The organism is Bacillus solitudinis (assembly GCF_002797395.1).
Taxonomy (GTDB): domain Bacteria; phylum Bacillota; class Bacilli; order Bacillales; family Bacillaceae_D; genus Halalkalibacter_A; species Halalkalibacter_A solitudinis.
The window spans coordinates 2,359,827-2,474,784 of sequence record NZ_KZ454943.1 but is presented as its reverse complement, the minus strand read 5'-3'; the positions used below and the strand labels follow the sequence as shown (position 1 = coordinate 2,474,784).

The following is a 114,958-nucleotide window of genomic DNA, read 5'->3' as shown; positions in this document are numbered from 1 at the left end:
ATCCACACCCATCGATACGACAGGGGCAAGGTCTTTCCATGCACCACCTAATAGGTCAGTACCCAATCTTGCACGTTCTGCCGGGTCTTCCACTCCTGCTAATGCCTTTGTCAGCATGTTCATGCGCTCGTCAGGGCTTGCGGCGTTTAATTGTTCATATGTCATTCCTAAGCCTGCAAGAGCCTCTGATTGTTTTCCTGTGCCTTGTTCCAACATATCCATGGTCTTAGTAAGCTTCTCGGATGCTTTGGTAATCGTTTCAGTCTCTACTCCTGCGACCTTGGCTACGTTCTGCCATTCTTGAATAGCGTCCGTTGACATCGATTTTTGTTATCGTAAAGGCTTTTTATCCTCTACTTCTAACAGTTCATTTCCTGTTAGTTCAGCATACTTTTTCACCCTCGTCTTTACGTTAGGGTGGCGCGGTCTCGTGGAAGGATTATTTCACCTTCTATGCGTTGCCCCTGACTAATTTCTAGCCTTCGGTTCGAGTTAGCATTCCAGCCTTCTCGCTTAATACCGCACTTATAATCTAATGAGTTTCCTCAAAAGACGGCATGTCACATACCAGTAATAGAGTTAAGGTCTAAAATTCGGTCAGAATAATCACCTGCTTTTGTTGCAAGTCCTAACACAGCTCCACCTGCAGCAATAGCGGCAGTTCCGATAGCAGCCGCACCAATAGCAATTCCTTTGGATGCCTTTTTAAACTTAGATTCCGTCTTTTTACCTTTATCATCTATGTTGTCTAGCCCTTTTTGAGCATCCTTATCATCGATAAATACGGAGCCCATCAAACGAAATATCTCCATCTCTCTCACTCCCTTCTTGAGAGCAAAGAAAAAAGCACCCTATTTAGAGTGCTTCAAGCTCAATCTTATTTTTTCGGCATAGGCAATGACCTCTTCATCCGTCTGCTTTACCGCCTTTTTGTGCTCTTTTTTGTTTTTATAGAAGTCCTCAAACGAAACAAAGGTCTTTTCATCCATGTGCGGATATTTAGACAGCCACACGTCCCAAGCTTTCTTCTCATTCTCTTGCTCATTAGCTTCCATCACCAGGTCGAATCCATAACTAATATCAAGAGACATAATAAAAGACGCATCGCCATACCGTTTTAACAGTAGGTCAAGCGTCTTTATTTCATCAACTTGATAGCTCGTTGCAAAAAAGAGTTTACCTGTGGATGCTCCTTAAATTCTTCAATCAACGCAAATGTTTCCTCTGCATCGAAAGTAGCCAACCTTCCAACGTCAATTCCTTTTAAATCAGCAAGAAATGCCGTTACTTCTTGTTCTGCATCACCAATCCCCTCGACAACTTTAAGCATAATCTCAATGCCTAACTCCTCTTGCGACATGCTTTTTTTGTACTCAGGCTTAATTTGCATCTTTTTCAAAATGCGAGACATGGTAAACACGTCCTTGAACACTAAACTACGCATTATACAGCCTCCTTCGGCCAGTAAATCTTAAATGGTGCTGTACCTAGTTCGATGTTGTTGGCATCGTAGTGACCCATAAACTGTATAGGTACAATCGCTTCGCCATCATCTTCCATCGTCATATCAATACCTTCCATCGAAAGTGCGTTATCAATCATGATGATAACTGGCTTATTGGAGCCGCTAAGCTTCCCGATATACGTGATATTATCAAGGTAATCGGTCAATTCAATTTTCCCTTTTGATGTGATAATGTCGTAATCTAAATTAGTAGCCGCATCGATTTCAGCACCTGCAATCGCAAGCTTAAGATTCTCTGCAGTCAGTTCCTTTAGGTTCACTGTCAAAATAGGTTCTTCCGACACAATGACGGTGTTACCTTTACCGCGTCCTTTTAATCCATCAATCTCAATTTCTCGTTTTTCTTGAGTCAATTGAAACTGATTGCCTCCGCTTGTTGCACCTAGTAACGTGCCGACCATCGTATCAAAGTCGAAATTTTTATATACCGCCCCTGCATCTAATAAATAACGCTCAGGCGTTTTATCCGTATACCCTGTGTATTGTACTGCCATCTATGTCACTACCTTTCGTATCGTTTTATTTGGTAACGTAGTTGCCTACGCTTAATAATGTGGTCAGGGTCATTTAAGGGTAGTTTGCTTATGCGTGTAAAGATGAGGAGTTGATTGACGTCCAATACCCTTTGCCCACGCAAATGCTTGTCTATTTGGTCAGTAAGAGTCTCTATTGTGGTTTGGTCACCGTTTGAAGGCCTATCCCATATATCCACTTCAAGAATGTGATTAATAGCATCAGAACTTGGTGTGCTGTCCGTGGCAAAATTATAAACAACGTAAGGATAAGGTGGAGGTTCGTTTGTTACAGGGTCTTTTCTGACAACTTCATAATAGACGCGTGAATGTTGAGAAGCTAACATTGCGTAAGTCGCATTAAGTAGGCTTATCATAGTTTCATCATCTCGCTTGCCAGTTGCTTAATGCGACCGATGTTCCCCTCAACTGCAGGACCAAGGAAAGCTTGTGCTTTTGCTCCGCTTGTTCCCTTCTCTACATAAGGTGCATATTCGGTAGGTGTACCAATGACAACGTGGTCTTCTTCTACTCGGTGAGTGATAGAACCTCTTAAGTTCCCAGTATCCACAGGAGCACGATTAATCGCTTCGCCCTCAGCAAATACCCCTATAGCAGTCAACGTCCTCTTTTCAGCCGCTTTAATTGCTTGCATAACCGCCTTTGAATTAGATTTATACTTCACCCGAAACCACCCCCACATACTCAAGCAAACACTCTAGTTGTCGCCCTAGATTCATAGGGTCGTCCACATGCTTTACTCGATATTGTTTCCCTACTGCATATACTTCGTCACCTATTTTGATGTCCAGTATGTCAAACAGTATTAAAATGTGTGTGGATTGCTCATCGATTCGCCCAGCTACGACCGCATCATTGCCACTCAGCATATCGATAGCTCCCTCCCCTTCAATGTGATTAACCCATCCACCACCGCCACCACCAAAAGAATTATCGCTCTCTGATAAGCGTTTCGTGTAGAATGCTTGCATCACCACACCAACTTTCGCTTAAGCCCTCTTGTAATGCTCTTAGGGTACTCGGTAGAGTAACCGACTGAATGACGTGATAACCCTTCGTTTGTCAGCCCTGCTTTGTTTTCTAGGTGAAACTGAATCATTTTAATAGCGTTCAACTCATATTCTTCTGGAATACCTTCCGCGAACGAGTCGTTGCAATAGCTTCTGATATCATTTTCAACCATAGGAATTAACGCTATGATACGGTCATCCTTGTACTTAGAGCCGATTACCGCCTTTACATTTACTACAGTTGTGATAGGCATTTATTCACCTACTTTTCTTCGTTTTCTTTTTGCTCCGATTTAATCTCTTGCTCTTCAGAATCCACTTGTTCAGGCGCTTCTTCCTTACCGATTAACAGAACAATCAGTTCTTTCTTTGTCTGATTCAATTCATATTCAATACCTAATTGCTGTAAGCGTTTCTTCAATTCATCGTTGCCTATTTTTTCGAGTTTGGAACGAGCAAAAGTTTCATACTTGATTACTTCCGCTTCCTTTTCCTTTTGCTCCGCTAACCGTTTCTTTTCCTGTTCCAATAAATAAAATGTCGTTGCTCCCATTTTTGCACCTCCATAAGAAAAAAGAGCCAGGATAAACCCAGCTCTTTCGCTTAACCGTTTGTGATTAGTTTTACAATTCTCGTCTTCTTCTTTTCATAGACTCTGTCATAGTTAGCAGCAGCTTGCATTTCTGCGAGTGTAGGCATTTCTCCTAAGACTGAACCTTCTGCCCATTTGAAGCCTCGTGGATGCATAATAAACTTTTGACGATTGATTAAGATATCTTCAGCCTTTAGTGAGTTACGATCCGTTTCAGTCGGTGTTTTAGGCGAACCCGGCACATATCCAACAGCACCACCTGCAAATAAATAAGATGTATATTTTTTACCGCTAGTCGTACCATCAATTACAGGTAACCCATCATCGACAATGATTGTTTTTCCTTGATACGTTCCAAAACCAATATCAATGTCCGTTTCTGGGAAATATTCCACCATTTGAGCTTTTTGTAGATTCGAGTGTACACGCGAATGCATAGCAATAGCGGTAAATTTCCCTTTCGCATCACCTAACAATTGAGCACCTTCAATAAACACGTCACCACTAGCGTTTTCCCCTGTTCCAGATTCATCCGCCACGTTTAAAATTAAATCGCCGCTATCATTAGCTAGGTTATCAGCAAATACACCATCTAACATATTTAACAACATTTTTTGTTGAGCTCTTGTCCAGTATTCAGCAACACGACTACCAATAGCCGCCATTGGGTCAGAGCCTGCAAGTTCTGCGGCAATATCTTCCGAACTCCACGCTTGACCAAATTCAAATACTCGAGCAATGTCTTTGCCAGAATTGATTTTTTGAGTTTGCAATGTGAAATCCGATTGAATCGCTTGTGGGTCACCATCTAAATCATTCCAGAAAGGCATATTTACCGTATCTCCACCGTTTGGCACAGTCAGGTTAGGTACTCCTGCTACTATTCCAGAACGCACCAAAGCGCTCTTTTCCTCAATTGTATTAACAACATATTGATTAAACACCTCTGGGATAATTACATCCGCTACTCTAGTCACTGCCATTTAAATCTCTCCTTATAATCCGTATAGTGCAGGATTGCCCCCTGCTTGGCTTATTAATTGCTTAGCTTTTTCGGGTTCATCACGAATGAGCTTCCCTTGTTCTGTAAGATTAAAAGTCTCTTTCTTGAAAGGGTTATCCTTAATAGGCGGAGGATTCCCACCTTCATAGTTAGGTTGACGACCTTTCAGTCCAGGAGGTTGTTCATCTCCAAATAAATAAGCGTCACTCTCTTTGAGTGCGCTCAATTGGTCTTCTAAACCTAAAAGTTTCTCTCCATCCAACTTGATTGACTCCCTATCCAATAAAGCCTTTACCGCTTTAGGATTCCTAGCTGTAGCAGCAGACAACGCCTTATCAAGAGCAAACTCAAACGATTGCTTATCTAACTTTTCTTGATAGTCTGTGGCTGTTTGTTTGTTGGCGTCTTGCAGGTCTTGAATCTGTTTTAATAGGTCATCGTTATCCTTCGCCTTACCCTTTAACCCATCAAGCTGTGTGTCGCGGTCTTTAAGTTGTTGCTTTAAATCTTTGTTGTCATTGTTTACAGTGTCAAACTTTTCTTTAGGGAACCATTCACCGTTATTGACTACAGCTAATTTGTTATCTCCTGCCTTTTCAATAACCTGGTTGTACAATTCCTCGCCTAACAACGCTTTTAAATCCATCTATATCGACTCCTAATTAGTTTTTTTGACGCGTTACCCACCGCGCTAAGGAATGCGTTTCTTTAGGGTCTAACCTTTAAAAAGACCAATAAAAAAGCCACCCTAAAAGGATGACTTCGCTCTATCTATGTTTAAGGCTTATATCGCCTGTCATTTAAAAACTCTTTTATGTTGTATTCGCGTCCTAATACACGTTGTAACTCAAATCGTATGAAATCTTGTGTATGTTTGTTGCTATTTGGATGATTGTAAACCCTTGCCACTAACTCAAGACACTGCCTCGGCAACCCTACGTCCTTTAAATCAATCTCCACACGTCCACCTCCGCTCAAATGGTTATTTTCCCCATTATACAGGAAGGAGGCTTGTCATGTTAAGCGCCGATTCGATTTTCTTTCCACTGTTCATAGGTTTGTTGCTCGACTACCCCATCCTCGGAACGCCTTACACTTGGCTCATAACCTTCAATCTCAGCACGTGTTGAACAGCGACAATTAATATCTTGCGCTGGGTCACCGAATCCACCAGGGTACTCAGCAGACTCACCATCAACTTCAAACATTTCTCCTAATCCAACGGATTGCCCATCTAGTTCTTGGTGAGTGTCACGAGTATCGCCATCTAATGTAGCCACCCACACTTTCTTCATAACAACACCTGCAGACTCAGCTTTTAGAAGGCTATCTAACCTTCCACCTTGTTGCACCCTATGAGACTCCGTTTGAACAATACGCATGACGTTCGAAGCCCCCACATCCATACGCTGTTTAATGTTCCTAGCAGTTTCTTGATAAGACTTCCCTTGGATAAGGCCTTGTGCTAATTGTTCTTGTAGCTGACGAGTAAGCCGCGCTTGGTTGTCACGATTACGCTTAAGGAAGCCTACTCGGTCTAGCGGATTCTCTACCGCTCTCTCAATTACCTTTTGATTAAGCAATCCAAAGCCTAGTTTAGCAGCCGCTTCACCTTCCACAATATAAGCCGTGCGATAATAACTCTCTGCGTACATGGAGCCAAGACCATTTTGCAACGTTCGAGCATTTTTCCCGGTGAGTTTGCCGATTTCCTTTGCAATCTCTTTTTCTAACTTAGCTAAACGATTAAATTTTACCGCATCCGTGTAGTTGCCGTTTGTCGTCTCGTAAAGCTTCGCTAGTTTGCTTCTCACCTCTTTTAGTGAGGCTTGGTAGTTTTGTATTAACCGTTTCTCTAAACCCTTCTCTTGGCGATTGAGAGCCTTATCTTGTTTTTCAAATTTCTTCTGTAGACTCATCGTCATCACCTTCTACATCAAGGTCGATTCTGTCTATCTCTTGTTGCTTCTTCTTAAGCTCATCTTGTACATTTGTTACCCACGGATGGTTAGCAAGTGCCGTTTCTTCTGAAGGTGAGCCACCTGACATTACAGCGTTATTGATTTGCTCTGTCTCATTGAATATCATGGCATTGTTAAAGGTGAAAGTCGCTGTCTCAGGGTTATACTGTTTACTCTCGGATATCGACAAGTGTTCTGTAAAAAACCATACAAACTGTTTGAGAGCCTTGGTAAACTTACGTTCCAATTGACTAGACTTCATATCAAGCAACGAATAGAGGAATTGAAGGGCAACCCCTGTAGGATTCGCACCAAATGCATCCTGTTTTGGATTAACACCCATACCAAACGCAATGATGTCCTCTTCTGTCAGCCCTAAGATTTCCTTTACGGTGACGATTGGTAATTCAGCAGTATTTGTATCCACACCACCATCTTCACCAACCTTAATTGCCTTGTAATAGCGTAGGTTTTCCATGAACTCAGCTAAGTTGGCACCTTCATACCCTTTCAGTACATAAATAAGCGACTGAATTTCTTCAAGGTTGTTTTGAGCATCCGACCTGGTGCGGTCATAGGCATCAATCAACTTCTTGTAGAAAATCAAGTCGCTTTTCTCTTCCTCGTTATTGCGGAACGGAATGAAAGGCACTCTCTCCCATCCATAACCCATTTTCTTATAGGTGAAATGACTCTCAGGGTTAGTATCCTCAAACGTATCAAGCACAAACTCTCCTGTGTCACCTTGGATATAGTAGGTAACTTGCTTAGTGTCCCACCACTCAGCTCGAATGACTTGTTTGTTGCTGTCTAAATCCCTGTTCACATAGTAATAACGCACAACCGCCTGTAACTTCTGCTTGCGCTTCCCTTCGTAAATGGGAATGACTTGTTCAGCCGGGATGATGATGTAGTCAAACAACCCATTCTCATCGATAAACGGATGAAGGTATTCCACGCCCTTATTACTGGCATTCTTCACAAGCTCGCTCAGGTCATCGTCAAAGTCCTCGTTAAAGTATTCGTTGAGTCTCTTAGCAAACTCCTTGTCATCTGATGTAATGGTCACTGGGTTACCTGCTACATACGATACCTTTTGGTCAACGAGAAGTTTATGCCATCCACTTGGTATACGGTGATTCGGCTTCGTTTCGTCCTTTATTCGTTGGCCATCTTTCCAGTAGTATTGTTCACGGCTTAGAATGTCATTTTGATTAAAGTAATACCTGACACCTTCCTGCATTTCAGTGGTATCATGCTGTTCAATCAACTTTTTAATGATATATTCATTCGTGACTGTGGATTGATTGGTGATTTGTTCATTGATTAACTCTGTTTCAGTACGTCCAAAAAACATGCGGCACCTCCTTAGCGTAATATTTCAATGTTTGATTTCTTCATATCGTCCTCGAAAGCATAGCGAGTCGCATCAATCGTGTGATTATCCTTATCCTCTAGCTTTGCCCTTGGGTTTCCGTCCTTGTCCGTCTCATAGTCAATGGACTCGAATTCCCTCGCTATGTTTGGTGTGCGTTTCGCATCAATAACTATTTCCTCTAAATCATCTAGCCAACGTTCACCATACTCGACAGAGTCAGGACCCTTTTTAGCGCCTTTTACACGCATTCCATACGTCTTCTGTTCAGCTATAGACTTAGGCTCAGCGCTATCAGCTATGGTCATTTTATCGCCATAGCCTTTTTTCTTAACCCATTCGACCGATTCTTTGTTGCTGATTTTCACACCATAATACTCATCCATTGCGTATATTTTTTTTCGTGTCTTGTCGTAATGCCAACGGACGAAAGTATAAGGGTCAACAGCATAACCGAAATCCTCACCTTGCCTGATGTTATCGAATGTACTGTATTCTTCATCCGTTATGGTTCGGAAAGTTAAGTTGTCGAAAGGAACAACACCAGAGCCGATTGCCTCACCAAGATATTCCCACTTGTATTTTTCTGGACGCTTTTCTTTAACTTCCTCAGCTTCTTGAATAAACGCTTTAGATATATGCGGATTATCCAAGTAAGTGGAATGATGAATGTATGTGTTGTTTGAAATAAATTGCGTTTCATACTTCTTGTTCACCCATGACTGCTTTCTTTTCGGTGGATTGTATGAGTAATAAAAGGCATAAAAAAGACCCTCGGGCAATTCTGCACGTAGCACAGAGTTTTCGATAGTCGATACATCTTCTTCTGTTTTAAATTCGGCTAATTCTTCTATCCACATGAAAGCCACAGGAAACTTACTCATCTTTATGGACTTAATCTTTGTCGGGTCATCTGCACCGCGAAAGATAATCTTATTCCCTCTCGGTAAGTACGTGAGCCTTAGAGGACTTTGGTTAGGGTGCCAATACTCCGACACTCCTAAAATCTCAATCGCCTCTTTCAATTGCTCATACACAGATTCTTGAAGCGTGTTTCCTACTTTACGGATACAAAGTCCAGTTACTGGATACTTCATCATATCCATAATTAGCTTCATGGCAATGTGTGTAGATTTAGCAGAACCACGTCCGCCTTTTAACACATGCCTTAAATATCTATGTGAATTTGACACCTTCCAAAATGATTGAAAATGTGGAGTGATTTTCTCGGACAGTTTAACTTTCATCCTCATCACCTATGTCATCTATGATGGTGACACCTACACTACCTTCAATTTGCTGTTTATCTGTCCACATGGCGTAACGTTTGCCTAAGTCAACAGCAGCACTCCGTCTAGTTTGGACACTCGGCTTAAGGTTTACTACCCTCTGTGTACCATCCCCATCTAAAATAGGAACAGGCTCATCAATATCACCGCGCATTACAGAGGTCAAAAACTCCATTATCTCTTGTTGGTCTGCCACTCTTTCACCTTGTAATTTCTCAAGTCGCTCATCTATATATGACCTAATCGCAAGTTTTCGCAAGTTTTCAGTAGCTATGTTGTCATGGTTCTTCCCACTGTAACCTGCTCTCCTAGCAGCTTCTGCTCCGTTACCTGTCTCGATGTAATAATCAGCAAACCGCTTCTGTTTCTCTGTGAGTTTCATTACATCCACCTCATCCCCTAACTATTCGGTATGTCCAAAAGGTTTATTTTCTTGCTACCGCTATCAGTCCGTGCGTTATGCTCTCTATTGCCTGTTCCTCAAATACTTCGTAATGTTCTCTATCATGTGCATCCTCATGTATAGGCGCAAAGTGCAGGTGCAGTAATTCATGGACAAGACTATTCTCCATGTCTTGCATAGCCATAAGACCATCAGGGTAGTCGATAGGGTCCAATATTCGAACGGATGCCATCTTCTTAGATAGCGTCCAACTGATTTCGGCAGCTCTATTTGGATCCATTTCCTTTTCTCTCACTATTCTTATTGTGATAATCCAATCACGCAGTCTTAGCTTTTCTTGCCAATAGGCTAGTCGTTCCTCTAATTCTTCTTGGCTAAGAATCACCTCTTGCATGTCATCACCCTTTCTTAATACACTAAAAAAGACCAACCCCTTAGGATTAGCCTTGTTTAATGTATTATTTATCCCAATTTGACAATTCAAACCTCTTACATTCTACAGGAGATTTTGGACTATCCATCTTTACAATCAAATTAGTAAACCTACCTTGCGCCTTCAGTAAAGTAAGAATAACAATTGCTTTACCTCTACTGACACCTCTTTTGCCTAACTCCGGCTCGATGTCATAGTAACCCGAGAATGCTTCTGTTTTGTCCGGGTCTATAAAAATTTCATTCAACACACCTTCCACTACATCGACTTCCCAATTTTCAACTTTAGACAATCCCGAAATTTGACTATCTACAACCGTTTCAATGCCGTTAACTAAGCCATAAATAACATCATCACCAACTCCGGGCGGACAATCGTTTAGCCTTTTCTGAATTCGATAAGTTTCACCTAATAATTTTCCGAATAAATATTTATCCATATAAATTCCCCCTTCTCCCCGTACATTCGACAAGAAAAGTGGAAAATCCTTTAATATTAACATTTATTTTACAGCCTCTTAACAATTATCAGAATGTTTTGTGTTATCATAAGTATCGGCGGAACAGGAAAATCGATAGACCTTGAGACAGTCTATCAAAAGGAGGTTTGCCTTTATCCCTTTATGAGTCAGGCTTTAACTAGTCTGGCTTCTTCTCCGTAAAAAGAATAACGCCCATCACACTTAGGAACTCTCGTTCAAGTGACAGGCGTTATTATCAGATTAAAAACAAGTTAAACTAAGGTTTGTTCGCGATAGTTTTGTTACTACTACCATAATAACACTTATATATCAATGAGTCTGTAACATTCTTGTAGCGCGTTTTGACTGAGAACTCACTCGTCTAATGTGCTCAGGAGAATATCCTAATTCAGTCGCTATTGTTTGGTGAGTCTTGCCTTCCACATAACGTTTATAAGCGATTTTGTATTCTAATCCGCCCAACCGCTTTAACTTACTTTCTATTTCTTGTTTGCCTCGTCTTAACTCATCTAAAGCCTCGTGCATCTGTTTTATTCTCTCGCTAAGTAAGTCGCATCGTCTGGCGGCGTTATCTAATGGAACCTGGTGAAATAACTTTCCGCCAAACCACCAATTCTCACGTTCTTTCATTGTCATTTTGATTTGAGTTTCAAGGATATCGATTTCTTTAATCATATCGTTGTAGTTGCGAAAGATAATTTTCACCGTGTTCATTCTTACTCCCCCTTTAACTTCATCGCTTCATACTGCACTTGTTGTGGTATCTCGTTAGGTTCATCGCAATGTTGGCAAAACGCATGACTTGCCATTGAAAAATATTCTCTCACAATATACGTTGGTATTTTACTAGGCTTGCAGCAGTAGTTACAGAACATGAGATAATCCACAACATCACTCCTAAATATCAGATTGGTACTTCGATATGCTTTGAAGGATATTCCCTTGAGACTGAATCACATCTAAAGAGGCTAGTCCGCTTCGGTGCAACTCAAGTGCCATATCCCTCGCATGCTTCAATTCCGCTACCTCACCTCTTGCCATATCTGGAATGAGAGTAGCTTGCACACCCTCACTCCTTAATCTGATAATGGTCTTACCTAACTCACGTCTATATTCTAATTCTGTATTGGCTTTATTCTCAGCGAGTCGGAATATCTCTTTGCTGGCTTTATTCATACGCTTTGTTATCTCGTACATTTCGCCTGTTATTTGAGTAAGTTCGATGGTTCTTTTCGGTTGAGTCATTTACTCACCCCTCCAACTCAATGACATTCACTTCCACCCTTGGATTCTCGCTGTACCACTTACTAACGACCAATGTCACCACTTGGCTATCATCGCGCCATATCACACCGTTTAACGCATCCTTGATTGCCTTGATGTAGTTATCTACGTCTGGCTTGGTGACAGGTCTTACTTTCATGTCTTTGATTAGCTCACGTTTGTACTTAGGCATGCTTTTAGGAATGGAGCGGTATATTTCAACCATGAGTTGTATTTGTCCTTCTATGGGCTTCTCAGGCTTATGCTGACTAGCTACAAGCTTCACATATTGCTTGAAGTTTCTTGATTTCTCAGGGTCATAAACTTTCCCTTTGCCGAAACGCGGTCTTCCTTGAGCCACTGGTTCGCCATCTATAGTGAATCTAATATTACTTGCTATCTTGGCCACGAGTCATAACCTCCTCGTATAACTGTTCAATTTCTGCATGAGTTTTATCGTCTAGTGCATCTTCACTCCAACGCGTTCTGGATACGATGACGAATATCATGAAAGAGCGATTCATAAGTTCACCTCGTTCTCGTAATGTTCATTAATCTTTGTCTTCGCAATCGCAAAGTGCCATACCGTCATCTGTCCATTCTCCACATTGTTCACATTGTTTTTCTATTTGAAATCCCTTGAATTGATAAACTGCTTTTACTGTGTATTCTTTATCACAACGGTCACAAGTTATTTCTTCCTCTTCGTCTTCCCAATTTGATTGGTGGTCTTCTACAACGTGTTCACAATACGGGCATACTTGCTCATCTAATAATTCGTCCATTCTTACACACCTTCTTTATGTTGTAGTTTTACTCTATTAAACAGTTTTCCTTTCCTCTCTCATACTCATCAAAACGGAAGGTCATCATCATTGATATCTATCGGCTGACCATCATTTGCAAAGGGGTCGCTATTAAAACCGCTCTGATTCTGCTTTTGTTGCCCTTGTGAGCCACTTTGCTGTTGGTTGCCACTATTCTTAGGCTCTAGGAACTGAACGGTCTCTGCGACCACCTCAGTAATGAATACACGCTTACCCTCGTTGTTGTCATAGCTCCTTGTTTGAATCCGACCGTCTATTCCTGCTAAGCTACCTTTTTTTAGATAGTTTGCTACATTCTCTGCTGGCTTCTGCCACACTACGCAGTTGATAAAATCTGCATCAGGTCCGTTCTCTTGCTTTCGTATTCTATTTACTGCCAGTGTGAAATTCCCAACTGCCACACCATTTGGCGTATAACGTAATTCTGGGTCTTTCGTTAATCTCCCAACGAGCACTACGCGATTTAACATCTATTTTTCCCCCAACCTTTTTGAAATTTCCTTGAGCGCCTCTTGCGTACTATTTACACTCATATCAAAGCCATCTGTAAGCACCTTTACAAAGTGCCCTCCATTGCCGTTGTCCCATATCCTTGCTACGATGCTATTTCCTTTGTAGACATCTGCATATCCAATGCCATCTTGTATTGTTAAGCCCATCCGCTTCCTCCTATGAGAGCATCCGTTCTCTATTGTGAATGCTCTCTTTTTCTAGTAATGTAATATTGGGATAAATCTACCCTGTTGATTAAATTGTGGATAGTGGGGATAAGTGTGTCTTTTTCTTCTCGAACTGTTCATTATGATCTGACGATTGAAGGTAGCTCTTATTGAAATTCTGTAAATACAAAAAATGTACATTTCTCTCATTAAGTTCGTCCACACCTACTGTCTATCTAAAACATATAGTGTATTAATCCTTAATATTGGAGGTGAACTTCATGCATGATTATGGCAAAAAAGATAACAATTTTGCGTTAATTGTTGTTCTATTCATTTTATTAATTATTGTTGGAGCAGCATTTGTAGGCGGAATGTACTAATGAGAAAGCCTCCAGCTCGCTTGCTCCTCATTTAGCAACTCCATAGAGCACCTTCGGGTGCTTTTTTTATCATTTCTCCTATGTTAATACATTGCCATGTCATCTCCTTCGCAGTTTTCCTCTACTCCTTCACCTCGTACCCCTGCTCCCTTGGTATCAGCAGCATGCGTTCTTGGTGATACCCTCGACTCTCGCCCTTGATGTGCTGTTTGTTTTCACCTTCTGGATACACGATAATTCTTGTAAGCCTGTCCTGGTCTGCTGTAACAAATTGTTTAGTCGTTACCCACCTTGCCACACGCATTCACCTCTTCCACTTCCATAAAACGCTCAAAGGCTTCGTCTGTGGTGTTTGATATGAGATTCGCTTTATAGAGGTCAAATTTATCTGCAGCAAAGAATGGACCATACTTCAATTCATGTTTCTCTCTCCACATCTCAGCGTACCAACCCGAGTAAGCTTCTCTTAGCTCTTTAGTTGGGAACTTTTCATGGCAGAAATCATGATGTAATTTACAAAGCGGCACCAGGTTGCGATAACCCTTCCTGCCCGACTGTGAACGAAACACGATATGATGCATTTCTACATGAGGACTGCCGCAGTCTGCGCATTGATGCTTATACAACTCCATCGCCTTGTCATAGTTCTTTTTGTCGATACGGCTTCTGTCCTTTGGCTTGGGTATGGCTCTACCTCGGTACGTCTCAAGCTTAGGCTTTTTTCGATTCGGTCGTTTTGAACGTATCTTGGGTACTGCTCTCACTTCACTGAACATCGAATCACCGCCTTAGTGAATTTATAGAGCTTTCTTCTGAGTCTTTAACCACTCGTTTCTAAACAACTCACGCTCTGCTTTAATAGCTTGGATGTCTTCTGTAAACGGCATTTCTTGCTGAGCTAGTTGCAATCGTTTGACCTCGGCTAGTAGGCGTTGGTTCTCTTCCTTTACCTGCTCAATTTTGTGAACAGAGACAGCAGCAACACCTTTAATTTTTTTGAGCTCTTTCTCTAACTCCCGAATCTGCTCCATGTACTCTTGGACATTGTGCGCCTTTGCCTTCTCATCCTTGTACAACTTCTCGAAACGGTCACGTTCTGCTACCACCTCGTTATATTTAGGTCGTCCTACTGGCTTTTTCTCCATCTCAACATCATCCTCTCGCTTTTTCTTGTTGTGCAGCTTCGTGATACCGTGCATATGCCACAACTTAAGCTTTTCGTTTAGTTCCTTTTCTTCCAGTCCGTACTTTCTCCGAATCTTTGTATCTGTTAATCCTTGGTGCCTGAGAGCAACTAAGGTCTCTAAAGTTAGTTCTGAGTCATCTATCTCCATTTTGATAGGCTCTTTGCCAGCTACCAATTCTTCGTATGTCTTTTCCCCGGTTGTAAGTAGCTCCATTTCCTCAGCTGTTAATCTATGTGTTGTGACAGAGCGGTCAAACTCGATATGCTTTCTTCCGAAATTCACTGCTGTGGTTTTACCTGGATTGTCGTACCTTGCTCGATTTGCGTAATCTCCCATTATGACACCGCCCTTGTAAATGCTTCATATGCTCTTTTCACTTTTCCACTACGTGCTAAGTCGAGAGCTAACACGGTTACTTCGTCAGGGTCACGGTCGTAACGTTTCCCAATGTCCCATACGTTGTGCCCTAAATTCAGTAGCTCCGCAATTTCTTCTCTTTGCCACTGTTTCCATCCATGCTCAAATGTTCCGTCACCCAATGCGATGTAGTCGAAGTCTGTTTCACAATCGCCTCGTCTTTTACGCGCCATGTTGCTTTCTCCGTTCGATATTCTCCTTCCACTCCGCTAACTTCGCTTCCATCTTGGCTTTTCGTTCCGCTCGTCCACGCTCACAATTAGCGCATTCACACAAGTTTGGAGTGAAGTGGGCAGCCCAGGTATAGGGCTTGTCCACTCCTTCGTTTTGACATCTCATTCGAAAACCTCCTAATCAATCAATCTATGATTCAGTTTCCATCTATCGCCTTTAATCATCACCGTATAATCCTTCGACATTTCATAAATTCTCGTTCCTAACGCTTCGTCTATATCACAAAGCTTATCGATGTCATGTTCCGATGAAATCATGAGAGGTTTGTTGTTTAGATAACGGTAATTAACAACTCCCATCACTTGCTTTACTTCCCAATCGCTACACTTACCTTTGAATAAATCGTCAATAAACAGTACGTCAACTCGTTGCATCTCTTCTAGTTTTCTGTTTAAAGCGTTGAAATCGTCTCGTAGGTCGTTGAATCCCTCGATGAAGGGGAAATATAGTACTCTTTGTAAACGCTTCGTAATAAGGTTGTTAGCGAGTGCTGATAGTAAGTGTGTCTTTCCTGCACCTGGTTGTCCCAAGAACGAAATGCTATTTCTACGTTCTTTCTTAATGTTTGGGTAATCCACATAATACTTCGTTGCTATTTCTTTCATTTCAGCTACAATCGGTTCCTTACCCTCTGTAAGAAAACTAGCGAAACTCTTTTTCTTAAACTCATCTGTTATTTCACTGATACTCATAAGTCGTTTAGCTTTTTTCTTGATGGTGCATTCGCACTCGACTGATATTTCAATCATCATCGGTTCACCAGTTGGCCAGTTCATCGGTGTCTTATCCTCATCTTCTTTAAGCGCACGTTCCTTTTTGAAGTAGAATCCTTTACCATCACAGCGGCAATTCTGATTCATCGACTTCTCTTGATTGGAGGACTGTTCTTCTGCTTCTTTCATTTGCGATATCTGAGAGGCTTTTTCTTGGAGCTTCTGTAGCACTTCCGCCATTGTCTGCATGTGCAACCTCCTTCTGGTTAAGGTAGCCTTCAAACTTGGTACCGAATAATGTTTCTGGACGAAGGTAGTTATTCATATCGTTGTTATTCAGCCATTCTTTGCACTTAACATCGATTACCTTCTTAAAGTCATTTAGAGTAAAACCATCATTCCACCGTGCTTTGATAAGGTCTTTCGTCTTTCTGGTTGAGTATTTATAATTCTTGTGAGCTTGTTGATTCAAATAATTTACAATTTCGATAAAGGGTATATCTTTTTCTTTATCTATTTCTAGTTCTTCTTTATATAGTTCTAGTTCTATGTCGGTTACGTCACCGTTTCCTGTAACGTTACTCCCTAGTTCCTTCTTTTTCTCACGATGCTTAGCGACTCTTTCTCTTGTCTGTTCACGGATTTTATCAAGCCCAGTAATACTTTGGTGCTTGTCCCAGTTAACAATAGAAATGTATTTTTCCTCCGAAACCTCTATCATTCCGAATTGGTGAAAGGTAGAAATTGCCAGTCTTACCACAGGTAAAGAACGGTTAAATATGGTAGAAAGCATTTCCTCTGTGTAAGGAATTGTCTCACTAAGGTAAATATATCCAGAAGCGTTTGTCTTTCCTGCTTGTGCTAAAAGCTTCACCCATATGATTAAAATGGTGTCAGCTTCGGGCATTTGTTCAATTAAGCGTATCTTTTCATCGTCAAACATATGAGTAGAGAGCTTAATCCACTTTACGTCCGCCATGCTTTACACCTCGTTTGTTGAAAATTTCTGTAATTTCCTGTACTCAAATGCACCATAATGGTATATAATGAGTACAGGAATGATTTGAATCGGTTATTTTTTTGAGACCTCTGTTGACGCAGGGGTCTTTTCTTTTTGTAATAGCTCCAACAGCTTAACTTGCCCTTTACCAGTGATAAGGGTAGTAGACGACTGAACATCACCCTCAGTACGCTTAACGATAGTAGGAACAGATATAAACCAACCTTGCTCAATGTACTTCTGCTTTGGGTTATTCTTCTCTCTACCTGACAAAATCAAGTAACCTTCTCCTCGTAACCAATCAAACATTTTGTTTCTGCCTATTTTTACTCCATTCTCCTTATGAACAACCTTGCAGAACTCACCGATGCTTATGGCAGCTTCGCTATTTGAAACAGCTTTTCCAAAGTTTGTGTAAGGACTGTCTTGCTCGATTCTCACCTTCAAATCCATTACTTTCCTATCCGCATATTGAAGCGCTCGTTTCATGACCATTTCTGGACTGTTCCACATCTTTTCAAGTTTCAAGAAATATTGTCTAGCTTCTTTACCTTTGTCAGTACGTTGAAGCATAGCAATTTCTTTCGCCATATCTAATTTCAAGTGATGATCAACAATATTTTGCAGTCCTCCAAGGGTCGGACTTTTTTGGGTCACCCTTACGAAGTCTATATTTTCTTCAAATCCGTATTCTGTCATTCTTCCAAACCACTTACGATATTCAGTAGAGACTTCTAAAAACTCATGTAACTCACGACCGCTTACAATAATTTCACCATCATCATTGTGATTAGTTGTGATTAAGTGATTCATTCACTCACTCTCCTTTTTCTCTAATTCTATTTCTCTAAGCGCTGGCCATAACTGATTTTTGCTATGGTCCACTAACTGAAATAATTCTCTAGTCGTATAACCAAAATCATCAACGAAAGCCGCTAATGTTGCTATTAGTAATTGATGATGAGGGTCATTTTGATTTAACTTTGTTTTGTCCATCCTCTCACCTCACTTGTATATGAATCTGACCTTTCTCCCAGTTGCTAAATGATGCAACAACTGTTCCGCTCTGCTTTTCATAGTCTCTTAGAAACTTCGCAAGAGCGGCATCAAGTTGCTGAGTTTCCGACTGCTTGTCCACTGTCCCTCCCTCCTTACCTTTTACGAGCAATGCTTTTCTCTAGGAAAACCATCGTCTGTGCCATCGTTCCCTTCATAGATATAAAGGAAATCTTTAAGAGTGCATCCGAAATACTCACAGAGTTTGGTTACAACTACAGGGTCAATCTTTCTCTGCCTGTAATTGTTGAATTGGATTAACACCGCATAGTCAATGCCAGTATCTTCACTAAGCTGTTTAATTGACTTGACTCGTCTCTTTGCCATGAGCACTCGAAGGTTATGTCTGATTTTCATGCTGTCACCTCACTTTCCTACCTTCATATATAATTTTACTACAATTGTAGTAAATAGACAACCGAACATTTATAGGTCTTTCGGCTTATTTTGACTACAATAGTTATAAAACTCTGTATTATAGTTATAATATTTTATATAATGATGTTAAATTTAAAAAGTAGTCGGAGGGAAATATCATGATTATGAAAAATCGTTTAAAAATAATAATGGCAGAGAAGGGAGTCAACAGCATTTCACAATTACACCGTATGATACAAGAACAAGGTCACACGATGAGTCGTCGTACATTAGATAAATTTGTTAGAAATGAAAACAACCAAGTTCATTACGAAACACTTATTACTTTGTGCCAGGTGTTAAACTGTGAGCTTCACGAATTACTAGTTTTGCAAGAGGAAACGAATGATTAATCTCATCGTCCAACTGCATAGTGTCTGGGGGTGCTCTACTCAATAGGGTTGCCTCCTTTTTGGTATGTATTACCAAATGTATGTTCTCATTTTAGGTAAAAAAGAAAGGAGAGGGGAGTCTCCTATACTTTTACTATTCATCAATGACCTCAAAGCTCGTTACTTTAACCACTTTTGAGTTACGAAAGAACTTACTTGACCTTTTTGCGCTTATAAAGTTTGTGTGTGCTTTGATAGATGGCTTAGTGCTACTACCTCCACCCATCGGAAAGCTAATAACATTATTGTTTTCATCCACGTTAGCAACTACATATAAATCGTTTGTATCACTGTAACTTTTGTACATTCTTCACACTCCTTTTTATTGCGTGCCTGTATGATCGAACAGTTCATCAAATTTGCCAATTGCCGTAAGCCCAATAACCAACCTCTTTGTTGCAGTCTTTACAAACCTTTTTATATTCTGTTGTTACATGCGTTCCTAATTCTTCAACTATAAAGCCTGTATCTTCAAGGTTTTTACTATCGCAATGCTGACATTTTAAAGGTTCTAAATCAGTCTTATCTAAGTAACCATGTTTAACTTGTTGTTCAATATAATCTTTAAATGTCTCCATTTTACTCTCTCCTTTTGTTGCATAGTTTCACTCTATACCGACACCTTCGCTTTAATAGCCTAATCCCACATGGACTTTTGCTGACCAAATTTAAACTTCAAAAATTCTTCTAAATCTTGACTGAAAACAGAAGCTTCATTTGCCTGCCCTAGAAACCTCTCATGCTCCAACATTCCGAAAAACTCACCTACAGTAATATCTTTTTTCTTCAATTTCTTTCTAACCTCAACCCACTCTGTAGCTGGGGTTCCGAACCATTCATATGCGGTATCCCATAACTCAGGGTCAACGCTATGAACTAGCTCGAACATGCCTTGAATGACCTTTACTGTGTTCCCTTGCGCTCCCTTTTCCCATATGCGCTGTTTGAATACGGCTTGCATGAGGGTTAGGAAGTTGAATTGATAGACAAAGGTATTAAGTTTAGCCGCAATTGGCATGGCTGAACGAGCAACTTGTGGCGTTTCTCCACGTTCTAACAAAGCATTATATTGCGTCATGCTTACTAGTACAGCTGAGTCTATTCTATTAATGTCTTTCACCTTATCACTTGGCAGCGTGTAATCATCACTCGTTAATGCTCGATTTCCACCTGCTACACGCATATTTCTCGTAGTATAGGTAATAATATGGTCGTACACTTCTTTTGAGACGTCCTCAAATTCAAACTCGACAAACTCCCCACGAAATACTTCAGGCACATGCCCTTGTTTGATAATAGAAAGAGGTCTACGCACATTATCTAAGTCTGACTTCCCTAAGTAGCGAGCGGCATTTCTAGCAGCATTCTTTCGCTCGGGGTCACTGTAGCGAGTCATGCGGATAAGGAACGTGTCACCCTGGTATTCTCTAACCTCTGAATCTCCAATTATAGTTATGCTCATTCCTTGCCCTCCAATGCTTGTTTAGCTTCCCAGTACCCTCTACCAGTGCCGGGTGTAGCGATTTGACGTAACACTTCTTCGTACCTTTCGGCTTTCTTAGCTCTTTCGATGAGCCAATCTATAGCTTTGGGTGACATTTCAATCTCAGGTGTATCTTTAACTTCTTCCCAAGATTCCTCAATTTGTTCTAATATTACCCTGTCATGCATCTGTTCCTGACTCATGCCATCCCCTCCTTCTTCAACCTCAGCTGTAAGTAGTTCTCGCTTATGCGTAGCCGCTCGTTCTCCTTACGCAAGTTCTGAATCTCCAATTCTTGTTCTTTCATCCTATCTAGTAACCCAACCGCATAGACTTGTCCGTCACGTAACTCCTGTAGGATATGGATAGCTAACTCCTCATTACTCCAACTGGAAGGATTGAAAGGCTCCTTGTATTTTTCAGAGCCTTTTACAATTTGTTCAATGGCGATATTATCGGTAATAGCTTTAACCTTTTTATAAAACGGATGTTCCAGGTGTTTCTGTTTGTTCAAATCCACTGGCTTCCCTCCTAAGGAATGTAGTATTTTCGAGAGGACTTCATAGCTCATGCGTACCTCCTCAGGCAAGAGGGGAGTCCCTCTTGCTGTGTATTCTCGAACTATGCTATGCATTGACATTTAGGTTAAAATTTTAAAATGATTAAGCGAATAATTATAAAGAGATGTCCACATAATACAAAAAAATGGAAAGGAACAAATGAAATGTCTCCTACGTTTATTAGAATAGGTCAGATTGTTATATCTTGGGCGTCAGTTCTCTTTCTTCCTAAAAAAACTTTTATAAGATATTCAGCACCCGCGATATTTGCATCCTCACTTGTGTTGATTGTAAGTTTTTTAGCTATTCCCCTAAAATTGTGGAGAGTTAATGGTGGAATAAAAACAAAAATATTTAATGATTTAAGTTTTATATTCGGTCCTTTTTTTATGGGAACCATATGGATTTTTCGCCTAACTTACGGTAAATTCGGTTTATATATGTTAGGAAATCTTATAATGAATAGTTTCCTTGCATTTCCGTTGAGTTCAATTTACCAAAAATTAAAGGTATACAAATTGATAAACTTTAAACGTAAGTACCTCCTCCTTACCTACATTACTTTTGCCATTCTTATTTATGGTTATCAGGTGGTTCTTGATAAAGCAGAAAAGTGATTTTTCTGCTTTTCTTTATTTTGTTAACGACTTTGTCGCATTTTAAAGTTTATGTCGCAATATGAGTCTAACCCTCACTAAAACGTAACGAAATTCCAGTACACCGAATAGCTAAGCACCAGGAGACAAGTGACCGCTCCGATGGTAAAGCCTATACGCTCATCGTGCGTCATACCTCCACCCCCAATGCTCGTTTAGCGATACCTTTAGAGGCAAGGCTATTCTCATCAATAATGTCCTCTAAGGCTTCTTTGTAGCGCTTTGCTTCGGCTTGCAACTTCTCATATTTGGAGAGGGGTGTGTAATAGTCACCCTCGAAAACTTTACAATTTTGTGGTAAGGTGGACATGTAATCACTCCTTTGTGGTTAGGGGGGGCAGCCGACCAAAGCTATGCCCCTTTTTGTTTTGCTTGAAGCTTTTTCGTAAGAAAAGCATCCATTTGATTCTCGTTGTACCCTTGTTCCTTCTGCTTGTTGTAAAAATCGTCAAACCCTTCCTCGCTACCTGCTAGTGTTTTCCATTTAGCTAGAACAGCCGCTTTCGATACACCTTTTTGGTTATTAAATTGATACTCATTTCCGCTCGCTCCGTTTGCATCATCGTCTTTTTCTGTTGCAAGACCCAACATTGCTGATAAGCTATAACGCTTCATATAAGTAATTTGACCACCCATATCTTGCATAGAGGCATTAGCATCAAATTGGAGAGGTAAACTTTTTACATATTCACCACTCGAATGGAGTAGCATTGTCTCAACTGATACTAGTTTTTTACCTTCTAAAACTACTGTGTAGGCATTCTGTATGATGGTTAGACCATTCTCTTTAAACACTCGCTTTGCTTCGTCAAAAATGCCACCTAAGTCTGTATAATCGAATTTGTATGAACTACCGCTTTTTGTTTTGACTGTTACACTAGCATTGTGCTTAGGGTTTTCTAACGCGGCCCAGGCTTTCGCAAGGGCAGGCGCAACCTCGGTGTTTGTTTCAGAAAATATCATCTTCCATCAACCTCACTTTCTCCTCTTCTGATATAGGGCGCATGCCGTTGTAATAGTCCTCGTCAGGAACAAACCATTTGTCGCCTAAGATGATGACGTTATTCATATCAGACCTCCACCTTGTATGTCGTGCCACCTGGTTTAATCGTTACACCTTCCACTCATTGACCATCTGCTGAGACAATTACTTTTTGACCGTCTATTTCAACAATGTTGAGCGTTTTTTTCAAATCGCCCCACTTTACTTCTTCCTTGATAAACTCAGTTAATTCAGCGCCCTTCACATAAGCCAACAACTTATCCTTATCTGATTGTTCAGGTGCAGGCTTACTAGTTGTACTTTTTGATTTGCCATATGGAGTTTTGAGCGTTTTAGCTTTAGGATCCTTTTCTAATTGCTGCATGTGATAGAGTTTGATTAATCCTTCAAAAAACGAAATTGAATTATCGATAGGTTTTTCTTCTTCTTGCAACCACGTCATAATGCGGTCAATCTCAGCATCAGCTAAAGCTTTTCTTTCTTGCTTTTGTTCATTTAAAGCGGCAATTTTACGAAACGCCCAGTTTAATTGGTCTAAGTCGACAATCTTAAAGCGCTCCTTCGTTTCCTCTGTTAACTCCATACCTTGTAATTCTTCTAATTCGATTCGTTGTAATGCGTTCATTAGATAGCCTCCTCGGTCAATTTAATAAAATTAGGTTCATTCATTGCGACTAACTTTTCTTGATAACACTCCTCCGAACAGTAAAAGCTATCACGGTATGGGATGGCTTCATCCCCCTTGTGTAATGCTGTTTTGCAATAACCACATTTGCATAAGCGTTTTTTAAACTGAACAGGTGAATCTAATTTCCACGAGTCGTAGCTTTGTGTTGGCATGGGATTACGCCTCCCTTTTTAATCTTGACTGCTCAATCAACCAGTTGAAAAAAGCTTCTTTTTCCACTCTCTTAGCTCGCCCAATACGAATTAAAGGGAAATCCTTTCGTTCCATGATTTCATAAGCGATACGAAGAGAAACACCAACAATTTCAGCGACATGCGGCGCTTGCATGAGAATAGGATAATCCTCTTGATTTTTCATACGTACAACCTCCTTTGAAGGAATATTGAATATAGTGTCGAAATAAACAATTAACATTCCGAAACAATAAATTTCTATTTCAGCAACTTTTTGACTAAAAAAAGGTCATTTATATCGCAAGATAAAATATCAGCAATAATTGGAAGGTGATTAGCTTTAAGGCTGTACTCACCATTCTCATACTTTAGATAAGTCGAAGCATTCTTAAACCCTAATTTTTCAGCCATCCTTTGCATACTTATCTCGCGATTGCATCTTTTGCTTCTGATAAATTCTAAGTTAATTTCACTCATCTCTACTCACCTCCTGATTTCTATTTCAGCAACTTGTAACCCTAGTATAAATTTCTATTTTAGAAATGTCAACACCCTTTTATTTCTTTTTTAGCAATTACTTTATTTCCATTTTAGAAACGTGTTAATATATTAATGTAGATAATAGAGAAGGTGATTTTATGAATGTCGGTAAAAGAATCGAATCAATTATGGAAAAAAAGGATATCAAACAAAATCAATTAGCTGAAAAAGTTGGTATAAACAAGAGTGTCCTCAACCGCATCATTAATGGCAGTAGACCATGCAAGGACTTTGAGCTAGCTAAGATAGCAGATGTTTTAGATGTTAGTACTGATTATTTGCTAGGTCGGTTAAATTACGCGGCGAAAGACGGTTATTCTAATAGAGAAAAAACTAAAGATGAGTTAGAGAATTTCGAAGAAAGATTTAAGAAGTTCTTAGAATGGGAAAAAGAAGTTGATAATCGAAAGAATGATTAAGTCCAATACATGGGCTTTTTCTTTTCTTTACAAATCAAACATATGTTCGTATAATGGTGACAAATAGTTTTGGTGGTGGTCGCGTGAAGTTTGCCAGTATAAGAGAAGAGAAGCTTGCAATTCGCTATAAAGAGTTAAAAATACAAAATCCTCATGACTTATCTATCAGTAATTTATCCTCTTTGTTCGATGTCAAAGTTATTTATCATCCTTATGAAAGCGATTGTTTTTACAACGACAAGTGCGCCTTAATGTACTTGGATGAAAGACAACCAAATGAAAATATTCGTTCTGATTTTTTTCATGAATTATCACACTTTATCCAACATTGCGGAGACCAAAGAATGATGCATCAAGATTTCGAGAAACTACAAGAACGTCAAGCATATTGGACTTCTCAGTACCTATCCATGCCCCGGTACATATTTGAGCCAATTATGAATGATTTTCGTTCCGTTTCTTCTTTGGTGGACATCTTTCAATTGCCTGAGAACCTGATTAAAGAACGTATTCGAATCATCCGTCAGCAAAACGAGACACAAGCTCACTATGTAAGGATGAAACAAAGAGAAGAAGACAGAATCAATCGTTCTTTGCAAAAAGGAAAGGTTTACAAATCAACACTAGCAATCTTAGACCAATTAAAGAGACAAGTAGGAGAGGAGAAAATCAACCATGACATTAAAGATTTATTACGATGAGATTGATGGAGAATTATATCCAAAGTGGATGATGTTGCCGCGATATGATGCTGAACACGAGGCTAGAACCTATAGTATTGAGGGTCCTTTTGAGCGTTTTTCTGTTGAGGATTTCCATGATGACCTTAAATTATTGAGTGTCACCCAAGGTGCATTAAAGCAATGCCCCTTCCATGACCATCAATTTGATATTGATTTAGAACAATTAAAACGAGATTTACAAAGGCAAGAACACGATCCTGAAGCTGTGTACGAAACCGAATACTATATGGTTTTGGTCGATGATTTACAGGAGTTACTTGCATACGACGTTATGGGACGATTTTCTTAATGATTGATATTTCAAGAAAAAGGAATGATAATGATGATGTTGGTTTACACAAAGCTCTCATCTGATTATTGTTCCTTTTATCATTTGAGGAGTTGATACTATGCAAGGTTACTTCCGTAAACGTGGTGATAAGTGGTCTTTTACGATAGACATTGGTAGGGACCCAGCTACTGGAAACCGTAAACAAAAAAGCAAGTCAGGCTTTAAAACGAAAAAAGAAGCTCAAGCAGCAGCAGCCGAGCTTCTTAACCAATTAAATAAAGGTATTAGTTTCGACAATGAAAATGTAATCATCGAAGACTTTATGAAGCACTGGCTTGATTCTGTCGCGAAACATCGAGTCAAACCGAGAACTTTCTTAAATTATACCAGAGCCATGGAGCGTCGTATATTACCTACGTTCGGAAAATTAAAATTAAAAGACTTACGACTTCACCACGGTCAAAAGGCGATTAACGATATGTTGGAAGAAGGCCGTAGCCCAAGGTATATTGAATACACCTTCATCTTATTTAAAGCAGCTATCAATTATGCCATTGATTCTGATTTACTTTACAAGAATCCATTTCGCCAGTTAGAAATACCTAAACCAAGAAGGCAAAAAATGACAACGTGGACCTCTGAGGAAATGAAGCGGTTTATCACATTCGCCAAACAGGACAACCCCTTCTATTTCATACCTCTTCTTATTGCGATGCATACAGGTATGCGAAGAGGTGAGTTTCTTGGTTTATCGTGGAAAGACGTCGATATGGATAGAAAGAAAATCAGCGTGAATCAAGCCATCGTATATGATGAACCTACAAACAAATTCACATTTACCGATTTAAAGACTAAATCATCCTATCGCCAGATTACAATATCGGATGATTTGATAAATGAGTTAAAGCGTCACCAACTCAGACAAAAAGAAATGAAATTAATGCACGGTGCTGCCTACGAAGATTGGGGATTAGTTTGCCCTCGCGAAAACGGTAAACCAATTTTCGGACGTCAACTTGCTTGGTATATGGATAAAGTCACAAAAATTGCTGGTTTACAGAAGATAAGAATACACGACATCAGACATTCACACGCGACGCTACTTTTACGCAAAGGCGAGAATCCAAAAATTGTCTCGGAACGTCTGGGTCACTCTACCGTAAAAATGACATTAGATGTCTATTCTCATGTCACTGAAGACATGCAAGAAAACGCCGCTAAAAAGGTTAGCGACGCCTTATCTTTTTGAAGCGTGAGCAAAATGTGAGCATTCACCCTTTCACAACCGTCAAAACCCTATGTTTATAAGGTTAAAAGGGTGACACTCTCCACATGTGTTGTCCACGGAAACATATCCACCGGCTGCACTTCCGTTGTCCGGTATCCCCCGTCCTCAAGCACACGTAAATCACGTGCGAGTGTAGCTGGATTACAGGACACATACACAACTCGTTCTGGCTTCATCGCTATAATCGTTTCAAGTAGCTTGTCGTCACAGCCTTTCCGCGGAGGATCCACGACAATGACATCTGCGCGAATCCCTTGTGCGTACCACCATGGCATGACATTTTCAGCTTCTCCAACAGCAAAGTCCACATTGTCAAAACCATTTAGTTTGGCGTTGCGTTTCGCATCAGTAATTGCTTCAGGGACAATTTCTACACCATAAACGTGTTTAGCTCCTTGGGCCAAGAAGAGAGAGATTGTACCAATTCCACAGTAGGCATCAATGACAGTTTCTCCTCCGCTTAACTGCGCATATTCTAAGGCCTTGTCATATAGTACCTTCGTCTGGTCTGGGTTCACCTGATAGAATGAACGTGCTGAAATCGCAAATCTAATATCACCAATCGTATCGTAGATGTATTCATCTCCCCACAGCACGTGGGTCTTCTCACCGAAAATGACGTTCGTTCGTTTCGGATTAATGTTTTGAACAATCGATTTTACATTCGGTATTTCTTGCTGAATATCCTCAATTATGTTTTTCTTATTTGCTAGCTCTGGGCCTCTTGTAATGAGTACAACCATAATGTCGCCGGTTTGCTTACCGTACCGAGCCACGACATGTCTCAATGTCCCTCGATGCTTTTCTTCATCATAGCCTCGAACACCGTATTTCTTTGCAATTTCTTTAACAGTTGTGACAACGTAGTCATTCTTCTCGTGCTGGATTAAACATTGATCCATATCAATGATGCGGTGGCTTCGTTCTTGATAGAAGCCTGCTACTAAGCCACCTTCGATTTCACCGACGGGGACCTGAGCCTTATTCCGATAACGCCACGGATCGTCCATGCCAAGTGTAGGGTGAACCAAAACATCAGGTAACTGGCCAATTCGTTCAAGCACATCCTTGACCTGCTTTTGCTTAAAGCGTAGTTGTGCCTCATAGCTAAGATGTTGAAGTTGGCACCCCCCACATTGATTATAAATGGGACAAGGCGCATCCACGCGATCAGGGCTTTCTTCAAGAGTTTCCAGAACTCGTCCAAACCCAAATCCCTTCTTTACTTTAACAATTTTCACTTTCACTTTCTCCCCTGGGAGTGCTTTTGGGATGAATAAGGCATAGCCATTTATCTTTGCCACTCCGGCCCCGTCATGTGTCAAATCCTCTATCATCACATCAACGATATCATTTTTCTTTACTGGTACTTCATAGTTGGTCATGTCATTCGCCCTTTTCCTCTTATCATGTTGTCATTGTAACATAAGGCAGTCGTGCATTCCTATTCGTGATAACAAGAACGTGGAGTAAGCTGGTGTCTCTTTGTTCTTATAAACAAAAAACACTTCCTCCTTATTGGGAGAAGTGCTATTCACGGCTTCTATTTCGCTTCTTATCCTTTGGACAGAGTATTTGGAAATGCTGGTATCGATTGACGAATTCAGCAGGGAGCAATCCTCCAAATTCACCGTCTAGGTTTAATTGCATATCACCTTCGACTTGTACCTTTATTCGATTCGCTTGAACATATATTACTTTCGGATGGTTGATATGCTCTCCTCTTAATGCGAGACTTCCAAGGTGGACAAACTCAGGAAATGATAGTTTCTTGACAATAATGAAGTCAAACATACCATCCTGTAAGGACGCATTTGGTGCTAAGCGTTCGAAGCCACCTACTGAATTCGTATTTGAGACGAGAAACAACATTATCTCCCCTTCAAAAAGCTTCCCATCATATTCAATCCTTACAAACGTAGGGGAAACTTGTGGCAGCTTCTCTAGACCTTTAATATAATAAGCCAATTGCCCCACCATCGTCTTTAGCTTACTTGGGACTTCATATGTAAGCTCTGTTAACGTCCCACCTGCTGCAATATTAATAAAATATCTATCATCCACTTGTCCAATATCAATCGGCTCGACCTGGTCACTACATAAGATGTCACATGCCTTTTCAATATCCCGTGGAATCCCAAGCGCACGGGCAAAGTCGTTCGTTGTTCCTGCAGGTATTAGTCCTAGCATCGGTCTCTTAGAAAGAGGTGCCAGTCCGTTAACCACCTCAAACATTGTTCCATCGCCACCTGCTGCAATCACGAGGTCATAGCCATGCTCTCCCGCCTTCTTCGCAGCTCTTTTTGCACACCCTTCACCTGTTGTTGCATGGGTCGACGTTTCATATCCAGACTTTTCTAATCGCTCCAAAACATAGGCTAAATTCTTACGTATTTGTTCCCTTCCTGACGTTGGATTGTAAATCAGACGTGCTCGTTTCATACGATCCCCTACTTTATTTCATACTATTTCATTGTATTGTATCTCATTTTAACCTTGAAAAACAAACTTAGACATTCCCTATTTATGAACGTTTAGAGAAAAATCTCGAAGTTTATAAAAAGAGACTAACTTAAAAGGTCCCTGAAAAAAGGCGAATACCAACCTTTTTCAGAGGCCTCACCAAAGTCAGCCTCTAACTATATGTTATCGTTTTTTAATTTCATCTAGTAGGATTTCGTTTACCATTTGTGGGTTTGCTTTCCCTCTAGAAGCTTTCATGATTTGTCCAACTAGGAAACCAATCGCACGGTCTTTACCATTTTTAAAGTCTTCGATAGATTGCGCATTGTTATCAAGTACTTCTGAAACCATTTTACGAAGTTCACCTTCGTCCGAAATTTGGACGAGACCTTTTGCTTTAACAATCTCTTCAGGGTCTCCACCTTTTTCAATTAGGTCCTTGAATACTTGCTTCGCAATTTTTGAAGAAATCGTTCCTTTTTGAATCAATTGAATCATCTTTGCTAAGCCTTCAGGTGTTAATGCCACATCCTCAAGCTCTTTTTGCTCAGCGTTTAAGTATGCAGACACTTCGCCCATCAACCAGTTTGATGAAAGCTTCGCGTCTCCACCATTATTTACAGTTGCTTCAAAGAAATCAGACATTTCTTTCGTAAGCGTTAGAACCATCGCATCATATGCTGGCAAACCAAGTTCTTCAACGTAGCGTTTTTTACGTGCATCCGGCAGCTCAGGAATTTCAGCAAAGATGCGTGATTTCCACTCATCATCTATGTGCAGTGCAACAAGGTCTGGTTCTGGGAAATATCGATAGTCATCAGATCCTTCCTTTACACGCATTAATAATGTCTTGTTTGCTGCTTCATCATAACGGCGTGTTTCTTGCTCGATAATACCACCAGATAGAAGCACTTGCTCTTGACGTTTTTCCTCGTATTCAAGACCTTTTCGAACAAAGTTAAACGAGTTCAAGTTCTTTAGCTCTGTCTTTGTACCAAATTCCTCTTGGCCCACTGGACGGAGTGAAATATTAGCATCACAACGCAAAGACCCTTCCTCCATCTTACAATCTGAAACACCCGTATATTGAATAATTGCCTTAATTTTTTCTAGGTACGCATATGCTTCTTCAGGCGTACGAATATCTGGTTCCGAAACAATTTCAATTAACGGTGTTCCTTGACGATTGTAATCAACGAGTGAATATCCGTTGCCCGAGTGTGTCAGCTTACCTGCATCTTCCTCTAAATGAAGACGTGTAATTCCGATACGCTTTTTCTCCCCACCCACTTCGATTTCAATCCAACCATGTTCTCCGATTGGCTTATCAAATTGCGAGATTTGGTACGCTTTTGGGTTATCAGGATAGAAGTAATTCTTGCGGTCGAATTTCGTATCTGTTGCTACTTCGCAATTTAAGGCCATCGCAGCCTTCATTGCAAACTCAACAGCTGATTTATTTAACACTGGTAATACGCCTGGGTAACCTAAATCAATAACACTCGTGTTTGCATTCGGCTCAGAACCAAAGTGGTTCGGGCTCGCCGAGAATATTTTTGAATCTGTTTTTAATTCAACGTGGACCTCTAGTCCTATGACTGTTTCAAAATTCATCTTTTGTTTCACCCCTTACAATGTTGGTTTTTGTTTAGAATAATCTGTTGCTTGTTCATATGCATGTGCTACACGGTATACCGTATTCTCATCAAAGTGCTTCCCAATGATCTGAAGACCAAGTGGTAACCCATTTATGAAGCCACAAGGAACAGAAATCCCTGGTACACCTGCAAGGTTTACTGGAATCGTTAAAATATCATTTGCATACATCGTTAATGGATCCTCAATTTGCTCACCAATTTTAAATGCTGGTGTCGGCGTTGTTGGGCCAATAATAACATCATAGTTTTCAAATACTTTTTCAAAGTCTTGCTTAATTAAGGTACGAGCTTGCTGAGCCTTTTTATAATAAGCATCATAGTAGCCTGAGCTTAACGCAAACGTTCCAAGCATAATACGACGCTTCACTTCATTACCGAAACCCTCTGCACGTGTTTGCTTATACATATCAAGCAAGTTATCAGCATTATCAGTACGATATCCATAACGAACACCATCAAAACGTGCAAGGTTAGCTGATGCTTCAGATGAAGCTAATAAATAGTATGTAGCTAGAGCATATTTAGAGTGAGGCAATGACACTTCATCCCAAGTCGCCCCTTGGCTTTCTAGCACTTTAAGAGCATCTAAAACAGATTGTTTCACTTCTTCTTGAACACCTTCTGCAAGATATTCTTTAGGTACTGCGATTTTTAACCCTTTTACATTACCTGTAAGAGCTGAAAGAAAATCTGGAACATCGACATTTGCAGATGTAGAATCCATTGGATCGATACCTGAAATTGTCTGAAGTAAATAGGCATTATCCTCAACATTACGCGTAATTGGGCCGATTTGGTCTAAAGACGATGCAAAAGCAACTAAACCAAAACGAGATACCCGACCGTATGTAGGTTTCAATCCAACGACACCACAATAAGCCGCCGGTTGACGAATTGAACCACCTGTGTCAGATCCTAATGAAAATGGAACTTCTCCTGCAGCTACAGACGCTGCTGAACCACCACTTGATCCTCCTGGTACATGATCAAGATTCCAAGGGTTTCTGGTATTTTGAAATGCTGAGTTTTCCGTAGAAGAACCCATCGCAAATTCATCCATGTTCAACTTACCAATCGTAATGGCTTGAGCCGATTGAAGTTTTTGCACAACCGTTGCATCATAAATCGGGTCAAAGTTTTCAAGAATACGACTTGAACAAGTAGTACGTAGGTTCTTCGTAACGATATTATCTTTCACACCGATTGGCATACCAAATAACAAACCCCGCTCTGAATCTTTTCCAAGAGCCTCATCTAACTGGTTTGCATACGCGCGTGCTTTTTCTTCATCTAATGTTAAAAAGGCTTTAACCTTGTTGTCGACTTCAGCAATACGTTTGTACGATTCCCCGACAAGTTCAGAAACCTTCACTTCTTTATTCTGGAGCATTGTGTGGAGCTCCGACATTTTATGGTCAAATAATGACATGAAGCTTGTCCTCCCTATTAATCCATAATAGATGGCACACGAATTTGGCCATCTTCATGATCTGGTGCATTTTTTAGTACATCTTCTAGCGGTAATCCTTCTGAAGCTTTATCTTCACGCAATACATTTTTCATATCTAAGACATGTGTCGTTGGTTCTACACCTTCTGTATCGAGTTCATTTAACTGCTCAGCGAAGGAGATAATCGCATCTAGCTGCTTTGTAAACGTTTCTACTTCTTCCTCAGTCACCGCGAGTCTTGCTAAGTTCGCAACGTGTTTTACTTCATCTTTCGAGATTCGTGACATCTCAAGCTCACCCCCACTAATATTCGTACTTAGACAATATTTTTAATGATACCAAATTACACCCTTATAGGCAACAAAGCCCACTGAGTTCTAAAGATTTATAACGGCAATTAACCCTTAAGTTTCCATAAGATTTATTACTTAAGCTCAGCTTTTGCCCTTTCAAATTCCAATTGAATTTCTTTTCCTGGTTCTTGACCTGTAAGACTAACGATGATTGCAACTAAACCAGCTAGTAAAAAGCCTGGAATAATTTCATACAGCCCTAGAAGCGGCATTTGATTTACAACATCTTTAGAGATATCAAATACATAAACTAAAATTGCATCTAATTCCGCCCAAACAATAACGGTTAGCCCACCTACAATCATTCCTGCCAAAGCACCGTTTCGCGTCATTCTTTTCCAGTACAACGACAAAAGCAGTACTGGTCCAAAGGCAGCTCCAAACCCAGCCCATGCGTATCCTACTAAATCTAATACCGAGTTTTCAGGATTATAGGCAAGTATTATCGCGATTATGGCGATTAAGACAATACCAATTCTCCCAACCCAAACTAGCTCTTTATCTGTAGCATTCTTTCGCAAGAAGCCTTTGTATACATCCTCAGCCAAAGCACTTGATGAAACGAGAAGCTGAGAATCAATCGTACTCATTATCGCTGATAATATAGCAGCTAATAGAAAACCAGCAATCCATGGATCAAATAAGATTTGTGTAAATAAAATAAATACTGTTTCATGAGCGCCTTCTGGTAGAGGGGACATTCCTAATCCATTAGCTGAGAAATAGGCAATCCCCGAAAACCCAGTAAAAATTGCTCCAAATAAAGAAAAGACCATCCACGTCATACCGGTAGCACGTGCTTTTGGGATTTCTTTTATCGATTTTACAGCCATAAAACGAGTAATAATGTGAGGCTGACCAAAATAACCTAAGCCCCATGCTAAAAGGGAAATTACCCCTATGACTGTGACGCCTTGGAACGCATCCAAATACGATGGATCAATCATACCCACTGTATTAATCGTCTCACCCAAGCCCCCCATTTTCGTTATCGCAACAATTGGCACGACAAGCAAGGCGAAGAACATGAGGATTCCCTGAAAGAAATCGGTCCAACTAACTGCTAGAAATCCCCCTAAAAACGTATAGGAGATAATAACAATTGCACCAATCCACAATGCTTGGATATATGTCATACCAAAAGAAGCTTCAAACAGTAACGCTCCTGCAACTAATCCCGAAGAGGTGTAAAACGCAAAGAAAATTAGGATAACTAAAGCCGAAATAATCCGCAATAACTTTGAGTCATCATGGAACCGATTTTCAAAAAATTCAGGTAAGGTTATTGAATCTTTTGCAATTTCGGTATAGGTACGTAATCTCACAGCCAAAAATTGCCAGTTTAAATATGCACCTATTGCTAGCCCAATAGCAATCCAAATTTCTCCCATCCCCCTTAAGTACAAAGCACCTGGCAAACCAAGTAATAGCCAACTGCTCATATCAGAGGCTCCCGCGCTTAACGCAGCGACACTTCCAGTTAGCTTACGGCCACCCAAAACATAATCTGACAAATTATTTGTTAATCGATATGCGATTAATCCAATTGCTAGCATTCCTAGTAAATAAACAAGAAATGTAATAATCGTTGCTAGTTCCAATGCTACTCACCCTTTCTTCGTAATGACAATAATGATAAAAGTATTAATAGAGGCATTGGAATAATTAATAATGCCCATGTTGCTACTGTTAGCGTCATCGTAATCTCCCCTCTATTGAAAAATTCATATTAATGAAATGTAAGCACTTTTCCATATAAGAACCCCCTCGTTGTTTTGCATAGGTGATTGGTAAAAATCCCTACTATAATTGAATTGCTTAATCCACGAAGGCTCTTATATAGCATGACAATCAAGTGATTTTTATATTCTCACTTCTAGTTTACACTAAAATAGCATATCGAAATTTAAGGTTACGTTACTCCTACTCTAAATAGAAAAAGCACCTCAAGGTTGTTTCACCTTAGAGGTGCCGATATAAAGCGGTACAAGAAGAAGTTGTTACTCAAAAATATGAATGAATGGTTCCTCATTCGAATCGCGAACAATCATACTTTCATGTTGCCCAGAAACAGAGGTGACATAAACCGTCACTTTAAGATTTTCGTGAAAACGTTGCATAATTCGATCCGCTGTAAATTGAGTAAGTGCAACGATTTCTGCTTTACCTTGGAAGCGTATAGGAATCTCAACATGTAATTCCTTAAGCTGATTGTTTTCATAATGCCCCTTACCAACAACACCTAAGTATGAATCAAAGAAACCTTGAACATCATCTTTAAAACGCTGAAATTGGTCAGCATCATTTCGAACATCTTGGTTTGCTTCGCTTGAAGGGAAAAGATAATATTGCTCTTTGATTTCTTGCCAGCGGTCTAAATTGTTTTCTGGTTCAGCAATCGCTTTTAGAAAGAAATTACCCGGAATCACTGATTCGCGTGGTTGTTCGCGGAACATTGCTACAACGATTGGGATTTCATTAAAGGCTCCTTCTTCTCTGCTTTCAGACCGTAAACGACTAACAATTTCATTGGCAATTCGTTGACCTTCACGTCTCATCGCTTCATCAGAGATTTCCGTCTCGTAAAAATAAAAGAGCCCTTGTTCATCTTCTACTTTAAAGTTATATACACTATTCATCGATAAACCGATAACAATACCACCTAGCTCTAAATTACCATTTTCATTCTGAACTAAGTAATTATGTTCCATAATATGTGATACGTATCTTGGGTTACTTTCTTCACGTTCACGCATTGATTCCCCTTTACCAAGTTCAGGGTTTAGTCCAGACGGGTTTGAATCGGCATCATATCTCATCAGCCAATTATTCAATTCTTCTCTTTTAATAAACTGACCTTCTCTAAAAAAGTATCGCTCTGGATTAAAATATTCTTGGGCAACAAAGGTTAATCCCATCTCCAGTTGGTTTAAATCTAGTCGATTGTATACAACTGCATTTCCAAAGCCTCTAGATTCGCCGTGTAAATAGCTCCCATCATATAAAACACTTTGATAATAATTTTCTGATGTAGCTACTGGTGGTACAATTTCTACCTCTTGTTCTTCTTGATTCTCCTCTGATTCTATTTCTTCTTGGTCAGGTTGTAAAATCGGGAAACAACCCGTTAAGAAAAGAAGAAAAACGAGAGAAGCTATCCCCCATCCTTTTGACATGAGACGCTTCCTCCTCTCTATTTTTGACCTATAATTTCTAATAATTGTATTTCATCCAACACTGTAATATTTAATTCCTCTGCTTTTTTCAACTTAGAACCTGCATCCTCCCCGGCAACGACGAGATCTGTTTTTTTACTAACACTTCCAGTTACTTTGCCGCCTAATGCTTCAATCGCATCTTTTGCTTCATCACGTGATAATTGATGTAGCTTCCCAGTTAGGACAACCGTCTTATCTTTAAAAGGATTGTCTGTTACCTGTGCAACATTGACCGGACCCGTATAGGAGAGATTGACCCCTAATTGACGGAGCTCCTCAATTAAAGCGGAGACTTCCGGCTTTTTAAAGTAGCGCACGAGCGAGGAAGCCATTTTCTCGCCAATCTCATTAACGGCTTCAAGTTCTTCTTTTGTTGCTTGAGAGAGTTTTTCAATCGTCTTAAACTCGATGGCAAGTGTTTTAGCGGCTTTTGCTCCAACAAATCGTATCCCAAGTCCAAAGAGTAAACGTTCCAACGAATTCGACTTAGTTGCTTCTATTGCTTCAAGCAAATTATCGACTGACTTCTCACCCATTCGTTCAAGTTCTAAAAGTTCTTTACGTTGAAGTTTATATATATCTGCAACATCGCGAATTAATTCATGATCGAATAATTGGCTTATCACTTTTTCCCCTAATCCATCAATATTCATTGCATTTCTCGAAACGAAATGAATCAACCCTTCACGAATTTGTGCTGGGCACTGTGGGTTAATACACCTAAGAGCCACCTCACCCTCTAAACGGACCAATTCACTTTCACAAGCTGGACACTGAGTTGGCATTGAAAAGTCTAGTTGGGTTCCATCTCGTAACTCTGGCAACACATTAACAACTTCAGGGATAATATCACCTGCTTTTTTGATTACGACCGAATCTCCAAGTTTGACATCCTTTTCACGGATTAAGTCTTCATTATGAAGGGAGGCTCGTTTCACGATGGACCCTGCCACTTGGACGGGCTTTAATATGGCGGTTGGTGTGATAACCCCCGTTCTGCCTATACTAAGCTCAATATCAAGAAGTGTTGTGACAACTTCTTCCGCAGGAAACTTATAAGCAATAGCCCAACGAGGGCTTTTAGCGGTAAACCCTAATTCTTTTTGCTGTGATAAAGAATCGACCTTTATTACAATGCCATCAATATCGTAAGGGAGATCTGCTCTTTTTTCAAGCCACTCTTCCGTAAACGCAATTACTTCATCAATATATTGATAGTGCCTGCTTTCCTCATTTGTTTTAAATCCCACTTCTCTTAAATACGAAATTCCTTCAAAATGAGACGATAGTTCTTTTCCTTGTAGGCTCCCAATCCCATAAACAAAAATAGAAAGGCTACGCTTTGCTGCAATTTTCGGATCCAACTGTCTAAGTGATCCCGCAGCAGCGTTACGTGGATTCGCAAACTTTTCCTCCCCAGCCTTTAATTTTTCATCGTTAAGACGCTCAAATGACAGTTTCGGCATAAAAGCCTCGCCTCGAACTTCAACCTCGATCGCTTCCTTTAAGCGAAGGGGAATGGCGGGGATGGTTTTCAAGTTTGCCGTAATATTTTCACCAATCGTTCCATCCCCTCGAGTCGCTCCTCTTACAAATCTACCATTTTCATATAGTAATGAAACCGCTAATCCATCTATTTTCAACTCACATGTATAGGAAATTTCATCTCCAACTGCTTGACGTACTCTCCGATCAAAGTCACGTAAATCATCAGCAGAAAAAGCATTCCCAAGACTAAGCATTGGTGTCTGGTGTTCCACTTTCTCAAAAAATGGAAGCGGCTTGCCACCAACACGCACAGATGGAGAATCATCACTTATGAGATCAGGATATTCTTCTTCAATTGAAATTAGTTCCTTCATCACTCGGTCATATTCTGCGTCTGAGACAAGTGGTGCATCCAAGACATAATAATGATAACCGTATTCCTCGAGCCGCTCTCGCAATTCTTTTACGCGCTTTTGGGCTTCTGTTCTTTCCATCGGCTTCTTCCTTTCAAGATTGTTTACAATTCAGAGTTTACTATTACACTTTTGTTATCGGTGCAAATTTAGCAAATAATCTTTTGACTCCTGTTGGAGGTGGAAAAGCGATATCTAATTCAACAGAATCTTCTTCACCTTTAATACTAACAACCATACCAGTTCCCCATTTTTTGTGTTCCGCTTTATCACCAACCGTCCACTGAAACTGGTCACCGCCAGTCAGAGCTGTCCTTGGCTTTGAGATACTTGGTCTTAAAGGGGTCTGGGTAAGACTTCTTGATGCTTTCATCCCTGCAGGTGCTACCTTCTCCTCATTCATCGACTCTAGGCATTCTTCGGGAATCTCAGCGATAAACCTTGATGGTGGGTTTGTATTTGTCCGACCATACAGTGTTCTTAGTCTAGCATTAGTTAAGTAGAGATGCTGCTCTGCACGTGTAATCCCAACATAAGCTAAACGACGCTCCTCTTCCATTTCATCCTCTTCAAACAAAGAGCGGCTATGAGGGAATATCCCTTCTTCCATTCCAATCAGGAAAACAAGCGGAAATTCTAGTCCTTTTGCTGAATGTAGTGTCATTAGTGTGATTGCATCTTTGGGGCGCCCTTCATTCTCGTCATCGAGTTTATCAATGTCAGCAACCAACGCTAAGTCAGTCAGGAAGGCAACAAGCGACTTATCTTCATTTTGCTTTTCAAATTCGTTTGTAACTGTTAAGAATTCGTCAATGTTTTCTAGACGACTTTGCGCCTCAATCGATTGTTCATTTTTAAGCATTTCACGGTAACCTGTTCGTTCTAACAGCTCTTCAACTAGCTCCGACACTGATAGGTATTCTTGCATTTCAACCCAATGTCCAAGCTGCTCTGAAAATTCCTTTAACTTTGTGACAACACGCGCGGAAAGCCCAATTTGTTCCACCTCTTGTAAAGAGGAATATAACGACAAATCATTTCCTCCTGCATAGGCACCAATTTTATCAACCGTCGTCGCGCCTATTCCTCGTTTTGGTACATTTACGATCCGCTGCAAACTAATATCGTCATCAGGGTTAGCAATTAATCGTAAATACGCAAGGACATCTTTAATCTCTTTTCTGTCATAGAACTTTGTACCACCAACAATGTTGTAATCAATATTAGATTTAACAAAGTATTCCTCGATTACACGCGATTGAGCATTTGTCCGATATAAAATGGCAATATCCGAATACGTATACGTACTAGAACGGATATTTTCACGTATTTTCTCTACGATAAACTGCGCTTCAGATTGTTCAGTATCTGCCGCATAGTAGCCAATCTTCGTGCCAGCATCGTTCTCCGTCCAAAGATTTTTAGGTTTGCGATTTCGATTGTTATCAATCACTCGATTGGCAGCTTGTAAAATTAATTTCGTTGAACGATAATTTTGTTCGAGTAAAATAACCGTTGCGTTCGGATAATCGCCTTCAAACGAGAGAATATTAGCAATATCTGCTCCTCGCCAACGATAAATCGATTGATCAGAATCTCCAACAACACAAATATTTTTCAAACGGTCGCTAATCATTCGGACGAGCATATACTGTGCTTTGTTCGTATCCTGATACTCATCGACATGTACATATTGAAATTTTCTTTGGTAAAATTCCAACACTTCCGGTACAAGCTTAAATAGTTCAATCGTCTTCATAATTAAATCGTCAAAATCAAGAGCATTGTTCTTTTTCAATTGCTTTTGATATTCAACATATACTTCAGCTGCCGTTTGGTCGTAAAGACCTGTGGCAATGGCTGAAAAATCTTTTGATTTTTTAAGCTCATTTTTGGCACTACTAATCGTTCCAAGAATACTTCTTGGATCAAATTTCTTTGGATCGATATTTTTCTTTTTAATAATTTGCTTAATGACCGAAAGCTGGTCAGCTGAATCTAAAATTGTAAAGTTGCGGGTATAACCAATTCGGTCAATATCCCGTCTTAAAATACGTACACACATTGAGTGAAACGTTGAAATCCAGATATCCTCAGCAATCGGACCTACAAGCTTAGCAACACGCTCCTTCATTTCGCGTGCTGCTTTATTCGTAAATGTAATAGCTAACACATTCCATGGCGCAATCCCTTTTTCTCTAAGCAAATAAGCAATCCGGTGTGTTAGCACTCTTGTCTTACCACTTCCTGCCCCCGCCATTAATAAAAGCGGTCCGTCCGTATGAGTCACCGCACTTCTCTGTTCAGGATTTAAACCCTCTAACATCTTTTCAATAATTTTCCCTTGCACACCTTCACCACCAAACAAATGTTCTTATTTATAGTTTATCGTTCCTTTACTTTTATTTCAATGTTCCTTTACGGCTGAAACCGTTTTTACTGCTTCCTTTATATCATCATAGATGAGATTACCTATAACAACAGTATCAGCAAACTTAGCTATTTCTTTGGCTTTCTCGACATTGTTAATTCCTCCGCCATAGACAAGTCGAGTATTCAGAAGAACCTGGGAAACGCGTTCAACCAAGAGAGGGTCACCATAAGTACCACTATACTCCAGATAGAAGAGCGGGAAATTGTACATATGCTCAGCCATTCTTGCATAGGCAATGACATCTTCTTCCGTAAGGCTTGTATTAGCTTCTGAAACCTTCGCAGCTTTGGCATCTGGATTGAGGATACAATACCCTTCCATCACAACTTCTTCCCAATTCATAATCGCACCAAATTCTTTAATGGCTTGATGATGGTAACCAGACACCCATTTCACATTCTGGCTATTCATCACAGATGGGATAAAGAAGTAATCGAATCCAGGGGTAATCGCCTCTAAATTAGACACCTCTAGAGCACATGAAACGGAATACCTGCGTACACGAGCCAATAATTGTAGCGTGTTATCAAGTGTTACTCCGTCCGTGCCTCCGATAATCAGTCCATCTGTACCCGATTCGCAAATCCATTCAAGATGTTCATCTGATAATTCCTTATTTGGGTCTAATTTAAATACATGACGCCACTCCTGGTATTCAAGCATTTGGCTCTCTCAACTCCTACGTTTATCAGTTATTCTGAACGTCATTATATCAAAGAAAATGAAGCTTGTCGCCCGCCACCAAAAGTAGGGAAATTGTCTTCCCTTCTTTTTGTCCAAAAATTTAAGAGGTTGGCGTAAGTCTTGTTAATTAACGACTTACCGAAGGACCACTGCTTCACACAGTAAAATTGAAGTATTATGGAATTCCTATTAAAATTTTGTAACCCTAACCAAGTTGTTATCGTTTCATTAATAGCTAAATAAAGGAGACTGATACTAATGACAAGAAGCAAAACAATTAAAATTGGTGGGATAGTTTTAGGCATCATGGGGGCTTTCTTTATATTCCAACTAGCACTGAATCTACCGACAAATCAACCTAATATTGCCGAGGCAGTATCTTCCTCTTACAAAGAAGGAACGGTTGTCGTTAGTGGCACTGGGGAAGTAAAAGTGAAGCCGGATTTGGCGTATGTTCATTTTGGCGCTCAGGTAACCTCTTCCTCTGCGGAAGAAGCACAAAAAAAGGTCAGCGAACGAATAACCGCCGTGCGTAAAGTTTTGGAGAAATACGAAATCGATGAAAAACAGATTCAAACTTCCCGTTTTCATGTATTTCCTTATCAGAACTACAACGCTGATGGAACAACCGGGAAAGAACAATATCGTGCTGAACACATGCTACGGGTTGAATTTCATGATATTGACCGTGTTGGGGAATTAATTGATCACGTTTCTGCTGCAGGCGCTAATCAAATCGAACATATTCAATTTGGGTTACAGAATTCTGACCATGCAGAGCAAGAAGCTTTGAAGAAGGCTGTAGAAAAAGCCAGCACAAAAGCTGACGTGCTCGCTGAAAGTGTGGGGAAAACTCGTGGAGAAATTATCCAAATTACCGATCAAGCAGCTCAAATGAATTTCCCTACGCAGAATTATGCGAAGGAAGAATCAATGGAAGAGTATGATTCAAACCAAGGCCAAACATCAATTGAGGCGGGAGAAGTGCAAGCCACACAGCATGTAGACATTGTCTATAGTTTAAAGAACTAAACTTGCTACTGATAACATAAGGGCCAAGGTAAAAATCATGAGGCCATTGAAAAAGGTGAAAATCATACCTTTTTCAATGGCCTTCAAATTACAACTCATCAAACCCGTTATCGCTTGACACTTTTGCATATTGGCGTGATTTCTGTTCGAAGAAATCACTCTTTGCCGCATTTACATCCTCATAGGCTTTAATCCAACGCATTGTGTTCTTACGACATTCTGGAAAGACATGATCATAGCCAAGCTGAATGGATCGCTTATTCGCTATAAACTTAATGTATTGCTCCATTTCCTCTCTATTAATTCCCTCCATTTTCTCACCAATAATATAACGAAACCATTTAATTTCAAGTTCAGCTGCAGAGATTAAGGATTCTCGAACAAATTGAGTCATTTCCTTATTATCAAGCTCTGGGTTTTCCTTTAATAACTCTTTAAAAAGGTTTGTAAACAAATAAACATGTAGCTGTTCATCTCGATTAATGTAGTTAATCATTGTTGATGTAGAAACCATTTTTTGATGACGCGCTAAATTGTAGAAAAATGCAAATCCAGAGTAAAAGTTTACTCCCTCGAGGATAACATCGTAAACAATCGATTTCGCTAATGTTTCGGCTGTGGGATTGTTACCAAACTCCTCATAGCCATTCACAATAAATTCATTTCTCTCTCTCAATATCGGATCATGCTTCCAATATTCAAAAATCTCATCCTGCGTTGCCTTAGGAACAAGACTCGAAAGTACGTAGGAATAACTCTGATTGTGGACCACTTCTTGAAACGACAAGACACTCATTAGAGCGACTAGACTTGAATCCGTTAAATAATCCGTAACTCGCATAGAGTAATCAGTTTGAATGCTATCTAAAAAGGCAAGTAGACCAATAATTTTTTTAAAGGCTTCTTTTTCATCTTCACTTAATGAAGCGAACTGTTTTGCATCATGGGTCATATTAATTTCAAAAGGTGTCCAAAAATTTGCGAGCATGTTTTTATAAAGTGGATAGGCCCACGAAAATCTGACATCATCCCAGTTAAGGACATTTGAGCTTTTTCCATTGATAATTCCCGTCGAAGCATTTGGTGCTGTGACGTCATATAGTTTTCTTGTTTGAAGTATGGTCATTTCTCTGACTCCCTTTCTATTAGCTTGAACAGCTTTCGCAATCTTCCATCGAGGTTGAGGTTGAACGCACATAATACGTTGTTTTTAATCCTTCTTTCCACGCGAGCACATGCAAATCTAGCAATTCTTTTGCTTTTACATTGTTTGGGACATAGATGTTAAAAGAAATACCTTGGTCAACGTGACGTTGTCTTCTACCGTTTTGTTTAATGCTCCACTGTTGATCGATTAAATGAGCTTGCTTATAAAGCCAGGTCGTATTGGCATTAAGATCAGGTGCAACCACTGGAATACGATAATTTTTCTTTTCTTCCATATAAAATTTCGCAAATATCGGGTCAATTGAAGCAGTAGATCCTGCAATTAAAGAAGTTGTTGCATTTGGTGCAACCGCCATTAAATAACCATTACGAAGCCCATGAGTTTTAGCTTCATCTTTAATGTTTTGCCACTCTGGTGACGTGTATTGTCTTTTCGTAAAATAATCTCCTGTTTCCCAATCAGAACCTGCAAAAGCGGGATATGCTCCTTTTTCTTTTGCAAGATTTATGCTTGCCTTTACAACAGCTTGATTTATACGTTCGTAGACGGTTTCGACTTCTTGGACCGCTTCCTCAGACTCCCATCTTATCCCCTTTATGGCAAGATAGTGATGCCAGCCGTATGTTCCAAGACCTATTGCACGATACTTTTGATTGGTCTGTTGTGCTTGTTTCACCTCTAAACGATTAATATCAATAACATTATCTAGCATTCTAACCTGGATCTGCACAACGCGTTCTAGTACTTCATCCTTCATAACAGTTGCTAGCGAAAGCGAACTAAGATTACAAACAACGTAGTCTCCTGGTTCTTTCGTTATCGTAATTTTTCCATCTTCCAACTCTTCCTCAAGGATATGTGTCGCACTCATATTTTGCATAATCTCAGTGCAAAGGTTGGATCCATAAATCATCCCTTGATGGCGATTCGGATTTAAGCGATTAGCAGTATCACGGTAAAACATAAACGGACTGCCCGTTTCAAGCTGAGACATCATCACTCGTTTCATTATTTCAATAGCCGGCAACTCTGTTCTTGATAGCGCAACATTTTCAATACATAGATGATACCGTTCACGAAAGCTACCTGATCCTGGTTGCTCATCATAGCTATCCTCAAGAGAGAATCCCATTTTTTCTCTTACTTCATGAGGGTCAAATAAATACCAAGAATCCCTTGCTTCTACAGCTTCCATAAATACATCCGGAATCGAGAGCGCTGTAAATAAATCATGTGTGCGTTGACGTTCATCGCCATTATTTAGTTTCGCATCTAAGAATGCGAGAATATCCTTATGCCATACATCGAGATAGACTGCAATCGCACCTTGTCGTTGCCCTAATTGATCAACGCTAACCGCAACGTTATTTAATTGCTTCATCCAAGGAATAACCCCTGATGAGACATTTTGAAAGCCGCGAATTGAAGACCCTTTTGCACGAATTTTTCCTAAATAGACACCTAGGCCCCCACCATTTTTACTAACAGTGGCCGCATCGGTACAGCTATCAAAGATGCCACGTAAGTCATCCTCAACCGTATCAATAAAACAACTCGACAATTGACCATCCTTTTTACCCGCATTAGCTAAAGTTGGGGTCGCAACTGTCATATAGAGATGGGAGAGCGCCCAGTAGCTTTCTTTAATAAGTGCTAACCTTTGATGCTCAGGCTCATTCACCATCAACATCATTGCAATAATCATCCATCTCTCTTGAGGTAATTCAATTAACCTACCAGAAAAGTCTTTTGTTAAATAGCGATCTGCCAATGTTTTTAAACCTATATATGTAAACCTCTCATCCTGCTTGTCATCAAGTATTTGTGATAGTTTTTCTAATTCAGTTAAGGAATAGCTTTGCAGGCGACTGTCATAAATTCCTTTATCGATTTGCTCAATAACCATCCCAGCAAACGTGTCATAAACTCGTTCCGTTTTGTTACTCCGTGACTCCTTTACTTGTTCACGTAAAAATAGCAAGTAACTTCTTGCTGCAACATATGTCCAATCGGGATTATCAACATCTAAGTAGTTTAACGCTTGTAACGCTCCTTGTTCCCATGAATGATGCTCACGAAGATTGTTAACCCATTGGTCCAGTTCTAAATGTGGAAAGCTCTTTCGTAACTCCGTCTCTACACTTACAATTGAATCTTTGATTAATACTGTCATCTCACATTCTCCTTTTTTCGTCTACTATTAAAAAACGCTCTTCCTCGGTATGAGAAAGAGCGTAAAACGGCAACCTGAGAGTATTGAAGACAGCTTGAACAATTTGTTCAAATACTTTATCATGCCGTCTCACTTCTCATCCCCCGAAGATAGCTGACTGAGGAATAATGGCAGGTCTCCTGACTCGTGCTTCACCCTACTTTGAGCCTTCCCATGTAAACACCATCTCTAGCACATTTACACAGTGGTTGCCTCATTTCGTCCACACTTACAGTTGCGGGGACAGTCCTGGATTTTCACCAGATTCCCTTTTAAGTCACAAACGTGACACCAATTATTCCGCAAAATCAATATATAGTTGTTTTGAAGATTCATTAATACGATATACAGTACATACTAATGGATCATCTACTAGTTTACAAGAAATTTTTTCTAGTGAGGTTGAAATAGATTGAGGAAATTTCAATCATTTCCTTCCCAATCTCCTGTTAACTCTGTCTTTATTAAAATTTTGACCTTCGAAAAAAACTGAGTCTCTCTAATGACATAACAACTTCTAAACAGAAAAATCATCCCTTAGCCATCAAAGCCTTCTTCCTTCTCTCTCCTCTTTCCGCTTCAGAAAGTCGGGGGCAGGTATAGCATTTCGTATTTCTTGAATCACTTGTCTCATAGTATAAGCAACAAGTTGGTTTCATTCGAATCATCTTATCGGGCTCCCTTAAGCTTTCAACTTCCCGATGTGGAAATCGGAGTGGATGACTGTCACTTAAAAAGATTGATGGATTAGCCTCCTGAATTAACCAGTTATAATCCTCCTTCAGTGCAATTAATTGCGATACCTCTGTTATGTTATCTAAACCCACTTGGTGGCCATAATGGAGGCCAATGAGAAGCTGTCCCCATAATTCTCTTATTCGAATTCCGGTCACTTGAGAGAGTGACATTAAAATAGGAGCCACTGTTCCTTGATAAAAACTAGTAAGTTGCTCTCGTCTCCAATCACTTCCTCTTACTTGTTTGGCCTCATTTGGTAGCCATTCATTAAATTTGTAGGCTAAGGCATAATAATCATATTCTTTATTGTGAAATATTTGAACAGTGGTAGAAGGTTTTATCGGCAAAGACATGTTTTGAGTTGAAAGCACCATTTGAAAAGCTGCACAAATATAACCAAATGAACTAGAAAAGTACGTTGCTGCGACTTCAAGCTTTTGCGCCTTTAACTTTTCGGCATATCTATGTACAAATTCTAAAGAGTTTGGCTCACTTAACTTTTTAAAGCTTATTTCATATATTTTATTTTGGTGGTCTTCAAGTATTAACTGTCCATATTTATGTAAGGAATTGATATCAAGCATAAAAGACATCCTTTCACGAAACGAGAATGATTATCATTTTCTATTATACATAAAGAACAACATTTGATAAAGTAAAATCATCATTCATTCACTAAAGAACACCTTGTTAGTTATCTTTATGGATAGCTACTTTCCCGTAAAGAAAAATTAACACTAGAAATAACACTTTAAAGGTATAATAGCCTTATACAAAAAGCCATATTTATTAATTTTAAATATGCAATTTTAGAGAAATATGGAGAGGTTTGCTATGAGTAAGGAAAACAGAAGAATTCTAGAGTTTATGGACGATACGTTTAAAGGTTGGTTATGTCGTGAGTCAATAACACACAATGAGTTATATCAATTTCTCCATACTATAAAAGAGCTTTCCGAAAAAGAAAAACTTTATGCCATTTCTACAGCCCTATCAGATATGATCGAAACTTTTCATAGCCATGAAAGGACTCTTTGGTCCAAAAGGGAGTGGCAACAATATACTTCTTCCATTATTTCACTTGTAGATAAAGTCAAAGTTACGAATGTATTGGATCTTCTTGATTCTGACGGCACAGAACTTAGTAAAGAAGATTTTATTTTACTTGTGGACGATGATGTTACTTTTGTCACCCTTGCAAAACAATTGCTAGAAAATGAAGGCTTTCTTGTCATTGTTGCCCCTAATGGGAAGCGTGCCTTAGAGATGATTTATGACTTTAAGCCCTCCCTTATATTGATTGATATTCACTTGCCTGACATTGATGGTTTTACTATTCTTCAAAACATTGTTGTGAAGGCTAGAAAGAGTTACATTCCCATTGCACTGATTAGCGCTGCAGATAATAAGGCTAATCGTTTAATGGCTTATCAACTTGGTGCAATCGATTTTATCCCAAAACCAATTGATCAAGATCTTTTTATTGCTAATGTTTATAATCGTTTAGCTCATCGGAAAGAAGTAGAGAAATATGTCATTACCGATGAATTAACCGGGCTATATAACCGCAAATATATGAATACTCAAATCATTCATTACTTTAATTTGTTTAGAAAGGATCGAGGGATGTATTCAATTATTCTTCTCGACCTTGACCACTTTAAATTTGTTAATGATACCTATGGACATATTGTTGGAGATGAAGTGTTACGAGAATTCGCTTCATTGGCCCAGAGCATAAAAAGAGAGCAAGATATCATCTGTCGTTATGGGGGAGAAGAGTTTGTCATTCTCTTACCAAATACAACTAGAGAACAAACCAAAGCTCAGATGGCAAAGCTTCAAGAAGCGCTTAAACAGAAAGACTTTCTTGCCAATGATACTAGGTTTCAAGTCACCTTCTCAGCTGGAATATCTGTTATTTCCTCGAATAACCTTCATATAGAGAAATTATTAGATGAAGCGGATAAGGCACTTTATTTTGCTAAAAATGCTGGACGAAATCAAGTTGCTTTTTATAACCAAAGTCTACAAACTTCGAATCATGTTCTAAGACTGACGATCGTGATTGTCGAGGACTCTTATTTAATCCGTAAAGTACTTATGAAGTACCTATCGAAATGGAACTCAAATAAAAATCTCGAAATAAATTTCATTGAGTTTAACAATGGTGTCACATTTCTAGCCTCTGAGTGGTATAAGCCTACAGAAAAATATGTCATTTTATTAGATGGAATTATGCCTGAAATGGATGGGCTGGAGGTTTTGGTCAATGTGCGGGAGAATTACCCGAGGGATAACATCTTAATATCGATGCTAACAGGTCGTAAAGGAGAAGAACATATTTTAAATGCACTGCGAAACGGTGCAGATGACTATATTGTGAAGCCCTTTGATACCGAGGAAGTTTTTGAACGAATTTTACGTTTAATTAAGAGAGTGTTTGTTTAAGGGCTTCCTCTAAAATTGGCAGACACCACCGACTTATTGCTATTCATAGGGAGAAAGGCTATTGAAAAGGTAAAACCAACCTTTTTCAATAGCCTCTTTCTTAAAATTATCTTTAGTTTGAGAAGCGTTAGCACAACGAATCTCTTTTTTTCAGTCTAGACCTGAATAATATTGAAGCAATATTAAGAGGAACTTCCTTAGACTTCATTCTTCTTGATGATAACTGCTGTTCCATATGCAATGATTTCTGCTGCTGCACCCATGACTGTAGAAGTTTGGAGTCTCATTGCAATAATTGCATTAGCCCCTCCTGCTTTTGCTTCCTCTACCATACGATAAATGGCAAGCTTTCTAGCTTCAATCATCATATCGTTATAGCCTTTGATTTCTCCACCAACTAACCCTTTTAAAGCGGCAGTGATGTCACGTCCAACATGCTTTGTTTGAATCGTACTTCCTTTTACATACCCCAATACATCGATAATTTCATACCCTGCTATATTTTCAGTAGTTACAATTTTCATAATCTATTTCCTCCTTTTTTTCTTTTTTTCTTTCAATAATGAAGATTGTTATTAAAATTATCGAACTTATCACATAAACAGTAAAGAAAAGGATTGCCCACGTCTTATTAAAAAATAATAAAGTGATTCCACCTATTTGTCCCATGAAAACTACGGTCAAGAGTAAGAAATTAATCCATTCAAACATAGCGTCTTAACCAATTATCTACGGCTTCAATGAGTCGAGGGGAAATCGGTTGTTTACCCATTCCTTTATATGCCTTTTTCAACTCCAACATTGAATACATCTTCTCCTGATATCTAAGCATATGATTCATATCTTTAATAATTTCAGCTGTCGTTTCTCCTTGGACAAGTTTATGAATATCATAGACTCGCTCTGGTGTGACTTGAAGATCCTTCGAACCAGTTAGTGCTAAAACAGGACAGCTAATTTCCTTTAATGTACCTATTAAATTATAGTGGTAATGCTCTCTAAACCATTTTGCATTGTACCTAACTCCTTGAAACCGAATAACATCCTTTTCGGTTTCAATCATCTTTTTATCAAATTTCGGTCCCTGTTTTTCTATTTTATTGACTACTTTAAGCCAGCTGAGTAATTTCCCTTTGATGCCAGTTACATCTTTTAACTCTTTTACTATTTGGCTTCTTTGATACACCATTGCCTCATGAAGCGTCTCTGCTGCACCAGATAATAGAATTAAACCAGCAACCGGATTATGTTTAACCACAGCAGGTGCGATCATTGCTCCTTCACTATGGGCGACAATGAATACCTTCGATTCATCTACAAAAGACTGCTCTTTCAAAAAGTCGAGGGCGGATTTGGCTTCCTCTACCAAATCCCAAAAACCTACCTCAAGAAACTTACATTTACTTTTCCCAGTTCCACGTTTATCATAACGAAGTGTAACAAACCCCAACTGTGTTAAAGCTTCTGTTAATTTATTGTATAAGTTTAATTTCATTCTTCCCTTATTTCCATCACGGTTAAGTGGCCCCGATCCCGGTAAAAGTAAAATTGCAGGTGATCGCTCGGTAGATGTTGGTTTTAATAGCGTCCCATGTACAGAACCTTTATGCTCAAAGATGACAGCTCTTTCTTCCATTTTTCATCGCCTCCTCAAGGGTCTGGCATCTAGACTCCTCTGTTATGGATCAAACACCTGGGATAAATATTGTTGCCATTGTTCGTTCTTTTCGTTCAGGTGTCGGTTTCTTTTCAGCTGCCTTTTCAAGAAGTGCCTTTAATTCTTCAGAAAATGCAGCAAATTCTTTATCACTTAGATGAAGTGTTGATTGCCAGTAGCCGAGTCCGTCTTGCTTAAAGTTCTCGGAGTTATGTTTTATCACGTATTTTTCAAACTCCTTCAATAAGTTTGCTTGATACATCATAAAATAGCGGAGATGGTCCTCAGAAGACATTTCGGTGATATCCTTTTCCGTTATGATTACTTGTTCTCTGGAAACAGCATACACTTTTTCAATCGTTCCCCTGACTTTATTTGATTCAACAATTTTAATAGCTTGAGCGTCAGTCAAGATTCTCAGATGACGATACATCGTTGCTTGCGGAACATCTTCTAACTTTTCAACTAGTTGCTGAACGGTTAACTTTTGATAAGACATTAGTGCTTGAATAATCCGCATTCTAACCGGGTGAAGAATGACATCTGCTTTTTTATGGCCCATTTTTTTCCCCTTTCATTATTATCATTTCATGAAATGATAATAATATAAATTTTGATAAAGGTCAATACAAGCTACATAAAAGAAAGTAACTTGCATTGACTAATTTAATACTTTGTTAAATGTGACGGAATTGTTCTACATCAAACAAGCCTGTATCTGTTAATTTCAAAGCCGGAATGACAGGTAAAGCTAAAAATGAGAGTGTGAGAAATGGGTTCCAACTCTCAGTAAAACCAATCTGATTGAGGGCTATCTCTAGTTCCTTTAAAGAATGATTGACTTCCTCAAAGGGCTTCTCCGACATAAGTCCCGCAATTGGTAAAGCAAGGTCCGCTAAGACGTCCTCTCCTTTAACAACAGCGATACCACCACGTATAGAGATAATATGTTTTATTGCACAATCAATACTGCGATCATCCGTCCCGCAAACGACTATATTATGAGAATCATGAGCTACGGTTGCAACGATGGCTCCGTCTTCAATTGGTATTCCTTTTATTACTCCTATCCCGATATGCCCAAGTTTTTTATGACGTTCGACAACAACTAACTTAAGCTGATTATTTTTAATTGAAGGTTGAAAAAATCCATCCGTACAGTCTACTTTTTCAATTAAATGCTCCGTCATAATAGAGCCTGGGTTTGTTTTAATTACATGAACCTGATTTGGATTATCGATCGTTAACTGAAATGCATCGGAAAGATAAGGTTTTACATGAACACTGTCAGTTAAGAATGAAGGTGGATTAGTCTTTTGAGGATCAGGAAGTGTAAACTCGCTTTTTCTCGCTACCTTTTCACCTTTAACATATACTTCATCGATGTCAAAGGTTTCGAGCTTATTAAGGAGAATGAAGTTTGCTTCATACCCTGGGGCAATGGCTCCTTTCTCGGATAAACGAAAGCATTCTGCGGCATTTAAACTTCCCATTTGAATGGCTTGAAGAGGGGAAATACCTAAAGAAATTGCTTTACGAATACTAGCATCAATACTACCTTCTTCTACTAAATCGTCTAAATGTTTATCATCTGTTGCAAACACACAGCGCCTTGCATTAAATGGCGTAACAACTTCAACCAATGCTTCCAAGTCCTTCGCTGCAGTACCTTCGCGAATAAGAACGTACATACCCCGTCGAAGTCGTTCAAGCGCCTCCTGTGAAGAGACTGCCTCGTGATCATTTCTTATCCCCACTGTACAATAGGCGTTTAAGCCATCTTTTGTTAAACCAGCTGCATGACCATCGATGATTCGCTGATGCTTTGTCGCCGCGTTGATTTTCTTCATCATGTTGCTCTCACCACTAAGAACCGCAGGATAATCCATAACTTCCCCAAGACCATAGACTTCACCTTTGGTAAATAACTCTTCAATTTCCTCGGCAGTGACCGTCGCCCCGTTATGTTCAAAGGAAGTTGCTGGAACACAAGATGGAACCATAATTTTCACATCTAAAGCCAAGTTACGTGAGGCCTCAATCATATATTGAATGCCTACTATCCCCGCAACATTCGCTATCTCATGAGGATCTGCCATCACGGTCGTTACTCCCCGCGGAACAACAATTCTTGCAAATTCTTCAGGTGGGACCATCGCAGACTCGATATGAACATGCCCATCAATTAGTGCAGGTGAAATAAATTTCCCTTTAGCGTCAATTATCTCTTTTCCCTCATACTCACCAATTCCAACAATATATCCATCTGCTATTGCTACGTCTTCTTCTATAAGCTCTAGATTAAATACATCAATAATTTTTCCGTTTTTTATAACAATGTCAGCTGGAATTCGCTTGGCTGCTACAGCTAATCTCTTCTCCATCGCTTTACCCCTTTTCTAGTATAGTATTCGTATTTTACCAAACCTCAAGTTTTCTTTCACATAGACTGACTGATTATGTACCAAAAAACCTCCAACTGCAAGGCATGTCGGAGGTTACTGGTTTACTTTTCATTTTGAAGCTCATCTTCTTTAATTCGGTCAAGTGTCATCTTGTAACCATCATTTCCATAGTTTAAACAACGTTTCACCCTTGAAATAGTGGCAGTGCTTGCTCCAGTTTCCGTTTCAATTTTATGATACGTATAACCATTTTGGAGCATACGCGCAACTTCAAGACGTTGAGCCAATGATTGTATTTCATTAATTGTACATAAATCATCAAAGAATTCATAGCATTCTTCTAAGTCTTTCAATGAAAGAATTGCATTAAAAAGCTGATCTAAGTCTTTCCCACGAAGTTTATCGATTTGCACTTAAACCTCACACCTTTCCCTCAATACGTAACATTTTCACCTAAACCTGGAGAAGTTGGAATGATATTAATCCATGTTTTTCCTGGCTTTAAAGGCAAATGCTCACCATCTTTTACAGCGATAATCCGATCATCTTCATTAATCCATTCAACGGTAAGAGCCTCACCATTTTGAAAAAGAATCGCATTTCCACCCGATGTAAGGTTTATCGATCGTCTGCCTTTATCATCTAAAACACGATGGTCCATCTCTGCAACAAGAATATTTGAAACGGTTAATTCTTCCCCAGTCTCGTGGTCAGCAGTTATGGTTTGTCCATTAAAACGATTGTACATTCCACTAACTTCATCATACACATACCCTACTTGATAGCCATAATACGTAATCGTAATGTCCTTTGCCTCTACTCCTCCTGAAGAAACGTCTTCACTATCAAAAAACGTTAAAGGATCTACCTTACCTGTTAATTCGTAGCCTCTTTCATCTCCTAATCCTTTAATAATATTCTCAAAGGATATATAGGAATTATGTGGGGCCTTACGTTCGTTTGAACGATTAAATAAAGTACCATCATAGTATAAACCATTTAAATAGTCAGCTTTTCCACTCTCTAACAAACGCTTTGCTTCAGGACTCCATCCGTGCAAGACCATTAACGCGTCATATCCGTTAATCAAATCAATGTGATAGGCACGACCACTACGGACTGGTCCGACTTTTTCCGGCAAATCACTATGATAAAATGCTATAAATCGAGTAATGTCACCTTCTGCAAGTACTTCATAAACCAAATCTGCATTGACTAGACCCGTTTGCGGTCTTGCAGCGGGGTCGTTGTTAATTGTAACACCGACCGCTCGCCTATTTAGTTCTTCTTCTGTCCCAATACCTGTTAGCGGAAATTTATTAGCAAACACTGGAGTTTCTTCAATATCTTCTGTTTCTTGGATTTCTTCTACTGGTTCATCGGGCATTGGTGTTACTTCTGTTGTCTGCTCTTTGCTCCCACATGCCGTAAAGATGACCAACAAGAAACTCATGGCAGAAAGGGTTAAAAATTTCCTCATGAGAGTCACGACCTTTACTCTTATTATTTATCAAACTAATCCTTTTATAGTTTAACGCATAATCGAAGGAAAGAGTATCGTTTTCTTATGGACATCATAAATTCCTCTTTGTGTAACTCGAATGTATGGTAAGTGCGTCGAAGAAAAGAAAAGTAAACTATAAATAGGATCCTCATGTTTGTAACCACGTTCTCTTAATAGTTGAACAAACTTCTTCTCATCTTCCATAATTCCTTGCATTGATTTCGTTGAGAGCACCCCTAATAGTTGAAGTGGAATGGACCCTATGACGACCGCGTCTTCAACGATTGTCATTCCACCGCCTTGGTCCTTTAACGCCCGGAATGCTGCAACCATATCAGATAGATCCTTCCCAATCAATATAATATCCCCAGTATTTGAAAAGGAACTTGCAAAGCCAGAAACTGCATTTGCAAAACCTTTAATCATTGTACAAATCATCCATTTTCCATGTTTATCTATCATGACAAAAAAGCTCTCATCGTGTTGTTTACTCAGTGTTCGCTCATTGCATTCAATTGGAATTTGATAAGGCTTTAAAATAACTGCGTTAGTCATCTCAATTCCCATCGGCATTGAAAAACTCAATTCATCTTCATGTAAATCCCAGTCGATTTCCAATGGTCCAATGTCGAAATCCTCCCAAGGAAATGTTTCAAACCCATTATTCACTTTGCCATCTCGAACCATCCATTGACCTTTTGCTAATACAGAGATGGGAGTAGGGTCATTAGGACTCGATAAGAAATTCAAGTGTGCGACTCTGCCAGGAGCAATCATCCCTAACTTATGATCAATATGATAATACCTAGCAACATAATACGTAGCCATACCGTAAGCGTCCTCTGGTTTTAGACCATTTTCTAGAGCAATTTTAATAAGCTTATCCATAACACCATCTTCGTAAAAGGAAGGTGGTGAACCATCTGTTGTCATGAGGCAACGCCCAAAATAATCAATTCCGAGCTCCTGCATTTCTTGTAACAGTCTTGGTAAATCTGGTCTGATTGAAGAGTGTCTGAGTGACGCGGTATAACCAATATTTAAACGTCTTAATACTTCTTCACCAGTCATTGCCTCGTGGTCACACGTCACACCAAGCAACGCCATTTGAGATAATGTCCTCTCTGAAGCTCCTGGAAGATGACCTTCAATCGGCTTTCTTAATCGTTGCGTTTCTTGCATCCAATGAAGTATGGAGTCATCCCCCTCTAATACCTTTGGCCAAGAGGTAAGTTCTCCACCTTGAACAACCAGGTGATGCTCAAGCCATTCCTTCATCTTCGAATTTGAGAACATGTCTTCCCCAGATAATTCAGTTTGCGCATCATAACGGGCCCACCAGTACATTGTTGTCGGCAATTCATCTAAGGCCTCGATTAGTGAAAGCGCTTTCGTTTTTCCAAGGTGCAAAAAGAAAAGCATATTGTCATTTATCAGTGTTGTCGTCCCTCTTGTGGACGCATATTTCGCAAAACTGTGGGGATTATATAATTGAAACGGATGAGAGTGATGTTCAATGTATCCAGGTACAATAACAGAATTCTGACAGTCAACGACTTCTGCATCTGTTAACATCGATGGCATTTCATCACCAACATAGACAATCCGGTCTTGAGAAATCCATATATTCGCTTTCAACCATTTTCGACGAGCAAAATTTAAATACGTTGCGCCCTTGAGGACAAGACTTGGTGCATCTTCTCCACGAACAACAGCTAACTGTTGGCGAAGCTTTTTCTTGGTCCATCGGTAAATTCTTTCTGGCATCTTGTCATCACCCATTTCTTTTTCCTGTTTTTTAATCGTAACATGATTTCATTCATTAACTCATTACCGTTGTAAAATCTCTTAACATTATATTTGTAAGAAATAATTATGTCCTACGAAAGGAGACTGATTTAAATGCAACCTAATATCGGTCGCTTAAATGCCTTACTGAGAATTTCCTGTGGTTTCTGCCTGTTAGCCTGGGCCACTGCAAGAATGGTTCGTAAACCACTACAGTCTTTGCCAATGATTGCCACCATAATGGGTGGCATGAAAGTCGCAGAAGGGATAACTCGCTTCTGTCCAATGGTGTTTGTATTTCAATCGCTAACAGTGGGTTCTAATAATGAAGAGACTCAAACTGAGTCATCTCAAGAAAATAGCTCTATAAACCCATCATAATAGATGGTCAAGCTACAAACAAGTTATGATTGTGTGACAAATAATTCCCAAACGTTTTCTACAAAAAAAGACCGTACCACTTGGAGACAGTGTTATACGGTCTTTTGAAAGGAGCATTTCCCTTTGAATATTCAAGAGTATGCCACTGACACATTATTTATTTATATTTTAATTATTGGATGCATTGTTGCAACCATCTACTTTTTTATGAGAAAGCGCGTGAAATAATGGCCCTGAAAAAGGTCGATTTTCACTTTCTTGAAGACAAAAGGGTTCGTTTTACAGTGACTTCCGCGAAATAGCCTTTTGAGCAATATCAGTGCGATAGAAAAGACCCTCAGATTGTATATTTTCTATCGCTTTGTATACCGCCTCTTGCGCTTCACTTATTGTTTTTCCTCTTTCCGCCAATAAAAGGACGCGTCCTCCATTAGTTTCCCATTTATCGTTGACCTTTTTTGTTCCTGCATGAAATAATAACGATTCTGGTTCCACCTTATCTAAACCATTAATTACTACACCTTTATCATATTCAAGCGGATAACCTTTACTCGCCATAACCACACCAACAATCGCATCATTTGTCCAAGTCAATTCAGGCTTTTCTCCATTTAGTAAGCCTACTAGCACATCGACAAGGTCTGATTCTAATCGCGGAAGGACAACTTGTGTTTCCGGATCACCGAAACGAACATTAAACTCGATTACTTTAGGCCCTACATTCGTCATCATTAAACCCGCATATAAAATACCTGTAAATGAACGTCCTTCGGTAATCATCGCATTAGCTGTCGGTTGAAGTACGCGCTGCACGGCCTCCTCAAGTTGTTCTTGTTTAAATTGTGGAACCGGTGAATATGCCCCCATACCCCCAGTATTTGGACCTTCATCATGGTCATAAGCACGCTTGTGATCCTGAGCTCCAACCATCGGAATGACCGTGTCATGATGAACAAATGCCATAAGAGAAAGCTCTTCTCCTTCAAGATATTCCTCAATCACAACACTTGCACTCGCATCACCAAACGCTTTGTCATTTAGCATATAATCTAGTGCTTGTAGCGCTTCGTCTTCCGTCATTGCAACGACAACACCCTTACCAGCTGCTAACCCATCAGCTTTAATGACTATTGGTGCGCCTTGCGCTTTTACATAAGCAACGGCTTCATCAAATTTAGAAAAGGTTTCATACGCTCCTGTAGGGATGTTGTATTTTTTCATAATCATTTTCGCATAGGATTTGCTTCCTTCAAGAAGTGCAGCTTCTTTTTTCGGTCCAAAGACTTTCAAACCTTCTTCCTGAAAACGATCGACCACACCAGCAAGAAGTGGAACCTCAGGGCCTACAAATGTTAACTCGATATTGTTTTCTTTTGCAAAAGCAACGAGTCCATCATGGTCACTTTCTGCAATAGCCACAGGTGTAGCGATATCTATCATACCGTCATTTCCTGGTACAACAAACACTTGCTCAACTTGTTTACTTTGTGCAAATTTCCAAGCAATCGTATGCTCACGACCACCGCTACCAATTACAAGTACTTTCATGACCATTTCCCTCCTAAATTTAGTTTACCTAGAAGCAATGAGCAAAGCCATTACTCTTCTTTGAATTTGAATCGCTTAATAGATACAGCGGCTTCGTGAAAGTACAAAAAGGCAAAATCGGCCTTTTTGCTTTTTTTTGCAAGGCTACGCCCGCTGTTCGCCCGAATGAGAAGTGCGCTCATTCTGGCTTAAAAGATACAGCGGCTTCGCTCTTGCTTCGTGAAAGTACAAAAAGGCAAAATCGGCCTTTTTGTACTTTCACTTTAGTGTTTGAAGTGGCGTAGGCCTGTTAGGACCATGGCGATGCCATATTTATCTGCCATATCAATTGATTCTTGGTCACGTATTGAACCGCCTGGTTGAATAATTGCTGTAATTCCAGCTTGTCCTGCATTTTCAACTGTGTCTCCCATTGGAAAAAAGGCATCTGAACCCATGACTGAACCTTGAATTCGCTCGGCTGCTTGCTCGATAGCGATACCTGCAGCGCCTACACGGTTCATTTGACCAGCCCCGATACCGACTGTCATTTGACCATTTGCTAGAACAATCGCATTGGACTTTACGTGTTTAACAACTTTCCATGCTAGCTTCAATGCTGCCCATTCTTCTTCCGTTGGTTCACGTTTTGTTGGAACGGAGATTTCAGCGTTATCGAATCCAAAACGGTCTTCATCTTGAACCAGTAGTCCACCATGAACTGAGGTTAATGTCTTTTCAGACTTATCTTCCCCTGAGAAATCAACTGTTAAAAGACGAAGATTTTTCTTTGAAGTTAATATCTCTAAGGCTTCCTTTGTAAAAGAAGGTGCAATAATAATCTCTAAGAAGATTTCTTTCATTTTTAATGCTGTTGCCGCGTCAACTTCACGGTTCAATGCAACAATTCCGCCGAAAATGGATACAGGATCCGCTTCATATGCTTTGTCATATGCCGCTTCTATTGTATCCCCTGTTCCTACGCCACAAGGATTCATATGCTTTACTGCGACGGCTGTTGGCTCATTAAACTCCTTTACAATAGCGAGAGCTGCATCCGCGTCATTTATGTTATTATACGAAAGCTCCTTACCATGTAGCTGGGTTGCTGCAGCAATTGAGCTCGCATCTGCTAGCGGCTTTTTATAAAATGTTGCTTTCTGATGAGGGTTTTCTCCGTAACGAAGAACTTGTTTCTTTTCATATGTAACTGTTAATGATTCTGGGTTTTCTTCACCCACTGCGGCAGTTAAATATTCAGCAATGACCGCATCATAAGCAGCTGTATGGCGGAAAACCTTGGCAGCAAGCTTACGTTTGGTTTCAACTGATACGTTATCATCGGCATTTAACTCAGACAAAACCAAATCATAATCAGCAGGATCCACAACAACCGTTACATGCTGATGGTTTTTTGCGGCAGAACGAAGCATACTTGGACCACCAATATCAATATTTTCAATCGCCTCAGCAAATGTAGCATCCTTATTTGCGATCGTTTGCTGAAAGGGGTAAAGATTTACAACAACCACATCAATTGGTTGTATATTATGTTCCTTGATCTGTGCTTGATGCTCTTCTTTTTCTCTCATAGCTAACAAACCACCATGGATATTTGGATGTAGCGTCTTTACCCGTCCGTCTAAAATTTCAGGAAAACCCGTTACTTCAGAAATACCCGTTACCGGAACGCCAGCTTCTACCAACGCCTTATGAGTGCCTCCTGTTGAAACAATTTCAAATCCTTTATCTGCTAAAGCCTGAACGAATGGGACAATTCCAGCTTTATCTGATACACTGACCAATGCTCTTCGTTTTGTCATGTTCTTGCTCCCTTCTTATCTCAAAGTGAATGAGGAGGAAACAGTCTCCTCCTCACTCTAGTTTTATAAATTCATTTGCTTCTTGATGACTTGAAGTGTTTCGGGATAGAGACGATGCTCCAGCGCTTGAATTTTCTTTGTTAATGTTTCTAGTGTTTCTTCTTCATCTATTCTAACCGCTTCTTGAGCAATAATTGGTCCCGTATCCATACCGGCATCTACGTAATGAATCGTCACACCAGTAACCTTAACCTTGGCTTGAAAGGCCTGTCCTATCGCGTCAAGTCCAGAGAATGAAGGTAATAGAGATGGGTGAATATTAATCATTTTCCCACCATACGCTTCAAGTAAAGTTGGTCCGATTAATCTCATATATCCTGCTAAGACAACAAATTCAATATTAGCATCATAAAGCTTCTCAACAATTTCCTTCTCGAATTCCGCTTTTGAAGAAAAGTTTTTCGGTGTGAAAGCAAAAGTAGGAATATTGTATTTAGCGGCACGTTCTAAAACCCGTGCTTGCGGTTTATCGCTGACAATCAGTCCAACTTCAATATCTAACGTTCCTTGTAAAACAGCTTCTATAATTGCCTGGGCATTCGTACCACTGCCAGAAGCAAATATCGCTACTTTCATGCGTCAATGCCTCCAATTGTTATCCCTTCGCCTGCTGTCACACGACCAATTACGAATGCTTCTTCTCCATCCGCTTTTAACTGACTTAGCACAGCTTCTTTCTGCTCTTCTGGAACAACCATAACCATACCAATTCCCATATTAAACGTTGAGAACTGTTCACGCGCTGTAAGATTTCCATATTCAGCTAATAACGAGAATATTGTTGGGACTGGCCACGAGCCGTTTTCTACTTCGACCTTTGTTCCACTTGGTAGCATCCGCGGGATATTTTCATAGAAGCCACCACCAGTAATGTGGGCAAGACCATGAACATCAAACTTACGTAAACAATTTAATAAAGGTTTCACATAAATCTTTGTTGGTGTTAACAAAGCTTCACCAAGTGTACCTTCTAGTCCTTCTAAGGTATCTTCTAATGAAAGTTTGTGGTCAGCTAGAAAGATTTTGCGGACAAGTGAAAAGCCATTACTATGAATCCCGCTGGATGTTAACCCAATCACGACATCCCCAGGTTGAATGTTCTCCCCTGTAATAAGCTGTTGCTTTTCAACTGCACCTACAGAGAACCCAGCTAAGTCATATTCTTCAGGATCGTACATACCTGGCATTTCTGCAGTTTCTCCGCCGATTAATGCACAGCCTGCTTGCTCACAACCGTCAGCAATCCCTTTAACGATGGCTTCGATTCTTTCTGGAACTGCTTTTCCACATGCAATATAATCTAGAAAATAAAGAGGCTCCGCACCTTGAACGACAATGTCATTCACACACATAGCGACCGCATCAATTCCAATCGTATCATGACGGTCCATCATGAATGCAAGCATCAGCTTTGTACCTACCCCGTCCGTTCCTGAGACAAGGACCGGCTCCTTTAAGTTCAGGCTTGAGAGATCAAACATCCCGCCAAAGCCTCCTAATCCACCGATAACTCCTTGACGAGTAGTACGTTCTACATGGCTTTTCATACGTTTCACTGATTCATAGCCAGCTTCAATGTCCACTCCTGCTTGTTTATAAGCTTCTGACATGTCTAAAACCTCCTAATAATTAAACCTTTGCATGTGGATGCAATGTATCTGGGTAAATCTCCGTTGGATATTCTCCAGTAAAGCAAGCGAGACATTGACCGCAGTTGCTATCACTATCTGGACGGCCTATTCCTTTCATTAATCCTTCTGTTGAAAGGAATGAAAGAGAATCAGCTCCCATCATCTCACGCATTTCTTCGATTGAGTGATTTGAAGCAATAAGTTCGTCTGTTGTTGATGTATCAATTCCATAATAGCACGGGTTTTTAATAGGTGGTGAACTAATACGAACGTGCACCTCTAACGCGCCTGCTTCACGGAGCATATTTACAATTCGACGACTAGTTGTTCCGCGAACAATCGAATCATCAATCATCACAACACGCTTCCCTTCTACAACACCACGAACAGCTGAAAGTTTCATTTTCACACCCTGTTCACGAAGTTCCTGTGAAGGTTGGATAAACGTACGACCAACATAACGGTTCTTAATCATTCCTAGTTCGTATGGGATACCTGTCTGCTCCGCGTAGCCAATCGCAGCGGAAATACTTGAGTCGGGAACCCCTGTTACAACGTCAGCCTCAACTGGCGCTTCAATCGCTAGCTGCTTCCCAAGACTTTTTCTTGCTGTATGAACATTAATTTCATCAACATTACTATCTGGACGAGCAAAGTAAACATATTCCATACTACAAATTGAACGAGCAGTCTGGTTTACAAAACGTTGAGCTCTAAGGCCATTGTCATCTATCACAACGATTTCACCTGGCTCCACCTCACGTACATACTCAGCTCCAATAATATCAAACGCACATGTTTCAGAAGCAACCACATAGGCATCCCCTATTTTACCTATCGATAACGGTCGCAGACCATTCGGATCAAGAGCAACAATTAATTGTTCCTCATTCATAATCGCAAATGCATACGCACCTTTTAACATTGTTAATGAATTGCGTACCTGGTCCTCTAGTGTAGGAAACCCGCTACGCTTAATTAAATGTGCAAGAACTTCTGTATCAGATGTTGATTGAAAAATACTTCCTTGGCTTTCAAGCTGATGTTTCATGTTATTAGCATTTACTAAATTTCCGTTGTGGCAAATCGCTAAGCTTCCCATCTGTGAGCGGAAAAGCAGCGGCTGGACATTGGCAAAGCCGCCGCCCCCCGCTGTTGCATAACGAACATGTCCAATGGCTGCTTTCCCTTTTAATGAAGAAAGAGTATCAGGATTGAACACGTCATTTACTAAACCAAGACCTTTGTGAATCGATAGTTTTTCTCCATCTGTCACAACGATCCCAGCGCCTTCTTGGCCACGATGTTGAAGACTGTGCAACCCATAATACGTAATTTGCGCTGCATCTTTATGACCCCAAACGGCAAAGACACCGCACTCTTCATTTAAGCCTTTGATTTCAGCAAACATGGAATGGCTCCTTTCCAAGCCGATACGATTTCTTCTTGCGTTGCTTCTAGGATGACTGCTTCGTTCTTGTCTTTAATGACAAGCTTCGCCTCTTCTGTCACCTCTCCAATAACTTGTGCTTGTACAGCAGCCTCAAATGCTTCACGATTTTCAGGCTTTACTGTCACAATAAATCTAGATTGTGATTCAGCAAATAATTCAGCAGTTTGCTCTCCAGCAACTGTTACTTGTGCTCCGATTGTTCCACTTGTCATACATTCTGCAAGGGCTACACTCAAACCACCTTCAGAAATGTCATGAGCTGACGCAACAAGTCCAGCTTGAATAGCCTTTAGTAATTCAGCTTGGCGAGTCTTTTCTACTTCTAAATCAATAGAAGGTGCTTGCCCCGATATGTTTCCTTCAATCAGCTTTTGCAGCTCACTTCCACCAAATTCAGGCTTCGTTTCACCTAATAAATAAACTAAGTCTCCTGCTTGTTTAAAGCTTTGAGTAGTAATATGATCAATGTCTTCAATCAAGCCGACCATTCCAATAACTGGTGTCGGGTAGATAGCTACACCGTTTGTTTCATTATATAGAGACACATTCCCACCAATTACTGGTGTTGAAAGTACGCGACATGCTTCACTCATACCATCAGTTGAAGTTTCTAGTTGCCAGAAAATTTCTGGCTTATCTGGACTACCATAGTTTAAACAATCTGTAACGCCTAGTGGTACACCACCAGAACATACAATGTTACGTGCGGCTTCTGCGATAGCAATTTTTCCACCGACTTCAGGGTCGAGGTACAGATAGCGAGAATTACAGTCTGTCGTCATCGCAAGCGCCTTACGCGTTCCACGAATACGAACAACAGCAGCATCTGAACCAGGACTTACAACTGTATTTGTTTGAACCATATAATCATATTGGTCATAAACCCACTCTTTGCTTGCAATTGTTGGTTGTGCCAATAAATTTAATAATGTTTTCTTTACATCTTTCACTTCTGGAGTAGACGGTGTAAGCTTTTGAAACTCTTCATAATACGCAGGTACCTTTGAAGGCTTATGGTAAACAGGTGCTTCTTCTGCTAAAGCATCAACGGGAACGTCTGCAACAACTTCGCCCTTATGAACCAAGCGAAGACGCTTGTCATCTGTAACGTGGCCAACTTCAGCAGAATGTAAACCCCAACGGTCAACTATTTCCTTAATTTCATGCTCTCGACCTTTTTCAACAACAATTAACATACGTTCTTGAGACTCAGATAACATCATTTCATATGGTGTCATCCCTTTTTCGCGTTGTGGAACTAAGTCAAGGTTCATTTCAATACCAGAACCAGCTTTACTAGCCATTTCTGCTGAAGAAGACGTTAATCCTGCTGCTCCCATATCTTGAATTCCTACTAGAGCATCACAATGGATAAGCTCTAGACAGGCCTCAATTAGAAGTTTCTCCATAAAAGGATCTCCAACTTGAACAGCTGGGCGCTTCTCTTCTGAGCTTTCACTTAATTCTTCAGATGCGAACGTTGCACCATGAATGCCATCTCGGCCAGTACTAGCTCCCACATACATAACGGTATTACCAATACCCTTTGCTTGTCCTTTTTGAATATCCTTATGGTCAATAAGCCCAACACACATCGCGTTTACTAAAGGATTCCCTTCATAACAAGGGTCAAATTGAACTTCTCCTCCAACTGTAGGAACACCGACGCAATTTCCGTACCCGGCAATTCCTGCTACGACTTCCTCAAATAAATATCTGACTTTTGGAGAAGTTAATTCACCAAAACGTAAAGAATTTAAACTAGCAATGGGACGAGCTCCCATTGAAAAGATATCACGTAAAATTCCTCCAACACCAGTTGCTGCTCCTTGGTAAGGCTCGATAGCAGAAGGATGATTATGACTCTCGATTTTGAAAACAACCGCTTGCTCATCGCCAATATCAATAATTCCGGCACCTTCACCAGGTCCCTGTAACACTTTCTCTCCAGTTACAGGAAACTTTTTTAACACTACTTTAGAGTTTTTATAACTACAGTGCTCTGACCACATAACCGAAAATAATCCTAGCTCTGTGTAGTTCGGTGAACGCCCCAGAATGTTTTCAACCATTGCAAATTCATCGTCAGTTAGCCCCATATCACGGTATAATTTTTCTTCTTTTACACGTTCCGCTGTTGGCTCAAGTAGTAGTGACATGAGATTCCCTCCAATTTCTTAAAACTGATTGAAATAGTTTAATACCATCTGTACTGCCAAGAAGCTCTTCAACCGCTCTCTCCGGGTGAGGCATCATTCCGAGTACATTTCCTTTTTGATTTACAATTCCAGCAATGTGATTACGCGAACCGTTAATTGGATCTGCATAACGGAAGACCACCTGATTGTTTTTCTCTAAACGAGCAAGTGTTTCTTCATCACACTCATAGTTTCCTTCACCATGTGCAACAGGAATGGTAATTTTCTCTCCGGCTTCATAGCCACTAGAAAACATCGTAGCGGCGTTTTCTACTTGCAACGTTGCTGGGCGGCAAATAAATTTCAGCCCTTCATTACGTTTCATTGCGCCTTCTAATAAACCTGCTTCAAGTAGGATTTGGAAGCCATTACATACACCTAGGACTGGCTTACCTTGTTCTGCAGCTTCAATCACCGCTGTCATAATTGGAGCGAAACGAGCGATTGCTCCTGAACGAAGATAATCACCGTAAGAAAATCCACCTGGAAGAAGAATCGCATCAAACCCTTCTAATGATGTTTCATCATGGCGTACGTAGGCTACTTCTTCCCCAAGACCGTCACGAATCGCATGGTACATATCAGAATCGCAGTTTGATCCTGGAAAGACTATGACTGCAAACTTCATGAAGATACAACCTCCTCGACTTCAAAACGATAATCTTCAATCACTGTGTTTGCTAAAAGCTTTTCGCACATTTCTTTTACACGCTCATCAATATTTGTATTATCTGTTAACGTCAGTTCCATATATTTACCAATACGAACTTCATCAACCTCTTTGTATTCCATCGCATGCAATGACTTTTTAACGGCTACGCCCTGAGGATCTAGAACACTTTCTCTTAACGTGATATATACTTTTACTTTGAACATGATGTGCCTCCTAAACGAGTTAAAATTTCTTGGTAACCATCTTGTAAGCTTCCTAAATTACGACGGAATAAATCTTTATCAAATCGTTCGTTCGTGTCTTTATCCCATAATCGACAAGTATCAGGTGAGATTTCATCAGCTAGTAAGATGTCCCCGTCCACAGTTCTTCCAAATTCAAGCTTGAAGTCAATAAGTTTTACATTTATGCCTGCAAACATCGTGATTAATAGTTCATTTACCTTAATCGCACGAACCTTTAATTGTTCTACTTCTTCTTTCGTTGCTGCTTCTAGTAAAAAGATATGGTCTTCAGTGACGAGTGGATCACCAAGCGCATCATCCTTGAAATAAAACTCGACAATAGGTTTTAGTAAAGGTGTCCCTTCTTCTAATCCGAGTCGTTTTGCCATACTTCCAGCAACCACATTACGAACTACAACTTCAAGTGGGACGATGTCTACTTTGCGAACAAGTTGTTCTGTTTCAGATAATCTATCGATAAAATGACTTTCGAGACCATTGTCTTTAAGGCATTTAAAAATCAACGAGGAGATCTCATTATTTAAACGGGATTTCCCGGTAAGGACATCCTTTTTTTCACCATTAAATGCCGTTGCATCATCCTTGTACTCAACCCATAATACTTGCTCATCTTCAGTTTGATAGATTCTTTTCGCTTTACCTTCATAAAGCAAGTCTCTTTTTTCCATGAATTAACCCTCCGGTTACAAGATATCGACATATAATCTTACATAAAGAGCGATAGCTACCCCTTATTCTAGTCCGAGACGTGTAAATATCGTATCTACATGCTTGAGGTGATGATTGTAATCAAAACACTCGTCTATCTCTTCTTTTGAAAGCATAGACGTAACTCTTTCCTCTGCATCAATTAACTCGCGAAACTGAACTCCCTTTTCCCATGCTTCCATCGCTCTTGGCTGTACTAAGTCATAAGCTTCCTCACGAGCCATTCCTTTATCAATAAGGGAAAGTAGAACACGTTGAGAATAGATCAATCCATATGTGCGAGTCATGTTACGCTTCATGTTTTCTGGGAACACCGTTAAATTCTTTACGATATTCGCAAAACGATTTAGCATATAATTCAAGGCAATGGTTGCATCAGGAATAATCACACGTTCTGCAGATGAATGAGAGATATCTCGCTCATGCCAAAGTGGCACGTTTTCGTATGCTGTCATCATGTACCCACGAATAACACGAGCCATCCCAGTCATGTTTTCAGAACCGATTGGGTTACGCTTATGTGGCATTGCAGAAGAGCCCTTCTGACCTTTCGCAAAAAACTCCTCAACCTCACGTGTTTCACTCTTTTGCAAACTACGAATTTCAACCGAAAACTTTTCAATTGAAGTAGCAATTAGAGCAAGTGTTGCCATATACTCAGCATGTCTGTCACGTTGTAGGGTTTGAGTTGAAATAGGCGCCGCTTCTAAACCCAATTTTTCACAAACAAGTTGTTCCACACGTGGGTCAATATTTGCGTAAGTTCCAACTGCACCAGATAACTTCCCTACACGAACACCTTCGGCTGCATGCTTGAATCTTTCAATATTACGCTTCATTTCTTCATACCATAAAGCTAATTTCAAACCAAATGTAGTTGGTTCTGCGTGAACACCGTGCGTACGTCCCATCATCACCGTATATTTTTGCTCTAAGGCCTTCTCCTTTATAACAGCAAGAAAACGGTCAAGGTCATCCGCCAAAATGGCATTTGCTTGTTTTAATAAATAAGACAAAGCTGTATCAACAACGTCTGTTGATGTTAGTCCATAATGAACCCATTTTCGCTCTTCACCTAGTGTCTCCGATACGGCACGTGTAAAAGCAACAACATCATGACGAGTTTCTTGTTCAATTTCAAGAATACGCTCAATATTAAAGCTCGCATTTTCTCTGATTTTCGCTACATCTTCTTTTGGAATTTCTCCAAGTTCCGACCATGCTTCACACGCAACAATTTCAACTTCAAGCCATGCTTGGTAACGGTTTTGCTCTGTCCAAATCGCTCCCATTTCAGGTCGTGTATAACGTTCTATCATGCTACCAGCCTCCACTTTCTTCATATCTATATAAATTTCTTTAATACTGATGTAATTTAGCTAACTTTTCGAGTGCTTTCGCAGTTGTTTCACCTAGAGCAGTCATATGGCCCATTTTTCTTTTTTCGATCGCTTCCTTCTTTCCATATAGATGCAGCTTTACACCTGACATAAGAGGGATAGCTTCTATCATTGGTTCAACATGTTCTCCTAGTATATTTTCCATGACAACTGGAGAATGTAATGTGGTTTCTCCCAAGGGCCAGCCACAAATCGCACGGATATGTTGTTCAAATTGCGAAGTTTCACATGCTTCAATTGAATAATGTCCCGAATTATGCGGACGTGGTGCAAGTTCGTTAACAAGAATCGAACCGTCTTCTTTTACGAACATCTCAACGGCTAATGTTCCAACAAGGTTTAATCCATCCGCTAGTGTCAATGCAATGTTTTTAGCTGAGTTTTGCATCTGTTCTGTTATTCGAGCAGGAACAACAGATTGATGTAGAATATTATTGTGATGGATGTTCTCAGCAACTGGCAACGCCTTTGTTTCACCTAGCGTCGACCTCGTGACAATAACGGAAATTTCACATTGAAAAGGAACCCATCCTTCAAGCACTAGTTCTCCTTGTTTCAATAAGTGTGATACAGCTGCGCGGAGTTCATGTTCATTTTTCACAACAGCTTGTCCTTTTCCGTCATAGCCACCTCTGCATGTTTTAAGAACGGCTGGAAAGCCAATTGATAGCATTGATTTTTCAATGTCTTTCTCGTCAAAAATCGCTGCATACGGCGCAACTTTCACACCTAATGAAGAGATTTTATCCTTTTCTAATAACCGGTGCTGTGTAACTGCTAATAGCTCAAAACCTTGAGGAAAGTAACACTCTTCAGTCATCCATTTGGCTGTTTCTTCATCAATGTTTTCAAACTCATATGTTATTACATCTGATACTTTTGTAATTTGCTTTGCGCCTTCAATGTCACCATATGCCGTTTCAATCACGACATCAGCAACCTGGGCACAAGGAGAATCAATGGATGGTTCTAATACAGCAACACGGTAACCCATTTGTTTCGCTGAAAGAGCCATCATTCTTCCAAGCTGGCCACCACCTATGATTCCTATCGTTGACCCTGGTGCGATAAAACGACTCATAGTGTATCACTACTTTCAAGAACAACTTGTTCTGTATTCCTACGACGCTCTACTAGCCTTGCTTGCACAGCTGGTTCAAAAGAGCCAATAATTTGAGCTGCTAGTAGGCCAGCGTTTGTTGCACCTGCTTTACCAATTGCTACGGTCGCTACAGGTACACCTCCCGGCATTTGTACAATCGATAATAAGGAATCAAGTCCTTGGAGTGCTTTAGATTGAACGGGCACCCCAATAACAGGTAGCACTGTTTTTGCCGCAACCATACCTGGTAAATGTGCAGCACCTCCAGCACCTGCAATAATCACCTTAAATCCCCGTTCTATAGCTTGTTCCGCATAAGTAAACATTAAATCTGGAGTACGGTGTGCAGAAACCACCTTTTTTTCGTAAGGGATATTTAATTCTTCTAGCACCTGACAGGCATGACTCATCGTCTCCCAATCGGACGTGCTTCCCATAATTACACCAACTACTGGTTCCATCATTTTTCCCCTCTCGATGCTTTACTTAAAAAAAGCGCAAAACTAGCTGTCTTTGTCTGCTCATCGAGAGAAAGTAAGCTAATTCTACGCTTTTATGACATCTTCAAGCACACTAAGGCTTAAACCTTTGTGTTATTGTAAGACGACACTTTCCCTCATAGTCTAAATATTTACGGTTATTAGGTAGGAACTTCTAGGCCATATCCCTAGGATTATATGAGGTCGTATTTCGTTTTTCTGATTGATTCACATTAATTTTACAAGTATCGACAGTCGATGTCAACAGAAAGTCGAACGATTTAAAAAGTCTATCAATCATTGTTCGCCTTCCGCTAAAATACCTTCAAAAGTGATTTTTTGCTTAATCGGAATATATTCCATTTTTCCTCCAACCTTTTTTTCTTGAAAGACTGGTTCCTCCATTCTTCTAACAGGTTGATACCCTTCTTTTTCTATCCTTTTTAAGCAATCAGCTATTGTTTCATTGTCCTCTACTGTAAATTTACATTTCCGCTTCTTTACCAATTGACGTTTCCTCCATTTTTTAGTACCTTACCTTCTCATTTTAGAGTAACATATAATGACCTTTTCCATAAATGTCTTTATTCAATCCTCGTAACGTGGAACAAATCGCCTGCGATTGCTAAACACCTCTTTATAGTTTGTCAATGCTTCTAGTGCTAGCTCTTCCTCCCTAATTCGCACATACAAAACTACAGCATTCAGCATTGTAAACACAAGTGCCGTTAAATAGGCCTGAAACATGAGAGGAAGTGCCACAATTTCAACTACAACTATCACATAATTCGGATGTTTCATAAAGCGATATGGTCCTTTTGCAACAACTCGTGCTCCTGGTAAAATCATGATTCGTGTATTCCAAAACTTACCTAGAGATGTTAATGCCCACACCCGACCAAACTGTGCGATTACAAACAAACCAAATGGGATGAATGACCATAATGTTAACGTTAATTCAAATAACAGTATTTCAATTAGTAAAGCCACAAAAAATAACGTATGTACAGCTACAATAAATTTATAATGGTCTTTTCCTACCTCATACCCACCTTGTTTAACTATCCATTTTGCATTTTGACTGGCAATTTTCAATTCAATCAATCGTTGAACAATAACAACTGCAATTAATAGATAAATGATAGTCATTAATGAATTGCCTCCCATTTAATGATTGCTTGTTCTAGAGAAAATCCAGGTCCTAAAGCCACAACCAAACCTATATTATTCGTTTTTTGCTGTTCTAGCATAAACTGCTTAAGAACATACAAAACAGTTGGAGAGGACATGTTTCCATAATGTTGAAGGATTTGCTTCGGTATCTCCATGTCTTCCTTTGAAAAACCTAGAGCATACTCATAGGCTTGAAGTACTTTTTTTCCGCCAGGGTGTGCCACAAAGGATTCAATCTGCTCCAAATTCAATTGATGGTCATTTAAAAAATCTTCAACATGAGGTTTCAACCATTCTTGAATAAGAGACGGAATGTCTCGTGAAAAGACTACATTCAACCCATTGTCGTTTACATTCCAGCCCATAACACTTTCAGAATGTGGTAATAGGACCGATTGAGTTGCTTTTATCACCGGACGTACTGATTGTTTTGATATATGAATGAGATTGGATTGTTCCCCAGATACGAGTGCACATGCAACGCCATCAGCAAATAATGAAGTTCCAATTAAGTTACTTTTGGTTCGGTCTTCTTGTTGAAACGTCAAGCTACATAGTTCAATACATAGAACGAGAACATTTGCACCTCGATACGCTTGGCAATATTCGAAAGCTCGGCTTAAAGCGGAGGCACCCCCTGCACATCCTAAACCCCATAAAGGAATTCTCTTTGTCGTTGTTTTAAAAGGGAGAATATTCATGATTCTAGCTTCTAAACTCGGTGTTGAGAACCCCGTGCTTGAAACGAGAATAATGGCATCAATTTCTTTCACATTAACTTCCTCATTTAAAAATAAGCTGGAGCGAAGGCAATCTTTTATCGCTTCAACACCATATGTTGTTGCACGTTCAATATATAAATCATTTCGCTCTTTGAGAGTGTGGTTCTCTCTAAACCAGTTTAGGGGCACAGCAAAATGCCTTTTTTCTATTTCACCATTAACAAAAACGCTTAATAAACGTTCAATATCTTGAAAGCTCTCACTAAAAAGTTCACGTGCAAACTCCGTTGTCATTTCCTGTGTTAATTCATAAGGAGGAGAATAAGTTCCTACAGAAATAATTGAAGGCATACATTAACCACCTAACATATTTTGTAAACTTAATATTCTCCAAATCATTCGAGCTCATGCATGTTATATAGAAGAAAGACATTATTGTTTACTTTTTGCTTCGCAGAAGTCTTTGACGAAACTCAGCTTTCCAACTTTCAGAAAGTGTTGGAATATCACTCATACGCTTTAAACTTTCCACCTTTGGATTTTTATCATATTTAACAAGGTTCGTTTCGTGTACCGTGGGATAGCTTGGATTTCTTTCAATTAGTTCTAACCTGTCTTTTTGACCCACTTCCCCTTCTTTTAAGACTCGGAAGTAAAAGCCTGTAAAACCTGTTTCCTGTACCCATAAGGTTAACTTCGGTTCTGAATGTTTTAAACCTAATTTAAAGCATGGTTGTCTTGGCTGACTAACTTGAATAATTGCTTTTCCAAATGTAAACACATCACCAATATGAATTTTATCCTCTAGAAGTCCCTCTAATGTTAAATTTTCACCAAAGGCAGAACCTTCTAATTCCTTTTTAATTTTTCTTTCCCAGTAAGGATAATGCTCGAATGGATAGGCACAAATAGCTTTATCTACTCCCCCATGGTTAACAAGGTCAGATTGAGTATCTCCCTCGATTCCCAATGATGTAACCATTACGTTCGATGTCACAGATTCTTTAAAAATGCTACTTTGTATAGCTTTTCCTTTCATTTGCAATTGACGAGGTTTTCCAATATGTATGGATTTTACCGAAAACACCAATTTCATTCCCCCAGACTCTATATTATTAAAAAGTGTACCATGAAAATGAAAGCTTGCTCTACTTTCCACTTTCCTTCCATAACACGTTGTTTGTCGTTCCATTAGATCGTGTCCAAAATGTTATAAGATTGGCATCGCCTCCTCACTCATAGTTCAGCTTCAAAAAATACTATTATTAAATCTATGAAAGTAAAAAAGCACATTTCAATCTAAATTGAGTTGTGCTTTCTTATATTATACAATTAAAAAAAGCACAACCCCTTGGGTTGTGCTTTATCGCCTGGCAACGTCCTACTCTCACAGGGGGAAGCCCCCAACTACCATTGGCGCAAAAGAGCTTAACGACCGTGTTCGGCATGGGAACGGGTGTGACCTCTTCGCTATCGCCACCAAGCTTACGACCTGATTATACTTCCTTGCTAGCTTGCGACGAGTAGCGCAGCACGCAGGAGTAGACCAAGTAGCTTTGTCTTGATGTTTGTTAAATCAAGAGGTAATTGAAAGAATAATTCTCTCAAAACTAGATAATGTGTAAACAGAGTCACAATCTGAAAAGTGTGACATGTGTCAAGAAATATTGGATAAGTCCTCGACCGATTAGTATCTGTCAGCTCCACGTGTCGCCACGCTTCCACACCAGACCTATCAACCTCATCATCTTTGAGGGGTCTTACTGGATTACTCCATGGGAAATCTCATCTCGAGGGGGGCTTCATGCTTAGATGCTTTCAGCACTTATCCCTTCCACACGTAGCTACCCAGCGATGCTCCTGGCGGAACAACTGGTACACCAGCGGTGTGTCCATCCCGGTCCTCTCGTACTAAGGACAGCTCCTCTCAAATTTCCTGCGCCCGCGACGGATAGGGACCGAACTGTCTCACGACGTTCTGAACCCAGCTCGCGTACCGCTTTAATGGGCGAACAGCCCAACCCTTGGGACCTACTTCAGCCCCAGGATGCGATGAGCCGACATCGAGGTGCCAAACCTCCCCGTCGATGTGGACTCTTGGGGGAGATAAGCCTGTTATCCCCAGGGTAGCTTTTATCCGTTGAGCGATGGCCCTTCCATGCGGAACCACCGGATCACTAAGCCCGACTTTCGTCCCTGCTCGACTTGTAGGTCTCGCAGTCAAGCTCCCTTATGCCTTTGCACTCTACGAATGATTTCCAACCATTCTGAGGGAACCTTTGGGCGCCTCCGTTACTGTTTAGGAGGCGACCGCCCCAGTCAAACTGCCCACCTGACACTGTCCCTGAACCGGATCACGGTCCGAGGTTAGAATGTCAGCACAGTCAGGGTAGTATCCCACCGACGCCTCCACGTAAGCTGGCGCTCACGCTTCCAAGGCTCCTACCTATCCTGTACAAACTGTACCAACATCCAATATCAAGCTACAGTAAAGCTCCATGGGGTCTTTCCGTCCTGTCGCGGGTAACCTGCATCTTCACAGGTACTATAATTTCACCGGGTCTCTCGTTGAGACAGTATCCAAATCGTTACACCATTCGTGCGGGTCGGAACTTACCCGACAAGGAATTTCGCTACCTTAGGACCGTTATAGTTACGGCCGCCGTTTACTGGGGCTTCAATTCAGAGCTTCTCCTAAAAGGATAACCCCTCCTCTTAACCTTCCAGCACCGGGCAGGTGTCAGCCCCTATACTTCGCCTTGCGGCTTCGCAGAGACCTGTGTTTTTGCTAAACAGTCGCTTGGATCTATTCACTGCGGCTCTCTCGGGCTTGCACCCTACTAGAGCACCCCTTCTCCCGAAGTTACGGGGTCATTTTGCCGAGTTCCTTAACGAGAGTTCTCCCGCGCGTCTTAGAATTCTCTTCTCGCCTACCTGTGTCGGTTTGCGGTACGGGCACCTCTCACCTCGCTAGAGGCTTTTCTAGGCAGTGTAGGATCAGGAACTTCGGTACTTAATTTCCCTCGCCATCACAGCTCAGCCTTCGCGAGAAGCGGATTTGCCTACTTCTCAGCCTAACTGCTTGGACGCACATATCCATCAGTGCGCTTACCCTACCTTACTGCGTCCCCCCATTACTCAAACGGTGAGGAGGTGGTACAGGAATTTCAACCTGTTGTCCATCGCCTACGCCTTTCGGCCTCGGCTTAGGTCCCGACTTACCCTGAGCGGACGAGCCTTCCTCAGGAAACCTTGGGCTTTCGACGGAGGGGATTCTCACCCCTCTTTTCGCTACTCATACCGGCATTCTCACTTCTAAGCGCTCCACCAGTCCTCTCGGTCTGACTTCGCTGCACTTAGAACGCTCCCCTACCACTGACACCATACGGTGTCAATCCATAGCTTCGGTGATACGTTTAGCCCCGGTACATTTTCGGCGCAGAGTCACTCGACCAGTGAGCTATTACGCACTCTTTAAATGGTGGCTGCTTCTAAGCCAACATCCTGGTTGTCTGGGCAACTCCACATCCTTTTCCACTTAACGTATACTTTGGGACCTTAGCTGATGGTCTGGGCTGTTTCCCTCTTGACTACGGATCTTAGCACTCGCAGTCTGACTCCCGAGGATAAGTAATTGGCATTCGGAGTTTGACTGAATTCGGTAATCCTGTGGGGACCCCTAGTTCAATCAGTGCTCTACCTCCAATACTCTTACCTCGAGGCTAGCCCTAAAGCTATTTCGGGGAGAACCAGCTATTTCCGAGTTCGATTGGCATTTCACCCCTACCCACACCTCATCCCCGCACTTTTCAACGTGCGTGGGTTCGGGCCTCCATTCAGTGTTACCTGAACTTCACCCTGGACATGGGTAGATCACACGGTTTCGGGTCTACGACCACGTACTATGGCGCCCTATTCAGACTCGCTTTCGCTACGGCTCCGCCTTATCAGCTTAACCTTGCACGGGATCGTAACTCGCCGGTTCATTCTACAAAAGGCACGCTGTCACCCATTAACGGGCTCCAACTAGTTGTAGGCACACGGTTTCAGGATCTGTTTCACTCCCCTTCCGGGGTGCTTTTCACCTTTCCCTCACGGTACTGGTTCACTATCGGTCACTAGGGAGTATTTAGCCTTGGGAGATGGTCCTCCCGGATTCCGACGGGGTTTCACGTGTCCCGCCGTACTCAGGATCCGTCTCGGAGAGAAGGGCATTTCGGTTACAGGATTGTTACCTTCTATGATGGGCCTTTCCAGACCGCTTCACCTATGCTCTTCTTTTCTGACTCCGTATGAGACGTCCTACAACCCCAAGAGGCAAGCCTCTTGGTTTGGGCTGTTTCCGTTTCGCTCGCCGCTACTTAGGAAATCGCATTTGCTTTCTCTTCCTCTGGGTACTTAGATGTTTCAGTTCCCCAGGTCTGCCTCCTCGTATCCTATGTATTCAGATACGGGTATCATCCCATTACGGATGATGGGTTCCCCCATTCGGATATCCTCGGATCAAAGCTTACTTACAGCTCCCCGAGGCGTTTCGTCGTTCGTCACGTCCTTCTTCGGCTCCTAGTGCCAAGGCATTCACCGTGCGCCCTTTCTAACTTAACCAAATTAAAAAAGGTTTTTGTTTAATCGTCTCCGATTAAACATGAATTTTCTTGACTTTCATGTTTACATTTCATTATCTAGTTTTCAAAGAACTATCCTATAGAAAGAACAAAAGTTCCTTCAAAACTGAACAAAAGACCAAAGCGTATATGACCTACGTCATATATCGACTAGAGTAAAAACTCCATAGAAAGGAGGTGATCCAGCCGCACCTTCCGATACGGCTACCTTGTTACGACTTCACCCCAATCATCTGTCCCACCTTAGGCGGCTGGCTCCATAAAGGTTACCCCACCGACTTCGGGTGTTACAAACTCTCGTGGTGTGACGGGCGGTGTGTACAAGGCCCGGGAACGTATTCACCGCGGCATGCTGATCCGCGATTACTAGCAATTCCGGCTTCATGTAGGCGAGTTGCAGCCTACAATCCGAACTGAGAATGGCTTTCTGGGATTGGCTCCACCTCGCGGCTTCGCAACCCTTTGTACCATCCATTGTAGCACGTGTGTAGCCCAGGTCATAAGGGGCATGATGATTTGACGTCATCCCCACCTTCCTCCGGTTTATCACCGGCAGTCACCTTAGAGTGCCCAACTAAATGCTGGCAACTAAGGTCAAGGGTTGCGCTCGTTGCGGGACTTAACCCAACATCTCACGACACGAGCTGACGACAACCATGCACCACCTGTCACTTTGTCCCCCGAAGGGGAAAGCCCTATCTCTAGGGTGGTCAAAGGATGTCAAGACCTGGTAAGGTTCTTCGCGTTGCTTCGAATTAAACCACATGCTCCACTGCTTGTGCGGGCCCCCGTCAATTCCTTTGAGTTTCAGCCTTGCGGCCGTACTCCCCAGGCGGAGTGCTTAATGTGTTAACTTCGGCACTAAGGGCATCGAAACCCCTAACACCTAGCACTCATCGTTTACGGCGTGGACTACCAGGGTATCTAATCCTGTTTGCTCCCCACGCTTTCGCGCCTCAGCGTCAGTTACAGACCAGAGAGTCGCCTTCGCCACTGGTGTTCCTCCACATATCTACGCATTTCACCGCTACACGTGGAATTCCACTCTCCTCTTCTGTACTCAAGTCTCCCAGTTTCCAATGACCCTCCCCGGTTGAGCCGGGGGCTTTCACATCAGACTTAAAAGACCGCCTGCGCGCGCTTTACGCCCAATAATTCCGGACAACGCTTGCCACCTACGTATTACCGCGGCTGCTGGCACGTAGTTAGCCGTGGCTTTCTGGTTAGGTACCGTCAAGGTGCCGCCCTATTTGAACGACACTTGTTCTTCCCTAACAACAGAGCTTTACGATCCGAAAACCTTCATCACTCACGCGGCGTTGCTCCGTCAGACTTTCGTCCATTGCGGAAGATTCCCTACTGCTGCCTCCCGTAGGAGTCTGGGCCGTGTCTCAGTCCCAGTGTGGCCGATCACCCTCTCAGGTCGGCTACGCATCGTCGCCTTGGTAAGCCGTTACCTTACCAACTAGCTAATGCGCCGCGGGCCCATCCCTTAGTGATAGCCGGAGCCATCTTTGAGAACATGCGCATGAACGCTCGTTCTATCATCCGGTATTAGCACCGATTTCTCGATGTTATCCCGGTCTAAGGGGCAGGTTGCCCACGTGTTACTCACCCGTCCGCCGCTAACCTTTAGGAGCAAGCTCCTAAAGGTCCGCTCGACTTGCATGTATTAGGCACGCCGCCAGCGTTCGTCCTGAGCCAGGATCAAACTCTCCATAAAAGTGTTTGAGTTGTTTTACCAACAGGCTCAAAAATATCGCTAACGATATTACATAATAAATTGATGAGATTTGATTTATCGAAATAAAACAATCTCTTTTTTTCGCTTGGCTATTGTTCAGTTTTCAAAGAACTTTTTCATCGTCTCTTAGCGACTTTTCTATATTATCAAAGTCACAATCAAGAGTCAACCTTTTTTTCGAAAAATGTTTTCCGTTACCGTAGCAACGAGATTCACTTTACCAGTTTCTTTAAAGAACGTCAACAACTTTTTTCATTTAAAAAGAAAGGTTATCCTAAATGATTTTAAAAAATCTTTTAAGACAACCTCTTGTTTTACCTATTCTGTTAAAAAGACAAAGTATGCTATGAAAACGAAAAACAATACATACATTATAGGATGAACATCTTTCCTTTTTCCTTTTGCAATCATCGTAATTGGATACATGATAAACCCTAACGCAATCCCCGTTGCAATACTATAAGTAAGAGGCATAGCGACGATAGTCAAGAAAGCCGGTACTGCAACCTCGAATTTCTTCCAATCAATTAAACCTAATGAGGTCGCCATCAAGATACCAACAATAATTAAAGCCGCCGCCGTTACTTCTGCAGTTATAACTCCTAATAACGGTGAAAAAAACAATGCCAATAGAAATAAAATTGCTGTGACTACCGATGTAAAGCCAGTACGGCCTCCGGCAGCTACCCCTGATGAAGATTCAATATAAGCAGTTGTAGTCGACGTCCCCAAAATTGCTCCTATTGATGTGGCACTTGAATCCGCCAGTAAAGCTCTGCCTGCACGAGGTAGTTTATTGTCCTTCACATAACCTGCTTGATTCGCTACAGCATAAAGCGTTCCAGCTGTGTCAAAGAAATCAACAAATAGGAATGTTAGAACAACAATAAGTAATTGTACTGTAAAAACACTTCCCCAATCTAGCATAAAAGCTTGTCCAAATGTCGGTGCCAAACTAGGTATTGGACTAATAATTTGATCAGGTATCGAAATAATTCCGAAAACCATCCCCACAATTGACGTCACAATCATCCCGTAAAAAATTCCACCTTTAAAGCCACGAACCATAAAGATAACCGTAATGATAATACCAAATATAGCTAATAATGTTGCTGGTGAATGCATATTACCTAAAGTCACAGCCGTTGCTTCATAAGGAACAACAATCCCAGCACCTTTCAACCCAATAAACGCAATAAAAAGCCCAATACCGGCCGCTGCTGCATATTTCAATTCGGCAGGAATCGCATTAATAATTAATTCTCGAATATTAAACAATGTAATTAAAATAAATATAAGCCCTGAGATAAATACACCAAATAACGCAACTTGCCATTCAATTCCCATTCCGAGCACAACTGAATACGCGAAAAATGCATTTAAACCCATCCCTGGAGCTAACGCGATTGGGTAATTCGCCAATATCCCCATAAGAAGGGTACCAATTGCTGCAGCTAAAGCCGTAGCCACAAAAACTGCCCCTACATCCATTCCTGCGTCACCAAGTACCATTGGATTTACAAATAAGATATAAGCCATAGATAAAAACGTGGTCAACCCTGCAATGCTTTCTCTTCGATACGATGTTCCGTGCTCTTTAAAGCCAAAAAAACGGTTCATTTGACTACCTCCTTATATCTAATAAGTATGTCTTGCTAAGGTTTGAAAGAAAAGCTGCGCAGCAGTCTATTCTCGAATACCTCTTAATAAGACAAAAAGCTTCGAGCGAATATTCTCACGAAGCTTCGACGACACAAAGAAATTAACTCATATATCTCATTTTACCCAAATGGATAATATAAATTCCGTAGTTAAGCTTTTTAAGGTAGCTTAGTAGAGACTCACAGACCATATTCCTGTAATTATACGAAGAGAGCATTTCTTTACAGTCAAATAGTATCAACGTGTCGTTTTTTGTCAATTAAAAACCGAACGTTAATACGTTTTATACAATAATAATTCGTCTATTCCCACTCAATGGTTGCCGGTGGTTTAGAAGTGATATCATAAACTACCCGATTTACGTGCTTTACTTCATTTACAATTCTAGTTGAAATGAGTTCAAGAACATCCCACGGAATACGAGCCCAGTCTGATGTCATGCCATCAATCGATGTAACTGCACGGATTCCCACCGTGTAGTCATACGTTCGAGCATCCCCCATAACACCTACACTTCTCATATTAGGTAAGGCTGTGAAGTACTGCCAGATTTCACGGTCTAATCCTGCTTTTTTTATCTCATCTCGTAGGATCGCATCCGATTCACGAACAATCTCTAATTTCTCATCCGTAATTTCTCCAAGTACTCGAATCCCAAGTCCAGGACCCGGGAACGGTTGACGCCAAACAATTTCATCCGGAATTCCCAGCTCTGTGCCAAGCTTACGAACTTCGTCTTTAAATAGTGTATTTAAAGGCTCGATTAGCTTAAAGCTCATATCCTCAGGAAGTCCACCTACATTATGATGCGATTTAATCGTTTGTGCTGTATCTGTTCCACTTTCAATAATATCTGTATAGAGAGTTCCTTGAGCGAGGAAGTCCATGTCTTTTAACTTTCCTGCCTCTTCTTCAAATACATAGATAAATTCATTTCCAATCACTTTTCGCTTTTGTTCCGGATCTGACACACCGGCAAGCTTCCCTAAGAAACGGTCTTGAGCATCAATTTTTATAAGGTTCATGTTAAACCCTTTACCAAAAGTCTCCATGACACTCTCTGCCTCACCTTTACGAAGCAAACCATGGTCAATAAACATACACGTAAGCTGTTCGCCAATTGCTTGATGAATTAGAACTGCCACAACAGAGGAGTCAACTCCTCCACTTAAAGCACATAACACTTGCTTGTCCCCAACAAGTTCACGAATTTTATTAATTTCGACCTCTACAAAATTACCCATTGTCCAGTCACCTTTGCATCCACAAACCTCAAAAGCAAAGTTCTTAAGCATCTCATCGCCAAATTGAGAGTGTCTCACTTCTGGGTGAAATTGCACACCATATAATTGACGTGCTTCATTACTCATCGCAGCTACTGGACACGATGGATTAAACGCATCAACCACAAATTCCTCAGGCGGAGCCACGATTAAGTCCCCATGACTCATCCAAACCGTCTGTTCAATAGGTAACCCTTCGAATAACTTTGACTGATTTTCGATATTAATTGTAGCTTTACCGTACTCTCGGTGATCAGCGGCTTCCACTTTCCCACCAAAATGTTGCGTCATTAGTTGCATCCCATAACAAATACCGAAAATTGGAATTCCTAAATCAAAAATAGCAGGATCACATTTTGGTGCTCCTTCAACATAAGCACTATTAGGACCACCTGAGAAAATAATTCCTTTTGGATTCATCTCTTTAATTTCTTCAGCAGTCAATTTGTTAGAATGAAGCTCACTGTACACACCCAGGTCACGAATTCGCCGAGTAATTAATTGGTTATACTGTCCTCCAAAATCGAGAACAACAATTATTTCTTGAGTTACTTCCATGTTATCTACACCCTCTACTTATGATTTCAAAAAGCACGTTCATAAAAAAACTAGAATTCACCAAATTGTCCCAGCGACAAAGAAGGCAGAATTCTAGCTTCAACTGCCTTCATAGTCAGATTTTTTACGGCAATCTGGTAGAAACTCTTAGGCCCTATTTCTAAGGATATACGAAGGAGACTTTTATTATTTACTTTTAAACACTGCTACATTTTATCAATGAGCTAAATCATGGTCAAGAAATGATTTTACGAACAAATAATTCCCAACCATTTTTTTGTTCATCCCAACTCAATTTCGAGCTTTTCTGTCCATAAATAATCCGCTCATATTCTACGGTCATTTCATTCATTACGTTCAAGCCAAACATAGCATCTAAGCGTTTAGCATATTCCCTTAGTGTTTCACCAACATTACGTTTATACCCTGAAAATGTTAAAAACCAAAGTAGTCTTTCATAAGCTTGTATGAAGGTTTGCGAATCGCTTTTTCCTTTAAATCTTCTCAACAAGTAAAACTGAACAATTTTTTTATTACGTGCAATTCCAATTAAGGTAGTGGTTACTATTATAGCTAGTAAAATCCAACCGCCGCCAGGAATAGACCATTTCGCTCCTCCCTCAATGAAGGCATCTAACTCAGCTTCCTTCTTTTCCTGCCCAGTAGTTTCTTCGCTATCTTCTAAATCTGAAAAGGCAGGAGAGGCCTCTTCCTCATCTTCTTCTAACCGTTCCATATAAGGGTCGTCTGTTGTGCGGTCAGGCGCTATAAAGTCAAATGCACTCAAGAATCCACGCGTTGGTTCAAAAGGTACCCAACCTACATCTGGAAAGTACACTTCCACCCATGAATGAGCATTGCTATTTGTTACCTGATAAACTGCACGACCATCGTTTAAAACATCAACCTGAGTACCTTGTGTAAATCCTTTAACCCATCGTGCAGGAACGTCAACCGTTCGTAAGAGCACGACCATCGCGGTAGAAAAATTGCCACAGTACCCTCGTTGTGTTTCGAACAAAAATTGGTCTACATAATCTTGTCCTCTTCCCGGAACAGGTACATCTTCTGTTTCGTACGTAAAATCTGAGGAACTGAGAAAACGTTCAATTGCCTTAGCACGGTCATAACGATTATCCATATCACTAACTATTTTCTCAGCCAGCTCCGTAACACGCTCAGGTAAATTTCCAGGTATTTGCGTGTAATAATCAATAATTTCATCAGGGTCGTTTCCATTAACTTTCCTTAACTCTTCCAGAATATAGCTTGGATATACATAATTTAGACGGTAATTCGAAAGGGCTACCCCTGATCCGTCCAGTGAAGTTTCTGCTTTGCCTGTAAACTGATCTACACTCAAATCTACATTCATAATTTGATTTCTAGTAAGCAGATCGCCCGGATAAAAGAGATGCTCGTACTTGGAAAGGGATTCTTCTGCGAACGCAACTTCCGCCTCCAGCCTTTCAACCTCAAAAGCAGGATGGTTTATGCCATCATACCTTGACGATAGTTCCATTGTTTTTGGCGTCGTAACATCCCAGCCATTTCCTGTATAGTAATCTTTTGTTTCTCCACGCCAATAGTGTCCTCGATTTGCCGCCGCATAAAAAACAGGTGTATCGTTGTCAATAAAGCCTCCACCAAGCTTTTGGTCATTGTCCCCGTAACCAATTTGTTGCATTCCCTCGCCTGTACCTGTTCCAAGCCCGACAGCTGCCCTAACAACAGGTACAGGATCGGCCCACTGTGGCTCAGGTTTTGGTAGAAGGAAGCCAAACAACGTTGAAACAACAATAACAAGGGCGAGCATCATTGCCAATCTTACTGGCAATAACTTGGGAGCAGAACCGAGTTTCTCTTGTTCAATCACTCGATACATCGATATAAGTCCTAGCAAGAGAAAGCCTATAATAAATGTACGTATAATCGCATACGTCGCATCATAAACAGTAAACGTATCAATAACGGCTACATACATAATTGTAAAGACAAGAAAGAATAATATTCTTCGCGCTTGAACAATCCAATAGAATAATAGATAGCTCATAATAGCTAGCAGTACAAGAAAGAGAAAACTACGAAACATATCCGTTAAGGCGTACCATTCTCCTCTTATCATTAATAGAACGTTAAACCATAAATCTGAAACGAATAGAGTTATCCATACTTTTGAGAAAAAAGGACCTTGGAAAAACATAAGAAAAATCCCATATGAAGTCACGAGAAATTTAAGACTGCTGGAGACTATAACTGGAAGTTGAAGAAATGTTATTACAAAGTAAGCAATTGTTACGAACACAAACACATGAATAAATCCGGTATCCGTAATTCTCGGTAAAGGTAACAGCCACTCCATTAACAAGAGAAAGCTTAGCCCATAGAGAAAAAAGTCCTTTCCTAAATCAAGCGGTCTCTTTTTTTCAAACACTATTAACACCTCCTTCTATACAGGATCAATTGATGAAACATGGGAGATGATATACCTTTATGCAGAAATCGTATGGATGCTAACACCTAACTTCTCAAGTTGTTCGCAAAGCAGTTGTGAACGCTCTGGTTTTACTACTAGGAAAATCTGTACATTCACACCCTGCATCCGAATCACTTTAAACGTTTCTACTAATCCTTCATTTAATTCAGAACATACGTAATAAACAGTTGAACCGCGCCACTGTTGATACAAACCGTGAATCGTCGGGGCTTCTTTATCTACCTTAGTTACTTGTGCAAACATTTTTAACGCCGAGTTTATTGAATGTTGGTCAGTGTCTACTCTTAACCAATCAGCTCCCCAGAATGCCACTTGTAACGATGGTTGAACCTTAGACAGGGATGCTACAAGTGATGTCGCAAGCTCGACGGTTTTTTCAAAGTGCAAATCTAACGTGTGCCTTTGAAAAGCATCGAAGGCAACAATTACTCTCGAACCACGAAACGATTCAAATTCCTTCGTCATGAGCAGTCCCTTTCTTGCAGATTGCTTCCAGTCTATACTAGATAAGCGGTCTCCCGGAACATAGCCTCTTACTCCTGCTAAGGATCGATCGTCATCAAAAGAATGAGTTGACGCCGTACCCTCTACCACGTCAGCACTATTTGACATAGCGGCATGTTCAATTCTTTGAAAGTATGGGTAGACAAGCACAGAACCTTCACATTTAACAGTGTTTCGTTTTTCGTATAAGCCAAATAAATCTCCAAATACAAGCTCAACTTCCGAAAACACATGCTCTCCCCGCCTCACATCCTTTACCTCATAGGAGAATTTAAGTTGGCGCGAAAAGGTAAAGAAAAACAGGGCCCCCTTTTTCTCATTCTCTCCTAAATTTACAGGAAGTTTATCTAGGACACGAACATAAAAAAAAGGATGTAAGGCCTTCTTTTTTAACGTAAGTTGAATTTGCAATGTTTCACCTGCATTCAAGGTTTCCTTGTTAAACACACGTTCAACTTGAAACCCTCTAAAGGTAAAAAAGGAAACAGCCACAGTTAATCCACTAACAGCAATTACACTATAAAACAAAAACCAACTAACAAAGCCACCCTGAAACATTGCATATGAAAATACAGTAGTAACAAAGATGATAAGGAGAAGATATTTACCGAATATGTTTAACCTACTGCGAAAGTTCTTGTTCACGACGGGGCCAACCTTCTTTGCAATACAGGAATCTCTACTTTTTGATGAACTTCACCAATAATTTCTTCGCCCGTTCTATTCGTCATTTTTGCTTCAGCCGATAAAATCAACCGATGGCCTAGAGTATAATAGGAGAGATGCTTCACATCATCAGGAATGACAAAGTCCCTACCTTGTATAAAGGCGTAGGCTTGCGAGGATTTGAGCAGAGCAATCGATCCACGAGGACTGACGCCGAGTTCCACTGCACGATGCTTCCTTGTTGCCTGTACGAGAGAAACCATGTATTTCTTAATGTGGTCATCCACAAAAACTTTCGACACTTGTCTTTGCCAATCCAATACTTCTTCCGGCGTTACCACTGACTGAACTTGGTGAATTGGATGGTCTTGTTCAATTCTTCGTAAAATTTCTAATTCTTCTTCCTCTGTTGGATACCCAAGTTTAAGCTTTAAAAGAAATCGATCTAATTGCGCTTCTGGCAAAGGGAACGTCCCCGAATACTCTACCGGGTTTTGGGTAGCCATTACAAAGAATGGTTTATCTAACTGAAACGTCTCTCCATCTACCGTGACACTACCTTCTTCAAGGGATTCTAGTAAGGCTGACTGAGTTTTTGGTGAGGTGCGGTTAATTTCGTCCGCTAGAACAATATTAGCCATAATCGGACCTTTTCTGAATTCAAAACACTGCGATTGTTGATTAAATATTGACACACCCGTTACATCCGAGGGAAGCAAATCAGGTGTAAATTGTATCCTCTTAAAGTCTGCACCAAGAGTGCGTGCTATGGCTTTTACCATCATTGTTTTACCAACACCAGGAACGTCCTCAAGCAAAACATGGCCTCCTGCTAATAAAGCAACAAGACTTAATTCCACCTCTTTGCGTTTCCCAACTACAACTCGTTCAATATTGGCAATGACTTCTTCGAGTCTTTCTACAGTATGCTGCATCGTTTTGCCCCCATTCAATAACCATTCTAGTTTCATCATATCATCAATTAGTCCTATTTTACGTTACATTTGCTTTACCAATTAGTATAGTTATTGGTCATATTGGGAAGCTTCACTATAATACTTACAACTAATATCCTTAAATTAAGTTATCGCCTTCCTATTCCCAATTATGTAACGAATTGAAACCTATTTTAGGTTATCTAACTTATCATCTAAAGGTTAAGCTATTCTATTCCATAAAATCACTAAAAAAAGCACATACTACTCCACACAGGGAGGGAAAAGAGAATGCATCGATTATTTACACATAATGATTTAGACGGTGTTGGCTGCGGCATCCTCGCTCGAATTGCTTTTGGCCAAGATACCGACATTCTTTACAATTCAGTTCAAAGTCTCGACACCCAAGTAGCACGACTATTGGAAAGACATCCCATCGACGATATTATTTGGATTACAGACCTTTCAGTAAATGATGAAAATGCTTCTAGGCTTGAAGCATTTTCTACGAGGGAGGGTTCTGTAAATCTCATCGATCACCATAAAACTGCGCTTCACTTAAACGACTATTCGTGGGGTCATGTTCGTGTTGAAGAAGAGGATGGACGCCTAGCATCAGCGACCTCGTTATTTTATGACCATCTTGTTAAGAAGAAGCTAATTCAAATATCTTCATCTATAGAAGAGTTCGTTGAACTCGTTCGCCAATGGGATACTTGGGAATGGGAAACAAACCAAAATTTTGAGGCGAAGCGTTTAAATGACTTGTTTTTTTTACTTGCAATAGATGAATTTGAAGCACGCATGGTCAAACGACTCCAAGAAAACGACCATTTTAGCTTTGATGAGTTTGAACAACAAGTATTAGATATGGAAGAAACAAAAATTGAACGTTATATTCGAAGAAAGCGACGTGAGCTTGTTCAAACCTTTATAAACGAACAGTGTGTCGGCATTGTTCACGCGGAGTCTTATCACTCTGAACTCGGAAATGAGCTTGGAAAAGAAAATCCACATCTTGACTATATTGCTATCCTAAATGTTGGTGGAAAGAAAATGAGCTTCCGTACAATTCATGACCATATTGATGTTTCCGATGTCGCCAAGCGTTATGACGGCGGGGGTCACGCAAAAGCATCCGGGGCAGTTCTAACCGAGGATGCCTACAATCGGTTCATCGCTGAAGTCTTTCCTCTAACTCCACTTAGAATCGATGCTCATCGCAACCACTTTAATACGAAAAATTCTCGAAATGGCACGTTATATCATTCCGTCAATCAGGGGATTTTCTTCATCTACCAATTAGGCCAAGAACAGTGGGTACTTGAAAAAAACGAAAAGATCCTCCAGTCGTTTTCTTCATTTGAAGATGCCGAGTACCATATCAAACGTCACCATCAGGCTGCATTAACACGAGATGATAAATACGTTGAATATCTTTCAAAGGTGACAATTCGAGAAAAACAACAGCATGCAAAAAACGAGCTAAAGACTTCGCCTTAACTCTAATAAATCAACTCAACTAATTTTCACATTGTATACGTTACCAAATCAAATTAGGGTGTCTCAATGATTAGTTTCTAATCTCAGAGTCACCCTATTATCCTTTACCTACGTAATAATTTAAGATCAAACTCTGGGACAAGCCCTTCCTTAATGGCACGTCCCAGCAATGCATCTACAGCTGCAAATCCTTCTGTTCCTAAATCTCCTGTATATTGGTTTACATATAAATCAATATGCGATTGAGCCACGTCTAAAGATAATTCCTGCGCGTGTTGCATAACATATTCACGTGAGACTTTTGGATTGGCCCACGCATACTCAACTGAATGCCGGACCCACTTAGTTATCTCCTCGACATCCAGCGAACGATGAGCAATAATGGCACCAAGAGGAATGGGTAGCTTTGTATCCTCTTCCCACCAAACGCCCAAATCTTTTAACTGACTGAGTCCATAATTCTGATAAGTAAACCTGGCTTCATGAATAACTAAACCTGCATCTATTTTCCGGTCACGAACAGCAGGCATAATTTTATGAAAAGGCATAACAATGATCTCACCCACACCACCTGGCACATGCTTTGCTGCCCAAAGCCTAAACAGTAAATAGGCAGTTGATCGTTCGCTTGGGACGGCTACTCTTTTTCCAGATAAACTCGCTGGGTCTATCGTTTGATCAGCCGTTAATACTAGAGGTCCACACCCTCTTCCAAGAGCTCCTCCACAAGGGATGAGAGAAAAGTCTTTAACTACCCATGGTAAAGCAGCATAGGAAATTTTTTGAACCTCAGGACCTCTCCCTTCCGCTGCCCATTGATTTGTTAAATTAATATCTGCATACGTAACATCAAGTGCGGGAGCCCCTTTAATTAAGTTGTGTACCCACGCATGAAACACAAAAGTGTCGTTTGGACAAGGTGAAAAGGCAATATTCATCTTAGCACCTCCGCAAAAACAGAGCTAGCTGACTCTAAAGCCGCTAATGCTTCTTGTAATCGCCACGCCTCACGGTCACGTGGTCCAACCATATTAGAAATCGATCTTACTTCACAAACAGGGATTCCAGCTTGCTCAGCAGCTACGGCAACACCGTACCCTTCCATCGCTTCCGCTACAGCTCCCGGAACTCTAATTGCTAACTCCTCAGCAGTTGTTGAAGTTCCTGTTACTGTTGATAAAGTAAGGATGGGGCCTTTACTAATTTCTAGCTTTTTTTCTGTTAACCGTTGAACCAACGAATCGACCAGCCTATCCTCAACACGAACCCGGGATTTCGTTAATTTTAAATCTTCAATACTTTGAAAACCTTCAGATGTTTCTGCCCCTAAATCTGCTGCAACGATTTCCGTTGCAACCACTAGCGATCCGACGGTTGCCTTCCCTGAAAATCCACCAGCAATCCCAGCATTTATCACACAATTATAGGGACGCGTCGCAGTGGCTAGTAGGACTGCCGTATTAGCAGCGGCTGCCGCAATCCCAACACCTACAACCTCGACCTGCACACCTTTAACTTGTCCTAATCCACGCAATACTGCTTCCTTTTCAGCCAAAACGGATGTGACGATAAGCATCGTGGTCTCTGAATCATCTTTTATCATTATGGTTACCCCTTTTAAATTATGACGGTCTACTTACAGTCTAATATAATAAAGATTTTGTTTCTAGTAATGTAAACATACAAATCACGTTTCTTTTGAATAAGGTAGGGTACCACTATTTTTAGGAGGTTTGTTTATGTATCCTCTCTATCCTTATTACTCCGAAAAGAAAGTACTCAAGACCATACCAATCCCTCCACAATCCCAAAACCAACAGCCTGGATTAGAATATCTTATGAACCCACTACCGATTTCTGAGAATGAAAACTATTTAGGATCTGGAAAATTATATAATTAAAGTAGCTATTTTTACTGGGGGCGATAGCGGTATAGGTAAAGCGGCTGCCTTAGCGTTTGCCAAAGAGGGAGGCGGGCGATGTCTTTAATCATTCTTAAGTGAGCTTATGTAGCTTAAGGATTGCTGTGCTATGATTAAGAAGAAATCATCATCGCTTATACTACAGAAATCTTTAACAATTTCTATTAATTTGTAGAAGAAAGGTTGGATGGTTTCTCTTGACTAACAGCTGGAAAAATGTGATATCTATCGGTATTGGCGCAGTACTCGGAACGTTGGGACGATACTTCTTGAATCTTACCATGCTCGAAACAGGTTACCCATTTGGAACGATCCTTGAAAACCTTACCGGAAGTTTTATCTTAGGTTTTCTCACGGCATGGTTTTCATTCCTTATCCCGAGAGAATGGCTGAAAGTTGGCCTTGGTGTAGGGCTTTGCGGCAGCTTTACGACAATGTCAACGCTCGCAGCCGATGCAACGTTCCTTTTTTATACATACACTCCTTTTCAATCAGCTCTTTATGTCTTCGGCTCAATGTTCGGTGGCGTTCTACTTGCTTTAATTGGGTTTCTTGTGGGTTCAATCCTTGCCAAGAAATATAAACATCGTAGGAAGGAAGTGACGTAAAGGTGAATATTCTATCACTCGCCATAGGTGGTGCTACAGGTGCTATTCTACGTTATCTTATCGGACTAGCTTTAATGAGACGATACCCTAATCCACCCTTCCCTATTGCCATGCTGTTCGTTAATCTAGTAGGAGCTTTCGGACTCGGAGTCTTCTTTAATCTCTATTATGGTTCCATTCCCTTATCCCCGTATAAAGATCCTCTCTTTTTACTCATTGGTATTGGCTTCTTTGGTTCCTTTACAACATTCTCGACGTTCAGTGTTGAGGCGACCCAGCTTTATATGAAGAAAGAGTGGCAAAAGCTAACGGCCTATGTTGTACTAAGTATTTTTGGTTCTCTTGTTTGTTTTTTGGGAGGGTTTAGTATTTAATCCTCCTTTGGTTCCATTGAAATAACTCATAATTCCACCCCGCCCCTAATACATTAAGAATTAGAGTGGTACAAGTCCAACTTAAAAAGGGTGTATTGAATGGGGATTAAAATAGCCACAAAGATTATTAAAATACATGTAAATAAAATATGAACAGTTCTATTAGATCATATTTCATTATAGCTTTGGGTGGGGTTTTGCAAGGTCTGGCGATGGCCCTATTTCTTTTCCCTCATTCCATACCATCAGGGGGAGCAGCGGGGTTAGCTGTATTAATTAATTACTGGTTTAATATCCCTCTCAGCTTTGCTCTTTGGTTTGTTAACTTTTCCTTACTTGTTTTAGCGATTAAATGGTTAGGTAATTCTAGTGCGCTAGGAACAATGTTTGGGATTTCAATTACATCTCTCAGCATTTATTATTTTGATTTGATCAAGTACATGCCGATCACGAATGTATGGATTGACTTAGTCATCGGATCCCTAATATTAGGTTGCGGAGTTGGGATTCTTTTAAGACAAGATGTCTCAAATGGTGGGATGGGAGTTCTTGCGCTGATCTTTTCAAAACACCGTCAAATTCCACCAGGAAAACCCCTTCTCTTATTAAATGGGTCTATATTTATTTTAACCGCCTCGATTATTGATTGGCATATCGTAATTCAAGCACTCATTTCCCAGGGGATAGCTACAAGGGTTGTGGATATCATCTATAACGTGAATGTATCATTGTCTAAACCACTGTTGATGGGTTGGCGAAAAAAATAATTTATTTGTTTTTATTAATTAAAGTAGACAACATTTAAAGATTACATCTCACACATACTTATTCAATAACTCTCAAATTGAAGGGTGTGTGCAGCATGGCTAAAATCAAGGTTGTCCCTGTTTTTGTATTTCTATGTTTATTGTTTCTGGTGGGATGCTCTTCACAAAATGGAACCGACGATTTTCCGAATAACAGCATTCAACTAATTGTTGCCTTTTCCCCAGGTGCAGCGACCGATACTCAGGCTCGTATCATCTCAAAATATGCTAGTGATTATCTAGGTCAAGAGCTGGTCATTGTAAATAGACCTGGTGGTGGAGGGCAAGTAGGTTGGAATCATTTTTCAACAGTTAACCCCGACGGTTATACACTAGCAGCCTATAATTTACCACATATTATTACCCAACCCCTCGTAGGACAAACAGCTTTTGAAATCGATACATTTGAACCTCTAGTAAATTGGGGCGGCGATCCGACGGTCTTTGCGGTTCGTAGTGATAGTGACATGAACGATTTAAATGCATTTATTTCAAAGGCTGAAGAAGCCCCAGGTCAACTAACAATTGGCCATGCCGGGAAATTTGTAGGTCAGCATTTAGCAATATTGCTACTAGAGAATGCAGCTAATATCTCAGTAGAAGATGTTGCATTTCAAGGCGCCTCTGATGCCATAGCCTCCTTACTTGGAGAACATACAGATATCGTAGCAGGAAACCTTTCAGACATCTATCGCCTTGGTGATGAAGTAATTCCTTTAGCTATAGCTACAGATGAGCGACACCCCTTTTCTCCAGACGTTCCTACATTTTCGGAACTAGGCTACCCAGAAGTCATTATGAGTACCGATCGTGGAATTGCAGCTAAGAAGGGAACACCACCCGAGATTATTGATAAATTAGAAGAAGCGTTTTTACACTTATTGGAGGATGAGGAATTTTTAAAGGAAATGGAAGTGGCCGGAGCTGATATGCTAATTATGAATCGAGAAGAAGTTTTGGAAGATATAAGGAAACGAACAAATGAGTATCAAATTCTTTTAGAATCGATAGACGTAACAAACTAATAAATGTGTGTCCCAAGCACCAGATTGCAACTTTGGGACACACACTTAATAGAAAAGAGTTGGTAAAGGAACTTTAAGAAAAACAGAAAAGATGATGTATAAAATGATGGTAAACAATACTGAAACGATTCCAACGTTTAACAACTGGACACGACTTCTTTCTTTATAATAAACAAAAAGAGGAACAATGAGCATAAGAAATAACACTTGAAAATAAAATCCTATAAGGCTCATTGATAGGCTTACAATTAAAACCATTCCAATTAAGACTATAAGAGATAACGATCGTTTTATAGGCTGTTCTTTTTCACTTCTAACTGATTTCAAGACTTCCATGGAAACTAATATCATCATAAAGCTGAGGATCACTTGAGGAAAAAACCGTTGTTCAAACGGCATCCCTGATATAAACAAAAAGAATACTAAAAAGATACTGCCTATAATTATCCAACCCCCGGTTGAGCTAGTTAGGACAAATTTGGAAACCATATCTTGCCAAGAAGAATAACACTTTCTATGCTTAATGCTTCGAAGAACTGATAGCAAAACCGTTAGCATAATGAAGGAGAACAAAAGAATATTCCAGGTTCCAGTAAAAAAATGAGCTATTGCTGAACCTTTAGCCCCTCCAATTTGAAGTCCCTGTAACAGTCCTTCCTCTGCAATAGGCCCTAAAATAAACCCTAAAGCGATAGGTGCAGCTGAAAATCTAAACTTTTGTAAAATAAACATAGCGATTCCGAAAATAACCATTGTCGAAACATCGAACGTACTATTTTGTGTTGAAAATGCACCAATGATTGATAAGGATAAAATAATTGGCACCATGAAATAGATGGGGATATTGACCAATCTAATCATATACCTTATCATAAATAACCCTACAATCAGCAAAAGGATCTGTGCCGCAACCATGCTATAAATAAAGGTGTATGCTACATCTGCATGATCAACAAAGAGGTTTTTCCCAGGCCATATTCCGTGAATAAGCAATCCACCTAAGAAAATAGCTGCTGTTGGAGATCCTGGTATCCCTAAAGTTAATAGTGGGATTAACGAACCCCCGACCATTGCGTTATTGGCACTTTCCGATGCAATGACTCCTTGCTTTTCACCTTTTCCAAATGCTTTTTTGTTTTTTGAGAATCGCTTTACTTCATTGTAGGCAAGGATACTTGCAATATTTCCACCCGCTCCGGGAATCATTCCTACAAACGCCCCAACACCGCTCCCCACAATAACAGCTTTTGGCTTTTTCAACACATCAAAGAAAGATTCTATGACCGACGATTTTTTTTGATTAATTGGCTTTCTTATTTGGTTATCTGATAAATATAAATCCTCAATCATTCGTAACCCCTGAGGTAGAGCGAATAAGCCTATTAGAACAGCCACAATGTGAAAACCACCTATCAGACTATCCATACCAAACGTGAATCGAGCTGTACCGGTTACTGTATTGATTCCTACAAAAGAGAGAAAAATCCCAACGCATCCTCCCAGTAGGTTCTTGGAAACTTCTCCATCAGAAATTGCTGCGATCACTGTCACACCAAAAATCGCAATCCAAAAGCTTTCTGTTGGGCCAAATCTTAAGGAAAATTCTGAAAGCACAGGTGCAAAAAAGACCAGTAATATCATTCCAACTAACCCGCCAATGACAGATGAAATTGTTGACAACTCGAGAGCTTTTCTAGCCTCTCCTTTTCGAGTCATAGGATACCCATCAAATGTCGTAGCTACCGATGCTGGTGCCCCGGGTACATTAAATAGAATCGCTGGAATAGATCCACCAAATACACTACCGCAGTATATCCCTCCTAGTAATATTAACCCTTCCGTCGGGCCTAGAGAAAAGGTGAAGGGTATCGTTAGAGCAACACCCATCGTTGGGGTCAAACCCGGTAAGGCACCAACGAAAATCCCAAGTATCAACGCAACAACCAAAATGAGGAGATACTGGAACTCAAATAATTGAATAAAAATATCCATATCCTAATCCTCCATTTTCAAGACTAGGATATGATATTCACCTATTTTAAAATATGTGTTATTCCTTCTTCTCTGCTTCTAGTTCAACTTTTTTCCCACCTACTGTTAAGTATGAGTAAACTTCTAATTCTGGCTTTAATTTAGTTAGACCCTGTAAGTATGGCTTCACCAAATCTTTAAAGTCCTCATTTACACCCTCATCTTCAAGCTGTCCATATACATAGATTTTCTTCTTCTCGTCGTTCATTAAAAATGCCATATACCCCATTGGCTTATTTTCATCAGAAACAACATTTAATACCTGAGCATCCTCATTTATAAATTCTGGAGAAAAGTAAATTTGCATCGATTGGCCCTCCTAAAGTTTATTCTGTCGTCAGTTGCAATTTTTTAAATAACGTATTAGAAGCTTCGTCTTTTGACCCTTCTTTGTGTTTAACATGAATGAATAACAAACATAGGATCCCGAGCAAGAAAGTTAACCCCGCTGTAGTTAGGAACATTCCGGTTCTTGACCAGTTCATTAATGTTTCAAAAATGGGCGGTCCAGCAGCAACCCCCAAAAACCGAACCGATCCATACAAGGAGGTAACGAATCCTCTTCGTTCCTTTCCAACGGATCCTGTAATAAGACTATTTAGACAAGGAAGAACTAAACCTGTCCCAATGCTACTAATTACAAGAATCCCAATAAATGCAACAAGATTTGTAAAGAAAACCAACGTTGCAAACGAGATGGTCATCATAGTAAAACCTAAAACAATCATTTTCTTCATACGGTTTAAGTCTTTTCCAATTTTACTCCCTGTAATAAATGAAGTCGTCATCATGAATAGTAAAGGGATTGCTAAAATTGCTCCTTTAGGTACTCCATCGATTGTATAAGTTGTTTCTAGTACATCGGATAAGTAAAACAAAATCCCGAATAACGTGAACAGACAGGTGGCACCTGCAAGGTATGCGGTAAAAAGCCATCTCCCCTCATGTTTAAATACTGTGAACAACCCCTTAATATATTTCCCTAACGGTGGTGGCTCTTTCGTCTTCTTTTTTTCCTTCACAAAGAAGCCTGTTAACAATAATGAAATAAGTACAAACACTGGAAATCCCCAGAAGGGCCCGTACCAGACTAATAATGCCAAAAGAGAACCAACAATTGGAGAAAGAACTTTCCCAAATCCATTGGAGGCTTCGACAAGACCTAATACTTTACTTTGCTCTCCCCCCTTAAACAAGTCCCCTGTTAAGGCCATAGCTATTGGTGCTGTCCCAGCAGCCCCAATACCTTGCAATGCACGGCCTATCATTATCCACAAGAAGGGACTATTAAACCAAGCTGCCGCTGCCCCTGCTAATAATCCTCCAGCCCCGTAGATTGCCAAAGCAGGAATAATGATGGCTTTCCTCGAAAAGCGATCGGACAAATAACCTAATATAGGGATTGATATTGCTGCTGTTACTGAGAAAATGGTTATCGTTAAACTAGCCTGAAAAGCAGTAACACCTAACTCGGATTCCATCCTTGGTAAAATCGGAATTAACATTGAATTACCCAAGGTCATAATAAGTGGTATGGAACCGATAGCTAGAATAACCAATCCTTTTTTAGTTTTATTCGCCATTAGTCACCACAGCTCCTTAAATAGTTCTACGTTGTTGTTTAGAAAAGCATTTTGATATTTTGTCCCGAAACCGACAAAATATGAATCAAAAACAAAGAAAAATTCTCGGAAAATATAAAAAAACCTCCCAAAAGTTCAAGTGAACTAAAGAGAGACTTATCTAAAATAAGGCCATTGAAAAACCACTTGAAAGTATTTCGAGGAAGTAGTAATGGCTTCACCCGTTGCGCGCCTTGCTATTTAGAAAACCACTCATAGCAAGGCTTTTCAAAACTGGGCAACGGCTCCGCGTATTACTAAGAGGCCACTGAAATAGGAAAAGCACCCTTTTCAGTGGCCTCCCAAAATTGCGCCCCTTTTATTCCTCATGAATAAGCCTTCAACACTTCAGAAATCCATCACAATACAGTCTTACTCCTCAGCAATAGATTCTTCCAACCACCTGATGCTGTAATATCCTCGGCATTCTCTGCCGCGTACGCTTCACAAACAAACCCAGGAACCTCCGAACCATCCAACTCGACTTTTCCAATCCCAAGCGGAGCTGAAATGGATGCTGCAAACACACCAAATTGTGAAACTGACATTTTCCAAATCTCTAATTGAATTGCACCACCTCCGTTTTGTTTTTTTAATCAAACCAGGTTTTGCAGGGCTGAAGGTAACTTAATCATTTGATATTTAGGGGCAGTACTTGCCTCATGTGGTAGCACCACATTCCTTCATTTGCTTTTCTAACGGAAACCCTTTCATGTGTAAGCCACAGACTGCAACTAACGTTGGTACTGGAACCATTTTTTCTTTGCAACCTTTTCTTAATACAGATATGTCCCTCTCAATCGTATTAGCAGGGGCCTCCATTGTAATCTTCTCTTTTCTAGGTTTCGACACGATGACCACTCTCTCTGAAGAAACAATTAATCCAAAGAAAACGATTCCGAAAGCAATTTTTATTATGATTGCAATTGTAGGAGACTTGCACGTGACAACCTCATACTTCGTTCAATTAATTGTTCCTAACTTCACATTCGAAAATCCAGATTCTGCTTCAATTGAGTTGGTTAGTGTCGTTGGCGGAAGTTTCTTAAGCTCGTTATTTATTACTGTTTTAATTGCTGCTATCTTCACCCAAGGGCTAGCTTCTGTCACAGCCGTTTCACGACTGCTTTACGTTATGGGACGTGACTCAATTTTACCTATTAAATTTTTTGGTTACATTCATCCAAAGTATAAAACACCTGTGTTAAATATCGCCTTCTCCTCTATTATTTCTCTCTTAGCAATTTTCATTACCATTGATGCAGCTTTGAGATTTGTGAATTTCGGAGCCTTAACTGCCTTCTTCTTTGTTAATTTATGCGTCATCACCCTCTACTTTTCGAATAAACAAAAGCAAACTACTCGCTCACTGAAAAGTGTTACGGTTAATCTACTTTCTCCTCTTGTAGGGGCTGCTTTTATTGCGTGGTTGCTATTCTTACTAGATTTCCCAACCCTTATAGGTGGCTTTGTATGTTGTTAATTGGCATGACCTATCTTGGGTATTTAACAAAAGGATTCAAGCGTTCTTTACCAGATTTGGGTAGTGAGCAAATTGAGATACCAGACGAAGGGAAAAAGGCTGTATAAAACATTTTACTATTTTATAATAATTAAAAAAGAATCACTTCCTCATTATAGCGGAGTGATTCCTTTGTATTGCTAACTTGTTATTAAATCATCTTGAAGGTATTATTCAATGTATTCTAACGCCTTCTGGACATTTGCAAAAGTCGGGATATTTGCAAGACTAATTCCAGCCTTAACAGCTGTTTTAGCAATGTCAGGACCTATACCAGTTGCAATAACTTGTATCCCTATTAGATTAATCATATGTCCAATTTGATGTAAATAAAGTGCAATTTCCTTATCGATAGTTAAAATTGCTGTAAAATTCACAATAACATAATTAACTCGCATTTCCGCTATTTTGGGAACAACTTGCTCCATAATATGCTTAGCCTTGAAATGATCTATGTCCCCAATTAGAGGAAGAATAACAATACCCTCCTTTACTGGTACAATTGGTGCTGATAGATGGGCTAACTCCCTTTGTGTTTCCTCCTTATATTGCTCAGAAAGACGTTCAAATCCACAAACTGTTTCATTAAGACTCAAATCCAACATAGCGTTCATACGTTTTATAACAAAAGCATGTTCTTGCAAGGTGACCCCACACTCTAAACTAATCCTGGTGATAACATCTGTAAATATGACCCTTGTAGGAGGATAACGGACAACGATTTCTGAAATTTTCCCTTGTGGGATAACTTGGCTTATTGCATTTTTTTTACTCCATTCAATAAGAAACAGAGGGATTTTCTCCTCATTCCTGCCAATAGACTCTCCTAAAAAAACCATAAACCCTATATACATAGTGATTGCTTGATTTTTTTCCGTTTCAGGGATTTTCAATTCCATACCTTGAATAACACCTTCAACGATTTCTAGAGCCAGGGCATTCGCATGTGCAATTAAGTAGTCTGATACTTTCAGAATCGGAGTCATATTATTCTCTCCTTTGTTTTTTCTTTAACGGTACCAAAAATTACTCATTTTTACCATACTCCTTTGATAAAAGAAAGATCGATTTAATTCTATCGTATTGAAATTAATAGACCTTGTTTTCCAGTGTTCTACCGATATTACTCTAAATCAAAATATAGTATAAGATTATCGAAATGAAGCTTCTCATGGTGAAGCTTCTTAATATAATTTAATCCAATTTCTGACCATTTGATTCAATTACTTGTTTATACCAATGGTAGCTCTTTTTTTGTACCCTCTTCAACGATCCGTTCCCAACATATCCCCCCGAACCACCAACCTTATTTGTTTAAGTTACCAATAGTTGCATCTTCAATCCTTCCAATTTCGAAGTGCTTTTTATTCACTGTCATATTGCAAAATTTAATCACATACCTTATGATGTTCCATAAAACTATCATATACCTTCAATTGTTTATTGCCTTATTTCTACTTTCATCAAATAAAAATAAAGTGTTAAAGGGGAAACTTATGAAATTAATCGCGACAGACTTAGATGGTACGTTACTAAATGAAGCAAATGAAATTAGTGTGGAAAATGCTTCAGCCATTCGAAAAGCACAGCAACTTGGAATAACGGTAGTTATTGCTACTGGAAGAAGCTATGAAGCTGCCTTAAAACCATTAGCAGATGCCAGTTTAACATGCCCTATCATCTGTTTAAACGGTGCTCAAATCTATTTAGAAAACGGTGAATTGATTCGCAATATCCCCTTAGACAAAGTTGCATGTGAAAAAATAATTGAAGCTTGTGAGAAAGAATCCGTTTATGTTGAGGCTTTCACGAGTCATGGAGGCTTTTCTATTAGCAGGGAGGAGTTTATCAGAATCCTCGTTAACATTATGAAAATCCATTATCCTACTTTAAGTACTGATACAGTTAATGAAAGAATGAAGCAGCGTTTTCAGGACGAGAAAATTGAAATCATTGAAGATTTAAATTTAATCATCAATAATGAGGATATTAATATCTATAAATTTCTAGCATTTTCCCTTGAAGACCATGATTTAGAGAATACCCGCAAACAATTAGAAAAAAATGAAGATATCAACATTACTTCTTCAGGACATATGAACCTAGAATTTAATCACCCAGATGCTAACAAAGGAAGGGCTTTATCGATTTATGCAGATAAGTTAGGAATTGAAATGAAAAATGTGATGGCTCTAGGTGATAATTTCAATGATTACAGCATGTTACAACTAGCAGGGTTAAGTGTCGCCATGGAAAATGGGGATCCCGCAATTAAAGAACTATGTGATTACACGACAAAAGCAAATACAGAACATGGTGTTGCTTTTGCAATTGACAAAGTGCTAAAAGCGCTTGTTTAATTTATTTTACAATAGTAGTACCCTAGAACACTCAGAAAATAATTTCATAATATAAAAGCAGCATAAATAGATGACCCCAACCAATTCAGCTTTTTAATTAGAGAAAAAGTAAAAAACGTCAACCTTGATAAATCAAGAGTTGGCGTTTTTTTGTGGAATTATCACATTAATCCGCCCCTATGGAGACAAAAAATTCTTGAGTTTTACATTTTAAATACCTATCAGGTTATTCTAATTAGTAATTAACAGTTAAGTGAGGGATTTAATTGACAAACCAAGAAAAGATGTTGGATAAAATCACCGAGAAACAGCAAGATTTAGCAAGTAACTGGAGCACGTATTGGACCGATTTTTCTTCATTTTCCACATAGGAATTTTGGTTTAATCTTGTCATGTTCATTCTTCCACTTATTATTATCTACTTCACAATCGATAGAAAAAAAGCCTTACATATCGGTTTTTTTTGGATTTAATGTTCATGTATGGTTTGGATATTTCGACGCGTTCGGCACAAGACAAGGATACTGGACGTATCCTCACCAAATGTTCCCGTTTATTCCAAATAGCCTTGGAATGGACGCCTCACTTGTTCCTGTATTATTTATGCTGGTGTATCAGTGGTGTATAAATAAAAATAAAAATTATTATCTCTATACCCTTATCTTAAGTGCAATTCTTTCGTTTTTACTTAAACCTATTTTCGTCGCTCTTAACTTGTTTAAGTTTTATATGGGGACTAATTATTTTCACTTGTTTTTAACCTATATTGTAATCATTGTGCTTTCCAAACTTATTACAAATTTATTCTTGTTCTTTCAAAAAGAAAGTAATCTGTATTGATACTATGTTCTTTTATCTATTACAAAACTTGTAGAAGAAGAATCAATTTCAATAATTATTTTTCTAATTAAGTATCTGCTCAATTGAAATTCCACATACTATTCATTAAATAATTCAATGAGTTGGGATGTGGGTATTATTAATGAAATAATAATGAGGCTGTTATTTTTAATTCCATGGTTTTCTTTACTATTCATTGGTCAATCCAGTCTTAAAAGATTTTTACCAGTAGCTTTGTTTGTAACAGTTATAAACACCTTAGTTTATCAGGCAGCGTACCACTATAATTGGTGGCGTGAAGCCGACCTATTTGGTTGGGATAAGGTTGCTAATGTCCCTTGGGTATATAGTGCCTACTTAGTAGCAACTATCTGGATTTTTAAATGGACATACGGAAGATTTAAACTTTATTTAATTGTAAATTTAGTTTTAGATGGTGCATACATTTATCTATGGTATCCAATTCAGGAAAAACTGGGGATGGCTTCAGGAGAAATGTCACCACACACCACCTATGGAATAATGATTGCGGTTGCACTTCTAATATACCTTTTTCAAGTTTGGTTGGAGAAAAAATAATTTCTTAATACATTGTTACCATGACATAGTTCTTACCACTGAATGACAAAGAATGTAGCAGTAAATGCCACGCTGTTTACCTGTCTTGAAAGACGAAGAACTCAAATTATGAAATTTACTCAATTGTGTTAACAACAAGTTAGCATTTTCAAGCAAAAGTGTGTTGCCGTGGTTCATACTTTGCTAGTAATCATCACTAAATAAATCCGCATTATTTTGATCGTTTTATCCAGCTTGAAGATTTCTTCTACACTGACACCGTCCCGAATTTTGTCGATTATTATATTATCCTAAGAATTCTTTTACACATACGTTACTGCCTAATTAAATGCTCCGAACGATACTTACCTGGCGTGGTTCCTACATGCTTTTTAAATACTTGGTTGAAATATCGTTGATTATCATATCCAATTTGATGACAAATTTCAGAGATTTTATAATTGGTTGTTCTGAGTCGTTCCTTTGCTATATTCATTCGCATATCAATGATAAATTTAAACAATGTCATGCCAACCCTTTTTGAAAACAGGCTACTAAGATAGGCTGGACTAATATGAAATTGTTGAGCAATATCGTCCAAAGTAATGACTTCACAAAAATGGTTTTCTATATACTTTTTTACATCAACAATTAATTTCTCTTTCTGCGATATTTGGTTATCTTGTAAATACTCAGAGAGCAAACTCCCCTTATCGAGTAACCATTCCTTCATCTCTTCAATTGATCTCAATTGATGTAATTGGTTATATATCACATGTTTTTCTTCCAAAATTTGTTCAACATTGACTTCATATTCTTGCTGTACATAATCAAACACATTTATTATTAGCCTAAAACACATATATTTTGTTTTGACTGGTGGCAGCATCTTTTGCTGAGAATATTGTAATAAATCATCAATCAGTTTGTTCAGATTATTTAAATCCCAATTTTGTTTGTTGAAGTAATTATCGATCATTTTGATCATATCAGCACCTACATTATATTCCACTTTTTCCAAAGCATCGTAATACGTAAACGATCGATTTAAATAAATACCGATGTGAAAGACTTCTACTGCTTCTTTATATGATTGCTGAACATCTGTTAAATCATCATACGTATTCCCGACTCCGATTATAGGTACTTCTCCAACCTGATTTTCCACTAACTCAGAAAAATCAACTATGGCTTTATTCTCCTCTTGATTCGATTTTGAAAATACAACAACTAAATATTCATCAACGAAAAATACAAATCCATTGTCTCCATTTTTCTGAAAAGGTTTTTTTAGATGCCTAATAAAATCCCGCTCTTTATATTTAGTTAGCCCTTTAGAGGAAGTAAATCCACAAACGAGTACCGTACAATTTTCAAATTCAGTCGTTAGCTCATGAGCGCTTAATTGATGACCAAAAATAGCATCTAGCATATATTTTTCTTCTAATTGCAATTCATATTTTTGAATCTTATCCTTATTCTGTTTTTCTACTTGAATACTATCAAACTTGTTAATTGCTTTTTTTACTGAAGCGATTATTTCATCAATCTCAATTGGTTTTGTTAAATAGTCCACAACTTCTAATTTGAGCGCTCTTTTCGCATAATCAAATTCTGTATAGCCACTAATAATGATAAATACGGTATCATGCCCAAGATTCTTTACTTTATCAATTAAGTCTAAGCCGTTCAATCCAGGCATTCTTATATCAGCCATTACAATGTGGGGCTTTGTATCTTCAATTAATTTGTATGCCGTATTCCCGTCTAGAGAAGTTCCTACAATTTGTACTTGATGATCCGACCAATTTATTGCTGAAATCAGACCATCTAATACCACTTTTTCATCATCTACAATTATCATTTTATACATTTTCAGTCACCCCTTCCTTTTGCAATCCCTCGAGTTCTAATCCGACCTTTACGATTACTTTTGTCCCTCTGTTTTTTTTACTTTCTATTTTCATTCCATAGTTTTTACCATACTGTAACTTAATTCTTTCATTTATGTTTTTTAAAGCATATCCTTTCTTACTTGCAGCTACTTCTTCCGTGTCAAAACCAATTCCATTATCAATGACTTCAAAAATCATCGCATTATTTACTTTTCGACCAGTGATTATGATTTTTCCATTTCCTTCTTTTAATTCTAAACCATGATAAACTGCATTCTCGACAAGTGGCTGTAGAATCAATTTAATAATTTTTTTAGTTAAAAGTGAGGGGTCAACATCAATACTGTATTTAATTTTGTTGTCAAAACGGATATTTTGAATATCGATATAACTTTTCACTTGATCAATTTCGTTTTCTACAGTCGTAATATACTTTCCGTCATTTAATGTTAATTTAAATATTTTTGATAAACTTACTGCCATTTTTGCAATCAGTTTCGCATTACTTTTTTGCGCCATCCAAAAGATTGAATTAAGCGTATTGTACAAAAAGTGTGGATTAATGTGATTTTGAAGGGCCAAAAGTTCAGCTTCTTTTTCTTTTAATTGTGACTCATATAGCTGGACGGTCAATTCACTATTTCGGTTATACAATTGTACAAAGCGATTACCGACTTTTCCAATTTCATCGTTAGAGTCAAACGCAATATTCGACACCACTTCTCTTTTTTCCATATCCTCTATTACATTTCTCAATAATGAAAGTTGTTTCGTGATTTTTTTTGAAATTAAAAAGGCACTTATTGTTGCTAGTAGAAAGGATAGAACTAATAATAAAACGGTAAGTGCTCTAATATAATTAAATTCTTTTACGACATATTCATAAGGCATCACGCTTACAATTTTCCAGTTCGTTATGGCATTAGTAGTATAATTCAAAATATATTTTTTGTTTTCTACCTCAATAATTTGTGCTTCTTTTGGGTTCTGTAACGTTTCTATAATACTCTTATATTTATCTTGGTTTTCATTTTCGTTCGAATAAATAATTGTTTCTTGATCTAATATTAAAATCTCTTCTTCGTTATTAATATTTTCAAACATATTATCAAATACGGATTTATCGACACTAATAATCAAAACACCAATTTTCTCCACAGTCTCTAAATCTCGAATGAAATTCCCATACATTAATAGATTGGAGCTTTCAATAAAATCAGCTTCTATTCCTTTAAACCAAACCCCGTTCCCGTCTTGTTGTTCTAGCATATTATACCAATCCGTACGATTTATCTGATCATAAACAGTTCCAAAATAATTACTTTGTCCCTGACTAAGTTGCAAGTATTCATTTTGCTCATTACCAACATAAGCTGCATTGATATATGGTTTATTATTGGTCACATTAATAAGTAGATCCCTTGTAGCTGTTTGCATTTGATACGATTCAAGCGTCAACTCTGTATGATTCAAAAATCCTTGGATCTCATTTGAAGAAACAATTATATTTGCGCTACTTTCAATGTCAGCAACAAACGTATCAATGTTCCAATCAATCACACTTAAAAAGTTAGAGGTTGTATCTGATATTTTATTTTCCATTACTTTATTTAAATATAAAAAACCAAACGTTCCTACAATTAGTAAAGGAATTAACGTAGAGAGAATCGCTAACATGATTATTTTCTGCTTTATTGTCAGATTTCGTTGCTTCATTTTCAACATTCTCATCTATCATCCCTCTTATAATCTTACTGTCTGCTATTATCGATTTTGTTCAGTAATCTTCTTACTTACTACAGCAAGAGCTTCTTCTGGTGAATAAATACCATTAATCACTCCATAAATACTTTCATTAATGGCATCTCCAACTTGAGATGGGACAACGAGATCTGGCTGGTTAGGTTGACTTTCCCATCCAGTTTGATTCATTTGCTCCATAACTTTAGCAAATGCCGAATGGTTCTTCTCATCTACTTCCCCTTCAAATTGAATCATTGGAGGAACTTGATTATCCAGCATAATCTGTGCTCCTTCCTCACTATAATAGAACTTCAGAAATGACATAACAGCAGCATATTTTTCATCTTCATCTTTGACTTTTGAGCTTACGACTAACGGAGCTGAAGGAACGACTGATGAGACTTTTTGCTTTTCTATCCCGTTTTTGAAAATAGGCCCCCACCAAAAACCAACATCTTCCGCTATTTCACTTTCTTCAATTTTATTTGTTTCCCATACTCCAGCGTCCAACATTGCTGCATCACCATTTAAAAACATTTGAACTGCTTGAAAATAATTTAAAGTGGCTACATTTTTTGGAAAAGCCCCCAGTTCTCTCAATTCGTCAATATTTTTATAAAATTGAAGAAAGTCCTGATTTTGATAGCTTTCTTCGCCAGCCAGGATGGGATCGATTTTATCAAAAAAGCCATACCTTGATAGCATCGTTAAAAATGCCCAAACAGAGTAAGGATCTTGAGACCCTTTCGCAATCGTAACAATATTTTGTTCTTTAAATAATTTTACTGCTTCTTTCATGTCTTGATACGTTTCTGGCAAAGGCACATTGTATTGATCAAACATTGCTTTGTTATACCAAAAACCTGTAACCAGAGGCTGGTATGGAAGTCCAAATTGTTGACCGTTATCGTTATACGGTTCGAGCATATTTGCATGGAATTTTTCGATTAGTTGACGGTTTTCATCAATAAAAGGGGACAAATCAAGTAGCAATCCCGCTTCATTTAACTCAGTCGAAGTATGTGGTAACACCCAAAAGATATCAGGTAAATCATTTGATTGAGCCAACATTTTCATTTTCTTTACATGGGCTTTTTGTTCCGTTCCGTGAACAATAATGTTAATATCGGGGTTTTGCTCCATAAATTTCTGGATGATTTCATAGAGTGCGGGTTCTTGTCGTTTTGGATTAGCAGCATGAATAGCAAGATCAATCGTTATTTGTTCAATAACACTTTGATGATTGATAGCATTTGATCGATTTTCATCAGCGTTGTTACAACCAATTATCGTTAGTATAAGCAATAGCAAAACCAAAAAGCTCTGATATCGTTTCTTCATAATTTTGCTCTCCCACATGTTTTATTTTCAACTAGTAACACTTACGTTTAGTTGAATCAACGAGTAAACGAAAACAGGATGTCAAATTAATTAAACTAATGACTGCAATCAACTAATCCCTTATTTTAATGTCAACGCTTTCATTTCTTCTTGTGGAAATAAATCAATCTTTACGGTTAAAGCTTGATACAACTGAACCGTCTTTAGGAATAGTTATTACTTACTATTTTATACTTTTTATTATAACAAAGACCATTCTAATATTTTTTGAAAATGTCAGTTATTTTTTGAACCAATATCTAACAACAAAAAAATAACGACATATCTTCGTGATTTACCGAAAATAAGCCATTATTTCTATATCATTTAATGTTAAATTAACTCATTTTTTTATTCAATAATTCTTCTATTTCAGACAGGAAAGGCATACTCGGTATCCCGCCTTTTTTTGTAGTTGAGGCTGCAGCTACCCTATTGGCAAATGCCGCCATTTCCTTGACTTCTTCAATTTTTAATTCGGAAGGTCGTACGCCTGCTTCAAGAATTTTATATAGTACTCCACCTAGAAAAGCATCTCCAGCTCCGGTTGTATCGACCGCCGCTACTTTTATTCCTTCCTTACTACCGGTAAAGTTTTTTATTCGGTAAAAACAGCCCTGTTTTCCACGTGTTACAAATACAAGTGAAATCCCATATTCCTTACATAAATAGTCTGTACCTTTCACTAAATCTGTGTATCCTGTAATAAACTGAAATTCTTCTTCGGAGATTTTTAGTACATCTGCATATGGTAACCCTTTGATAATCATGTTCTTAGCATCTTCAGGTGAGCTCCATAAAGGCAGTCGCAAATTAGGATCATAAGACACAATGATTCCATTCTCCATAGCATATTTAGCTGAATCTAGTGTTGCAGACGCTGCTGGTTCATGCGTCATCGAAAGTGAACCGAAATGGAAAATACGAGAATTCTTGATCACACTTTTGTCTATTTCTTTGCTATCTAATGTCATATCAGCACCTGGTTTTCGGTAAAAGCTAAAAGAACGGTCACCATCTTCATCTATATGAACAAATGCCAAGGTTGTATTCACATCTTGAGAAATAACTAAGCCACTCGTATCAACCTTATGATCTACCATCACCTTTTTCAAATAATGACCAAACTGATCATTGCCTACTTTGCCGATGAAAGCAGTTTGTTTATTTAGTTTTGATAAAGCGACTAATACATTTGCTGGAGCACCACCAGGGTTTTGTTCAAACAAACTTCTTCCATTTCCCGATGTTCCATTTGGGGTAAAATCAATCAAAAGCTCACCTAATGCTGTTACATCATACATTGTTTCCTAAGCTAACTTCTAGTAGATTCATTTTCAGAAACTCTTCTTTATAGGCTTGATAGAACGTTGGAAATACAGGGGTATCACACTCCCCCATCACCTATTTCCTCACTACAGCAAACATCGCCGCCGATGATGGGAAAAAACCAAACACAACAAGGCCCAACCAAAATATACCGATCCAGAGCAAATTGACATAAGCAAGTCGCATAACCCACTCACAAATACGATAGAGTCCACCAATCATACTAGTGTATTGCATATACATTCCTCACTCTCTGTTAAGTATGTTTTTTAAACAGAGTCTAATGTCATTACAAGAAAAGAAAATGGGACCTAACCTTCAAAGGTCCCGTATCCCATTTCTACTCTACTAAAAATATTACGTCCAAACAGAATCTAGTTTCCAAGATTCAATGCAATTGATACTAACCTTTCCCCCATTAGTAAAAAGTTTAAATTGAGTACTGTCACCATTTGGGAAAATTCGATTGGTTATCACTTTCTCTCCTTCATTAACAAAGACCTCAACAGATGTTGTATCCATAAAAATACGAAGATTGACCGTACCATCTTCCGTTATGGTTAACGGTGCTTTGCTGATTCCCTTTTCTCCGCAACCAGAGTGCTCACGATCCATGACAATCTCTTTTTGTTCAAGATCAAGCAAGATTTCTGTTCTTTCTGTTCCATCTTCAGAACATCTAAGGTGAATTCCAAATACGGTCGCATCTGTTTTTTTAATATTAAAATCGATGATCGTTTCTGAAACGATTTCTTGGATTTCATTTAGATTCATCGTTTCTACAACTTCAAATGCCTCTAATTTCTTATAGTCGGATCGTAATTCAGCTAGCTCAGCTACAGGCTTTTGCTTGAGGATATCGTCCCCTTCCAATATAAGCTCTCTTGGAACGCCCATTGCCCCAGCCCAACCATGTTCTTTGGAAGGCATTTTTGTTAACCACTTCTCCATCCAACCAATCATAATTCTTCGACCTTGTTCATCTATCAATGTTTGTGGAGCGTAGAAATCAAAGCCATAATCTAATGTTTTGCACGTTTCTTGTGTGAAAACACCTTCTTCATAGTTCATATTTCCAATTACATAAAACGGCTTTTCGTTTTGAGTCCCATACATTGGAGAGACGATCAAGACATGACGATCGTCGATTGGAAATAGATCAGGACATTCCCACATATCCCCTTGTGTACCGTCACTTTCTGCCGCAACACCTTTGTAATCCCAATGTCTTAAATCAGTAGATACATATAATAAGGCTTTCCCTTTGCCATCCTTTTTTGAACCAACGACCATATACCATTTATCTTCATGCTTCCAAACTTTCGGATCTCTAAAATCCTTTGAACCATCCACAGGAAATTGGTTAATGACCGGGTTGTGCTCATACTTCTCAAAAGAAACTCCATTTTTGCTCGTTGCAATCGCTTGAACTTGTTGGGGTTCGTTTCCATCAACATGGCCTGTGTAAATCAAAACAAGTTCTTCTTTATCAACAACCGCGCTACCAGAGAAACATCCATACCCCTCTACGTCTCCAGAATCATAAGATTCTGATGGCGCTAATGCGACCGGTAAGTGCTCCCAATTCACCAAGTCAATGCTTTTAGCATGGCCCCAGTGCATGGGACCCCAGCTAGAAGCATACGGATAATATTGATAGAATAAATGGTACTCGCCCTTATACTGTACAAGACCATTCGGGTCATTAATCCACCCAATAGGCGCCATAAAGTGATACTTAAGACGATAAGGACTATTTTCCACTTTGCCTTTGTTCAGTGCAATTTCATCATTTGCTTTCTTAAGTTCTTCTACATGTTTCGTATTTGTCATCACCATGATACTCACCTCAAACTCGTTTAGTTTATTTACTATTTAACGATCCTTTAACTCGTTTCGCGTGCTCTATGTTCCCTTGTTGTGATTCTCTTGTTTTGTTGTACTTTAATTCCATTTGATGCTTCTTTTCTTCTACATACGTCTTTTCTAACTCTTTTGCATATTCATACGCTTTTTGCTGCTCTTCATTTAATACTGGCTTTTCCTTTTGCACGACTACAGGCATTTCGGCAACATGGGGAAGTCTGTCTTCTACTGGCAAAATATCAAGTTTTGGAGATGGCAATGTTTGATACCAGTATGCCGTTGATGACCAGTCATCAGATAAGTGATTCGCATGGCCATGTTCAAGTGTAACCTTAATGCTTTCAGAGAAATGAACTGGATCTGCGATATGGAATCGGTACGAAACTTGATAGCCAGGCTTTTCACTTTCATGAATAATCGAACCATTATACAAAAACGCATTCTTCTGCATTCCCCAAGCATGGCCGAAGTAATCTTCACTCCCTGTTCCATTAATACTTGGTTGCTTCTCACCATCGATGAAGATCATATCATCCCCTTCACCCCACCAGCTGCCTTGGAAATGATTAACTGATAAGTTACAACCAACATAGTGACCTTTTCCTTCTGTTTCTAAAACGACATAGTTTTCTTCACCCGATAAGTTAGCCACACTTTGAATAGCAGGGCTATTCACTTGAAGATCATTCCCCCAGCCTTCGCAAGGATTTTCACGATGCCAATTTGCATGGAAGTAAACAGTATCCTTAGGTAACTCCTCTTTATATAATTCATAATCAATGTAAAAATACAAACCAAATGGCAACGTATTTTCGTTCACAATTTCAATTTTTGCTTTTTTGTTAAACGGCATCGGGAAGAAGCAGTTTAGGGCAGCAGGTGCACCAAATTTATTCGCTTCTTCTGGTTTAACAGATACATTAAATGGAGCTGATTCAAAGTTCCCTGGCAATGAATGACCTACGCAGAAGAAATCTCCAAATGGAGCCAACACACTTGGTGTATCTTGATCATCCCACGTAATTTTAATTAAAGCCTTTCTATAGTAGAACGGATCTTGTTCTTCCCACGTAACTCCTAATGCGTTGTGAATCTCATTAACAGGTGCTACATTGCTTCCTAATGCCGGATCGACAATACTTGGTCCCATAATTTTTCTGCAGAAAGATGTCATCCAAAAATGAGTCAAACATCCAGGTCCTTCGATTTCACCTAATACTACTGATTCATTTGGTGGAATTAACCAATAATCTTGGTTTCTACCTGTTTGGTCTGAACTTGAAAGTCTTGCCGATCTAGCATCCGCGTGTGTTGTTAAATTTTGCATAAACCCGTTTGATTTTGTTTTCATAGTTTCTTCTCCTCCAAAATGTCATGTGTTTATTTGAACTTCATTTGCTTGCTATGGGACAGCCACTCATAGCAAGACGTACAATTAAAACGTTGCTAACTCTAGCCTTTTACTGCACCTGCTGTCATACCGGCAATAATATACTTTTGGAAAAAGCCATAGAAAATAAGTTGTGGAATCATGACTAGTACAGTAGCAGCAATAATCCCACCATAGTCAATATTCCACCTTCCTTTAAATTCCGAAATTCCTAGTGGAACAGTCGTTAGTGAATCACTACTAATTAGAGTGACTGCAAATGGAAACTCATTCCACACATATAAAATATTAAAGATAAAAATCGTTGCAATAACAGGTATAACAATTGGCAAGACCACTGATTTACATAAAGTAAATAGATTACACCCATCGATGATTGCTGCTTCTTCAATTTCCTTCGGGAATCCCTTTAAAAAACCCATAAACAACAAGGTGTTAAAAGAGATAGATGTTGCAATATAAGGCAAAATGAGGGAAGCATGTGTGTTCATTAAATCAAACATGATCGTAATTCGATAGATTGGGAATAAAAGAATAAAAGGCGGAATAGCTAATCCAAGTAATAGAAAATAATATAATCCTCCTTTTAATTTCCATGATTTAAATACCATTCTGCTTAATGCAAAAGAACTCATAAATGTAATAATAATGACTACCACAACCGTAATAACAGCAATAATAATGGTGTTTTTGTACATTAAGAGGAGATCTAGAGTTGCAATAGCACTTCTGTAATTTTCAAGACTTAAACTTGTTGGCACACTAAACGGACTCGTTAATATTTCACTATTTGACTTAAATGATAGAAGGATCATCCATAGAAACGGCAGCATTACAATAAAAGTAATAGAGTAAATAGGAACGTACGACCAAATCTTGCTTTTTGTTCTGCTCTTTTCTGATTTTCCTAGATTCTGATTTTCCTGCCTTTGTGTCATTGCTTGACTCATGATTACACCCCCTTCTTCTCTACTCGTTTTTTACTTAGCCCTATAAACAGAGCAGTAAATACGATTGTGATTACTAAGGTTACAACCGCAACGGCCATTCCATATCCATATTGACCAGAAATGAATGTCACATTGTACATATACGTGACTAATACTTCAGAAAGGTGATTAGGACCGCCGTTGGTCAGTTGGAGTACGGTTTCAAATATTTTGAAACAGAACGTGATAATAAGAATAACGTTGATCTTAAATGTTTCATTTAACATCGGTATAGTAATGAAAATCAATTTTTGTACACGATTGGCACCATCAATGTCACTAGCTTCATAAATTTCACGAGGTATAGTAGCTAATCCAGCGAGAAAGATTGTTGCGATAAAACCCAAAATCCTCCAGCTTTCTACTACCCCTACCGAGTACGGTGTAAGAGTTGTTCCACCTATCCACTGAAAAGCTAACTGTTCTAAGCCTATTTTTTGCAAAAATACACTTACAAATCCCATATCCGGATCAAGGATAAATACCCAAATCAACCCTACTAGAATCGGTGCGATCACAGCCGGTGCAAAGTTCAATGCTTTTAAAACATTTGCCCCTTTGACATCTCGATTAAGGAGCAATGCTAGGAAAAACGCACTCGGTATTAACACGATCAACGTGACACCTAATACAATGACTGTATTTTTTAACGAACCCCAGAAGAACGGATCTTGCAAAAGGGCCTGATAATTTTTAAGACCAATAAACTCTGGTGCTCCAATCCCCGAGAATCTAGTAAAACTATAATAAGAAGCTATTATAATAGGCAGAATTATATAAGCTGAATATACTAACAGGGTAGGTAGAAGCATGAAACATATATAACGCTTTTTACTAAGCCAATGCATATTCACCCCTCCATGTTGGAATCATTTTTTGTTCTACATCATACGTTCTTATGGTTCTACTACAGCCTAATCACTGTAGCAGAACCCCTTTACCTACTGTCCTGAAATTTTGTTCGCTACTACATCAAGAGCCTCTTCCGGTGAATAGATTCCGTTCATGACTCCATAAATACTGTCATACAAGGCATTGGCAATCGATTCTGATATAACTAGGTCTGGTTGATTAGGCTGACTCTCCCAATCCGTTCTATTCATTTGTTCAACAACTTTGGAAAATACCGGGTGTTTTTCTTCATCTATTTGACCATCGAACACAATCATTGGAGGAACTTGATTATCCAACATAATTTGAGCACCATCCTCGCTATAGTAGAATTGCAAGAATTTCATCACTGCCTCATATTTTGCTGGATCATCTTCTACATGTTTGCCGACAACTAAAGGAGCTGCTGGGACAATTGAAGAAAGATTCTGGTTCCCTACGCCATCCTCAAATGTTGGTCCCCACCAGAAACCGACATCGTTTGCCAATTCACTTTCTTCTATTTTCTTGGTTTCCCATACTCCCGCATCAAGTAAGGCAGCCTCACCAGTCATAAATGTCTCTACCGCCTGAAAATAACTTTGCGTTGTTATATTAGCCGGAAAAGCCCCAAGTTCTCTTAATTCATCAATCTTTTCATAGAAATTTAAAAAGTCGTCATTATGAAAGCTTTCTTCCCCTGCAAGAATGTCATCAATTTTGTCAAAGTACCCGTACCTAGAGAACATCGTTAGAAACGCCCAAATAGAGTAAGGATCTCTAGCACCTTTTGCTATTGATACAACATCATTTTCTTCAAACACTTTTACAGCTTCTGTTAAATCTTCATATGTTTTTGGTAAATCTACATTGTATTGATCAAATAGAGCTTCGTTATACCAAAACCCTGTAACTAAAGGTTGATAAGGCATTCCATATTGCTTACCATCGATTTGATACGTCTCAAACATATTCATATGGAACTTTTCAACCAACTCAGGGTTGTTGTCGAAAAATGGCGTTAAATCTAGAAGTTGCCCGGCCTCTTCTAGCTCTTGTGCTGAAGCTGGTAACATCCAAAAGATATCTGGAAGAGCATTAGATTGCGATTTCATTTTAATATTTCGAATATGTTCTTGTTGGTCAGTCCCTTGTAAATTAATTGTGATATCAGAATTCTGTTCCATAAACTTCTCAACTGTTTGGTAAAAAGCTGGTTCCTGATCTTCTGGATTTGCCACATGTATAGCAAAATCAATCGTGACCTCCTCACTCGCTTCACTACCTTCAACAGGATTTGTAGCGCTTTCATTACTTTGACTACAACCTAAAACACTTATAACGATTAACAGCAGCAAGCTTAAAAAGGGTAAAAGTTTTATTCTCTTCATCATTTTTCCCAGCTCCTTTTTTACTAGATTATTTGGTTTTCAATACTTTTTTAGATGCCTAAACTGGCAGCGGTTTCATTATTGTTGAACCTCTGTTGTTACACCTTTTTTATCAACTCTTCAAAAATTATGATGTCTCTCTTTTTGCCGTCCCCCTTTCCCTTCAATTATTTAAATAAAAGTAATGAGTTACTTGATTACACTTTTAATTGTAGAACCTTATCTCCAGCTTGAAAATTCCAATATATTTTAAAGCTGTCATACATTTTTAGAAAAATGAAAGCAGTTTATTAAATGCTCAGAAATTTTTCATGTAATTCACCAACGGCTAAAATATTTTATTAAAAAAAAGATATTCAACATGGAAGGATATTACAAAAAGTCGTGGGTTGAAGTGAGAACAGCGGTATGTGTAAGTATTTAATAGCAAGCAAGTAATCAAAATCTATGAAAAAAGTATTAACTTATTCTATTATCTCGCTTATTTATCCATTCTTTAATAAAATAACTAAACTAAAAAGAGTATGAGTAAGATGTTTTTGGCAGACTAAAAAACCCCCTAATCCAAGTAATAGAAACACCGTTACTTGGATTAGGAGGCCAGCAAGCGAAAGCTCGGTAAGATTTGAGCAAAATACATGAAAAAAGGGTCTCTCCTTGGTAGAATCATAGTCGCCTAAATCCCGATTCAAAGGAGAAACCCTATGCCACAAAGGAATACCAGTTAGGAACTCCAAAAACTAAACGTTCTCGACGTACAATTGCTGTACATGAAATAGTGATTGAATT

At 39.6% G+C, this 114,958-nt stretch carries 126 protein-coding genes, 3 rRNA genes, 2 pseudogenes and 4 riboswitches (1 of these 135 running past the window's edge); of the genes and pseudogenes, 20 read left to right on the top strand and 111 right to left on the bottom strand.

Translation table 11 applies throughout. The annotated features are described in order from the left end of the window. The 27 genes from CEF19_RS12020 to CEF19_RS11905 all read right to left on the bottom strand — a co-directional run. A protein-coding gene (locus tag CEF19_RS12020) for a phage tail protein (protein WP_100406268.1) crosses the window boundary here: on the bottom strand, positions 1–321 show its start. 1,293 nt of this gene lie to the left of the window's left edge; only the first 321 of its 1,614 coding nucleotides appear in the window; its start codon is at positions 319–321; its stop codon lies off the left edge, out of view. 239 nt (positions 322–560) lie between these two features. Next, complete coding sequence (locus CEF19_RS12015) at positions 561–812, bottom strand: hypothetical protein (RefSeq protein ID WP_100406267.1); 252 nt, start codon at positions 810–812, stop codon at positions 561–563. Between the two features lie 39 nt (positions 813–851). Then, positions 852–1,058 carry a hypothetical protein gene (locus CEF19_RS12010; RefSeq protein ID WP_157800950.1) on the bottom strand — a complete coding sequence of 69 codons (207 nt, stop codon included), beginning with the start codon at positions 1,056–1,058 and terminating at the stop codon, positions 852–854. 80 nt (positions 1,059–1,138) lie between these two features. Beyond that, positions 1,139–1,444: a hypothetical protein gene (locus tag CEF19_RS12005; RefSeq protein ID WP_100406265.1), complete on the bottom strand. Its 306-nt coding sequence runs from the start codon at positions 1,442–1,444 to the stop codon at positions 1,139–1,141. Then, positions 1,444–2,019 (bottom strand): hypothetical protein, encoded by a 576-nt coding sequence (locus CEF19_RS12000; RefSeq protein WP_100406264.1) that lies wholly within the window; start codon positions 2,017–2,019, stop codon positions 1,444–1,446. The genes CEF19_RS12005 and CEF19_RS12000 overlap by 1 nt, the downstream gene beginning before the upstream one ends. Positions 2,020–2,027: 8 nt before the next feature. Beyond that, a complete protein-coding gene (locus CEF19_RS11995; RefSeq protein ID WP_100406263.1) occupies positions 2,028–2,414 on the bottom strand; it encodes a hypothetical protein in 387 nt (128 codons plus the stop codon). Then, positions 2,411–2,722, bottom strand: coding sequence for an HK97-gp10 family putative phage morphogenesis protein (locus tag CEF19_RS11990; protein WP_227521975.1), 312 nt, complete (start codon positions 2,720–2,722; stop codon positions 2,411–2,413). Before CEF19_RS11990 ends, CEF19_RS11995 begins: the two co-directional genes overlap by 4 nt. Beyond that, positions 2,712–3,029, bottom strand: coding sequence for a phage head closure protein (locus CEF19_RS11985; RefSeq protein WP_100406262.1), 318 nt, complete (start codon positions 3,027–3,029; stop codon positions 2,712–2,714). Before CEF19_RS11985 ends, CEF19_RS11990 begins: the two co-directional genes overlap by 11 nt. Beyond that, complete coding sequence (locus CEF19_RS11980) at positions 3,029–3,322, bottom strand: phage head-tail connector protein (RefSeq protein ID WP_100406261.1); 294 nt, start codon at positions 3,320–3,322, stop codon at positions 3,029–3,031. Before CEF19_RS11980 ends, CEF19_RS11985 begins: the two co-directional genes overlap by 1 nt. A gap of 8 nt (positions 3,323–3,330) precedes the next feature. Next, positions 3,331–3,621 (bottom strand): hypothetical protein, encoded by a 291-nt coding sequence (locus CEF19_RS11975; RefSeq protein WP_100406260.1) that lies wholly within the window; start codon positions 3,619–3,621, stop codon positions 3,331–3,333. Positions 3,622–3,671: 50 nt separating this feature from the next. Further along, positions 3,672–4,643 (bottom strand): major capsid protein, encoded by a 972-nt coding sequence (locus CEF19_RS23765; RefSeq protein WP_100406259.1) that lies wholly within the window; start codon positions 4,641–4,643, stop codon positions 3,672–3,674. A 12-nt stretch (positions 4,644–4,655) separates the two neighbouring features. After that, complete coding sequence (locus CEF19_RS11965) at positions 4,656–5,309, bottom strand: phage scaffolding protein (RefSeq protein ID WP_100406258.1); 654 nt, start codon at positions 5,307–5,309, stop codon at positions 4,656–4,658. Between the two features lie 131 nt (positions 5,310–5,440). After that, a complete protein-coding gene (locus CEF19_RS23165; protein ID WP_157800949.1) occupies positions 5,441–5,623 on the bottom strand; it encodes a hypothetical protein in 183 nt (60 codons plus the stop codon). Between the two features lie 59 nt (positions 5,624–5,682). Beyond that, a complete protein-coding gene (locus CEF19_RS11960; protein WP_157800948.1) occupies positions 5,683–6,582 on the bottom strand; it encodes a phage minor head protein in 900 nt (299 codons plus the stop codon). After that, positions 6,560–7,981, bottom strand: coding sequence for a phage portal protein (locus CEF19_RS11955; protein ID WP_100406256.1), 1,422 nt, complete (start codon positions 7,979–7,981; stop codon positions 6,560–6,562). The genes CEF19_RS11960 and CEF19_RS11955 overlap by 23 nt, the downstream gene beginning before the upstream one ends. Positions 7,982–7,992: 11 nt before the next feature. Continuing rightward, positions 7,993–9,252, bottom strand: a complete 1,260-nt coding sequence (locus tag CEF19_RS11950) for a PBSX family phage terminase large subunit (protein WP_100406255.1) — start codon at positions 9,250–9,252, stop codon at positions 7,993–7,995. Beyond that, positions 9,236–9,670 (bottom strand): terminase small subunit, encoded by a 435-nt coding sequence (locus tag CEF19_RS11945; RefSeq protein ID WP_100406254.1) that lies wholly within the window; start codon positions 9,668–9,670, stop codon positions 9,236–9,238. Before CEF19_RS11945 ends, CEF19_RS11950 begins: the two co-directional genes overlap by 17 nt. Before the next feature lie 43 nt (positions 9,671–9,713). Next, positions 9,714–10,085 (bottom strand): hypothetical protein, encoded by a 372-nt coding sequence (locus CEF19_RS11940; RefSeq protein ID WP_157800947.1) that lies wholly within the window; start codon positions 10,083–10,085, stop codon positions 9,714–9,716. A 64-nt stretch (positions 10,086–10,149) separates the two neighbouring features. After that, positions 10,150–10,626: a hypothetical protein gene (locus CEF19_RS11935; protein WP_157800946.1), complete on the bottom strand. Its 477-nt coding sequence runs from the start codon at positions 10,624–10,626 to the stop codon at positions 10,150–10,152. A 288-nt stretch (positions 10,627–10,914) separates the two neighbouring features. Next, on the bottom strand, positions 10,915–11,319 hold the full coding sequence (locus tag CEF19_RS11930; RefSeq protein ID WP_100406251.1) for a hypothetical protein: 405 nt from the start codon (positions 11,317–11,319) through the stop codon (positions 10,915–10,917). A gap of 2 nt (positions 11,320–11,321) precedes the next feature. Further along, the gene (locus tag CEF19_RS23160) at positions 11,322–11,492 is read right to left on the bottom strand and encodes a hypothetical protein (protein ID WP_157800945.1); all 171 of its coding nucleotides are present in this window, start codon (positions 11,490–11,492) and stop codon (positions 11,322–11,324) included. A gap of 10 nt (positions 11,493–11,502) precedes the next feature. Beyond that, positions 11,503–11,850, bottom strand: coding sequence for a hypothetical protein (locus tag CEF19_RS11925; protein WP_227521974.1), 348 nt, complete (start codon positions 11,848–11,850; stop codon positions 11,503–11,505). A 4-nt stretch (positions 11,851–11,854) separates the two neighbouring features. Next, positions 11,855–12,268 carry a RusA family crossover junction endodeoxyribonuclease gene (locus tag CEF19_RS11920; RefSeq protein ID WP_100408293.1) on the bottom strand — a complete coding sequence of 138 codons (414 nt, stop codon included), beginning with the start codon at positions 12,266–12,268 and terminating at the stop codon, positions 11,855–11,857. After that, entirely contained in the window at positions 12,258–12,392 is a 135-nt protein-coding gene (locus tag CEF19_RS23970) for a hypothetical protein (RefSeq protein WP_264755133.1), read from the bottom strand. The genes CEF19_RS11920 and CEF19_RS23970 overlap by 11 nt, the downstream gene beginning before the upstream one ends. A 27-nt stretch (positions 12,393–12,419) precedes the next feature. Next, on the bottom strand, positions 12,420–12,653 hold the full coding sequence (locus tag CEF19_RS11915) for a hypothetical protein (protein ID WP_100406250.1): 234 nt from the start codon (positions 12,651–12,653) through the stop codon (positions 12,420–12,422). A 68-nt stretch (positions 12,654–12,721) separates the two neighbouring features. Further along, positions 12,722–13,165 carry a single-stranded DNA-binding protein gene (ssb, locus tag CEF19_RS11910; RefSeq protein WP_100406249.1) on the bottom strand — a complete coding sequence of 148 codons (444 nt, stop codon included), beginning with the start codon at positions 13,163–13,165 and terminating at the stop codon, positions 12,722–12,724. Next, positions 13,166–13,354, bottom strand: coding sequence for a hypothetical protein (locus tag CEF19_RS11905; RefSeq protein ID WP_100406248.1), 189 nt, complete (start codon positions 13,352–13,354; stop codon positions 13,166–13,168). 281 nt (positions 13,355–13,635) lie between these two features. On the opposite strand from CEF19_RS11905, the gene CEF19_RS11900 reads away from it, so the two are divergent. Next, positions 13,636–13,737, top strand: coding sequence for a YjcZ family sporulation protein (locus CEF19_RS11900; RefSeq protein ID WP_100406247.1), 102 nt, complete (start codon positions 13,636–13,638; stop codon positions 13,735–13,737). Positions 13,738–13,858: 121 nt separating this feature from the next. On the opposite strand, the gene CEF19_RS23155 is transcribed toward CEF19_RS11900, so the two are convergent. The 11 genes from CEF19_RS23155 to CEF19_RS11860 all read right to left on the bottom strand — a co-directional run bounded on the left by CEF19_RS23155 (position 13,859) and on the right by CEF19_RS11860 (position 18,701). Further along, positions 13,859–14,035, bottom strand: coding sequence for a hypothetical protein (locus CEF19_RS23155; RefSeq protein ID WP_157800944.1), 177 nt, complete (start codon positions 14,033–14,035; stop codon positions 13,859–13,861). After that, a complete protein-coding gene (locus tag CEF19_RS11895; protein WP_100406246.1) occupies positions 14,013–14,513 on the bottom strand; it encodes an HNH endonuclease in 501 nt (166 codons plus the stop codon). Before CEF19_RS11895 ends, CEF19_RS23155 begins: the two co-directional genes overlap by 23 nt. A 21-nt stretch (positions 14,514–14,534) precedes the next feature. Beyond that, positions 14,535–15,260, bottom strand: a complete 726-nt coding sequence (locus CEF19_RS11890) for a hypothetical protein (RefSeq protein WP_100406245.1) — start codon at positions 15,258–15,260, stop codon at positions 14,535–14,537. Next, positions 15,260–15,514 (bottom strand): hypothetical protein, encoded by a 255-nt coding sequence (locus tag CEF19_RS11885; protein ID WP_100406244.1) that lies wholly within the window; start codon positions 15,512–15,514, stop codon positions 15,260–15,262. Before CEF19_RS11885 ends, CEF19_RS11890 begins: the two co-directional genes overlap by 1 nt. Beyond that, positions 15,504–15,680 (bottom strand): hypothetical protein, encoded by a 177-nt coding sequence (locus CEF19_RS23150; protein ID WP_157800943.1) that lies wholly within the window; start codon positions 15,678–15,680, stop codon positions 15,504–15,506. Before CEF19_RS23150 ends, CEF19_RS11885 begins: the two co-directional genes overlap by 11 nt. A gap of 11 nt (positions 15,681–15,691) precedes the next feature. Next, positions 15,692–16,477, bottom strand: a complete 786-nt coding sequence (locus CEF19_RS11880) for a DnaA ATPase domain-containing protein (protein ID WP_264755155.1) — start codon at positions 16,475–16,477, stop codon at positions 15,692–15,694. Continuing rightward, complete coding sequence (locus CEF19_RS11875) at positions 16,413–17,267, bottom strand: phage replisome organizer N-terminal domain-containing protein (protein WP_157800942.1); 855 nt, start codon at positions 17,265–17,267, stop codon at positions 16,413–16,415. The genes CEF19_RS11880 and CEF19_RS11875 overlap by 65 nt, the downstream gene beginning before the upstream one ends. 93 nt (positions 17,268–17,360) lie before the next feature. Then, positions 17,361–18,101, bottom strand: coding sequence for an antA/AntB antirepressor family protein (locus CEF19_RS11870; protein WP_100406243.1), 741 nt, complete (start codon positions 18,099–18,101; stop codon positions 17,361–17,363). Next, positions 18,102–18,284 (bottom strand): hypothetical protein, encoded by a 183-nt coding sequence (locus CEF19_RS11865; RefSeq protein WP_100406242.1) that lies wholly within the window; start codon positions 18,282–18,284, stop codon positions 18,102–18,104. 4 nt (positions 18,285–18,288) lie between these two features. Then, entirely contained in the window at positions 18,289–18,426 is a 138-nt protein-coding gene (locus CEF19_RS23145; RefSeq protein ID WP_157800941.1) for a hypothetical protein, read from the bottom strand. Between the two features lie 20 nt (positions 18,427–18,446). Continuing rightward, positions 18,447–18,701: a helix-turn-helix domain-containing protein gene (locus CEF19_RS11860; RefSeq protein WP_100406241.1), complete on the bottom strand. Its 255-nt coding sequence runs from the start codon at positions 18,699–18,701 to the stop codon at positions 18,447–18,449. Positions 18,702–18,880: 179 nt separating this feature from the next. On the opposite strand from CEF19_RS11860, the gene CEF19_RS11855 reads away from it, so the two are divergent. Continuing rightward, entirely contained in the window at positions 18,881–19,114 is a 234-nt protein-coding gene (locus CEF19_RS11855) for a helix-turn-helix domain-containing protein (protein ID WP_100406240.1), read from the top strand. Positions 19,115–19,247: 133 nt separating this feature from the next. Here the strand turns inward: CEF19_RS11855 and CEF19_RS11850 are convergent, their stop codons facing one another. From CEF19_RS11850 to CEF19_RS11795, 11 genes are all read right to left on the bottom strand, one after another. Then, positions 19,248–19,460, bottom strand: coding sequence for a hypothetical protein (locus CEF19_RS11850; RefSeq protein ID WP_100406239.1), 213 nt, complete (start codon positions 19,458–19,460; stop codon positions 19,248–19,250). Between the two features lie 46 nt (positions 19,461–19,506). Next, positions 19,507–19,731: a hypothetical protein gene (locus CEF19_RS11845; RefSeq protein ID WP_100406238.1), complete on the bottom strand. Its 225-nt coding sequence runs from the start codon at positions 19,729–19,731 to the stop codon at positions 19,507–19,509. Between the two features lie 59 nt (positions 19,732–19,790). Then, entirely contained in the window at positions 19,791–20,615 is an 825-nt protein-coding gene (locus CEF19_RS11840) for an FAD-dependent thymidylate synthase (RefSeq protein ID WP_100406237.1), read from the bottom strand. Next, positions 20,612–20,839: a hypothetical protein gene (locus CEF19_RS11835; RefSeq protein ID WP_100406236.1), complete on the bottom strand. Its 228-nt coding sequence runs from the start codon at positions 20,837–20,839 to the stop codon at positions 20,612–20,614. Before CEF19_RS11835 ends, CEF19_RS11840 begins: the two co-directional genes overlap by 4 nt. Continuing rightward, the gene (locus CEF19_RS11830; RefSeq protein ID WP_157800940.1) at positions 20,836–21,156 is read right to left on the bottom strand and encodes a hypothetical protein; all 321 of its coding nucleotides are present in this window, start codon (positions 21,154–21,156) and stop codon (positions 20,836–20,838) included. The genes CEF19_RS11835 and CEF19_RS11830 overlap by 4 nt, the downstream gene beginning before the upstream one ends. A gap of 826 nt (positions 21,157–21,982) precedes the next feature. Further along, on the bottom strand, positions 21,983–22,162 hold the full coding sequence (locus CEF19_RS11820) for a hypothetical protein (protein ID WP_100406234.1): 180 nt from the start codon (positions 22,160–22,162) through the stop codon (positions 21,983–21,985). Positions 22,163–22,203: 41 nt separating this feature from the next. Beyond that, on the bottom strand, positions 22,204–22,815 hold the full coding sequence (locus tag CEF19_RS11815) for an ERF family protein (RefSeq protein ID WP_100406233.1): 612 nt from the start codon (positions 22,813–22,815) through the stop codon (positions 22,204–22,206). A gap of 161 nt (positions 22,816–22,976) precedes the next feature. After that, on the bottom strand, positions 22,977–23,480 hold the full coding sequence (locus tag CEF19_RS11810; protein ID WP_100406232.1) for a host-nuclease inhibitor Gam family protein: 504 nt from the start codon (positions 23,478–23,480) through the stop codon (positions 22,977–22,979). Further along, entirely contained in the window at positions 23,480–23,695 is a 216-nt protein-coding gene (locus CEF19_RS11805) for a hypothetical protein (RefSeq protein ID WP_100406231.1), read from the bottom strand. The genes CEF19_RS11810 and CEF19_RS11805 overlap by 1 nt, the downstream gene beginning before the upstream one ends. A 4-nt stretch (positions 23,696–23,699) precedes the next feature. Next, on the bottom strand, positions 23,700–23,900 hold the full coding sequence (locus CEF19_RS11800) for a MerR family transcriptional regulator (RefSeq protein ID WP_100406230.1): 201 nt from the start codon (positions 23,898–23,900) through the stop codon (positions 23,700–23,702). A gap of 74 nt (positions 23,901–23,974) precedes the next feature. Further along, complete coding sequence (locus tag CEF19_RS11795; protein WP_100406229.1) at positions 23,975–24,193, bottom strand: helix-turn-helix domain-containing protein; 219 nt, start codon at positions 24,191–24,193, stop codon at positions 23,975–23,977. 161 nt (positions 24,194–24,354) lie between these two features. Between CEF19_RS11795 and CEF19_RS11790 the strand changes: the two genes are divergently transcribed. The 4 genes from CEF19_RS11790 to CEF19_RS11775 all read left to right on the top strand — a co-directional run bounded on the left by CEF19_RS11790 (position 24,355) and on the right by CEF19_RS11775 (position 26,938). After that, complete coding sequence (locus CEF19_RS11790; RefSeq protein WP_100406228.1) at positions 24,355–24,675, top strand: helix-turn-helix domain-containing protein; 321 nt, start codon at positions 24,355–24,357, stop codon at positions 24,673–24,675. An 83-nt stretch (positions 24,676–24,758) separates the two neighbouring features. Next, complete coding sequence (locus CEF19_RS11785; RefSeq protein ID WP_157800939.1) at positions 24,759–25,376, top strand: ImmA/IrrE family metallo-endopeptidase; 618 nt, start codon at positions 24,759–24,761, stop codon at positions 25,374–25,376. Beyond that, positions 25,351–25,707 (top strand): hypothetical protein, encoded by a 357-nt coding sequence (locus CEF19_RS11780; RefSeq protein WP_100406226.1) that lies wholly within the window; start codon positions 25,351–25,353, stop codon positions 25,705–25,707. The genes CEF19_RS11785 and CEF19_RS11780 overlap by 26 nt, the downstream gene beginning before the upstream one ends. A gap of 100 nt (positions 25,708–25,807) precedes the next feature. Continuing rightward, positions 25,808–26,938, top strand: a complete 1,131-nt coding sequence (locus CEF19_RS11775; protein WP_100406225.1) for a site-specific integrase — start codon at positions 25,808–25,810, stop codon at positions 26,936–26,938. 53 nt (positions 26,939–26,991) lie between these two features. Here CEF19_RS11775 and rlmD read toward each other — a convergent pair whose 3' ends face one another. The 10 genes from rlmD to CEF19_RS11725 all read right to left on the bottom strand — a co-directional run bounded on the left by rlmD (position 26,992) and on the right by CEF19_RS11725 (position 41,117). After that, positions 26,992–28,362, bottom strand: coding sequence for a 23S rRNA (uracil(1939)-C(5))-methyltransferase RlmD (gene rlmD, locus CEF19_RS11770; RefSeq protein ID WP_100406224.1), 1,371 nt, complete (start codon positions 28,360–28,362; stop codon positions 26,992–26,994). Positions 28,363–28,507: 145 nt separating this feature from the next. Next, a complete protein-coding gene (locus CEF19_RS11765; protein WP_100406223.1) occupies positions 28,508–29,419 on the bottom strand; it encodes a diacylglycerol kinase in 912 nt (303 codons plus the stop codon). 204 nt (positions 29,420–29,623) lie between these two features. Continuing rightward, entirely contained in the window at positions 29,624–31,054 is a 1,431-nt protein-coding gene (gatB, locus tag CEF19_RS11760) for an Asp-tRNA(Asn)/Glu-tRNA(Gln) amidotransferase subunit GatB (RefSeq protein ID WP_100406222.1), read from the bottom strand. A gap of 15 nt (positions 31,055–31,069) precedes the next feature. Further along, positions 31,070–32,527 (bottom strand): Asp-tRNA(Asn)/Glu-tRNA(Gln) amidotransferase subunit GatA, encoded by a 1,458-nt coding sequence (gatA, locus tag CEF19_RS11755; protein ID WP_100406221.1) that lies wholly within the window; start codon positions 32,525–32,527, stop codon positions 31,070–31,072. A gap of 17 nt (positions 32,528–32,544) precedes the next feature. Continuing rightward, complete coding sequence (gatC, locus tag CEF19_RS11750) at positions 32,545–32,835, bottom strand: Asp-tRNA(Asn)/Glu-tRNA(Gln) amidotransferase subunit GatC (RefSeq protein WP_100406220.1); 291 nt, start codon at positions 32,833–32,835, stop codon at positions 32,545–32,547. A gap of 137 nt (positions 32,836–32,972) precedes the next feature. Beyond that, positions 32,973–34,502, bottom strand: a complete 1,530-nt coding sequence (gene putP, locus CEF19_RS11745) for a sodium/proline symporter PutP (RefSeq protein WP_100406219.1) — start codon at positions 34,500–34,502, stop codon at positions 32,973–32,975. Positions 34,503–34,901: 399 nt separating this feature from the next. Beyond that, positions 34,902–36,077, bottom strand: coding sequence for a CamS family sex pheromone protein (locus CEF19_RS11740; protein WP_100406218.1), 1,176 nt, complete (start codon positions 36,075–36,077; stop codon positions 34,902–34,904). A gap of 17 nt (positions 36,078–36,094) precedes the next feature. Next, complete coding sequence (gene ligA / locus CEF19_RS11735; protein ID WP_100406217.1) at positions 36,095–38,101, bottom strand: NAD-dependent DNA ligase LigA; 2,007 nt, start codon at positions 38,099–38,101, stop codon at positions 36,095–36,097. A gap of 43 nt (positions 38,102–38,144) precedes the next feature. Next, positions 38,145–40,346, bottom strand: coding sequence for a DNA helicase PcrA (gene pcrA, locus CEF19_RS11730; protein ID WP_198510365.1), 2,202 nt, complete (start codon positions 40,344–40,346; stop codon positions 38,145–38,147). Positions 40,347–40,427: 81 nt separating this feature from the next. Continuing rightward, positions 40,428–41,117, bottom strand: a complete 690-nt coding sequence (locus CEF19_RS11725) for a heptaprenylglyceryl phosphate synthase (protein WP_100406215.1) — start codon at positions 41,115–41,117, stop codon at positions 40,428–40,430. A gap of 279 nt (positions 41,118–41,396) precedes the next feature. Between CEF19_RS11725 and CEF19_RS11720 the strand changes: the two genes are divergently transcribed. Then, positions 41,397–42,170, top strand: a complete 774-nt coding sequence (locus CEF19_RS11720; RefSeq protein ID WP_100406214.1) for an SIMPL domain-containing protein — start codon at positions 41,397–41,399, stop codon at positions 42,168–42,170. Positions 42,171–42,258: 88 nt separating this feature from the next. Here CEF19_RS11720 and CEF19_RS11715 read toward each other — a convergent pair whose 3' ends face one another. From CEF19_RS11715 to CEF19_RS11705, 4 genes are all read right to left on the bottom strand, one after another. Then, positions 42,259–43,296 carry a ribonucleotide-diphosphate reductase subunit beta gene (locus CEF19_RS11715; RefSeq protein ID WP_100406213.1) on the bottom strand — a complete coding sequence of 346 codons (1,038 nt, stop codon included), beginning with the start codon at positions 43,294–43,296 and terminating at the stop codon, positions 42,259–42,261. A 19-nt stretch (positions 43,297–43,315) separates the two neighbouring features. After that, a complete protein-coding gene (locus CEF19_RS11710) occupies positions 43,316–45,511 on the bottom strand; it encodes a ribonucleoside-diphosphate reductase subunit alpha (protein ID WP_100406212.1) in 2,196 nt (731 codons plus the stop codon). Position 45,512: 1 nt separating this feature from the next. After that, positions 45,513–45,644 carry a hypothetical protein gene (locus tag CEF19_RS23965; RefSeq protein WP_264755132.1) on the bottom strand — a complete coding sequence of 44 codons (132 nt, stop codon included), beginning with the start codon at positions 45,642–45,644 and terminating at the stop codon, positions 45,513–45,515. A 19-nt stretch (positions 45,645–45,663) separates the two neighbouring features. Next, positions 45,664–45,862: riboswitch (cobalamin riboswitch) on the bottom strand. A 218-nt stretch (positions 45,863–46,080) separates the two neighbouring features. Continuing rightward, on the bottom strand, positions 46,081–46,872 hold the full coding sequence (locus tag CEF19_RS11705; RefSeq protein ID WP_100406211.1) for a (2Fe-2S)-binding protein: 792 nt from the start codon (positions 46,870–46,872) through the stop codon (positions 46,081–46,083). A 250-nt stretch (positions 46,873–47,122) separates the two neighbouring features. Here CEF19_RS11705 and CEF19_RS11700 point away from each other — a divergent pair, with 250 nt between their 5' ends. Continuing rightward, entirely contained in the window at positions 47,123–48,739 is a 1,617-nt protein-coding gene (locus tag CEF19_RS11700) for a diguanylate cyclase (protein ID WP_198510276.1), read from the top strand. Positions 48,740–48,936: 197 nt separating this feature from the next. On the opposite strand, the gene CEF19_RS11695 is transcribed toward CEF19_RS11700, so the two are convergent. The 7 genes from CEF19_RS11695 to CEF19_RS11660 form a co-directional block, all read right to left on the bottom strand. Further along, positions 48,937–49,263 (bottom strand): YbjQ family protein, encoded by a 327-nt coding sequence (locus tag CEF19_RS11695; protein WP_100406209.1) that lies wholly within the window; start codon positions 49,261–49,263, stop codon positions 48,937–48,939. A 179-nt stretch (positions 49,264–49,442) separates the two neighbouring features. Continuing rightward, complete coding sequence (locus CEF19_RS11685; RefSeq protein ID WP_100406207.1) at positions 49,443–50,375, bottom strand: alpha/beta hydrolase family protein; 933 nt, start codon at positions 50,373–50,375, stop codon at positions 49,443–49,445. Between the two features lie 49 nt (positions 50,376–50,424). Next, a complete protein-coding gene (locus CEF19_RS11680; RefSeq protein ID WP_100406206.1) occupies positions 50,425–50,958 on the bottom strand; it encodes a helix-turn-helix domain-containing protein in 534 nt (177 codons plus the stop codon). Positions 50,959–51,073: 115 nt separating this feature from the next. After that, the gene (ade, locus tag CEF19_RS11675; protein ID WP_100406205.1) at positions 51,074–52,780 is read right to left on the bottom strand and encodes an adenine deaminase; all 1,707 of its coding nucleotides are present in this window, start codon (positions 52,778–52,780) and stop codon (positions 51,074–51,076) included. 122 nt (positions 52,781–52,902) lie between these two features. Then, positions 52,903–53,214 carry a YerC/YecD family TrpR-related protein gene (locus tag CEF19_RS11670; protein WP_100406204.1) on the bottom strand — a complete coding sequence of 104 codons (312 nt, stop codon included), beginning with the start codon at positions 53,212–53,214 and terminating at the stop codon, positions 52,903–52,905. Between the two features lie 20 nt (positions 53,215–53,234). Further along, on the bottom strand, positions 53,235–54,281 hold the full coding sequence (locus tag CEF19_RS11665) for a DUF3048 domain-containing protein (RefSeq protein WP_100406203.1): 1,047 nt from the start codon (positions 54,279–54,281) through the stop codon (positions 53,235–53,237). A 51-nt stretch (positions 54,282–54,332) separates the two neighbouring features. After that, complete coding sequence (locus CEF19_RS11660; RefSeq protein ID WP_100408290.1) at positions 54,333–56,072, bottom strand: adenine deaminase C-terminal domain-containing protein; 1,740 nt, start codon at positions 56,070–56,072, stop codon at positions 54,333–54,335. Between the two features lie 135 nt (positions 56,073–56,207). On the opposite strand from CEF19_RS11660, the gene CEF19_RS11655 reads away from it, so the two are divergent. Together CEF19_RS11655 and CEF19_RS24270 are read left to right on the top strand one after the other, a co-directional pair. Continuing rightward, positions 56,208–56,474, top strand: coding sequence for a YgaP family membrane protein (locus CEF19_RS11655; RefSeq protein ID WP_100406202.1), 267 nt, complete (start codon positions 56,208–56,210; stop codon positions 56,472–56,474). A gap of 123 nt (positions 56,475–56,597) precedes the next feature. Then, positions 56,598–56,702, top strand: coding sequence for an EYxxD motif small membrane protein (locus tag CEF19_RS24270; protein WP_406565350.1), 105 nt, complete (start codon positions 56,598–56,600; stop codon positions 56,700–56,702). Positions 56,703–56,753: 51 nt separating this feature from the next. Here the strand turns inward: CEF19_RS24270 and purD are convergent, their stop codons facing one another. From purD to CEF19_RS11535, 24 genes are all read right to left on the bottom strand, one after another. Beyond that, the gene (gene purD / locus CEF19_RS11650) at positions 56,754–58,022 is read right to left on the bottom strand and encodes a phosphoribosylamine--glycine ligase (RefSeq protein WP_100406201.1); all 1,269 of its coding nucleotides are present in this window, start codon (positions 58,020–58,022) and stop codon (positions 56,754–56,756) included. 263 nt (positions 58,023–58,285) lie between these two features. Next, positions 58,286–59,824 carry a bifunctional phosphoribosylaminoimidazolecarboxamide formyltransferase/IMP cyclohydrolase gene (gene purH / locus CEF19_RS11645; RefSeq protein ID WP_100406200.1) on the bottom strand — a complete coding sequence of 513 codons (1,539 nt, stop codon included), beginning with the start codon at positions 59,822–59,824 and terminating at the stop codon, positions 58,286–58,288. 63 nt (positions 59,825–59,887) lie between these two features. Next, positions 59,888–60,460 (bottom strand): phosphoribosylglycinamide formyltransferase, encoded by a 573-nt coding sequence (gene purN / locus CEF19_RS11640; RefSeq protein ID WP_100406199.1) that lies wholly within the window; start codon positions 60,458–60,460, stop codon positions 59,888–59,890. Beyond that, positions 60,457–61,494, bottom strand: coding sequence for a phosphoribosylformylglycinamidine cyclo-ligase (gene purM, locus CEF19_RS11635; protein ID WP_100406198.1), 1,038 nt, complete (start codon positions 61,492–61,494; stop codon positions 60,457–60,459). Before purM ends, purN begins: the two co-directional genes overlap by 4 nt. Before the next feature lie 19 nt (positions 61,495–61,513). Continuing rightward, complete coding sequence (purF, locus tag CEF19_RS11630) at positions 61,514–62,926, bottom strand: amidophosphoribosyltransferase (protein WP_100406197.1); 1,413 nt, start codon at positions 62,924–62,926, stop codon at positions 61,514–61,516. After that, on the bottom strand, positions 62,902–65,127 hold the full coding sequence (purL, locus tag CEF19_RS11625) for a phosphoribosylformylglycinamidine synthase subunit PurL (RefSeq protein ID WP_100406196.1): 2,226 nt from the start codon (positions 65,125–65,127) through the stop codon (positions 62,902–62,904). The genes purF and purL overlap by 25 nt, the downstream gene beginning before the upstream one ends. Next, on the bottom strand, positions 65,111–65,794 hold the full coding sequence (purQ, locus tag CEF19_RS11620) for a phosphoribosylformylglycinamidine synthase subunit PurQ (RefSeq protein ID WP_100406195.1): 684 nt from the start codon (positions 65,792–65,794) through the stop codon (positions 65,111–65,113). Before purQ ends, purL begins: the two co-directional genes overlap by 17 nt. After that, positions 65,791–66,042, bottom strand: coding sequence for a phosphoribosylformylglycinamidine synthase subunit PurS (gene purS, locus CEF19_RS11615; protein ID WP_100406194.1), 252 nt, complete (start codon positions 66,040–66,042; stop codon positions 65,791–65,793). The genes purQ and purS overlap by 4 nt, the downstream gene beginning before the upstream one ends. Further along, a complete protein-coding gene (gene purC, locus CEF19_RS11610) occupies positions 66,030–66,752 on the bottom strand; it encodes a phosphoribosylaminoimidazolesuccinocarboxamide synthase (protein ID WP_100406193.1) in 723 nt (240 codons plus the stop codon). Before purC ends, purS begins: the two co-directional genes overlap by 13 nt. A gap of 63 nt (positions 66,753–66,815) precedes the next feature. After that, positions 66,816–68,111, bottom strand: a complete 1,296-nt coding sequence (gene purB / locus CEF19_RS11605; RefSeq protein ID WP_100406192.1) for an adenylosuccinate lyase — start codon at positions 68,109–68,111, stop codon at positions 66,816–66,818. Positions 68,112–68,151: 40 nt separating this feature from the next. After that, positions 68,152–69,273 carry a 5-(carboxyamino)imidazole ribonucleotide synthase gene (gene purK / locus CEF19_RS11600; RefSeq protein WP_100406191.1) on the bottom strand — a complete coding sequence of 374 codons (1,122 nt, stop codon included), beginning with the start codon at positions 69,271–69,273 and terminating at the stop codon, positions 68,152–68,154. Further along, the gene (gene purE, locus CEF19_RS11595) at positions 69,270–69,755 is read right to left on the bottom strand and encodes a 5-(carboxyamino)imidazole ribonucleotide mutase (RefSeq protein ID WP_100406190.1); all 486 of its coding nucleotides are present in this window, start codon (positions 69,753–69,755) and stop codon (positions 69,270–69,272) included. The genes purK and purE overlap by 4 nt, the downstream gene beginning before the upstream one ends. 138 nt (positions 69,756–69,893) lie before the next feature. Next, a riboswitch (purine riboswitch) is annotated at positions 69,894–69,995 on the bottom strand. A 75-nt stretch (positions 69,996–70,070) separates the two neighbouring features. Further along, positions 70,071–70,280 carry an NETI motif-containing protein gene (locus CEF19_RS11590; protein WP_100406189.1) on the bottom strand — a complete coding sequence of 70 codons (210 nt, stop codon included), beginning with the start codon at positions 70,278–70,280 and terminating at the stop codon, positions 70,071–70,073. Positions 70,281–70,361: 81 nt separating this feature from the next. After that, complete coding sequence (locus CEF19_RS11585) at positions 70,362–70,922, bottom strand: isoprenylcysteine carboxyl methyltransferase family protein (protein WP_100406188.1); 561 nt, start codon at positions 70,920–70,922, stop codon at positions 70,362–70,364. Then, positions 70,922–72,019: a type III polyketide synthase gene (locus tag CEF19_RS11580; RefSeq protein ID WP_100406187.1), complete on the bottom strand. Its 1,098-nt coding sequence runs from the start codon at positions 72,017–72,019 to the stop codon at positions 70,922–70,924. Before CEF19_RS11580 ends, CEF19_RS11585 begins: the two co-directional genes overlap by 1 nt. A gap of 88 nt (positions 72,020–72,107) precedes the next feature. Further along, entirely contained in the window at positions 72,108–72,860 is a 753-nt protein-coding gene (locus tag CEF19_RS11575; protein WP_100406186.1) for an MOSC domain-containing protein, read from the bottom strand. A gap of 176 nt (positions 72,861–73,036) precedes the next feature. Then, positions 73,037–73,152: ribosomal RNA gene (gene rrf / locus CEF19_RS11570) — 5S ribosomal RNA — on the bottom strand. A 183-nt stretch (positions 73,153–73,335) separates the two neighbouring features. Next, positions 73,336–76,273 (bottom strand): 23S ribosomal RNA (locus tag CEF19_RS11565). A gap of 190 nt (positions 76,274–76,463) precedes the next feature. Beyond that, a 16S ribosomal RNA gene (locus tag CEF19_RS11560) occupies positions 76,464–78,016 on the bottom strand. The 16S, 23S and 5S rRNA genes sit together here, the layout of an rRNA operon. Before the next feature lie 339 nt (positions 78,017–78,355). Next, positions 78,356–79,657, bottom strand: a complete 1,302-nt coding sequence (locus tag CEF19_RS11555) for an NCS2 family permease (protein WP_100406185.1) — start codon at positions 79,655–79,657, stop codon at positions 78,356–78,358. A 168-nt stretch (positions 79,658–79,825) separates the two neighbouring features. Next, positions 79,826–79,927: riboswitch (purine riboswitch) on the bottom strand. 74 nt (positions 79,928–80,001) lie between these two features. Then, entirely contained in the window at positions 80,002–81,540 is a 1,539-nt protein-coding gene (gene guaA / locus CEF19_RS11550; protein ID WP_100406184.1) for a glutamine-hydrolyzing GMP synthase, read from the bottom strand. Between the two features lie 92 nt (positions 81,541–81,632). Beyond that, positions 81,633–81,734: riboswitch (purine riboswitch) on the bottom strand. Between the two features lie 41 nt (positions 81,735–81,775). Beyond that, on the bottom strand, positions 81,776–83,974 hold the full coding sequence (locus tag CEF19_RS11545; protein WP_227521973.1) for a transglutaminase TgpA family protein: 2,199 nt from the start codon (positions 83,972–83,974) through the stop codon (positions 81,776–81,778). Between the two features lie 57 nt (positions 83,975–84,031). Continuing rightward, positions 84,032–85,186 (bottom strand): DUF58 domain-containing protein, encoded by a 1,155-nt coding sequence (locus CEF19_RS11540; RefSeq protein ID WP_100406182.1) that lies wholly within the window; start codon positions 85,184–85,186, stop codon positions 84,032–84,034. Further along, entirely contained in the window at positions 85,183–86,142 is a 960-nt protein-coding gene (locus CEF19_RS11535; protein WP_100406181.1) for an AAA family ATPase, read from the bottom strand. The genes CEF19_RS11540 and CEF19_RS11535 overlap by 4 nt, the downstream gene beginning before the upstream one ends. 291 nt (positions 86,143–86,433) lie before the next feature. Between CEF19_RS11535 and CEF19_RS11530 the strand changes: the two genes are divergently transcribed. Continuing rightward, the gene (locus CEF19_RS11530) at positions 86,434–87,648 is read left to right on the top strand and encodes a DHH family phosphoesterase (protein WP_100406180.1); all 1,215 of its coding nucleotides are present in this window, start codon (positions 86,434–86,436) and stop codon (positions 87,646–87,648) included. Positions 87,649–87,752: 104 nt separating this feature from the next. Here the strand turns inward: CEF19_RS11530 and CEF19_RS11525 are convergent, their stop codons facing one another. Both CEF19_RS11525 and CEF19_RS11520 read right to left on the bottom strand, forming a co-directional pair. Further along, the gene (locus CEF19_RS11525; protein ID WP_100406179.1) at positions 87,753–88,586 is read right to left on the bottom strand and encodes a 1,4-dihydroxy-6-naphtoate synthase; all 834 of its coding nucleotides are present in this window, start codon (positions 88,584–88,586) and stop codon (positions 87,753–87,755) included. After that, the gene (locus CEF19_RS11520) at positions 88,583–89,251 is read right to left on the bottom strand and encodes a futalosine hydrolase (protein ID WP_100406178.1); all 669 of its coding nucleotides are present in this window, start codon (positions 89,249–89,251) and stop codon (positions 88,583–88,585) included. Before CEF19_RS11520 ends, CEF19_RS11525 begins: the two co-directional genes overlap by 4 nt. A 136-nt stretch (positions 89,252–89,387) precedes the next feature. Here CEF19_RS11520 and CEF19_RS11515 point away from each other — a divergent pair. The 5 genes and pseudogenes from CEF19_RS11515 to CEF19_RS11495 all read left to right on the top strand — a co-directional run. After that, positions 89,388–89,619, top strand: a pseudogene (locus CEF19_RS11515) (NAD(P)-dependent oxidoreductase); the annotation flags it as partial. 148 nt (positions 89,620–89,767) lie between these two features. After that, positions 89,768–90,178 (top strand): fluoride efflux transporter FluC, encoded by a 411-nt coding sequence (locus CEF19_RS11510; protein ID WP_100406177.1) that lies wholly within the window; start codon positions 89,768–89,770, stop codon positions 90,176–90,178. Between the two features lie 2 nt (positions 90,179–90,180). Next, positions 90,181–90,552 (top strand): fluoride efflux transporter CrcB, encoded by a 372-nt coding sequence (gene crcB / locus CEF19_RS11505; RefSeq protein ID WP_100406176.1) that lies wholly within the window; start codon positions 90,181–90,183, stop codon positions 90,550–90,552. A 149-nt stretch (positions 90,553–90,701) separates the two neighbouring features. Continuing rightward, entirely contained in the window at positions 90,702–91,319 is a 618-nt protein-coding gene (locus CEF19_RS11500; protein WP_100406175.1) for a YitT family protein, read from the top strand. 95 nt (positions 91,320–91,414) lie between these two features. Then, complete coding sequence (locus tag CEF19_RS11495) at positions 91,415–92,383, top strand: tripartite tricarboxylate transporter substrate binding protein (protein WP_100406174.1); 969 nt, start codon at positions 91,415–91,417, stop codon at positions 92,381–92,383. A 45-nt stretch (positions 92,384–92,428) separates the two neighbouring features. Here CEF19_RS11495 and CEF19_RS11490 read toward each other — a convergent pair whose 3' ends face one another. The 4 genes from CEF19_RS11490 to CEF19_RS11475 form a co-directional block, all read right to left on the bottom strand. Further along, a complete protein-coding gene (locus CEF19_RS11490) occupies positions 92,429–94,375 on the bottom strand; it encodes a tripartite tricarboxylate transporter permease (RefSeq protein ID WP_100406173.1) in 1,947 nt (648 codons plus the stop codon). 58 nt (positions 94,376–94,433) lie between these two features. Beyond that, positions 94,434–94,721: a hypothetical protein gene (locus CEF19_RS11485; protein WP_100406172.1), complete on the bottom strand. Its 288-nt coding sequence runs from the start codon at positions 94,719–94,721 to the stop codon at positions 94,434–94,436. A gap of 19 nt (positions 94,722–94,740) precedes the next feature. Next, entirely contained in the window at positions 94,741–95,997 is a 1,257-nt protein-coding gene (locus tag CEF19_RS11480) for an MFS transporter (RefSeq protein ID WP_100406171.1), read from the bottom strand. 398 nt (positions 95,998–96,395) lie between these two features. Then, the gene (locus tag CEF19_RS11475; protein WP_100406170.1) at positions 96,396–96,584 is read right to left on the bottom strand and encodes an allophanate hydrolase-related protein; all 189 of its coding nucleotides are present in this window, start codon (positions 96,582–96,584) and stop codon (positions 96,396–96,398) included. A gap of 164 nt (positions 96,585–96,748) precedes the next feature. Between CEF19_RS11475 and CEF19_RS11470 the strand changes: the two genes are divergently transcribed. Further along, positions 96,749–97,519, top strand: coding sequence for an APC family permease (locus CEF19_RS11470; RefSeq protein WP_157800938.1), 771 nt, complete (start codon positions 96,749–96,751; stop codon positions 97,517–97,519). A 209-nt stretch (positions 97,520–97,728) separates the two neighbouring features. Here the strand turns inward: CEF19_RS11470 and CEF19_RS11465 are convergent, their stop codons facing one another. Beyond that, positions 97,729–98,544, bottom strand: a complete 816-nt coding sequence (locus CEF19_RS11465; protein WP_100406168.1) for an STAS domain-containing protein — start codon at positions 98,542–98,544, stop codon at positions 97,729–97,731. Positions 98,545–99,054: 510 nt separating this feature from the next. Here CEF19_RS11465 and CEF19_RS11460 point away from each other — a divergent pair. The 3 genes from CEF19_RS11460 to CEF19_RS11450 all read left to right on the top strand — a co-directional run bounded on the left by CEF19_RS11460 (position 99,055) and on the right by CEF19_RS11450 (position 101,337). Then, positions 99,055–99,918 carry a Cof-type HAD-IIB family hydrolase gene (locus CEF19_RS11460; protein ID WP_157800937.1) on the top strand — a complete coding sequence of 288 codons (864 nt, stop codon included), beginning with the start codon at positions 99,055–99,057 and terminating at the stop codon, positions 99,916–99,918. Between the two features lie 387 nt (positions 99,919–100,305). Then, positions 100,306–100,758, top strand: coding sequence for a CBO0543 family protein (locus CEF19_RS24110; RefSeq protein ID WP_319830074.1), 453 nt, complete (start codon positions 100,306–100,308; stop codon positions 100,756–100,758). Positions 100,759–100,887: 129 nt separating this feature from the next. Next, the gene (locus tag CEF19_RS11450) at positions 100,888–101,337 is read left to right on the top strand and encodes a hypothetical protein (RefSeq protein ID WP_227521972.1); all 450 of its coding nucleotides are present in this window, start codon (positions 100,888–100,890) and stop codon (positions 101,335–101,337) included. A 313-nt stretch (positions 101,338–101,650) separates the two neighbouring features. On the opposite strand, the gene CEF19_RS11445 is transcribed toward CEF19_RS11450, so the two are convergent. The 10 genes and pseudogenes from CEF19_RS11445 to CEF19_RS11400 form a co-directional block, all read right to left on the bottom strand. Next, positions 101,651–103,189: a response regulator gene (locus CEF19_RS11445; RefSeq protein WP_100406166.1), complete on the bottom strand. Its 1,539-nt coding sequence runs from the start codon at positions 103,187–103,189 to the stop codon at positions 101,651–101,653. Beyond that, positions 103,182–104,942 carry a sensor histidine kinase gene (locus tag CEF19_RS11440; protein ID WP_100406165.1) on the bottom strand — a complete coding sequence of 587 codons (1,761 nt, stop codon included), beginning with the start codon at positions 104,940–104,942 and terminating at the stop codon, positions 103,182–103,184. The genes CEF19_RS11445 and CEF19_RS11440 overlap by 8 nt, the downstream gene beginning before the upstream one ends. A gap of 33 nt (positions 104,943–104,975) precedes the next feature. Beyond that, the gene (locus tag CEF19_RS11435) at positions 104,976–106,295 is read right to left on the bottom strand and encodes an ABC transporter substrate-binding protein (RefSeq protein WP_100406164.1); all 1,320 of its coding nucleotides are present in this window, start codon (positions 106,293–106,295) and stop codon (positions 104,976–104,978) included. Between the two features lie 377 nt (positions 106,296–106,672). Further along, positions 106,673–107,638, bottom strand: a complete 966-nt coding sequence (locus tag CEF19_RS11430) for a carbohydrate kinase family protein (protein ID WP_100406163.1) — start codon at positions 107,636–107,638, stop codon at positions 106,673–106,675. Next, positions 107,631–107,849 (bottom strand): annotated as a pseudogene (locus CEF19_RS23760) (YesL family protein). Before CEF19_RS23760 ends, CEF19_RS11430 begins: the two are co-directional and overlap by 8 nt. Before the next feature lie 171 nt (positions 107,850–108,020). Further along, positions 108,021–109,502, bottom strand: a complete 1,482-nt coding sequence (locus CEF19_RS11420) for a glycoside hydrolase family 32 protein (protein WP_100406162.1) — start codon at positions 109,500–109,502, stop codon at positions 108,021–108,023. A 25-nt stretch (positions 109,503–109,527) separates the two neighbouring features. Then, positions 109,528–110,880, bottom strand: a complete 1,353-nt coding sequence (locus CEF19_RS11415) for a glycoside hydrolase family 172 protein (protein WP_100406161.1) — start codon at positions 110,878–110,880, stop codon at positions 109,528–109,530. A gap of 101 nt (positions 110,881–110,981) precedes the next feature. Further along, the gene (locus CEF19_RS11410; RefSeq protein ID WP_227521971.1) at positions 110,982–111,869 is read right to left on the bottom strand and encodes a carbohydrate ABC transporter permease; all 888 of its coding nucleotides are present in this window, start codon (positions 111,867–111,869) and stop codon (positions 110,982–110,984) included. A gap of 2 nt (positions 111,870–111,871) precedes the next feature. Then, on the bottom strand, positions 111,872–112,756 hold the full coding sequence (locus tag CEF19_RS11405; protein WP_100406160.1) for a carbohydrate ABC transporter permease: 885 nt from the start codon (positions 112,754–112,756) through the stop codon (positions 111,872–111,874). 93 nt (positions 112,757–112,849) lie between these two features. Further along, complete coding sequence (locus CEF19_RS11400; protein WP_100406159.1) at positions 112,850–114,172, bottom strand: ABC transporter substrate-binding protein; 1,323 nt, start codon at positions 114,170–114,172, stop codon at positions 112,850–112,852. Between the last annotated feature and the right edge of the window lie 786 nt (positions 114,173–114,958).

Bases quoted from the DNA above. Each gene is read 5' to 3' on its own strand.
- CEF19_RS12015 (WP_100406267.1), bottom strand. From the start codon at position 812: ATGGAGATATTTCGTTTGATGGGCTCCGTATTTATCGATGATAAGGAT.
- CEF19_RS12005 (WP_100406265.1), bottom strand. From the start codon at position 1,444: ATGCGTAGTTTAGTGTTCAAGGACGTGTTTACCATGTCTCGCATTTTG.
- CEF19_RS12000 (WP_100406264.1), bottom strand. From the start codon at position 2,019: ATGGCAGTACAATACACAGGGTATACGGATAAAACGCCTGAGCGTTAT.
- CEF19_RS11995 (WP_100406263.1), bottom strand. From the start codon at position 2,414: ATGATAAGCCTACTTAATGCGACTTACGCAATGTTAGCTTCTCAACAT.
- CEF19_RS11985 (WP_100406262.1), bottom strand. From the start codon at position 3,029: ATGCAAGCATTCTACACGAAACGCTTATCAGAGAGCGATAATTCTTTT.
- CEF19_RS11980 (WP_100406261.1), bottom strand. From the start codon at position 3,322: ATGCCTATCACAACTGTAGTAAATGTAAAGGCGGTAATCGGCTCTAAG.
- CEF19_RS11975 (WP_100406260.1), bottom strand. From the start codon at position 3,621: ATGGGAGCAACGACATTTTATTTATTGGAACAGGAAAAGAAACGGTTA.
- CEF19_RS23765 (WP_100406259.1), bottom strand. From the start codon at position 4,643: ATGGCAGTGACTAGAGTAGCGGATGTAATTATCCCAGAGGTGTTTAAT.
- CEF19_RS11965 (WP_100406258.1), bottom strand. From the start codon at position 5,309: ATGGATTTAAAAGCGTTGTTAGGCGAGGAATTGTACAACCAGGTTATT.
- CEF19_RS11960 (WP_157800948.1), bottom strand. From the start codon at position 6,582: ATGAGTCTACAGAAGAAATTTGAAAAACAAGATAAGGCTCTCAATCGC.
- CEF19_RS11955 (WP_100406256.1), bottom strand. From the start codon at position 7,981: ATGTTTTTTGGACGTACTGAAACAGAGTTAATCAATGAACAAATCACC.
- CEF19_RS11950 (WP_100406255.1), bottom strand. From the start codon at position 9,252: ATGAGGATGAAAGTTAAACTGTCCGAGAAAATCACTCCACATTTTCAA.
- CEF19_RS11945 (WP_100406254.1), bottom strand. From the start codon at position 9,670: ATGAAACTCACAGAGAAACAGAAGCGGTTTGCTGATTATTACATCGAG.
- CEF19_RS11940 (WP_157800947.1), bottom strand. From the start codon at position 10,085: ATGCAAGAGGTGATTCTTAGCCAAGAAGAATTAGAGGAACGACTAGCC.
- CEF19_RS11935 (WP_157800946.1), bottom strand. From the start codon at position 10,626: ATGTTAATATTAAAGGATTTTCCACTTTTCTTGTCGAATGTACGGGGA.
- CEF19_RS11930 (WP_100406251.1), bottom strand. From the start codon at position 11,319: ATGAACACGGTGAAAATTATCTTTCGCAACTACAACGATATGATTAAA.
- CEF19_RS11925 (WP_227521974.1), bottom strand. From the start codon at position 11,850: ATGACTCAACCGAAAAGAACCATCGAACTTACTCAAATAACAGGCGAA.
- CEF19_RS23970 (WP_264755133.1), bottom strand. From the start codon at position 12,392: ATGAATCGCTCTTTCATGATATTCGTCATCGTATCCAGAACGCGTTGG.
- CEF19_RS11915 (WP_100406250.1), bottom strand. From the start codon at position 12,653: ATGGACGAATTATTAGATGAGCAAGTATGCCCGTATTGTGAACACGTT.
- ssb (WP_100406249.1), bottom strand. From the start codon at position 13,165: ATGTTAAATCGCGTAGTGCTCGTTGGGAGATTAACGAAAGACCCAGAA.
- CEF19_RS11905 (WP_100406248.1), bottom strand. From the start codon at position 13,354: ATGGGCTTAACAATACAAGATGGCATTGGATATGCAGATGTCTACAAA.
- CEF19_RS11900 (WP_100406247.1), top strand. From the start codon at position 13,636: ATGCATGATTATGGCAAAAAAGATAACAATTTTGCGTTAATTGTTGTT.
- CEF19_RS11895 (WP_100406246.1), bottom strand. From the start codon at position 14,513: ATGTTCAGTGAAGTGAGAGCAGTACCCAAGATACGTTCAAAACGACCG.
- CEF19_RS11890 (WP_100406245.1), bottom strand. From the start codon at position 15,260: ATGGGAGATTACGCAAATCGAGCAAGGTACGACAATCCAGGTAAAACC.
- CEF19_RS11885 (WP_100406244.1), bottom strand. From the start codon at position 15,514: ATGGCGCGTAAAAGACGAGGCGATTGTGAAACAGACTTCGACTACATC.
- CEF19_RS23150 (WP_157800943.1), bottom strand. From the start codon at position 15,680: ATGAGATGTCAAAACGAAGGAGTGGACAAGCCCTATACCTGGGCTGCC.
- CEF19_RS11880 (WP_264755155.1), bottom strand. From the start codon at position 16,477: ATGAAAGAAGCAGAAGAACAGTCCTCCAATCAAGAGAAGTCGATGAAT.
- CEF19_RS11875 (WP_157800942.1), bottom strand. From the start codon at position 17,267: ATGGCGGACGTAAAGTGGATTAAGCTCTCTACTCATATGTTTGACGAT.
- CEF19_RS11870 (WP_100406243.1), bottom strand. From the start codon at position 18,101: ATGAATCACTTAATCACAACTAATCACAATGATGATGGTGAAATTATT.
- CEF19_RS11865 (WP_100406242.1), bottom strand. From the start codon at position 18,284: ATGGACAAAACAAAGTTAAATCAAAATGACCCTCATCATCAATTACTA.
- CEF19_RS11860 (WP_100406241.1), bottom strand. From the start codon at position 18,701: ATGAAAATCAGACATAACCTTCGAGTGCTCATGGCAAAGAGACGAGTC.
- CEF19_RS11855 (WP_100406240.1), top strand. From the start codon at position 18,881: ATGATTATGAAAAATCGTTTAAAAATAATAATGGCAGAGAAGGGAGTC.
- CEF19_RS11850 (WP_100406239.1), bottom strand. From the start codon at position 19,460: ATGTACAAAAGTTACAGTGATACAAACGATTTATATGTAGTTGCTAAC.
- CEF19_RS11845 (WP_100406238.1), bottom strand. From the start codon at position 19,731: ATGGAGACATTTAAAGATTATATTGAACAACAAGTTAAACATGGTTAC.
- CEF19_RS11840 (WP_100406237.1), bottom strand. From the start codon at position 20,615: ATGAGCATAACTATAATTGGAGATTCAGAGGTTAGAGAATACCAGGGT.
- CEF19_RS11835 (WP_100406236.1), bottom strand. From the start codon at position 20,839: ATGAGTCAGGAACAGATGCATGACAGGGTAATATTAGAACAAATTGAG.
- CEF19_RS11820 (WP_100406234.1), bottom strand. From the start codon at position 22,162: ATGTCCACCTTACCACAAAATTGTAAAGTTTTCGAGGGTGACTATTAC.
- CEF19_RS11815 (WP_100406233.1), bottom strand. From the start codon at position 22,815: ATGATATTTTCTGAAACAAACACCGAGGTTGCGCCTGCCCTTGCGAAA.
- CEF19_RS11810 (WP_100406232.1), bottom strand. From the start codon at position 23,480: ATGAACGCATTACAACGAATCGAATTAGAAGAATTACAAGGTATGGAG.
- CEF19_RS11805 (WP_100406231.1), bottom strand. From the start codon at position 23,695: ATGCCAACACAAAGCTACGACTCGTGGAAATTAGATTCACCTGTTCAG.
- CEF19_RS11800 (WP_100406230.1), bottom strand. From the start codon at position 23,900: ATGAAAAATCAAGAGGATTATCCTATTCTCATGCAAGCGCCGCATGTC.
- CEF19_RS11795 (WP_100406229.1), bottom strand. From the start codon at position 24,193: ATGAGTGAAATTAACTTAGAATTTATCAGAAGCAAAAGATGCAATCGC.
- CEF19_RS11790 (WP_100406228.1), top strand. From the start codon at position 24,355: ATGAATGTCGGTAAAAGAATCGAATCAATTATGGAAAAAAAGGATATC.
- CEF19_RS11780 (WP_100406226.1), top strand. From the start codon at position 25,351: ATGACATTAAAGATTTATTACGATGAGATTGATGGAGAATTATATCCA.
- CEF19_RS11775 (WP_100406225.1), top strand. From the start codon at position 25,808: ATGCAAGGTTACTTCCGTAAACGTGGTGATAAGTGGTCTTTTACGATA.
- rlmD (WP_100406224.1), bottom strand. From the start codon at position 28,362: ATGACCAACTATGAAGTACCAGTAAAGAAAAATGATATCGTTGATGTG.
- CEF19_RS11765 (WP_100406223.1), bottom strand. From the start codon at position 29,419: ATGAAACGAGCACGTCTGATTTACAATCCAACGTCAGGAAGGGAACAA.
- gatB (WP_100406222.1), bottom strand. From the start codon at position 31,054: ATGAATTTTGAAACAGTCATAGGACTAGAGGTCCACGTTGAATTAAAA.
- gatA (WP_100406221.1), bottom strand. From the start codon at position 32,527: ATGTCATTATTTGACCATAAAATGTCGGAGCTCCACACAATGCTCCAG.
- gatC (WP_100406220.1), bottom strand. From the start codon at position 32,835: ATGTCACGAATCTCGAAAGATGAAGTAAAACACGTTGCGAACTTAGCA.
- CEF19_RS11740 (WP_100406218.1), bottom strand. From the start codon at position 36,077: ATGTCAAAAGGATGGGGGATAGCTTCTCTCGTTTTTCTTCTTTTCTTA.
- ligA (WP_100406217.1), bottom strand. From the start codon at position 38,101: ATGGAAAGAACAGAAGCCCAAAAGCGCGTAAAAGAATTGCGAGAGCGG.
- pcrA (WP_198510365.1), bottom strand. From the start codon at position 40,346: ATGTTAGAGGGTTTAAATCCTGAACAGAGAAGTGCGGTGACTCATACG.
- CEF19_RS11725 (WP_100406215.1), bottom strand. From the start codon at position 41,117: ATGCTTGAATACCAGGAGTGGCGTCATGTATTTAAATTAGACCCAAAT.
- CEF19_RS11720 (WP_100406214.1), top strand. From the start codon at position 41,397: ATGACAAGAAGCAAAACAATTAAAATTGGTGGGATAGTTTTAGGCATC.
- CEF19_RS11715 (WP_100406213.1), bottom strand. From the start codon at position 43,296: ATGACCATACTTCAAACAAGAAAACTATATGACGTCACAGCACCAAAT.
- CEF19_RS11710 (WP_100406212.1), bottom strand. From the start codon at position 45,511: ATGACAGTATTAATCAAAGATTCAATTGTAAGTGTAGAGACGGAGTTA.
- CEF19_RS11705 (WP_100406211.1), bottom strand. From the start codon at position 46,872: ATGCTTGATATCAATTCCTTACATAAATATGGACAGTTAATACTTGAA.
- CEF19_RS11700 (WP_198510276.1), top strand. From the start codon at position 47,123: ATGAGTAAGGAAAACAGAAGAATTCTAGAGTTTATGGACGATACGTTT.
- CEF19_RS11695 (WP_100406209.1), bottom strand. From the start codon at position 49,263: ATGAAAATTGTAACTACTGAAAATATAGCAGGGTATGAAATTATCGAT.
- CEF19_RS11685 (WP_100406207.1), bottom strand. From the start codon at position 50,375: ATGGAAGAAAGAGCTGTCATCTTTGAGCATAAAGGTTCTGTACATGGG.
- CEF19_RS11680 (WP_100406206.1), bottom strand. From the start codon at position 50,958: ATGGGCCATAAAAAAGCAGATGTCATTCTTCACCCGGTTAGAATGCGG.
- ade (WP_100406205.1), bottom strand. From the start codon at position 52,780: ATGGAGAAGAGATTAGCTGTAGCAGCCAAGCGAATTCCAGCTGACATT.
- CEF19_RS11665 (WP_100406203.1), bottom strand. From the start codon at position 54,281: ATGAGGAAATTTTTAACCCTTTCTGCCATGAGTTTCTTGTTGGTCATC.
- CEF19_RS11660 (WP_100408290.1), bottom strand. From the start codon at position 56,072: ATGCCAGAAAGAATTTACCGATGGACCAAGAAAAAGCTTCGCCAACAG.
- CEF19_RS11655 (WP_100406202.1), top strand. From the start codon at position 56,208: ATGCAACCTAATATCGGTCGCTTAAATGCCTTACTGAGAATTTCCTGT.
- purD (WP_100406201.1), bottom strand. From the start codon at position 58,022: ATGAAAGTACTTGTAATTGGTAGCGGTGGTCGTGAGCATACGATTGCT.
- purH (WP_100406200.1), bottom strand. From the start codon at position 59,824: ATGACAAAACGAAGAGCATTGGTCAGTGTATCAGATAAAGCTGGAATT.
- purN (WP_100406199.1), bottom strand. From the start codon at position 60,460: ATGAAAGTAGCGATATTTGCTTCTGGCAGTGGTACGAATGCCCAGGCA.
- purM (WP_100406198.1), bottom strand. From the start codon at position 61,494: ATGTCAGAAGCTTATAAACAAGCAGGAGTGGACATTGAAGCTGGCTAT.
- purF (WP_100406197.1), bottom strand. From the start codon at position 62,926: ATGTTTGCTGAAATCAAAGGCTTAAATGAAGAGTGCGGTGTCTTTGCC.
- purL (WP_100406196.1), bottom strand. From the start codon at position 65,127: ATGTCACTACTACTTGAGCCAACAGCGGAACGTGTAAAAGAAGAAAAA.
- purQ (WP_100406195.1), bottom strand. From the start codon at position 65,794: ATGAAGTTTGCAGTCATAGTCTTTCCAGGATCAAACTGCGATTCTGAT.
- purS (WP_100406194.1), bottom strand. From the start codon at position 66,042: ATGTTCAAAGTAAAAGTATATATCACGTTAAGAGAAAGTGTTCTAGAT.
- purC (WP_100406193.1), bottom strand. From the start codon at position 66,752: ATGGAAAAAAGAGACTTGCTTTATGAAGGTAAAGCGAAAAGAATCTAT.
- purB (WP_100406192.1), bottom strand. From the start codon at position 68,111: ATGATAGAACGTTATACACGACCTGAAATGGGAGCGATTTGGACAGAG.
- purK (WP_100406191.1), bottom strand. From the start codon at position 69,273: ATGAGTCGTTTTATCGCACCAGGGTCAACGATAGGAATCATAGGTGGT.
- purE (WP_100406190.1), bottom strand. From the start codon at position 69,755: ATGGAACCAGTAGTTGGTGTAATTATGGGAAGCACGTCCGATTGGGAG.
- CEF19_RS11585 (WP_100406188.1), bottom strand. From the start codon at position 70,922: ATGACTATCATTTATCTATTAATTGCAGTTGTTATTGTTCAACGATTG.
- CEF19_RS11580 (WP_100406187.1), bottom strand. From the start codon at position 72,019: ATGCCTTCAATTATTTCTGTAGGAACTTATTCTCCTCCTTATGAATTA.
- CEF19_RS11575 (WP_100406186.1), bottom strand. From the start codon at position 72,860: ATGGAACGACAAACAACGTGTTATGGAAGGAAAGTGGAAAGTAGAGCA.
- CEF19_RS11555 (WP_100406185.1), bottom strand. From the start codon at position 79,657: ATGAACCGTTTTTTTGGCTTTAAAGAGCACGGAACATCGTATCGAAGA.
- guaA (WP_100406184.1), bottom strand. From the start codon at position 81,540: ATGGAAGTAACTCAAGAAATAATTGTTGTTCTCGATTTTGGAGGACAG.
- CEF19_RS11535 (WP_100406181.1), bottom strand. From the start codon at position 86,142: ATGCAGCATACTGTAGAAAGACTCGAAGAAGTCATTGCCAATATTGAA.
- CEF19_RS11530 (WP_100406180.1), top strand. From the start codon at position 86,434: ATGCATCGATTATTTACACATAATGATTTAGACGGTGTTGGCTGCGGC.
- CEF19_RS11525 (WP_100406179.1), bottom strand. From the start codon at position 88,586: ATGAATATTGCCTTTTCACCTTGTCCAAACGACACTTTTGTGTTTCAT.
- CEF19_RS11520 (WP_100406178.1), bottom strand. From the start codon at position 89,251: ATGATAAAAGATGATTCAGAGACCACGATGCTTATCGTCACATCCGTT.
- CEF19_RS11500 (WP_100406175.1), top strand. From the start codon at position 90,702: ATGAACAGTTCTATTAGATCATATTTCATTATAGCTTTGGGTGGGGTT.
- CEF19_RS11495 (WP_100406174.1), top strand. From the start codon at position 91,415: ATGGCTAAAATCAAGGTTGTCCCTGTTTTTGTATTTCTATGTTTATTG.
- CEF19_RS11490 (WP_100406173.1), bottom strand. From the start codon at position 94,375: ATGGATATTTTTATTCAATTATTTGAGTTCCAGTATCTCCTCATTTTG.
- CEF19_RS11485 (WP_100406172.1), bottom strand. From the start codon at position 94,721: ATGCAAATTTACTTTTCTCCAGAATTTATAAATGAGGATGCTCAGGTA.
- CEF19_RS11480 (WP_100406171.1), bottom strand. From the start codon at position 95,997: ATGGCGAATAAAACTAAAAAAGGATTGGTTATTCTAGCTATCGGTTCC.
- CEF19_RS11475 (WP_100406170.1), bottom strand. From the start codon at position 96,584: ATGTCAGTTTCACAATTTGGTGTGTTTGCAGCATCCATTTCAGCTCCG.
- CEF19_RS11470 (WP_157800938.1), top strand. From the start codon at position 96,749: ATGTGTAAGCCACAGACTGCAACTAACGTTGGTACTGGAACCATTTTT.
- CEF19_RS11465 (WP_100406168.1), bottom strand. From the start codon at position 98,544: ATGACTCCGATTCTGAAAGTATCAGACTACTTAATTGCACATGCGAAT.
- CEF19_RS11460 (WP_157800937.1), top strand. From the start codon at position 99,055: ATGAAATTAATCGCGACAGACTTAGATGGTACGTTACTAAATGAAGCA.
- CEF19_RS11445 (WP_100406166.1), bottom strand. From the start codon at position 103,189: ATGTATAAAATGATAATTGTAGATGATGAAAAAGTGGTATTAGATGGT.
- CEF19_RS11440 (WP_100406165.1), bottom strand. From the start codon at position 104,942: ATGAGAATGTTGAAAATGAAGCAACGAAATCTGACAATAAAGCAGAAA.
- CEF19_RS11435 (WP_100406164.1), bottom strand. From the start codon at position 106,295: ATGAAGAAACGATATCAGAGCTTTTTGGTTTTGCTATTGCTTATACTA.
- CEF19_RS11430 (WP_100406163.1), bottom strand. From the start codon at position 107,638: ATGTATGATGTAACAGCATTAGGTGAGCTTTTGATTGATTTTACCCCA.
- CEF19_RS11420 (WP_100406162.1), bottom strand. From the start codon at position 109,502: ATGGTGATGACAAATACGAAACATGTAGAAGAACTTAAGAAAGCAAAT.
- CEF19_RS11415 (WP_100406161.1), bottom strand. From the start codon at position 110,880: ATGAAAACAAAATCAAACGGGTTTATGCAAAATTTAACAACACACGCG.
- CEF19_RS11410 (WP_227521971.1), bottom strand. From the start codon at position 111,869: ATGAGTCAAGCAATGACACAAAGGCAGGAAAATCAGAATCTAGGAAAA.
- CEF19_RS11405 (WP_100406160.1), bottom strand. From the start codon at position 112,756: ATGCATTGGCTTAGTAAAAAGCGTTATATATGTTTCATGCTTCTACCT.
- CEF19_RS11400 (WP_100406159.1), bottom strand. From the start codon at position 114,172: ATGATGAAGAGAATAAAACTTTTACCCTTTTTAAGCTTGCTGCTGTTA.